Genomic DNA, 112238 nt, shown 5'->3' on the forward strand with positions numbered 1-112238 from the left:
TCACCGCCAGGACGGCGATGAGTTCGGGAGTCACCGGTTCAGGACTCCTTGACCGCGATGGTCTCGACCGTGTTGGCCACGTGCTCGAAGGCGTCGCAGGCGGCTTCCAACTCGTCGGCGACCTCCTTCATCTTCAGCACCGTCAACGCGTCGTACTCACCCGAGAAGAGCCGGACGAGCAACTGCCGGTTGATCCGGTCACCCTCGTTCTCCAGCCGGTTGCACTCGATCCAGTAGTCCTCGAGATCCTTCATCGACTGCAGCCGGGGCATCGCCTCGGCGGTCAGCTTGGCCTGCTGGTCGAGCACGTTGACCATCTCGTGCAGCTCCCGGGGCAGCGCCGGCAGCTCGGTCAGCCCGTACAGGTACAGCAGGTCGCCGACCGCCTCCAGGTGGTCCATCACGTCGTCGAGCAGCGAGCCGAGCCGGTAGATGTCCTCCCGGTCGAACGGCGTGATGAAGGTCGAGTTGATCTTCTTGTAGAGATCGTGCGTGATCTGGTCGCTGTCGTGCTCGACCTCGGTCAGCCGCTCGCTGACCGACTGCACGTCGACACCGGGCAGAGCCAGCTCGTTCAACAGCGCGGTGCCCCGGACCAGGTTCTGCGCGGCCCTGGTGAAGAGCTCGTAGAAGGCGCCCTCGGTGGGGCGGAAGGAAAACTTCACAGCACAGACCTCGTCGCGTCGGTGGAAGGGTGGCGGCGTCCGTCGGCGTCCGCTCGGTGAATGCTAGGAAACGCCAGAACTGCAAATTCGTCGGCCCACCCCTGGCCAGGCCACATTCACCGCTCGTTCACCTGCTGTTCATCTCGGGCGTCCCAACCGTCCCCGCTCCCCCAGCAGCCAACCGCTCGCGCTCGCGCGCCACATCGAAATCGGCAGGCGGATACCCCAGATCGAGCGTGTCGAACGTCTCTCGCAGCAGGTGGGCCACCGCCCAGTCCCGGTACCACTTGCGGTCCGCCGGCACCACGAACCACGGCGCGGCGTCCGTGCCGCACCGGCTCAGCGCCTCGGCGTACGCGGCCTGGTAGTCGTCCCACTGCGCCCGGGAGTCGACGTCCGACGGGTTGTACTTCCAGTGCTTGTGCGGATCTGTGAGCCGTTCCAGCAGCCGCTCGCCCTGCTCGGCGTACGAGATGTGCAGCATCACCTTCACGACGGTCACCCCGTCGTCGACCAACTCCCGCTCGAAGGAGTTGATCTGGTCGTAGCGGGCCCGCCAGATCGCCTCCGGCACCAACGACCCGACCCGGGCGATCAACACGTCCTCGTAGTGTGAGCGGTTGAACATCCCCACGTACCCGGGCGGAGGCAGCTCCCGGCGGATCCGCCACAGAAAGTCGTGCCGCAGCTCCTGCGGGGTCGGCGGACCGAACGACCGGATGTGCAGGCCGAGGGGGTTCATCGCGCCGGCCACCCGCTTGATCGTGCCGTCCTTGCCACCGCAGTCCATCGCCTGGAGCACCAGCAGCACCCGGCGCGCCGGGTGCTCCGAGCCGGCCTTGGCCATCGCGAAGAGCATCTCCTGCTGCCGGCCCAGCTCCTCGCCGACCAGCGCCACCTGCGCACGGGCCCAGGTCTTGCGGTGTTCGCCGACCACCTCGGCCGGCGGCAGGCCGGGCGTGGACCGGGGATCGATCGCGGCGAGATCCACCGGCGCGGTGACCCGCAACAGGTCCCGCACGGGCCCGCCGTCCGGCGCCACGACCCGCTCGCTCTGCCCTTGCCGGGGTTCGCTCATCCTCGGATCATCGCCCAACCGCCGGCCATCCGCGCGCCGAGGCCCACCGGCCCACCGAGGCCCAGCCAGGGCCCACCAGGCCCACCGAGGCCCGCCGTCACGTCCGGGGCCGCCGGCGCGTCCGGTTGGTTGGAGGATGTGCGCCAGGGGGACGTGGCGCTCGGGGGAGGGTGGTGGGTCGTGCGAGACCTGGCGACGGAGTTCGAGGCCGAGCGGGGTCGGCTGCTCGCGGTGGCCCACCGGATGCTGGGCAGCCGCAGCGAGGCCGAGGACGCGGTGCAGGAGACCTGGCTGCGTTACGCCGGGGCGCTCGCCGACCCGGCCGCCCGCGCCGAGATCCGCGATCTCTCCGCGTGGTTGACCACCACCTGCGCCCGGATCTGCCTGGACGTGCTGCGCTCGGCGCGGGTCCGCCGCGAGGCGTACCCCGGGCAGTGGCTCCCGGAACCGGTCGTGAGCCCGCTGCACGGCGGCGAAGCCAGCGGTGGGTACGCCCCCGACCCCGCCGAACGCGCGGTCCGCACCGACCAGGTCGGCACGGCGCTGCGGGTGCTGCTGGAACGGCTCGCGCCCGAGCAGCGGCTCGCGTTCGTGCTGCACGACGTGTTCGCGGTGCCGTTCGCCCGGGTGGCGGACATCCTCGGCACCAGCGAGGTGGCCGCCCGGCAGCTCGCCTCCCGGGCCCGCAGGGCCGTCGCCGCACCGGACGCGCCCCGGCACACCGCTGACCCGGCCGAGCAGCGGCGCGTCCTCGCGGCGTTCGTGGCCGCCACCGAGTCCGGCGAGCTGGATCCGCTGCTGCGGGTGCTCGCGCCGGACGTGGTCCTGATCGGCGACTCGGGCGGGCACTTCCCGACGGCCCGTCGGCCGGTGGTCGGCGCGGACACGGTGGGCCGCTTCACGCTCGGCCTGTTCGGCCGGACCGGGCGGTACACGCGACGGATGCGGGCCCGCCCGGTGCTTGTCGACGGCGTCCTCGGCCTCCAGGTGGAGACGGCGCACAGCGACGGGCGGCCGATCCGGGTGGTCACCGCGTTCTCGGTCGACGGCGGCCGGATCACCGGCATCTTCAACCAGCTCAACCCGGAGAAGCTGGCCGACCTGCCGCCGCTGGGCGACGACGACCGGTGGCCGCCGCGCTGGTGAGCCCGCGCCGGCTCAGACCACCAGCGCCAGCCATTTGCGGTACGACGTCGCGAACGGCTCGGTGCCGTCGCCGAGGGCGCCGTACAGCCACTGGGCCGCCGCCTCGGCCTCGACCACCACGTCCTGCGGGTAGCCGAAACGGGCCCGGTGCTCGGCGAACTCGTCCTCGTCGAGCAGTTCCACCAGGCCGGTAGCCCGCCGCCGGACCACGTCCAGGTCGAGGTCGATCAGGTGAACGGTGTCGTCGGACTCCCAGCGGGCCGGGGTGGCGATGTCGCAGTAGACCTCGCTGGTCCGTGGCGGCGGGTTGAACATGCCCGTCCACCAGGCGTGATGCGGCACCAGCAGGACGAAGGGGATCTTCTCCACCGACGGCCGGCCGTGGTAGACCGACTCGGTGCCGAAGGGAACGCCGAGCCAGACGCCGAGATCGTCCTCCGCGAGGCGACGGGCCGGGTAGTCACGGTGCGCGCTGCCGTCGTACTTGCGGTAGATCACTCGGACCACGTCGCTCGGCATGATTCGCACCCTAACCGATACTGCCCACGCGTCGTAGCACGGCCGTAACCGGACGGGGTGGACCAGCGAGGTCGATGGGTGGTCCGCGCCACGCGGGCGGATGGGCACGGACGCTGTCGGCGGCGGCGGGTACCGTCGCACGGTGACTCCGCCCCGCACCGCCACCGGTTCCGCCACCCCGTCGGCCCGCGGTGGAAGCCGGCGGCGGGGTGCCCGGCCCAGCGGCACGGAGCTGCTCGCGGCCGCGGTCGGCGCGGTCCCCGGCGGCACGGCGCGGCCCGGCCAGCAGCAGATGACGACCGCCATCGAGGAGTGCGTGACCAGCGGCGAGCACCTGCTCGTGCAGGCGGGCACCGGCACCGGCAAGTCGCTGGCCTACCTCGCGCCGGCTCTCACCGTGGACGGGCCGGTGGTGGTCTCCACGGCCACCCTGGCGTTGCAGTCCCAGCTCGTCGACCACGACCTGCCCCGGCTGGCCGACGCCGTCGAGCCGCTGCTCGGCCGCCGGCCCACGTTCGCGGTGCTCAAGGGCCGGCACCACTACCTCTGCCTGGCGCGGCTGGACAACTCCACCGAGGACGAGCCGGAGGACACCCTCTTCGACGCCCCGGCCGCCCGCCCCGGCGGCGGCACGAAGTGGCTCGGCGAGGCGGGCCGGCTGGGCAAGCAGATCGAGCGGCTGCGCGACTGGGCCGAGAAGACCGACACCGGCGACCGCGACGAGCTGGACCCGGGCGTCGACGACCAGGCCTGGCGGCTGGTCTCGATGCCGTCGCGGGAGTGCGTCGGCGCGGCCCGCTGCCCGTTCGGCGCGGAGTGCTTCGCCGAGGCGTCCCGGGCCCGCGCTCGCGAGGCCGACATCGTGGTGACCAACCACAGCCTCCTGGCGGTCGACATGCTGGCCGACCGGCACATCGTCCCGCCGCACAAGCTGCTCATCGTCGACGAGGCACACGAACTGGCCGACCGGGTCTCCTCGGCCGCCCAGGCCGAGCTGGTGCCGGAGCTGATCGACCGGACCACCCGGCGGGCCCGTACGCTGCTGCGGCCGGAGACCGCCGATGCGCTCACCGCCGCCGGTGACGCCCTCGCCGTCGGGCTGGCCGAGGCCCCGGCCGGTCGACTCACCGCCGGCCTGCCGACGCCACTGCGCGAGGCGTGCACGCTGCTCGACGCGGCCACCCGCGCCGCCCTGGACGCGATCGGCGAGATCAAGTCAGATGATCCCGACCCGGTCCGCAAGCAGCAGGCCAAGGCCGCCCTGGACGACCTCTCCACCACCGCCCAGCGGCTCCTCGAAGAGGCCGACCACGACGTGGCCTGGGTGGAGAAGAACGACAGCGGCAGCCGACGGGCCCTCGTGGTCGCACCCCTGTCGGTGGCCGGCACCCTCGCCACCCACCTGTACGACGAACGCACCGTCGTGGCCACCTCGGCCACCCTGGCGCTCGGCGGCCGGTTCGACACGGTGGCCCGCGCCCTCGGGCTGGACGCGCCGCCACCCGCACCACCGTCCCCGGCCGCTGCCGCGCAGGCCGCCCGCACCGCCCCGGGCCGCCCGGTCGCCGAGGCGCCCGGCCGTCGGCTCGCGGGCGACACCAACCCGGGGTCCGTCGTGCCGGCGACCGAGGGGCCGGGTTGGCGCTCGCTGGACGTGGGCTCGCCGTTCGACTACGCCCGGCAGGGCATCCTGTACGTCGCCGCGCACCTGCCCCGGCCCAGCGTCTCCGGGCTGCCCGACGCGGCCGGGGAGGAGCTGCTCGGGCTCGTCGAGGCGCTCGGTGGTCGTACTCTCGGGCTCTTCTCCTCGCGGCGGGCCGCGACGCAGGCGGCGGAGCTGCTGCGCGCGCGGACCGACCTGCCGGTGTTGTTGCAGGGCGAGGAGGCGCTGCCGCTGCTGGTCCGCCGTTTCCGCGAGGAGCGGTCCAGTTGCCTGTTCGGGGTGATGTCGCTCTGGCAGGGGGTGGACGTGCCGGGCGACGCCTGCCAGCTCGTGGTCATCGACCGGCTGCCCTTCCCACGGCCCGACGAACCCCTCGCGGCGGCCCGCGCCGCTGCCGTGGACGCGGGCGGCGGCTCCGGCTTCGCCGCGGTCAGCGTGCCGATCGCGGCCGTCCGGCTGGCGCAGGGAGTGGGCCGACTGATCCGGGCCACCGGCGACAAGGGAGTCGTCGCGGTGCTCGACTCGCGCCTGGAGACGGCGCGGGGCTACGGGCCGTTCCTGCGCCGCTCGCTGCCCCCGTTCTGGTACACGACCCGCCCCGAGGTAGCCCGCGGCGCCCTGCAACGCCTCGCCACCACCTGACCCGCGCCCCGCGCCCCGCGTTCAAGGTCGTGCAATAACAAGGATGTAGTGGCATCCCCGGCCGGGGATGCCACTACATCAACGATCGTGCGTGATCATGGCGCGGGAGGCGCGCCGCTCGTGCGGTCAGGGGGCCTGCGCGGCGACGACGACGGCGTCGGGTGGGGTGTCCGGGACCGTCCGGGCGGCCAGTCGGCGTACGGCGGTGTTCAGCACCGCGATCAGCGGCACGGAGACCAGCGCGCCGGTGATGCCCGCGAGCACCACGCCGGCCGCGATCCCGATGATCACCGCGAGCGGGTGGATGGCCACCGCCCGGCCCATGATGAGGGGCTGGAGGATGTGGCCCTCCACCTGCTGCACACCGATCACCGCACCCAGGATGATCAGCGCGGTTACCGGCCCGCTGTCGACAAGCGCCACCAGCACCGCCACCCCACCGGAGAGCGCCGCGCCGACGATCGGGATGAACGCGCCGAGGAACACCAGGGCCGCCAGCGGGAAGGCGAACGGCACGTCGAAGATGACCAGGAAGATGCCGATGCCGACCGCGTCGATGAAGGCGACCAGCACGGTCGCGCGGACGTACGCGACGAGGGTCTGCCAGGCGGCGCGGCCGGCGTCGTCGACCTTCCACCGGGCGGCCACCGGCAGCAGCCGGACGAGGAAACGCCAGATCTTGTTGCCGTCGCGCAGGAAGAAGAACGTCGCGAACAGCACCAGCAGCGTGCCGGTCAGCACCTCCGCCAGCGTCGCGGCGGTGCTCAGCGCGCCGCTGGTGAACTTCGAGGTGTTGTCGTTGATCCAGCCCTGCGCCTCGTTGATGTAGCGGTCGAGCTGGGTGTCGGACAGGTGCAACGGGCCGGTCTTCAGCCAGTTCTGGATCTGCCGGACGCCCTGCGAGGACTTCTCGCTCAGCTCCGGTACGCCCTGGATGAACTCGTTGACCACCAGGGTCAGCGTGCCGATGACGCCCGCCAGACCGCCGACCAGCACCACGGCCGTCGCCAGCGAACGGGGCAACCGGGCCCGCAGCAGCCAACCCACGGCCGGCGCGAGCAACGCCGAGAGCAGCAATGCGATGGCCAGCGGGATGATCACGATCCGGACCGTGCCGACGATCCGAAGCAGCGCCCACGCCACCACGCCGATCACGATCAGCCGCCAGCACCAGGCGGCGGCGATCCGCAGCCCGTGCGGCACGTCGGCGTCGTCCCGGCTGGACGTCGAGCTGTGCAGGTCCACCGGAGGCTCCGCGCCGACGACCGTGGCCTTCGCCGGAGCGGCGGGCCCGGGAACGGCCGGCGAGGCCACCCCGGCCGTCTCCGGCGCGTCGCTCGGCGTCTCCTGAGCCGCGCGAACCGACTCCTGTCCTGACCGGTAGGCGCGGCGCAGCCGCCCGCGTACCCGCTCGAAGCGGCTCAAGCGCACCTCCTGGCAGAAGAGTCGTCCGCCCACGGCGACAGGTCGGACAGCATACGTCCGTTCCCCACACCGTAGGGCAGTTCCGCCACACAATGCCCGGACGGCCAGGGACGTAACCACCGGCGGCCGGTCCCCCGCGACACGGTAGCGTCTGCCCCGTGACCGCCGACCAGGATTTCGACTCCGGCCTGCCGATCCGCCTGCTGCACGACCGCGTGCTGGTACGCATGGACGGCAGCGAGGGCGAGCGCCGTTCCACCGCGGGCATCGTCATCCCGGCTACCGCCGCTGTCGGCAAGCGCCTCGCGTGGGCCACCGCCGTCGGCGTGGGGCCGAACGTCCGCGCCATCGTCTCCGGCGACCGGGTGCTCTTCGACCCGGACGAGCGTTCCGAGGTCGAGCTGCACGGCCGCGGGTACGTGCTGCTGCGGGAGCGCGACGTGCACGCCGTGGCCGCCGAGCGGGTCGAGAACGACTCCACCGGCCTCTATCTCTGACGCACCTCCCCTGGCCAGCGGGCGCCACCGCGCCGTTTGCCAGCCCGTGGCGTGGGAAGCCAGCCGGCGACCGTGGGCCCTGGGGAGGGACGATGCCGGTATTCGTGAAGAAACTGCTGGCCTGGGGCAGCGTCGCGTTCCTGATCTACTTCATGGCGTTCCGGCCGGACGGGGCCGCGCAGATGTTCAAGGGGATCGGAGCCGCGCTGATGGCGATGGCGCAGGGGCTCGGTGACTTCCTCACCACCCTGATGACCTGACCCCCGCCAGCGCCCGTCAGGAGTGACCGGGCGGCCACGGCGCCGGGGGGCGCAGGCCGTGCCAACCGGGCGGCGCGTAGCCCATGGGGGGCGGCGGCGGGGCGAGCACCACCGGGATCGGCACGACCGGCTCGTCGGGCGCTTCCACCGGCCGCTGCGTACCGTCCGGGAACCGCAGGTGGTAGCGGCTGCCGTCCCAGACACCCACCGGCGCCTGCGGGTCACGCCCCACGAAGAACGACCGGTGCGCGGTGATGGCCTCCAGCAGTTGCCGTTCCTCGGCAACCGCCCGCTCCCGGTCGGCGGGCTTACGGTCCAGACCACGAAGCGTCCCGTCGCGCAGCAGGGCCAGCCGCGTCGCGGCGAGCTGGTACCCGCGCATCGCCCGCACCCCGGCGTCGCCGGCGACCCGGCGTGCCCAGCTGCGGGCCGCGTGCCGGCGGCCCAGGCTGCTCAGGGCGGCCACCTCGGGCGGGCTCAGCCAGCCGGCGCGCACGTAGTCGGGCAGGGTCCGCTCGGTGAGCCGCCCCTCCCAGGCGCGCAGCCACACGGCCAGCCCGACCGTGCCGAAGAACACCGGCACCATCAGGCCCAGGAAGCCGTACAGCATGATCACCGCTTCGCCGGTGGCCTGGGTCAACGTCGGCAGCAGGTTCCACGTGCCGTGCAGCATCATCGCCAGCAGCAGGCCGGCGATGGGGGCAAGCACGCGGACCCGCCGGTCGGCCGTGCGCGAGGCGACACCGAGCCCGACACCTGTCATCGAAGTGAAGAGCGGATGGGCGAACCCGAACAGGAGGATCCGCACGATGAAGATGGCGATCACCTGCTGGGTGCCGGTCGCCGGGCCGTACCGGTCGGCGCCGGCCGCATAGCCGTACCCGCCCAGGTAGAGGATGTTCTCCACCATCGCGAAGCCGACCGCGGAGAGCCCGCAGTAGACCAGGCCGTCGGTGATGCCGGACCACTCCCGACGCCGGAACACCAGCAGCAGGATCGGACCGAGGGCCTTGGTCAGCTCCTCGATGAACGGCGCCACCAGCACGCCGGTCAGCGCCTCCGGCAGCCCCCAGTCGGCGAACCGCCCGGCGGCGAACTCGTTCACCTTCAGCGAGGCGGCGGTGGAGACGAACGCGCCCCAGGCGAAGCAGAAGATCAGGTATTTCAGCGGTTCCGGCTCGTACCGGTCGAGCCAGAGGAAGCAGGCGACCAGCACCGGCACCGGCAGGATCGCGGCGACCACCCCGATGAGCAGCGCGTCGAGGCCCAGCGACTGGCCGAGGGTGATGACCATGAAGACCGCGCACGCCGCGATGAACAGCACCACCCCGGCCAGCACCAGGAACCGCAGCCAAACCAGTCGGCGCGGCGGCATCCGGGGCGCCGCGACGACAGCCGGATCGGCGGGCGTGGGCGGCGACGGCAGGGGTGCACCGGGCGGGGTGTCGGCCATGCGGTCAGCGTAGCCATCCCCCGCCGGCTGGTCCGGTCGCATCCACAGCCGCTATGCTGCCGGCAGGTCACGAGCGCCAGCGTCAAGCCCCGGCTTGCTGGCCGGCAACCCTCGTCGAGTTCGCGGTGGGGTGCCCCGGGTGATGACCGGGCCCAGCCCGATCGGCTTGCTGGGCAAGCGCGGACCCCGTCCCGACACCGCACCCGGGGTCCCTGACCCCGGAGGTTCCGGCGTGTCCGTCACCCTCGTACCCTCGCTGCCCGCCCTGCCCACCGTCGCGCCCAGCCCGTTGGCGCCGCTCGACGTGCTCGGCGTACCCGGCGAGATCAACCTCGACTACGCGGCCACCGCGCCGTGCGCGCGGGCCGCGGCCGACGCGGTGACCGAACTGCTTCCCTGGTACGCCAGCGTGCACCGCGGCGCGGGAGCGCTGTCGCGGCGCTGCACCCTGGCCTACGAGCGGGCCCGGCAGACGGTCGGCGACTTCTTCGGCGCCCGCGCCGACGACCACGTGATCTTCACTCGGAACACCACCGACGCTCTCAACCTGCTGGCCCGGGCGCTGCCCGTCGGCACGACAGTCGTCACCTTCGCGGGCGAGCACCACGCCAACCTGCTGCCCTGGCCCCGCGGCTCGGTGCGCCTGTCGGTGCCCGCCGACCCGGCCGGGGCGGTACGCGCTCTCGCCGCCGCCCTCACCGAGCTGCGCCGCGACAGCAACCCCGCGCTGCCGGTGCTGGTCGCCGTGACCGGGGCGAGCAACGTGACCGGGGAGCTGTGGCCGGTCGCCGAGCTGGCCCGGGTGGCCCACCGGCACAACGCCCGGATCGTCCTCGACGCCGCGCAGCTCGCGCCGCACGCCCCGGTCGACCTGCACACGCTCGACGTGGACTACCTGGCCGTCTCCGGCCACAAGCTGTACGCCCCGTTTGGCGCGGGTGTGCTCATCGGCCGGGCGGACTGGCTGGACGCCGCCGCGCCGTACCTGGCCGGTGGCGGTGCCACCAGCCACGTCGGGCCAGCGACCCACGATGTGACCTGGGCGAACGGCCCGGCCCGACACGAGGGCGGCACCCCGAATCTGCTGGGCGCGGTGGCGCTGGCGGCGGTGTGCGCGGCGCTGGCCGACGCCGACCGGGTCGCGCTGGCCGCCCGTGAGCAGGCTCTGCTGGCCCGGCTGCGCACCGGCCTCGCCGCCCTGCCGCACGTGGTGGAGTTGCGCACGTTCGGCCCCGACGCGCCCCGGGTCGGCATCGTCTCGTTCGTGGTCGCGGGCTGGGACTCCGCAGCGGTGGCCGCCCGGCTGGCCTCCGAGCACCGGATCGGCGTACGCGATGGGCTGTTCTGCGCCCACCCGCTGGCCCGGCGGCTGCTCGGCGAGGCCGCCGGGCGTACCGGCCGGCGGGATCTTCCGCCGACCGCGTTGCGCGCCAGCATCGGTCTGGGCAGCACCACGGCCCAGGTCGACCGGCTGCTCGCCGCGCTCGCCGAGCTGAGCTGAGTCGAGCGGGGCTGAGGCCCGGACCGTGCGCCTGCTGCTCGCGCTCAGCCGACGGGCGGGGCGGTGGGTGGCTTCGGCGCCTCGCCCGGCTCGGCCGGTTCGCCGACCGGCCGTTCCTGCTCCCCGAAGGCCGTCCGGATCCACCGGTTCGCCTCCTCCTGCTCGACACCGGAGGCCACCAGCAGGTCACTCGCCGTGGTCCGGATCTGGGCGATCACGACACTGCCGGAGAAGCCGACTCCCGCCCCGTACGCCCGGCCGGCCTCGCTGACGGCCCGCAGCGAGCGCTCCCGTGCCTTCTGCGGCTCCTCGCCCGCCGCGAACTCGTGCTTGAGCAGCCGGACCGACTCGGCGAGGTGGCGGATCGCGTCCGGCATCGGGTCCGGCACCGGCTCGTCGTCCTCGATCAGGGTGACGGACCGGCGGATCAGCGTGCCGCTGTTGCGCATCGCGCGGTCGATCGGGTCGGCCGCCTCCGCGTAGTGGATCAGCTCGCCGCGGCGGTGCCAGCGGGCCGGCGACAGGGTGGCCGTCTCCTTCGCGCCCTCGATCGCCTCGCCCAGGGTGGCCAGCTCGTCCTTGTTGTTGCGCAGCCGCTCCAGCGCCCGCTGGATGCCGGCCCGGTCCCGGTCGCGCAGCCCGTCGGCGGTGGCGTCGAGCTGGGCGGCGAGCAGGTCCAGCGCCGGGCGGGCCGCCCGGTTGATCACCCGGAGCGGGTTCAGCGGCAACAGGACCGCCGTCACCAGCAACGCGATGCCGCCGCCGAGAAACGCGTCGACGAAGCGCGGGATCTCCAGGTTCTGGGTGGACGGGCTCAACGTCACGATCAGCACCGCCGTGGCCGCCGCCTGGATGACGATGGCCACGCTCGCCCCGGCGAAGATGGTGAGCAGGATCGCCACCGTGACCACCAGGCCGAGCTGCCACGCGCCGGTGCCGAGGAAATAGATCAGGAGGTCGCCGACGAACACCCCGACGCCCACCCCGACGATCAGCTCGACGGTCCGGCGGAACCGCTGCCCGACCGACGCGGCAAGCGTGCCGACCGCGGAGATCGGCGCGAAGACCGGTTGCGGATTGCCGAGCACCTTGTGCGAGATGAGGTACGCCAGACCGGCCGCCAACCCGGCCTGGACGGCCAACCCACCCGCCATCCGCACCCGGTGCAGCCGGTCGTGCAGGGTGGCCCGGCCGCGGTGCCGCAGTTGCTCGGTGGCCTCGGCGATGCGCGCCCCGTCGACGTCCACCAGGCCCTCACGCAGCGGGGTACGCCGCACCATCGGAGGTCTTCTGTCCCGGGCCACCGCCATGGGCGCGACTACCCGTGGCGGGCCCCCTGAATCCTCCCGCCCGCCTGCGGCGCGCGGATGCGGCAGACTCGGGCGGTGGCCGATCTGCTGGACCGGTGGCGGGCGGCGGCCCGCGACGCCGGGGCGAGACCCGACGAGCGCTCCACCCGGGCCGGGGAGGAGCTGCTCGCCCGGTGGCGGGAGCCGCACCGGCACTACCACACGGTGGCGCACCTGAGCGTCGTCCTCGATGTCGTGGACCGGCACGCCGCGCTGGCCGACCGGCCCGACCTGGTCCGGTTGGCCGCCTGGTGCCACGACGCGGTCTACGACCCGCGGGCCCCGGGCGACACCAACGAACGGGACAGCGCCGCGCTGGCCGGGAACCTGCTCACCGGGCTCGGAGTGCCGGCGCCCGCGGTGGCCGAGGTGCGCCGGCTGGTCCTGCTCACCGCCGGGCACGCCGTGGCGCCCCGCGACCGGAACGGCGCCCTGCTCTGCGACGCGGACCTCGCCGTGCTGGCCGGGCCGCCGGCCGCCTACGACCGCTACGCGGCGGCGATCAGGCGGGAGTACGCGCACGTGCCCGAGTCGGCCTTCCGAGCTGGTCGGGCCACCGTGCTCACCGGGCTGCTGGCGCTGCCCGCGCTGTTCCGGCTGCCGCCGCTCGCCGACCGGTGGGAGCAGCCGGCCCACGACAACCTGCGCCGTGAGCTGGCCGCACTCACCGGGCCGCCGACGATCCCGGCGTGACCAGGTGCTTCGGGCGACGCAGTCCGGCGTCGCGCAGCAACCGGACGAGTTCCCGGCTCGGCACCACCCGGGCCCCGAGCCACACCGCCGCCGCGAACCGGTCGGCCGGAATGTCGTAGTGGTCCCGGTCGAAGCCGCGCCGGGGTGCGCCCAGCGCCTCGGCGAAGGCGTGCAACTCGGCGTAGGAGACGTCGCTGATCAGGTGCGACCAGAGTCGACCGCGCCACGGCCAGGCCGGCCGGTCCAGGTAGAGCATGGTGCCCAAGCTAGCCCGCGTTGATGATCGGTGGTCGGCGACCTAGCCTCGGCGGCATGGCCCCCACCGGACTCCTCGACGACCTGCGCGCCACTCTGGGCGAGAACGCCGTGCTCACCGACCCGGACCTGCTACGCCTGCACCAGCGCGACGAGGCCGACCTCTGCGCCGCCGGCGTCCCCCTCGTGGTGACCCGCCCGCGCAGCACCGAGCAGGTGGTGGCGGTGATTCGGGCGGCGGCCCGGCACGGCGTACCGGTGGTGCCGCAGGGCGCGCGGACCGGGCTGGCCGGCGCGGCGAACGCGGTGGACGGCGCGGTAGTGATCAGCACCGTCGCGATGGACGAGATCCGGGAGATCGACCCGGTGGGCCGTATCGCGGTGGTCCAGCCCGGCGTGGTCAACGCCGCGCTCGCCGCGGCGGTCGCCAAGCAGGGTCTCTGGTACCCGCCGGACCCCGGCTCCTGGGAGTCGTCCACGATCGGCGGCAACGTGGCCACCAACGCCGGCGGCATGTGCTGCGTGAAGTACGGCGTGACCACCGAGTACGTGCTCGGCCTGGAGGTGGTGCTCGCCTCCGGCGAGGTGCTGCGCACCGGGCGGCGAACCGCCAAGGGGGTGGCCGGCTACGACCTGACGCGGCTCTTCGTCGGCTCGGAGGGCACCCTCGGGGTGATCACCGAGGTGACCGTGGCGCTGCGGCCGGCCCCGGCCGACTCGCTGACCCTGGTGGCGGTCTTCGGCTCCACGGCGGCGGCCGGCACCGCGGTGGCCCAGATCGCCGCGCGGGGCCTCACGCCCAGCCTGCTGGAACTGCTGGATCAGACCCACCTGCGGGCGATCGAGGCGTACCAGCCGATGGGGCTGCGGACCGACGCGCAGGCCCTGTTGCTGGCCGCCGCCGACACCGGCAGCCGGGCGGGCGACGACCTGGCGGCCCTGGCGCAGGTGTGCGAGGCGGCCGGCGCCGAGGAGGTCTACGCGGCCACCGACGCGGTGGAGGCGGCGGCGTTGTTGCAGGCTCGCCGGCTCGCCCACCCGGCGATGGAGAAATTCGCCGCCGACACCCACCCGGGTGGCAGCGGTGGCCTGGTGATCGACGACGTGGCGGTGCCGCGGGGCGCGCTCGCCGCGCTGCTGGACGGGGTGGCCCGGATCGCGGCGGACTGCGACGTGCCGATCGGTGTGGTGGGGCACGCCGGGGACGGCAACATGCACCCGAACATCGTCGTCGACCGCGCCGACCCGGCGAGCGTTGAGCGGGGCCGGCGGGCGTTCGACGAGATCATGCAACTCGGCCTCGACCTGGGCGGCACCTGCACCGGCGAGCACGGGGTGGGGCTGCTCAAGCGGGACTGGCTGGCGGCCGAGATCGGCCCGGTCGGCGTCCGGGTGCACCAGGCCATCAAGGCGGCGCTGGACCCGGCCGGCCTGCTCAACCCGGGCAAGGTGCTCTGAGGGGCTGCTTTAGCCCTTGACCTCGGCGGGCGTCGCCTGGGTGAGCAGCAACAGGATCTCCCCCGCCACCGCCGGGCGTTCCTCACCCGGGCAGTCCTGCGAGGTGATCAGCCCGGACGAGGTGAGCAGGCTGGACGTCAGCGCGTCGATACAGGTGGTCCGGTACCGCCGGACCTGGTCGGTCTCCTCGGCGAGCCGGGGGTCGGCGAGCAGCACCTGAAGGCGTTCGGTCTGCTCCGCGGCCAGCCTGCCCCGGGAGGTGACTCCGTCGCCGGCACAGTCGAGGCACTGCCACGAGCCGTCCCGCTCGACGCTCAACGTGCGCAGCGGGGCGTCGGCGCCGAGCCGTTGGATCAGGCTGACCTGGCCCGCGGCGACCGTCGTCGGGATCTCGGGTGCCGGCACACCGGCCGCCGAGCCGGCCGGCGGTTGGGCGACCGGCGTCTCGGCGTCATCGCGGCCGAAGAGCGAACACCCGGCCAGGGCGACGGCGAGCACCAGGGCAAGCAGCGGGGTGAGGAGACGGGGGCGCGCGCGGTACAGCACGCGCGGAAACCTACCCCACCGTAGGTAGCGTTCGAAACCACCATCCGGGCCGGTATCGATAGTTACCACTCGGTAACGTCACTTTTCGGTCATCGTGGCGTGGGGCGCAGCTCCGCCTGGTCGTCGTCACCCCGATCCGCCGCGTAACCCCGTACGTCCGGTACGCCGAGTCTGGCCGCGTCCGCCCCGGCGTCGTCCGGCATCAGTTGGGACTGCCGCTCCGCCTCCACCCGCGCGCGGTAGTGCTCGACCTCGCGGGCGCTCCTCGCCGCGTCCCACCCGAGCACCGCACCCATCAGCTCGGCGGTGTGCTCGGCCGACTCCAGGCCACGGTGGCTGGTCTCGAAGGAGATCCGGGTCCGTCGGGTCAGCACGTCCTCCAGGTGCAGCGCGCCCTCGGCCCGCGCCGCGTAGGCGACCTCCGCCGCCAGGTATTCGGGAGCACCGGCCAGCGGGGACGCCAGCAGCGGATCGACGTCGATCAGCGCCAGCAGGTCGAGCGTGAGGGTGCCGTACCGCTCCAGCAGGTGCTCCACCACGCCCACCGGCACGCCGTGCCGGCGGGCCAGGTCGGCCCGGTCGCGCCACATCGCCGGGTAGCCGTCCGCGCCGAGCAGCGGCAGGTCGGCGGTACGCGACGCGCGGGCGCCACCCAACCGGCGTACGGCCCGGTCGACCACGTCGGACGCCATCACCCGGTACGTCGTGTACTTGCCGCCGGCGACCAGCAGCAGCCCGAGCATCGGCTCGAACACGGCGTGCTCGCGGGAGAGCTTCGACGTGGAGTCGGCCTCACCGGCCAGCAACGGCCGCAACCCGGCGTAGACGCCCTCGATGTCGGCGGTGGTCAACGGCCGGTCCAGCACGGTGTTGACCTGCTCCAACAGATAGTCGATGTCGCTGGCCGAGGCCGCCGGGTGCGATCTGTCCAGGCGCCAGTCGGTGTCCGTCGTGCCGATGATCCAGTGCCCGCCCCACGGGATGACGAAGAGCACCGACCGTGCCGTCCGCAGGATGAGCCCCGTCTCGCCGGTGATCGCCGAGCGGGGCACCACCAGGTGCACCCCCTTCGAGGCGCGCACCCGGACGCCGGGCCGCAGGCCCACGTCGTTGAGCATCCGGGACATGTCGTCGCTCCACACACCGGTGGCGGCGATGACCGTGCGGGCCTGCACCTCGAACTCGGCGTCCGGGGACCCGGCCGGCGCCTCCAGGTCACGGACCCGTACGCCGGTGACCTCCCGCGCCTGCCGGATCAGCCCGACGGCACGGGTGCTGCTGACCACGGTGGCGCCGAGGCTCGCCGCGGTGCGGGCCAGGGTGACGACCAGCCGGGCGTCGTCGACCTGGCCGTCGTAGTAGCGGATCGCCCCGGCCAGCGCGTCGGCCCGCAGGCTCGGGAAGATCCGCCGGGCCCCCTCCCGGGTCAGGTGCCGGTGCAGCGGCATGCCCCGACCACCGCCGAAGAGACCGGCGAAGGCGTCGTACGTGGCCACGCCCGCGCCGTAGTACGAGCGGCGGAAGATCCGGGCGGGCAGGTCCCGCAGACCCCGGCCGGCCGGCAGCGGCACCAGGAACGGCACCGGGCGGACCAGGTGCGGCGCGAGCCGGGTCGCCAGCAGGCCCCGCTCGGTCAGCGCCTCGTGAACCAGGTGGAACTCCAACTGCTCCAGGTAGCGCAGCCCACCGTGGATGAGCTTGCTGGATCGGCTCGACGTGCCCGAGGCGAAATCGCGCGCCTCGACCAGGGCCACCTTCAGGCCTCGGGACGCCGCGTCCAGGGCGGCGCCCGCACCGGTCACCCCGCCCCCGATGACCAGCACGTCGAAGCGCTCGGCGCGGAGTCGGCGCAGGTCGGCCGTACGGCGGACCGGCGAGAGCTGACCGGCGACGGATCGGGAGATGTTGGGGTCACGCACCCATCCACCGTAACCGCCACGGAAGCGTGTCGACATTCGCCGCCCGCCCCGCCTCGCCTCCGATTCACGTCGACCGCCCGCAGATCTTGGACAGTTTCCGTCAGCGGCTGACGGAAACTGTCCAAGATCTGCGCGGTTCTTCGATTCGAGACTGCTCGGGCTGGTCGTAGGGTTTCCGGATGCATGGTCAACCTGCGCATCCCGGGCTCGGCCACCGCAGCTCCCCGTGGCCGGTGGTCGCGGCCGTGTTCGTAGGCTGCTGGATCGTCGCGGTCACGGTGGCCACCCAGACCGGTGGCTGGCTCACCGATCAGGTGCTGCTCGGCTTCGGACGGGACCGGCTGGGCTGGCTCTGGCCGGTGCTCGGCCTGGTCACCGTCGTGCTGGTGGGCACGCCCGCCCTGCTGCTGGCCGTGCTGCCCCGCTCGACCACGGTCCGGGCCACCGGGCGGGTGTGGTTGGCCGCCGCGCTCACCCTCGGCGTGCTCACGCTGCTGCGCATCGTGCCGCCCGTGCACCACGAGGCGTACCTCGCCGCGCTGGCCGCCGTCGCATCGCTCAGCGCGCTCACCGTGGCCTGGTCGGCGCGACGATCGTCCGGCTCGGACGTCGGCGCCGCTCCCGACGCCACCGCGTCGTGGGCCGGCGACCGCACCGGCGGTGCGGCGCCGAACAGCGACGCCACCGCGTCGGGGGCCAGCGACCGCACCGGCGGTGCGGCGCCGAACGGCGACGCCGCCCCCGCTCAGGCCGCCGGAAGCACGGAGTCGAGCGTCGACGCCGCGTCGACGGCCGTCGGGGGCCCGGATCCGGTCGGGGGGCAGCGTGGATCGCGCCGGCCCGGGCCGGTGCCGCTGCTCGCGGTCGCCGCCGGGTTGGCGCTGCTGCTGCCGTGGGCCTGGCTGGGCGCGCTCGGTGGGCTCCTGGAGACAACGCTCGCGCTGTTGGCGGCGGCCGCGCTCGGGGTGCTGGCCGCGACGCTGTTGGACGCCACCTTCTGGTCCCGGTTCGCGGTCGGCCGGCCGCCTCGGCCGGGACGGCTGGTGCTGGTCGGTGGCCTGGTCGCCGGGGTGGCGCTGCTGCTCCTCGCGGCCGGGACGGGCCAGTCCGGCGCGCAGTTGCCCGCCCTGCTGACGCTGCCGCCGACGGGCTTCGCGCTGGCGGCGCTGTATGCCGCGGCCTGGCGACCGACCGCCGACCCGGCCGCGACCCGGCGGCCCACCGCCGATCCGGCCGCGGCCGGGGGGCCCACCGCCGACCCGGCCGACGCCGCACGCGCCGGCCGGGCCGCGACCGGCTGGCTGGTGGGCCTGGCCGCGCTCGGCCCGCTGGCCTTCACCGACCCGGAAGAGATCACCCTGCTGCTGATCGGCACCCGGGACGTCCCGTTCTGGGTGGCGGCCGCCGCCGGCGCCGGCCTCGCCGTCGCGGTCCTGGTCGCCATCGGGTACGCGGTGCTGCTGGCCCGCCCGACGGCACGCACCCCGAGTCGCCGGGTCGCCGCGCTGGCGGCGGCGGTCCTGCTGGTGACGGTGGGTGTCGTCGACGTCGGGCCCGGCCAACCCGGCCTGTACGGGGAGCGGCTGCTGGTGGTGCTGCGCGAGCAGGCCGACCTGAGCGGCATCCCGGCCGGCGCCCCCGGGCAGGCCGGACGGGACGCCCGGGCGGCGGAGGTCTACCGGCGGCTGGTGACCACCGCCGACCGCAGCCAGGCCGACCTGCGCCGCACAGCGGGGCGGCTACGACTCGACCCGGTGCCGTACTACCTGGTCAACGCGGTCGAGGTGGATGGCGGCCCGGCCGTACGGGCCTGGCTCGCGCGGCGACCCGAGGTGGCTCGGGTGCTGGTCAGCCAGCGCCTGCGGCCGCTGCCGGCCCCGGCGGGGCAGAGCCGGGGCACCGCGCCCGCGCCGACCGGCCCGGAGTGGAACATCCGTCAGCTCGGCGCGGACCGCGTCTGGTCCCAGCTGGGGGTGACCGGCAGGGGAATCGTGGTCGGCAGCTCCGACTCCGGTGTGGACGGCGGCCATCCGGCGCTGCGGGCCGGGTTCCGTGGCGGGGACGACTCCTGGTACGACCCGTGGGACGGCACCCGGACGCCGAACGACCAGGGCGGGCACGGCACCCACACGGTGGGCAGCGCGGTCGGGCGGGACGGCATCGGGGTGGCGCCGGACGCGCAGTGGGTGGGCTGCGTCAACCTGGACCGCAACCTGGGCAGCCCGGGGCACTACCTGGACTGCCTTCAGTTCATGCTGGCGCCCTTCCCGGCCGGCGGTGATCCGTTCACCGACGGCCGGCCAGAGCGCGCCCCGCAGGTGCTGACCAACTCGTGGGGCTGCCCGGCGATCGAGGGCTGCGACCGGGAGGCCCTGCTTCCGGCCACCACGGCGCTGGACGCCGCCGGGATCTTCGTGGTCGCCGCGGCGGGCAACACCGGCCCGTGGTGCGCGTCGATCGACGACCCGCCAGCGCCGTACGCGAACGTGCTGACCGTGGGCGCGGTGGACGCGCACCGGCGGGTGGCCGAGTTCTCCTCACGCGGGCCGGTGCCGGGCGGCACGGGCAAACCGGACGTGCTGGCGCCCGGGGTGGGCGTGGTGTCGGCCATGCCCGGCGGCGGGTACGCGGCGCTGGACGGCACGTCGATGGCGACCCCGCAGGTGGCGGGAGTGGTCGCGCTCATGTGGTCGGCGAACCCGGCGCTGGTCGGGGACCTGACCAGGACCCGGCAGATCCTGCGGGACACCGCGACGCCGGCCGAGCCGACGTACCGTTCCGACAACCCCACCGACGCCTGCGGCGGCCCGGCGAACGTCACCGGCGCCGGCCAGGTCGACGCGTACGCAGCCGTTCGCGCCGCCCGGGGGTGAACGAGGGCGGGGCCGGTCACCGCCAGCAGGTGATCTAGGGTCGGCGACCATGGACGCCGAGATCACCGTCGCCGAACTCAGCCCCGACCTCGCGCCCACCGTGGCGCGGTTCTGCGCGCAGGCGCTCGACCTGCCCGAGGACGCCGCCGAGGCGGCCGCCATCGTGGACGTGCTGTGGACCCGGGCCGCTGCCGACCGCGCGGTGGTCGGGCTGGGCGCGTACCGGGGGAACGACCTGGTCGGGGTGCTGCTCTGCTCGGTGTCGCCGGCCGAGGTGGGCATCGGGCACGTGGACCTGGTCGCGGTGCTCCCCGGGCAGCGCCGCCGAGGGGTGGGCCGCGCGCTGCTGTCGCGGGCCGAGCAGGCACTCGCCGAGCGCGGCGTCACCGAGGTGCTGCTCGCCGGAAACCCGCCGTACTACGCCTGGCCGGGCATCGACGTGCGGTACACGCCAGCGGTGTGCGCCGCCCTGGCGCTCGGCTACCACCAGGACCGGACCGCCTGGAACATGACGGCGGACCTGTCGTACGACGAGTCACCGGCCCTGCGGTCGACGGAGGCCACGGAGCAACGGCTGGCTGGGCAGGGCATCACGGTACGCCGGGCGGAGCCCGCGGACCTGCCGGCGCTGGCCGCGTTCGCCCGGTCCACCTTCGGTGGCGCCTGGGACGGCGAGCTGGCCGGGTCGGTGGGCCGCGCGGGGGCGGGCTGCCACCTGGCGGAGCGGACCGGCGAGGTGCTGGGTTTCGCCGCCTACGGGTCGTCCCGGCCGAGCTGGTTCGGGCCGATGGGCACCGCGCCCGCCGCCGAGGGTTCGGGCATCGGCGGGGTGCTGCTGCGACGCTGCCTGCGCGACCAGCGTGCGGCGGGGGTGGACCAGGCGCAGATCGGCTGGGTGGGGCCGGTGCCGTTCTACTCGGGCAGCGCGGGCGCCCGGATCGAGCGGGTCTTCTTCCTGTACCGGCGGACCCTACCGGTGACGTGAGAGGGCAAATGGGACATGAGTCCATTCGCCCGCATTACCCATCGACGCCCCCTACCGTTTCGGTAGAGGAGGCAGCCATGACCACGGATGACGACCAGACCGAGGACGGCCCGCCGATCACCTGGAAACCGGTCGGCGAACTGCCCGGCCAACTCCCGTTCGACCGGCTCGACTACGGCGACGCCGAGCAACTTGCCGAGATGACCACCGACGGCGAGCGGCTGACCGAGGAACCGCAGGAGATGGTGGACGCGCCGATCCAGCTGCTCCCGCCGTACGACCGGGCGCAGAAGCGCCGCAACCAGCGCCCACTGCCCACCTGACGACGAACGGGGCGGACCGCGTCAGCGGCCCGCCCCGTTCGGTGTGTCGGAACTGGACTCAGAAGTCCATGTCCCCGCCACCCGGGCCCGCCGGGGCAGCCGGGTTCTTCTCCGGCTTGTCCGCGACGACGGCCTCGGTGGTGAGGAAGAGCGCCGCGATGGAAGCGGCGTTCTGCAGCGCCGAGCGCGTCACCTTGGCCGGGTCGATGATGCCCGCGGCCAGCAGGTCGACGTACTCGCCGTTGGCGGCGTTGAGGCCGTGACCCGCTTCGAGGTTACGGACCTTCTCCACCACGACGCCGCCCTCGAGGCCGGCGTTGACGGCGATCTGCCGCAGCGGGGCGTCCAGCGCGACCTTGACGATGTTGGCACCGGTCGCCTCGTCGCCGACCAGGTCCAGCTTGTCGAAGGCGGTCTTGCCGGCCTGCACCAGCGCGACGCCACCACCCGGGACGATGCCCTCCTCGACGGCGGCCTTCGCGTTGCGAACGGCGTCCTCGATGCGGTGCTTGCGCTCCTTGAGCTCGACCTCGGTGGCCGCGCCGACCTTGATCACCGCAACGCCACCGGCCAGCTTGGCCAGCCGCTCCTGCAGCTTCTCGCGGTCGTAGTCGGAGTCGCTCTTGTCGATCTCGGCCCGGATCTGGTTGACCCGACCCTGGATCTGGTCGGCGTCGCCGGCACCGTCGACGATGGTGGTCTCGTCCTTGGTCACCACGACCTTGCGGGCGCGGCCCAGCATGTCGAGGCCGACGGCGTCCAGCTTGAGGCCGACTTCCTCGCTGATGACCTGGCCACCGGTGAGGATGGCGATGTCGGCGAGCATGGCCTTGCGGCGGTCACCGAAGCCCGGCGCCTTGACGGCGACGGACTTGAAGGTGCCCCGGACCTTGTTGACGACCAGGGTGGCCAGGGCCTCGCCCTCGATGTCCTCGGCGATGATCAGCAGCGACTTGCCCGACTGCATGACCTTCTCCAGGATCGGAAGCAGGTCCTTGACCGACGAGATCTTGCTGTTGACGATCAGGAGGTAGGGGTCGTCGAAGACGGCCTCCATGCGCTCCGGGTCGGTCATGAAGTAGGCCGAGATGTAGCCCTTGTCGAAGCGCATACCCTCGGTGAGCTCCAGCTCCAGCCCGAAGGTGTTGCTCTCCTCGACGGTGATGACGCCTTCCTTGCCGACCTTGTCCATCGCCTCGGCGATGATCTCGCCGACGGTGCTGTCGCCAGCGGAGATGGAGGCGGTGGAGGCGATCTGCTCCTTGGTCTCGACGTCCTTGGCGAGCTTGGACAGCTCCTCCGAGACGCTCGCGACCGCAGCCTCGATGCCCCGCTTCAGGGCCATCGGGTTGGCGCCGGCGGCCACGTTGCGCAGGCCCTCGCGAACCAGGGCCTGGGCCAGGACGGTCGCCGTCGTCGTGCCGTCACCGGCGACGTCGTCGGTCTTCTTGGCGACTTCCTTGACCAGCTCGGCGCCGATCTTCTCGTACGGATCCTCGAGCTCGATCTCCTTGGCGATGCTCACACCATCGTTGGTGATGGTGGGGGCACCCCACTTCTTCTCGAGCACGACGTTGCGGCCCTTCGGGCCGAGGGTCACCTTTACGGCGTCAGCGAGCTGGTTCATGCCCCGCTCGAGGCCGCGGCGCGCCTCTTCGTCGAACGCGATCATCTTTGCCATACGGCGTTGTCCTCCTGGACACTCACGGCCACCCGAGTGTGTGTCCCGGATGGGCCGCCTGGTTTACGCACCTTGGGACGCCGCCACCAGGCGACGACGACGTCCTCCGGCCGGGCCGGATAGCCCGCGACGACCGGCCATGTGCCGCCCCGGCGTCTCCACGCCTGGGCAACCTGGCCCCACCGTCCCGACCGTTGGCACTCACGGTACGCGAGTGCCAATGACTTGTTTAGCACTCTCACCTGCCGAGTGCAAGCACGATGACGCCGCTCAGCCGAGTTCGGCCGCCAGTCCGGCGCTGTTCACCGGCCCCTCATGGGCCCGCTGCTCGGTGTACGTGACCAGCAGACCGATCAACTGGACGAGGTGGGCCGGCAGCGCCAGCAGCGCCGCGACACCGATCACCGCCACCACCCCGACCGCGGCGCCCGGGGACGCGAACGGGTCCGTGCCCAACGCGCCGGTGCCCACCGACTCCAGGAAGCCCGGAACCACGGTGCCGACGATCACAGCCCCGCCCACCACGGCCACCCGGCCGAGCAGCAGCCCGAGCCGGGCGTGGAACATCCCGAACGACCGGCCGATCGGGTTCTGCCGCTCGAACAGGTAGACCGGGCCGGCCAGGCTCAACGCGAACGCCAGATAGATGCCCGGCAGGACGCAGAAGCAGAAGCCGATACCGATGAGCACGCTGACCAGCAACGTCCAGCCCCACAGGCCGAGCGCCCGGCGCAGGCCGTACCGCAGCGCCGCATCCAGGCTGGCGGGCCGGCCGGTCGCCTGCTGGGTGATCACCCAACTGCCGGCGGCCCACCCCACCGCCTGCACCAGACCGATCAGCAGGCTGCCGCCGACCAGCACGGCGACGAGGGTTGCCAGGGTGGCGGCGAAGTTGTCCGGCAGTCCGGCCGCCGGATCCATCTCGGCCTGCGCCTCCCAGCCGGGCGACGGGTCCACACCCAGCGAGATGACCGAGAGCACCGCCGCCGGCAAGACCTGCGTGAGCAGCATGATCGGCACCAACTGCCGCCAGCCCCGGCGCAGCGCGCCCCCGCACCGCTCGAACCAGGCCCCGATGCCGGCACCGGGCGGAGTGACCAGGGCGTCGTTCGGATCAAACCCGTGACCCGGCGGGTACCAGCCGACCGGCGCCCCCGGATACCACGGCTGCCCACCGTAGGGGCCCACCCCGGGCGGGTAGCCGCCGGTGGGCGGATAGGCCCAGCCCTGCGGCGGCGCACCGGCCGGACCCCAACCGCCCTGCGCCGGATCCCAACCGGGCGGCGGCCCAGCCGGCGGACCCCAACCGCCCTGCGCCGGATCCCAACCGGGCGGCGGCCCAGCCGGCGGACCCCAACCGCCCTGCGCGGTGGGATCCGGCGTACCCGCCGGACCGGCCTGCCCCCAACCCTGGGGGATCGGGCCGGGTGGCGGCCCGTATCCAGGCGGCATCGCAGGGCCGGGGCCGTATCCGGGTGGCATCGCAGGGCCGGGGCCGTATCCGGGCGGCATCGCAGGGCCGGGGTCGTGTCCGGGTGGCGGCCCGGGATCTGCGCCGGAGGCCGGTGGCGTGCCCGGGGCCGCGCCGCCGGAGACGGGTGAGGTGGGGTCGGACGGGCCCGGCTCACCCGGCCCGGAGGGCGTGGTGGGTGGGGGCGACTGGTCGGTCATGAACCCTCCTCAGCATCTGCTGGAACGGCTCACGATCTTCCCGGTTGGGCGTCCGCACCGCAGCCCCGACCCGCCAACCGATCGGGGGCGATCCGCGAGCGGGAAGGTCGGGAATTCGCTCAGGCGATGACGCGTACGTGTTCCGCCTGCGGGCCCTTCTGCCCCTGGGCGATCTCGAACTCCACCCGCTGGCCGTCGTCCAGCGCCTTGTAGCCGTCCATCTCGATCGCGGAGAAGTGGACGAACACGTCCTGACCGCCGTCGACGGCGATGAAGCCGTAGCCCTTTTCGGCGTTGAACCACTTCACGGAACCCTGTGCCACGGTGCACTTCCCTCACTCTTGCGCAGCGTTGCCTGCCCGGGCGCGCGGCACGGCCGGACGCCCTCGGAGCACCGCCTCAGCGATCGACGACGGCCGCTGAAAGGGTGACCGAAATCGCACGCTACACGAGGAGTGACGGCCGCGCACGACCCCAAATCGGGCGTATTCTCGGACGACCCGACCAGGCCCGGGGGCCGGACCGGAACGGGCCGCGGACGACCGGTCCCGGCTCGCCGCCCGGCGGCCCGGCGGCGGGGCGGGGCACGCCCCGAGGCAGCTCCCGCCCCTGTGGTAGGCATGCAGACATGACCACCGATATCGGCTCAGCCGCCGTTCGGCAGGCCGAGATCCACCGGGTCCGGCCGGAGGACGCCGCCCGGATGCGGGCACTGCGCCTGGAGATGCTCGCCGACGCGCCGTTGGCCTTCCTGGAGACCGTGGCGGACGCGGCGGCCCGACCGCACGGCGAGTTCGCCGCGCGGGTGGCGTACACGTCGGCCGGCCCCCACAACGCGCAGTTCGTCGCGGACCCGGGGGGCCGTCTGGTCGGGCACGCCGGCGGCACGGTCGCGCCGAACGAGCCGGGGCTGACCGTCATCTACGCCGTGTACGTCACGCCGGCCTGGCGGGGCAGCGGGCTGCTCGGCGAGCTGATCGACGGGGTGGCCGCCTGGTCCCGGGCCTGCGGCCGACCGGAGCTGCTGCTGGAGGTGGTGGTCGGCAACGACCGCGCCTACCGGGCCTACCGGCGGCTGGGCTTCACCGACACCGGCGTGCGAGTCCCCCACCCCACGATCCCCGCCCTGAACGAACTACAGATGCGCCGAACAGCCTAGAAACAAGAGAACCCATCCCAAGGCAGAACCCCGGTGATGTCTAAAAGCCGGACGCGTCAGCGACAACCGCGTCCACGTGAGGGTTTCCGGGGCAGCCCGCCCCGCGCAGGGATCAAGCCTGACCGCCCGGAGCGGGGCGGGCTGCCCCGGAAACCCCCAACCGCAACCAAAGATCAGACGTGACGCCGCGACTGCACGATCCGGAACCGGTTGGCCACGTACGCCCCGTCCGTCAGCGCCGAGTTGGCCGCCGCGTTCGCCCCACTGCCGTGGAAGTCGGAGAACGCCGCCGACTGGTTGACGAAGACCCCGCCGGTGAGGTTGCAGGACAGGTGCACCCCGACCTCGACCGCCACCGCCTCGGTGGCGTCCAGCACCGCCTCGTCGGTGGAGTAGACCGCCGCCGTGAGCGCGCCCTTCTCCCCGACCGTCCGGCGCAGCAGTTCCAGGCTGTGGGCTGTGGAGTCGGTGGCGATGGCGAACGAGATCGGCCCGAACCACTCCCGGCCGTACGTCTCGGCGTCGTCCGCGCCCAGCTTCACGATGGTCGGGGTACGCACCACCGCGTCGGCGTACGCCGGGTGGGCCACGGCCCGTGACTCCAGGACCGGCTCACCCACCTTGGTGACCTCGGCCAGCCGCTCCAGCACCCCGTCGTTGACGATGGCGCCGGTCAGCTCGACGCCGCGGGCCGGGTCGGCGGTCAGCTTGCCGACCGCCGCGGCGATCCCGCCGGCCACCTCGTCGAAGCTCTTGTGGCCCTGGTCGGTCTCGATGCCACCGGCGGGGATGAGGATGTTCTGCGAGGTGGTGCACATCTGCCCGCTGTAGAGGGTCAGCGTGAAGCCGAGGTTGCGGCACATGCCGGCGAAGTCGTCGGTGGAGTCGATGACCACCGTGTTCAGCCCGGCCTTCTCGGTGTAGACCGACGCCTGCCGGGCGTGCGTCTCCAGCCAGTCGCCGTACTCGGTGGAGCCGGTGAAGTCGACGATCTTGACGGAGCGGTGCAGGGCCAGGTCGCTGGCGAGCTTCTCACCGGGCGCCTCGGCCGCCAGCATGATCAGGTTCGGGTCGAAGCCGGCCTCGGCGAGCACCTCCCGGGCGTACTTCACCGTGACGGCCAGCGGCAGCACCGCGCGCGGGTGCGGCTTCACGATCACCGGGTTGCCGGTGACCAGCGAGGCGAACAGCCCGGGGTACGAGTTCCAGGTCGGGAAGGTGTTGCAGCCGATCACCAGCGCCACCCCACGCGGCACCACGTGGAACGTCTTGGTCATCCGCAGCGGGTCGCCCTTGCCGGCGGCCTTCTCCCAGCCGGCCGTGCCGGGGTGCCGGGTCATCTCGGCGTACGCGTACGCCAACGCCTCCAGCGCCCGGTCCAGCGCGTGCGCGCCGCCGGCCTGGAAGGCCATCACGAACGCCTGCCCGCTGGTGAACTGCACCGCGTTGGCCAGCTCGAAGATGTGCTTGTGCAGCCGGTCCAGGATCTCCAGGCAGACGCCCACGCGGGCCTGCGGGCCGGCGTCGCGCCAGGCCGGGAGCGCGGCGGAGGCGGCGGCGATCAGCTCGTCGGTGCCGGCGTGCGGGTAACGCACCGCCAGGTCGACCCCGAACGGGCTCGTCTCGGTGGCGATCCGCTCGCCGGCGCCCGGCTGGTCGAGCGGAAAATCACCGCCGAGGTACGCCTCGAAGGCGGCCTTGCCGTCGGCGGCGGCCGTTTCGCCGTACACGCGGGGGCTGGGGGACTCGGGATAGGCGGACCAGTAGCCCCGCTCCGTGATCGCGGTCAGCGCTCGGTTGAGGGTGTCGGCGTGCCTGCCGTACAGGGGATGCGGGGTCTCCGTCATGCCAGCCATCATGCAACAGCCAGGTCCGCGAGCAGTAGGGGCGGATGCCAGACAGAGGTTCATGCCTGAGCCAGGTCCGCGAGCAGTAGCGCCGATACCCGTCAGAGGGTGAGCTGCCAGTTGTTCCAGGCGTCCACCGGGCGGAAGCCGAACTGCTCGTTGATGGCCACCATGTAGCTGTTGCTGGCCGCGTTCCAGGTGTCGATGACGCGTACCGCCGGCTCGTGGGTGAGCAGGTGGTGCAGGTTCTCCGCCTTGGCGATCAGGCCCAGGCGGTGCCCACGGTGGGCCGGGTCGACGATGGTGATCTGCTGGAAGGCGTGCCAGTCGGCGGTGGCGCCCACGTCGAGCAGGGTCCAGGCGACCAGCCGACCGGACGCTTCGTGCCGCATCCCGAGGTGGTAGCGCCGCCGGCCCCGGGCGTCCAACGCGCGCTCGTTGCCCCGGATGCGCTCGGCGTCCACCTGCTCCGGTTCCCACTGCACGTCACCCATCGGCGCGTCCATCAACAGCCGGCTGTCCAGGTAGGCGATGTCCGCCACGTACTCCTGCGGCGTGGTGCCCTGCCAGCAGACCGACCCGTAGCCCTCGGCCCGCGGCTCGGCCTCGGCGAGCGCCGCCCGCAGGGCGACCCGGTCGATGTCGGCGATCTCCAGCCGGCGTCGCACCTCGGCCAGGGCGGACTGCGCGCCGGTCGAGGCGGCGAACGCGTCGCCCGCCCCGGAACGGGCCGCACCGCCGGGCAGCGCGCGGACGGTCATCGCGACCACCCGCTTGCGGCCGTGCTGGCGCAGCAGACGCACCCCGTACTCGTGCAGTGCCCGGCCGACGCCGCGCCGCCGCAGCTCGGGATGCACCGTCAGCTCGGCGGTGGCGTTGTCGGTGTTGTCGAGCTGCGGCAGGTCGAGCTGGAGGTACCCGGCCGGCACACCGTCCAGCCGGGCCAGCGCCCAGAGCGATCGGGTGCCGGGTGCCGGCGTGTGGAACAGCGCGTCGAAGCGACGCCGGCAGAAGGGCGGGAAGTCCGGAAGGTCGACCTCGTTGGCCGCCACCCCGACCCGGTACGCCTCGTCGACCGCGGCCCGGTCGGCGCCGTCGAACGACGTGATGGTGATGCTCATGCCGGGGAGCCTGACAGGCGGAAAAGCGATGGGGCCAGCGAATTATTCGCTGGCCCCATCGGACGTGGTCGGGAGGGACACTCGCACAACGCCTCCGGCGTTGGGTCGCAAGAACTTCAAAAGTCTCCGGCGAAATGCCCTCCCGCACGGAGCATCTTGCGCCGTCCGGTTCCTGCCGTCAAGTCCAGACCGGCGGGTTTTCCATACTCACAGCGAAAACCCAGTTACTGGCCGGTGGGCCCGGCGCGGCCCCAGAGTCAGCCGAGGAGGCCGGCGTCGCGGGCGGCGCGAAGGCTGGGCTTGATGTGGTGGGTCGGGCCGACCTGACTGGCCACCGCGTCGATGGTCTTCAGGCCCTCGCCGGTGTTGAACACGACCGTCTCGGCCGTCGGGTCGAGCCGCCCGGACTCGACCAGCTTGCGCAGCACCGCCGCGGTCACCCCGCCCGCCGTCTCGGCGAAGACGCCTGTGGTGCGTGCGAGCTGGCGGATGCCGGCGCGGATCTCGTCGTCGTCGGCGTACTCCATCCAACCGCCGGTGCGGCGGACCGCCTCCAGGGCGTAGAGGCCGGCGGCCGGGTCGCCGATGTTGAGCGACTTGGCGATGCCGGTGGGCTTGACCGGGGTGATCGTGTCCGTGTCGGCGTGCAGCGCGGCGGCGATCGGGTTGCAGCCGGCCGACTGGGCCCCGAAGACCTTCCAGCCGCCGGCCGGCGCCTCGACCAGGCCGATCTCGACCAGCTCGGAGAACGCCTTGTCAATCTTGGTGAGCAGCTCACCGCTGGCCATCGGGATGACCACCTGGGCCGGGATGCGCCAGCCGAGCTGCTCGGCCACCTCGTAGCCGAGGGTCTTGGAGCCCTCCGCGTAGTACGGCCGGACGTTCACGTTGACGAACGCCGTGTCCTCGAATTCGTCGGTCTCCACAAGCTCACCGCAGAGCCGGTTGACGTCGTCGTACGAGCCGTCGATGGCGACCAGTTCGCCGCCGTACACGGCGGTGGTGATGACCTTGCCCTGCTCCAGGTCGCTGGGGATGAAGACCACCGAGGGCACACCGGCGCGGGCGGCGTGCGCGGCGACCGAGTTGGCCAGGTTGCCGGTCGACGCGCAGGCGAACCGGGTGAAGCCGAGTGCCTTCGCGGCGGTCAGCGCCACCGAGACGACCCGGTCCTTGAACGAGTGGGTCGGGTTGGCGCTGTCGTCCTTGACCCACAGCGGTGCGGTGATGCCCAGCTCGGCGGCGAGGTGCGGGGCCGCCACCAGCGGGGTCAGCCCCGGGTCGAGGGTGACCCGGGTGGCCGGGTCCTGGCCGGCGGGCAGCAGCGCGGCGTACCGCCAGATGTTCTTCGGGCCCGCCTCGATCTGCTCCCGGGTGACCGTGGCCAGGGCCGCGAGGTCGTAGTCCACTTCCAGGGGGCCGAAACACTCGTAGCAGGCGTGCTGGGCGGCGAGCGGGTAGCGGGCCGAACAGGCGCGACAGACCAGGGCGCGGGCGGGGCTGGCGGAGGTGTCGATGCCGGAGGCGGCGAGCGTCGACGTCATGTCGAGAGTCCTCTCATCTTTCCCCGCATCGCACGGTGCGGCGGGGACGGAATTGGCACCTGCCCCGCGGGTCGCTCAGCGGTGAGCGCGCGGGGTGGTTGCCGGGGCGTCGTCGGGCCGTATCCCTCAGCCCCTCTGGATGAGGTATGCAGTTGTGCCGTCGAGTCTAGGCAACGTTGCCTGTCGCCTCCACCGGGTATCCCAGGGAGTGGGTCAGCGGGCGGCCACCGCCACCGGGTCGACCACCGCGGCCGGGTCGGTGACCGCGGTGGGTCGCGGCAGGGACGACGACCGGGTCCGTGCCCTGGTGGCGAGGTTCGCGGCGACCAGGGCGGCGATGGTGATCGCGGCGCCGACCAGCTCGATCGCCTCCGGCCGGTAGCCGCGGGCGATCTGCACGACGAAGGTGGTCACCGGGACCAGGTTCATGAACAGGGCGGCGTTGGCGGCGCCCAGCCGCTGCACGCCGGTGTTCCACGCCAGCACCGCGACGACGGCGGCGACGATCACGGCGTACGCCAACTGTGGGGTGACCGCCACGAGGTCGGCGGCGGCCGGCGCGTGCTGCCACCCGACGGCGTCGGCGCCGATGCTCGCGGCCAGCATGGCGGCCGTGCCGGCGAGCGCGGTCAGCGTGGTGAAGCGCAGCGGCGACCAGGCGCCGAACCGGCTGGCGCCGTGGGTGTAGATGCCCCAGCCGAGCACCGCGCCGATCATCATGAGCCCGCCGAGACCGAACTGGCCGAACCCGACAAGGCTCCCGCGGGTGATCACCAGGCCGACTCCGAGGAGCGCCACCAGGGAGAGTGCCAGCAGGAGCGGCTTCGGTCGTACGCCGTCCCGGGCCCACCGGACCAGCTGGGTGATGACCGGCGTGGTGGCCACGAAGAGGGAGATCTGCTGCGGGGCGGCGTGTTCGAGCGCCAGGTTGGTGAGCAGGTTGAAGCCGGCGAAGCCGACGACGCCGAGCACCACCACCTCGACTCCCCGACCGCCGAGCCGCAGCGCTGCGGGGCCCTCGCGGAACAGCAGGATGGCGACCAGGATGACTGTGGCGAACAGGTAGCGGGCGGTGGTCAGGTTGAGCGGATCGACCCGGCTCAGCGCGCTGGCCAGGATCGGGAACATCGCGCCCCAGGCGAGCACGGCGAGCAGCGGATAGGCGGCGGCGCGGGATCGCATCGGCAGCTCCCTTGTTCGAGTATTTTCGAACCAACGACACCGACCATAGGGTGTTGTTCGAGAGTTGTCGAACAAGGGTTACACTGGTCACATGGAGCCGCACGAACCCGACCTGACCGCCGTACCGGTCACCGCCGTGCTGGCCGCACTCGCCGACGACGTGCGGCTGCAGATCGTGCGGGCGCTCGCCGAGGGTGGCGAGGCCGCGTGCGGCAGCTTCGACTTCGGCGTCTCGAAGGCGACCCGCAGTCACCATCTGAAGGTGCTGCGCGAGGCGGGCCTGACCCGCACCCGGGCCGCCGGCACGAGCCGCCTGGTTCGGCTCCGCCGCGACGAGTTGGACCAGCGGTACCCGGGCCTCCTGGACGCGGTCCTCACCCCGCGCCCTCCGGCCTGACGCCGCCGCCTCCGCCCGATCCGACCGACCTCGAACGACCCTCGACCGACCTCGACCGACCTCGAACGGGCGCGCGTCGCCGGAGCCGCCTCGTCGAGGCTCCGGCGACGCGCGGTACGGGTGCGGTCAGGCGGAAACCGGGGCGGGGTCGGTCACCGAGGCCGGTGGAGCGTCGGCGCGACGCCGGGCGAACAGCGCGTCGAGCGCCCAGGGGCCCGAGCCGAGCGCCGCGACCAGAAGGAACGACCAGCAGAAAAGCGCCGACAGCTCACCGCCGTTGCGCAGCGGAAGCAGGTCTTCGGGCTGATGGACCACGAAATAGGCGTACGCCATCGAGCCGGAGGCGAGAAGCGCGGCGGGCCGGGTGAAGAGCCCGGCCAGCACCAGCGCGCCGCAGATCAGTTGGATCAGCGCGGCCCACCAGCCCGGCCAGGAGCCGAACGGAATCGCCGAGCCGGTCATCGGGTTGCCGCCGAACAACCCGAAGATCGAGGACAGGCCGTGCAGCATGAACAGCAGGCCGGTCACGATGCGGAACAGGGACAGGGTCGGCCCGCCGAGCCGAGAGACGTTCATGGAGACCTCCATCGAAGGGGACAGATCTCTTCAATGGTGGGACATGAATGTATCGAAGTTAATAAATTCCTTGCTAGTGGGAAGATCCCCGCTCGGAACATATCGCCCGCGTGGGAGCGCTCCCGCCCAGAACGTACCGCAGCCGAGGTGGCCGTACAGGCTGTCGAGCTGCCCCGTGTGTGGGGCGCCAGCCCGCCGACGGCTACCGCGTGCCCGACATGTTCCTGAATCCGCCGGAGCACATCCGACCCATCGGCAACAAGGCTCTCGTCTTCCGCGTGGACGACCTCGCCCGTGCCATCGAGCGGTTCCGGGACCTTGGTGTGACCATCGTCTGGGACCATGTGGACCTCGGCGACCGCAGCGTCTCCACCGCCATTCGCGACAACGATGGCAACTTCATCAACGTCTTCCAGTCCGGCGCCAGCCCCGTCGGCTGACGCACTACCGATGCTCCACTCCGTATCGCCGACCTGGGGCTTTCCACGTCGCGGGATACCGCCACGTCGGCGGAGTGGGGGTGGATCACCGGTCCGCCGTGGAGCGGTAGGCCGGCGGGTCGACACGAGAGCCGGCCCGGGCGAGCTGCGGGGGCGGGCGGCGGTGGGACGCCCGCGTGGGCGAGGATCGGCGGATGATCTCCCTCGGCACGGCAGCACGGCGACGGGCCAGCGCGGTGGTCGCGGCGGTCGCGGCAGCTCTCCTGCTCACCGCCTGCACACCCGGCGACCACCGGGGCCAGGGCGGTGACCCCACGGGCCGGCCACCGACCACGCCCGGCACGACCCCGTCGGCGAGCGCCGAGCCGGTCGCCGAGTGCCCGGCCTCCGGCGTTCGGATCCGGTCCACCGGTGGGGACGCGGCGATGGGCCTGCGCGCCCTCGGCCTGGAACTGGTCAACTGCGGCGACCGCCCCTACCGGCTCAACGGCTACCCGGTGCTGTGGGTCCTAAACGAGCAGCGCAAGCCGATCATCCTGCGGGTGGTGAACGGCGCGAAGGAGATCACCTCGGGCTTCGATCAGCCGCCGCAGCCGGTCACGCTGCGCAAGGGCGAGCGGGCCGTCGCCACCGTCCTCTGGCGCAACCTGGTCACCGATTCGACGGTGGTGGCCACCGCCGGGGCGTACCTGACGGTCGCGCCCGCCGCCGGTCAGCCGGCCGAGGAGGTCGACCCGGACGGCCCGATCGACGTGGGCAACACGGGCCGGATCGGCGTCAGCGCCTGGCGGAAGGCTACGACGTGATGTCCTTGCGGGTGAACCGCCAGAACGCCAACCCCCAGAACAGCGTCGCGTAGCTGATCGCGGAGATGCAGCCGCGTACCACGTCGTCGGTCTGCACCGGCGTGGAGAGCAGCCCCAGCCAGGCGGTGCTGAAGTGGGTGGGCAGGAAGTCGCGCAGGCCCCCCAGGGCGGTGATCTGGTCCAGGATGCTGGACAGGATCCAGAGCAGGACCGCTCCGCCGACCGCGCCGAGCGCGGCGTCCGTCGTCACCGACAGCAGGAACGCCAGGCCGGCCACCACCAGGAGTACGACCGCCAGGTAGCCGAGCACGGCCAGCAACCGGAGCAGCCCCTCGGTCGGCTCCAGCTCGGCGGCGACCGTGCTGCGCAGTGGCGACCAGCCGTAGCGCAGGGTCCCGGCGAGCAGGGCGGTGCCGGCCAGCAGCAGCAGGGCCAGCCCCGAGTACGCGAGCGCGACCACCAGCTTCACCGTGAGCAGCCGGGCCCGGGGCACCGGGATGGCGAGCAGGTAGCGCAGGCTGCCCCAGCTCGCCTCGCTGGCCACCGTGTCGCCGCAGAACAGCGCGACGACCACGACCAGCAGGAACGACGCCGACACGAAGATCGAGAAGAGGGTGAAGTTGAGCCCGCCGGAGGTGGCCAGGTCGACCAGGCTGGCGAACTCGTTGTTGCCGTTGTCGTCGTCGCCACCCGAGTTGAACTGGAAGGCGACCAGGATGATCAGCGGCAGCAGCACCATGAACCCGAGCGCCAGCTGGGTCCGCCGCCGGGACGCCTGCCGGCGGAACTCCGCCACGAAGGGCATGGTGGCCGAGGGTCGGTAGCCCCGGGCCGCGCCGGCCGGGTCGGTGACGCCCACCGGCGCCTCGACGGAAGATCCAGCCATCACCGGTCACCGCTTCCCCGAGAGTTCTCGCCCACCAGGGCGAGGAACGCGTCCTCCAGGCGTCGCCGGGGCACCACCCGGTCCACCCCGATGCCGGCGCGCACCAGCTCCGCCACCACCTCGCTGCGGGCCGTGCCGTTGGTGTCGACCACCAGTTGGCCGTCGCTCTCCGGCAGCACCCGTACGCCGTGCAGCCGGTCCAGCACCGCCCGCGCCGCCACCGGATCGGTGACGTCGAACAGCACGCTCGGCGACTCGCCGACGATCTCCTGCACCGGCCCGGACGCCACGATCCGGCCCTTGTTCACCACCACGGCGTGCGTGCAGGTCTGCTCCACCTCGGCCAGCAGGTGGCTGGAGACCAGCACCGCGCGGCCGTCGGTGGCGTACCGCTGGAGGACCCGGCGCATCTCGGCGATCTGCGGCGGGTCGAGCCCGTCGGTCGGCTCGTCCAGCACCAGCAGCTCGGGAAGGCCGAGCATGGCCTGGGCGATGGCGAGCCGCTGGCGCATGCCGTGGCTGTAATTCTTGATCTTTCGGTGCACCGAGTCGCCCAGCCCGGCGATCTCCAGGGCCGCGTCGAAGTGCGCGTCCTCGGCCGGCCGTCCGGTGGCATTCCAGTACGCCCTCAGGTTGTCCAGACCGGACAGGTGCGGCAGGAAGCCGGGCCCCTCCACCAGCGCGCCGATCCGGGACAGCACCGGCGAGCCGGACACCAGCCGACGACCGAAGACGTAGATCTCCCCAGCGGTCGGCTGGGTCAGCCCCATCAGCACCCGCAGGGTGGTGGTCTTGCCGGCGCCGTTCGGCCCGAGCAGACCCACCACCTGACCGGGGTGCACCTCGAAGTCCACGTTCGACACCGCGACGAAGCCGTCCGCGTACTCCTTGCGCAGCGCGCGCACGGCCAGCGGGGTGTCCGCGTACTCCGGATGCACCGAGCGGTCCTGGCGGCGGTGCCGGCGGCGGACCACGGCCACGACCACGACGAGCCCGATCACGATGGCGGCGAGCAGGCCGGCGAGCACCCAGCGCCAGAGCGTCGCCGCGGTGGGGATCGGCTCACCGCTGACCGTGGGCAGGCTGACCGCGCCGTCCGCGGCCACCGTGTAGACGGTGGGCTCGGCGGGCGTGGTGTACGCCTGGTCGGAGCTGGCCACCACCAGTCGCAGCCGGTGCCCGGCCTCGACGCGGCGAACGATTCCGGGCAGCGTCACGGTGACCGGGCGGGCGTCCTGCACCCGCTGCGGCAGGCCGGTGAGCCGGACCGGGGCGACCAGCCCGTTCGGCAGGGTGGCCGCGCCGTCGGGGTCGACGTCGTAGAGCTTGACGAAGAGCACCGCCTCCCCGGTCGGCGAGGCGGCCCGCACGGTGACGGTGGGTGCGCCCGCCACGTCCACCGCCTCGGTCAGCGGCGCCGACTCGAAGCGCGCGTGCTGGCCGGGCACGTCGCCGGCCACCCCGTCCAGCAGCGAGGTGAGGCCACCGGCGAAGGGGATCGAGGAGATGGCGGCCGGGTTGCCGTTCGGCGGGTTCGCGATCGGCTGCGCCGGACCGGCGACAGTCACCTCCCGGCGGGCGTTGCCGGCGAGGCCCGGATAGTCGGCGCGGCGGAAACCGGTGGCGACCAGGCCCCGGTCGAGCGCGTCGAAGCCGGCGATCCGCGACCAGGTGAAGTCGTCGCCGGGCGCGTCCCCCTCGCCCTTGACGTAGTGGTCGAGCCACTGGACGGTCAGGAACTTCACCCGGTCTTCGTCCGAGCGGGGTCCACTGCCACCGTCGTGCCCCCCGGTGAACCAGGCGACCCGGACCGGGGTGCCGGCGGCGGCGATGCCCTTCGCGTTCGCGTCCGCCTCACCGAGCGGAAAGAGGGTGTCCGCCTCACCCTGCACCAGCAGGGTGGGGGCCTTGATCCGGTCCAGCACGCCCGCCGGGCTGGAGCGGCGCAGCAGGTCCACGGCGGCCTGGTCGGCGCGGCCGGCGGTGGCGATCCGCAGGTACGCGGCGCACACGTCGGCGGCGAATCGCCCGCAGGACGGGTCGGCGGCGCCGGCCGGGGCTCCACCGGGAGCGGTGCCCGGGCCCTCGCCCGGCCCCGGGCTGGGCGGGCCGGCCGATGCCGGCGCCCCCTCGGGCTGGGCTGCGGTCGCACCGGAGAGCCCGGCCGGGCCACTGCCCACGTTGCCGCCCCCACCGAAGAAGAGACCCGCCCAGCCCTTCTTGAACACGCCCTCGGTCGGTGCCGCACCGGTGCTCTCCGGCAGGAACGCCCGGGACAGGTCATTCCAGGTGATCATGGGGACGATCGCGTCCACCCGACGGTCCTGGGCGGCCAGCAGCAGCGCCAACCCGCCGCCGTACGAGCCGCCGACCACGCCGACCTTCGGATCGCCGGGGGCGTCGGTGCGCACCTCGGGCCGGGCGGCCAGCCAGTCCAGCAGCCGCTCGGCGTCGCGCACCTCGTAGTCCGGGTTGTCCAGGTGGATCTCGCCGCCGCTGCGGCCGAAGCCCCGCGCGGTCCAGGTGAGCACCGCGTAGCCGCGCCCGGCGAACTCCTCGGCGTCCGAGCGCACCGACTCCTTGGTCCCGCCGAACCCGTGCGCCAGCAGCACCGCGGGGACCTTCCGACCGGACGACGCCCCGGTCGGGAGGTAGAGGGTCGTGTCCAGGTCGACGGGCTGGTCTCCGGACGGTCCGGAGCGGACGGTGAGCATCGCGCTCTGGGTGCGTACGCCCGATTCCCGCGGCCACACCGCCCAACCGACGGCGGCCGCCAGCAGCACGACGACCGCCGCCGCGGCGATCGCGCGGCGGCGGGTGGGCAGGGCACGCCGGAACCACGCGGCCGGCGACGGCGATCTCATGCGGCACACGGTACGGGCCGCAGGCTGAGCGTTGGCTGAGATCCGCCGTACGTCCGTCCGGTTGCTCCGATCGGTGATCCCTCCCGGTGCGACCGCGCATCCTCCGGCGCGGCCGGGTGAGTTGAGTTCGGATCCCGTGAATTCCGATCTTCCGCGGATATCCCCCTCGATCCCTTCATGTCACACGCATCGGCGGGACACAGCGTGCCCGCAACCCTGACGAACGGTGACATCGCTCGAACTGACGCAAACCTGACTCACCGGCAACCGGTCGACCCCCGCAGGGTTCGGTTAGTTTTCCGGTCCGGTGGACGGGACTTGTCGGCGAGCCCGACACCGCGCCGATCCCCCGCCCGACGCCGGAGGAGACACACCATGACAGTCCCCGCGCCGCGGGCCCGTCGACGGACGTCCATGCTGGGCCGATCGTTGCCGCTGCTGCTCATCGTCGCGCTGCTGGCGCCGGTGGGGCTGCTCTTCGCATCCACCTGGCGGCAGACCGGCGACGATCGGAGCCTGGCCGACCGCGAACGGCTCGGCGTGCAGTACCTGCGCGCCCTGGCCCCGGTCACCGAGGCGCTTGTGGAAGCCCAGTCCGCGGCCGTCGCCGGACGCCCCGTCCCGGGCGAGCCGCTGAGCCGCGCCGTCGAGCAGGCCGCCACGGTGGACGCCCGCATCGGCGGGCAACTGCGCAGCCAGGAACGGTGGGCCGGGCTACGGGCCAAGGTGGAGGCGCTGCGCGACCGCAGCCCCGCCGACCCGGAGGCCGCCTACACCGCGTACGGCGAGGTCACCGACCTGCTGCTCGCCCTGCACCGCAAGATTCGGGAGAGCTCGGGACTGGGCCGTGACCCGGGCGCCGACTCGTTCTTCCTGCAGGACAGCGCCGGCGAGGAGCTGCCCGAGGCGGTGGTGGGCGCCGGCCGGCTCGCCGACCTGGGCGCGCTCGCCACCCGACGACCGGCCGCCGAACGGGCCCGCAGCCTCATGGAGCTGACCGGTATGCGGGTGTCCGCCCTGTCGCCGGCCGGGGACGTGGTCGACAACCTGCGCTCCGCCGTGGACAGCTCGGAGAGCACCGACCTGGGCGCCAACGTGCTGACCCCGCTGGACGCCTATCAGCGGTCGGTGGAGGCGCTGGCCCTGTACTCGACCCCGAGCGCCACCGGCACCGTCGACCAGGGCCAACTGACCGCCGCCGCACTCAATTCGCGCAACGCCGCGCGGCAGCTCCAGCCGGTCATCCTCGGCGAACTGGACGCCCTGCTCGCCGAGCGGATCGACGGGCTGGCCCGGGACCGCTGGCTGGCCGCCGGGGCGGGCGCGCTGGCCTTCCTGCTGCTGGCCTGGCTCGCCGGCATGCTGGTCGCCGCCGGTCGACGCGCACGTCGGCGGGCCGCCACGTCGGACGCCGGCACCCCCGCCGCCCCGCCGCCCGGCGACCCCTGGCAACCGCCAGCCCCGACCGGCCAACCGGCCGATCCTCGTCCGCTGCAACCGGTCGGCGCGGCCCACGAGCCGATCCTCGCGCAGTGGGGGCCGTTCGATGCTTCTCGGTAGGCTTCGGATCCGCGGAAAGCTCGCGTTGCTCGTGGTGATCCCCCTGCTCAGCATGGTCGGCCTCGCGGTGCCCGTGGTGCTGGACCGGGTGGCCGCCGCGCAACGCGCCGCCGACATCACCGAGCAGGTGCGGCTCGCCAGCCGGGTCGGCAGCCTCGTCCAGGACCTGCAACAGGAACGCATCCTGTCGGTCGGCTACCTCCTCGGCCGGGTCGAACGCTCCGAGCTGGTCCGCAAGGCCGCCGACGTGGACGACCGGGTGGCCGACCTACGGGCCGACGGCGGAGACGCGCTGACCGAGCGGGTCGACCACGCGCTCAACGGGGTGTCCAGCCTCATCGACCTGCGGACGGCCGTGCTGGCCCGAGTCGCGAACCCCGGCCAGGTGATGGACGCGTTCGGCCCGGTCAACCGGGGGTTGATCGAGTCGCTGCGGCTGGTCTTCAGCGTCGACACCGAGACGTTGCCGGGCCGCCAGGTGCTCGCTCTGGACGGGCTGCTGCGCGCCGACGAGGGCCTGGGCGCATGCGCCACCCTGAGCATCCTGGTCAAGGCGATCGGCAGTCCGGACACCACCGCCGGGTACGTGGCGTGCATCGCCGCCCTCCAGGTCGACAACCTGCGCTTCCGCACTCTGATCACGCCCGAGCAGCTCAAGGTGGCCCAGCTCAACGACGCGGCGGTGGCCGCGCGTACCAGCCCCGACTTCCTGATCACCAGCGCCCGGGACCCGGCCGCCGCGGTCCGCGACGTGCCGATGGACGCGCTCTTTCCGGCCGTCCGCACGATGATCCAGCTCGGCCAGTTCGTCGAGAAGAAGCTCGTCGCCGACGTTCTCGCCGAGGTGAAGGCCGACCAGCGGCGGGCGCTGACCGCCGCGTACCTGGTGGGTGCCGCGGCGGCGTTGATCCTGGCGCTGGTGGTGCTGCTCAGCGTGGCAGTCGCGCGGACGGTGGCCCGACCGCTGAGCCAGCTCACCCGCTCCGCCGACCGGGTCGCCCGGGTCGCCGAGGCCGAGCTGGTCCGGGTCACCGACGACGAGACGGAGCACGTCCAGTCGGTCCGGTTGGAGCCGGTGGTCATCCGGTCCAACGACGAGATCGGTGACCTGGCCCGGGCCTTCGACCGGGTGCAGAACACCGCGGCCCAGCTGGTCGAGCGGCAGGTCGCCGGCCGGCGCAACGTGGCGCAGATGTTCGGCCACGTCGGGCGGCGTACGCAGAATCTGGTGAGCCGCCAGCTCGCGCTGATCGACCGGCTGGAGCAGCAGGAGGCCGACGCGGGCCGCCTGGAGCACCTGTACCGGCTCGACCACATCTCCAGCCGGCTGCGGCGCAACGCCGGCAGCCTGGTGGTGCTCTCCGGCTCGGCCGGCGCCGACGCGCACACCGCGCCGGTGCCGCTGGCCGACGTGGTCCGGCTGGCGCTCGGCGAGATCGAGGACTACACCCGCGTCGAGGTGCAGGTGCCGGCGGGCATCGCCGCCGCTCCGGCGGTCGTCGGTGACCTCGTCCTGGCGCTGGCCGAGCTGATGGAGAACGCGACAGTCTTCTCCCCGCCGCACACCCGGGTGCTGGTGGCCGGCGAGACGTCCGGGCGGGGTGCCCGGATCACGGTGGTGGACAACGGCATCGGCATGAGCGAGCAGCGACTGGCCGAGGAGAACGCCCGGCTCACCCGGCGCGAACGTCTCGACCTGGCGCCGACCGAGGTGCTCGGTCTCTTCGTGGTGGGCCGGCTGGCCCGCCGCCACGGCTGGGAGGTGAGCCTCGCCGCCACCGTGGGCGGCGGGGTGACCGCGCAGGTGGAGATCCCGCAGACGTCGCTGGTGCTGCGCCGCGCCGACCGGGCCGGGGCGACGGTCGCCCGGGCAGCCGTGCCGGACCGGGGCCGACGGCCGGCTCTCGACTCCGCCCGCGAAGCCCGCTCCCGCGCCGCCGTCGCGGCACCGGCCGGATTCGACACGGACCTGCTCAGCCGGGCCACCCGCAGCCTGGAGTCGGGCCAGTCCTGGGACGCGTTCGGCGCTCGGGAACCGGTCGACTCCGGCGTTTCCGCCGCTACGGCACAGGGTCCAGCCGCCGCCCCGGACAACCCGGCGACGGCGGCGGGTCCGACCGCCGGCCCCAGGGTGCGGCAGCGGGTGCCCGGGGCCAGTCTCCCCGCCACCGCCGCGCCGACCCGGCCGGTCGACGCCACCGGCGGCGACCCGGACGCCGCTCGCGCGCTGGTCGAGGCGTTCCAGTCCGGCGTACGCAGGGCCGAGCTGAGCGTCCCGCCGGCCGCCGGCCGCCCGGTCGGGCAGTGGTCGATGCGCACAGCCACCGAGCCGGCCACCAGCGCCGGCCCCACGCTGGCGGATCCGAGCGAGACCGTCGACCTGCCCGCCACCCCGGGCGGCCTCGGCCCCACGGTGGCGGACACCGCCGGACTCAGCCGGGGCCGTCCCCGACTGAGCCGCCGGGTGCCCGGCGCTAACCTCACGGTCTCCCCACCCTGCCAGCCGTTCAGCCCGCACCCCGGGGACCCGGCCGAGGTACGCGACCTCATCACCGAGTTCGAGGCGGGCGTCGCCCGTGCTCTCCGCGAAGTCAGCCCAGACCGTCGGAACGAAGAAGGATCATCACGGTGACCAGCCCCTTCCTGCACGACAACGTCGACCACCAGAGCCAGCCCGGCGCCGTCGGGGACCTCAGTCCCGAAGCGCGCACGTTCAACTGGCTGTTGGACTCCTTCACCTCCAGCACGGCCGGGGTGCTGGAGGCGATCGCGGTCTCCTCGGACGGGCTGCTGATGGCCATGTCGGCGATCAAGGACCGCTCCAACGCGGAGCGGCTGGCCGCCGTGGTCTCCGGCATGACCAGCCTCGCCGGCGGCGCGGCCAGCTGGTACGCGCTCGGCGGCCTGAACCGGGTGATCGTCGACATGGCCGACGGCTATCTGCTGATCAGCGCGATCAGCAGTGGCTCCGTGCTCGGCGTCGTCGCCGACCGGTCGGCGAACCTGGGCACCGTCGCGTACGAGATGACGCTCTTTGCCGGTCGGGCCGGTGGTGCGCTGACCCCGCGACTGATCGTCGAGCTGAAGAACGCCGTCCAGCAGTGACCCCCGACGTCGCCGGCGAGGACCCGGACCCGGAGCCCGGGACCCGGATCCGCCCCTACCTGCGCACGCCGCACCCGGGTGGGGGCGGCGCTCCGGCGGCGCCAGAGCCGCAGCCGAGCGGTGGCGGCCCGACAGGTCCGCGGCCGTTCGTGCTCACCTCCGGGCGGGTGGCCGGCGCGGATCCGGCGATCGGGCTGGAGACGCAGGTGACCCTGCGCCCGGACGGCGGCCGGTGGACCGACCCACCGGTCGGCCTGCTGGCGCCGGAACTCCAGGCGATCATCGCGCTCTGCGCCGAGCCGATCTCGGTGGCCGAACTCTCCGCCCGGGCCCGGCTGCAGTTCGGCGTGACCCGGGTCCTGGTCGGCGACCTGCGGGCCGCCGGGCACCTGGACGTGCACGTCACCGACGCCAACGACGCCTTCGACCCCGACCTCATCCTGCGAGTGATTGATGGACTTCGTGCGATCTCCTGAATGGCCGGGCGTCCCGCTCGGAGGGCTCGCCGGCAACAGCGCCACCGCCCGCTACAGCACGGCCCCGGGGACTCCCCCGGCGCTCGGACGGGCCGCGCCGCCGCCGACGGGGCCGCCACCGCCGTACCGGCCACCGGCCGACGCCGCGCCGACCAACCGGCCACCGGCGGCGCCACCCGTGCCGGTCAAGATTCTCGTCGCCGGCGGGTTCGGCGTGGGCAAGACCACCACGGTCGGGGCGATCTCCGAGATCGCGCCGCTGACCACCGAGGCCGAGATGACCAGCGCCGGGATCGGCGTGGACGACCCCGGCGTACGGTCGAGCAAGACCACCACGACGGTGGCGATGGATTTTGGTTGCGTGACCATCGACCGCAGCCTGAAGCTCTACCTGTTCGGCACCCCTGGGCAGGCACGGTTCGGTTTCATGTGGGACGACCTGGCCCGGGGTGCGCTCGGCGCGCTGGTGGTGGTCGACAGCTCCCGGCTGGACGACTGTTTCCCGGCGATCGACTTCTTCGAGCGGGCCGGGTTGCCGTTCGTGGTCGGGGTCAACGCGTTCGACGGGCGACTCGCCCTGGAACTCGGCGAGATCCGCTGGGCGCTCGCCATCGGCGATCATGTTCCCCTGGTGCAGTTCGACGCCCGGGACCGGCTCTCAGTGCGGGACGCCCTGCTGGTCGTCCTGGACCGGGCGTTGGACCGGGCCACCCGGGACAGGAAGGCCTGAGTCGACCGGCTCCGGCCGTGGCGGGAAGGGGTGATCTGTGAGGGGCGACCTGGACGAGACGCTGGCCCGGTTGGCCCGGCGCGAGGAGGCGCTGCGCCGGCGGGTCACCGATCGGGACGACACCGCGCCGCCGCCGGGCCCGACCGCTGGGCAGGGCGCCGCCACGGGTGGGCGCAACGCCGGGCCCGCCCGGCACGATGGTCGGCACGCGGAACGGGAGAGCCCCGGCGACGTCGTCGGGTGGGGCCCGGTCGAGGAGGTGGCCGAGGCGGTCCGCCAGGTCGTCGGCGCACACCCGGGCCTGGCGGTGACCGTCCGCGTCGAGCACGACGGCCGGACGTACCCGCTGCGGGTCTCCTGGGACGGCCCGGACGTCACGGTCGGCCCGGAGCTGCCGGTGCAACCCCCGCCGTCCTGGCCGCTGTCCGGTCGGACGGTGCCGGCGTGGGCACCCGGCCCGGACGGGTTGACCCCGGACCCGGCGGCCCGTCTGGCCGAGCTGATCCGGCGGGATCCGTCGCTGCTGGATGAGTTGGATCCGCGGCGCTGACCGCCCCGACGAGCTGACGGCGGCTACGGTCGGGCGGTGGCCCAACCCGACCTGACCCTGACGGCGAGCCTGCGGCCCGCGGCGCTGGACGCCCGACGGGGCATCGTGCGGCTGCACCCGGAGGCGCTGACCGCGCTGGGGCTGCGCCCCGGCGACCCGGTGCGACTGACGGGCCGCCGGCAGACCGCGGGGATCGTCGCGGCGGCCGGGGCGGGCGCGAGCAGCGCCCTGCTGTACGCCGACGACCTGACGCTGGGCAACCTGGGCCTGCGGGACGGCGCTTCGGTGCGGGTGTCGCCGCTGCCGCTGACCCCGGCGGGCCGGGTCACGCTGACCGGGCCGGTGCAGGTGGTGGCGGCGGTCAGCCCGGAGATGCTCCGGCTCGCCCTGCTCGGCAAGGTGGTCACGGCGGGCGACGACGTGTCGCTGCTGCCGCAGGACGTGCTGCCGGACGCCTCGACGCGCAGCCTCGTCGAGGCGGCCCGGCGCAGCCTCGCCACCACCGTCGGCTTCGCCTGGACCAGCACCCTGCTCACCGTGGTCGCCGTCGAGGAGTCCGCCGGGTCGTTGGTCACCATGGACACGGTGGTCGCCTGGGAGCACGGGCCGGCCACCCACGGCGAGCCCGTTGGGGCGCCTGGGTTCGGCGCGGCCCCGACAGTGGACGCGACCGGCGACGCGCCGGACGTGGACGAGCTGCCCGGCCTGCGGGCCCAGGCCGAGGAGCTGACCGAGCTGTTGGATCTCGGCTTCCACCATCGGGAGGTGCTGGGCCGGCTGGGCACCACCATCTCGCTGGGTGTGCTGCTCTCCGGGCCGGCCGGCTCCGGGAAGTCGGCGCTGGTCCGGGCCGTCGCGGCCCGGGTGGGCGCCCGCGTCCACCCGCTGTGGGCGCCCGAGGTGGCCGCGCTGACCAACCAGGCGGCCGCCGACCGGCTGCGCGCCGCGGCGACGACGGTTCGTGCCGGCGGACCGGCGGTGCTGCTGGTCACCGATGTGGAGGCGTTGGCCCCGGCGGAGGAGCCCGGCCCGCTGGCCACGGTGTTCCGGCAGGTGCTCGCGGAGACCGTCCACGCCGGCGTCGCCGTGGTCTGCACCACCGGTCGACCCGAGGCGGTCGACCCGGCGCTGCGCGCACCGGACCTGTTGTCGCTGCGGATCAGCGTTCCACTGCCCGACCCGGCCCTGCGCCGTGAGCAGCTCACCGTGCTGACCCGGCAGGTGCCGCTCGCCGACGACGTCCGGCTGGACGAGGTGGCCGGGCGTACCCCCGGGTTCGTCGCGGCGGACCTGGCCGCACTGGTCCGGGAGGCCGGGGTACGCGCGGCGCTGCGGCAGAAGACCGCGCGGACGCCCACGGTGGCGATGGCCGACTTCACCGCCGCCCTGGAGGTGGTCCGGCCGACGACGATGGCCGCGTCCACCCTGGAGCTGGCGTCGGTGACCCTGGACGACGTCGGCGGCCTGGACGAGGTCAAGCAGACGCTTACCGAGTCGGTGCTGTGGCCGCTGACCTATCCGGACACGTTCGCCCGCCTCGGCGTGCAGCCACCGCGCGGCGTGCTGCTCTACGGCCCACCCGGCTGCGGCAAGACCTACCTGGTCACCGCGCTCGCCGGGTCGGGGCGGGCGAACGTGCTCTCGGTGAAGGGCGCGGAACTGCTCTCCAAGTGGGTGGGCGAGAGCGAACGCGCAGTACGCGAGCTGTTCCGCCGCGCCCGGGAGGCCGCCCCGACACTGATCTTCCTGGACGAGGTGGACGCGTTGGCGCCGGTACGCGGGCAGGCCACCGACGGGGGCACCACGGATCGGGTGGTCGCCGCGCTGCTCACCGAGCTGGACGGGGTGGAGACGCTGCGCAACGTGGTGGTGGTCGGCGCCACGAACCGGCCGGACCTGGTCGACCCGGCGCTGCTGCGACCCGGCCGGTTGGGGCGACTGGTCTACGTGCCGCCGCCGGACGGGCCGGCCCGCGCCGAGATCCTGCGGGCCGCGTCCCGGCACGTACCGCTGGCGCCCGACGTCGACCTGGCCGCCCTCGGCGCGGAGCTGTCCGGCTTCTCGGCGGCGGACTGCGCGGCGGTGGTCCGGGAGGCGGCGCTCGCGGCGATGCGGGAATCCCTGGCCGCCGCCACGGTCACCGCCGCGCACGTGGCGGTCGCCCGGGAACGGGTCCGGCCGTCGCTCGACCCGGCCCAGGTCGCCTGGCTCGCCGCGTACGCCGCCGGCCGGGACTGAGCGCCGCACCCAACCTTTCGTCGTACCCGGCGCGTTACCAGAGCGGCACATTCCTCAGTGGAAAGATCCACTCGACGACAGGCGGTGTTCCTCTTGCGCAGGTTGCTCTCTCTTCTCGTCGTCCCCCTGGTGGCCGCGGCCACCCTCACCACGGTCGGCTCGGCGGCGACCGCGCACCCGAGGGCGTCGTTCCCGTCCCGGATCGCCCTGCCGGACGGGTTCAGCCCGGAGGGTCTGACGATCGGCCGGGGCACCACCGTCTACGTCGGATCCGTCGGAAACGGCGCGGTCTGGCGCGGCGATGTCCGTACCGGACGTGGCTCGGTGCTCATCCCGGGTGCGCCGGGCCGGGAGAAGGCCGGTCTCAAGCTCGACCCGCAGGGGCGGCTGTGGACCGCCGACTTCTCCGCCGGTGGAGCCAGCGTCTACGACGGCGCGACCGGCGCCCAACTGGCCCACTACCAATTCACCGACGAGCCGGGCAGCATCGTCAACGACCTCGTGATCACCAGACGCGCCGTCTACTTCACCGACTCCGCCCGGCCGGTGCTGTACGTCGTACCGCTGCTCCCGGGTGGTCGGCTGCCCGCCGCCGGCGCCGCTCGGGTCCTGCCACTCAGTGGCCCGGCCGCGACGCCCGACGCGTTCAACAACGGGATCGTGGCGCTGCCCGACGGTGACCTGCTGGTCGCGCAGATGCTGACCGGCCGGCTGGTACGCGTCGACCCGCGCACCGGAACGAGCCGTGTCTTCGACCTCGGCGGCTACTCGGTGGACCGGGCCGACGGGCTGGTGCTGCGCGGTCACACCCTCTACGTGATCCGCAACCTGACCAACGTCATCGCGGTCGTCGGGCTGAACGCCGGCTACACCGCCGGGGTGGTGCGACGGGAGATCACCAGCCCGGACCTGCGGTCGCCGGCCACCGGCGACCTGCTCGGCTCGGCGCTGTACGTGGTGAACGGCCGGTTCGACGTCGAACCCGGCCCGGACGTCGACTGCGACGTCGTCCGGCTCCCGGCCTGATCGAGCGGTCGGTGGTGGCCCTGCCGGGTCACCGCCGACCGTCCGGCACGGGTGAGTCCGTGGGGAGGAGCGGGCCGAGCGGGCCGAGGTCCAGGTTCAGGTCCTCCGGGGCCAGACCGAAGTGCTCACGCAGCCCCACCATCTGCTCCTCCAACGCCATCAGGGTGACTCCGATGCGCTCGACCTGCTCCTCGGTGAGGTCGCCGAGGTCGACCCGGCGCAGCGCCTGCCGCTCCATGAGCTGGCGCAGCAGCTCGACGACGGTGAGCACCAGGCTGGCCAGCCCTCGCTCGACCGAGTCGCGGTCCACCGCGATCCGGCGGTCCAGCGGCGTGACCCGGGGTGGCTGCCACGACTGCGCGGCGAGCGCGGCGACCAACTCGCCCGCGTCGTCCCGGCCGGTCATCGGACGTCCTCCGGTGGTGCCAGCGCGCCGACCGACGCGACCAGCGCCCGCAACGAGATCCGGACCAGGTCGACGTCGGCGATGGACAACGTGATGTCGCCGCTGATCACCACGCCGGTGGCGAGCACCCGGTCGAGGAGGTCGACCAGGGCGACCGGCCGGTAGGCCAGCGGACCGTCCGCGCTGCTCGGCACGAGGGCGGCGGTCACCGCGACCCCCGACCGGCGCCGGTGGGCTCCGGCCGTTCCGCCACGAAGGAGTACGCCGGCCACGGCCCGGTCAGCTCCAGCCGGAGGCCCGGATGACGGGAACCCAACGAGCCGACCAGGTCGGTGAAGCGGGGCAGCGTCGCGGTGTCGACGAGGTACGCCCCGTTGAGCGCCATCGGCGTGGGCACGCCGGAGAGCCGCCGGTCCTGTGGGGCGTGCCGGCGCCCCGCCACGGCCACCTCGCACAGGGCGACGTGCACGGCGTCCGCGGCGGCGCTCGCCACCTGCTGGTGTTCCTCGCGGGCGGTCAACTGGGCACGCCTGCGGCGCAGGTACGCCGTGCCCACCCCGCCGCCGCCCGCTTCGGCGACGCTCGGCACGGACGCCCCCGGCACCAGGTAGCCCTTGACGCCCCACTCGCCGCGCCCGGTCAACCGGGCCAGGGTGGCGAACAGCTCGGCGCGCCGGGCCGCGAGCGACGCGGCGACCCGCCCGTCGTCGGTGTGCACTGTGGCGAGTCGGGCCGGCACCACCGGACCCTGTCGGGCGAGGGCCTCGACCACTGCATGGTGCGTCCGCGCGGCCCGCTCCAACCAGGCCAGGTCCTCCAGGTTGCGGCGCAGCGGCTCCTCGCCGTACTCGTCGAGCGGCGCGGTGCTGACGACCGCGACCAGCCCGGCGGCGGACACCGCGCGGACCGGAACACCACCCATCCCGGCGACCGTCGCCAGCGCCGCCCGATCGACGTCCCGCACCACACCGTGCAGCCAGACCCCGGCCACCGCGGCACGCCGGTCGGAAGCCACCTCAGCCGTCGAACTCATCCCACTCCTCCACCTCGGCGTCGCGACGTCGCGCCCGGGCCGCCACCCGGGGTCGCCGCTCCGCCTCGACCTGCTCCGGATCGCGCGGTCCCGGCTCCACCGGAGGGCGGGCACGGGAGCTCAGCCACGGGTCGTGCTCCCACCAGTCGATGCCGATCTGGCGTGCCGTGTCCACCGATGCGATGACCAGCCGCAGCTTCAACGTCAGCAGCTCGATGTCGAGCAGGCTGACCCGGATGTCCCCGGCGATGACGATGCCCCGGTCGAGCACCCGCTCCAGGATGTCGCCCAGGTTGGCCGGCTCGTGGCCGGCGGGCAGCACCTGGCCCGAGTTCTGCACCACCGAGGGCGGCTGCGCAGCGGTCATCTCAGCCCACCTCACCCTTTCCGCGCTGGTAGCGGCGCACCCGCCGATAGCCGAGCAGGTTCCCCTCGATGTCCAACTCCACCTCGTAGAGGCCGAGCAGGTCGGTCGAGTTGGGGATCCGGCGTGCCTCCACCACCTCCACCCCGACCAGCCAGCCGTCCTCGATGGGCTCCAGCGACGTGGTCACGGAGGGCTCCCGGCCGGTCAACTCGACGAGCTGCCGCAGGCCCGCCCGAGCCGCCTCGGCCGCCGACACGGGTTGCAGGTACTCCTCGTCGGCCAGCTCACGCTCGCGGGCCCTCGCGTCATCGGTCATGGCGCACTCCCCTCCCCCGGGCGGGGCCACGAGACCGTCCATCAGCGGGCGCCGAGCCCGCGGAACGCCGGCCCGCGCCCCCGGTGAGCCGGTCCAGCACCCGCTGCTCGGCCCGGTCGCGTTCCTCGGCGCTGAGTTCGCCGGCCGCCACGGCGGCGTCCAACTCCTCCAGCTCGCGCCGGACGTTGACCGGGTTGCGCTGACGCGACTCGGCCTCCCGGGCCACCACCTTGACCACGGCGGTCAACCCGCGCACCGGGGCGTACGGCAGGGTCAGCAGCGCCCAGAGCAGGTCCACCGTCAGCCCGCCAACTGGTGGGCGTCGACGAAGTCGTACGGGGCGAGCGGCCCGAGCAGCCGCAGCCGCAGCAGGCCCCGACGGTCCTGCGCGTACGCCTGGAGCACCTCGACCAGGGCGTCCTCCTGGTCGGTGTCCACCAGCAGGGCCGCGTGGGCCGCGTCCATCTCGTGGGTGGGCGGGCGCAGTTGCGTGGAGACCACGTACTCGGCCGTGACGTCGAGCAGCCGCCGGTTCTCCGCCTCGCGGCGCAACTCGACGGCCTGGCTGATCAGCTCCCCCAGCCGGATGCGGGGCTCCCGGCTGACCGCCTCGGCACGCCCCCGCACCTGGTCGGCGAGCCCGGCGGCGGTCGGGTTCTCGTCGAGAATGGCGCGCAGCAACGCCCGCTCCTCGAAGCGGCCCTGCACCACGTACTGCACCCGGCCCTCGAACTCGGCGAGCGCCGCGGCGAACCGGTCGTGATGCGGCCGGATCAGGTCGAGCACCGCGTCCGGCCCGGTGACGACGGTGCCGAACCGCACCGGCAGCACCGGCGCCACGACCGCCGTCCCGTCCAGCAGCTCCTGGTACGCCCGCAGGTCCGCCGCCCGGCCCAGCGGCGCGTCCAGCGGCACCTCGCTGACCAGGGCCGCGAGGTCACCGTGCCGGATGACGGTCACCTCGCCGGGCGGGTCGCCGACCCCCGCCGCGTCGGGCGTCGCCTCCACGTCCGCCGGCACCAGCCCGTAGATGAACAGTCCGGTCTCGTCCGCCATGTCAGCTCCTCCCGAGGTCCCGCACGGTGCCGGTGGCGTCGTCGGTGAGCCCTCGCACCGAGCCGGTGACGTCCCGGACCGCGCCGGTGACACCACCGACGAGGCCGGCCAGCCCTTCGCCCTCATCCAGGGCGAGGTCGAGCCGGTCGACCGCCTCGGCGAACCGCAGGTACGTCTCGATGCTCGCCACCGTCACCCGGGCGTTGAGCTCCACGAGGGGGATCCCGATGACCCCGGCCGTCACCTGCGCGTCGATCACGATGCCCTTGTCGAGCACCGTCTCCACGACGTCGGCGAGCCCGCCGGCGGAGCCCACACGTTCCAGAGCTCCGCCGACGGCGTCACCGCCGGAGGCGAGCGTCACTCGCCCTCCTCCCGGCGGCGGCGCACCACGGGTCGGCGCGGCGGCTCCGCTCCCCGGCGGACCGGCGGCCGGGGCCGCTGCGGCTCCTCGCGTGGCTGAGGTCGGCGGGCCCGCTCCGGGGCACGACGACGGGGTGGTGGTGGCGGCTCCTCATCGGGCTCGTCCGCGTACCCCTCGTCGTAGCCGTCCTCGTACGCCTCGTACTCCTCGTCGTACTCCGGCTCGGCCGGTCGCCGGGGTGGCCGCTGACGCAGCCGCCCGCCGGGCCGACGGCGCGGCTCCTCCTCGGCGTACTCCTCGTCCTCCGGCTCGGTCGGGGCCTCGCCGCCCCGTTCCCGGCCGCGCTCCCGCCGCTCCCGCTCCTCGCGCAGACCGGTTTCGTGGTCCTTGACCACCTGGGAGTCGCGGATCTCGCCGCGCCAGCCCTGGACCTGGTCCGGGTCGAGCGCCACCTCGGTCATGACGTGCCGGACGAAGTGCTTCAACTCCAGCCGTACCCGCCGGCCCTGGGCCCGCCACAGGTTGCCGGTGTGCTCGAACAGGCCCTGCGGGTGGTACTCCAGCACCACCAGGATGCGGGTCAGATCGGGGGTGATCTCGTGGAAGCTGACGGTGCCGTCGACCGAGCCCTTCTCGCCCTTCGAGCGCCAGTGGATGAGCCGGTCCGGCACCTGGCGGATGATCGTCGACTCCCACGTCCGGTGCGACCAGAAGACCTGCGCCTTCCAGGTCATCTTCTCGGCCGAGTCGTTCTCCGCCTGCTCGACCTTCTTCATGAAGCTCGGGAAGTCGCCGAACTGCGTCCACTGGTTGTACGCGGCCCGCACCGGGACACCGACCTCGATCGTCTCGACGATGTTGGTGACCTTCTGCTTCTTGCCGCCCTTACCGCCCTTGCCGCCCACGCGGCCGAGAGCCGACATCACCTTCTCCTTACCGCCGGCCACCCCGGCATGCACCATCGCCTTCACCGGTGAGCCGCCCTCGGCCAGCTTCTGCGCGCCGGTGGCGGCGGCGATCAGGCCCGGCCCTCCGCCCTGGCGCGCGTACTCGCTCAGGCGGCCGGTCGCGCCGGTGATCCGCTCCGTCACCACGCTCATCGCCCGATCGCCGATCGCCCCGGCCAGGTTGCGCACCTCGTCGGCCAACTGGCCCCGGAGCTTGTCGCCGAGGCCGCCCGGACTGGTGTCTCCCGCCATGGTCACCGCCCCCGTCGCTGCCCGGCCGCGTCGTTCCGGTCGCTCGTCGCGCCGCGATCGGCGCTCTGGTTGCCGCTGCCGCCCTGGTTGCCGTTGCCGCTGCGGTTGCCGTCGCCGCTCTGACTGCCGTCGCCGCTGCTGTTGCCGCTCTGGTCGCCGGTGCGGCGGCGCAGCGCGTCGGCGGAGCCGCGCAGCCGGCCGGTGAGCGCGTCGACGCCGCTGCCGGCCGCGGCGGTCGCGGCGGATCGACCGGCGTTGACCAGCGGCCCGCCGAGCCGACTCAGGTTGCTCAGCTGCGGGGACGACTGCAGGAGGTCACCACCCCGTTTCAGCAGACCGCCCGGGTCGCGGCTCGCCCGGCCGGCGGCCACCGCCGCGGCCAGAGTCAGCGCGGTACGCAGTTTGCGGCGACGGCCCAGCAGGTAGCCGAAGCCCACTGCCAGCCCGATTCGTGTTCCGGTCTTCATCAGGTCTCCCTCGCTCCCCGGTGGGTCCGGGACGTCTGCCACGCGGGGGCCGGAGAAGGGCTACCGGGGAATAGCGCGCGCCACGCCCTCGATCAGACGTCCCGTATCTGCGGACCCGGCGGGCAGTACCCGGGGGAATTGCCACGAAACCGCTGCGACAATTTCCGTCGGCACTGCGCAGAGACATTCGGAAGAACGACGCCCAACGACACGGACAGGACGTTCAGACGATCCTGAGCAGGGAATACGCCAAGAAAGACGAAGGGGTAGAGCCGATTCAGAGAGCGGGAGGCGTCGAATCGAGGCAGATTTCGGCGTGCACCTTTCCGCCGTCCTCGCGCAGTTTCGCACCGCATTTTTCGAGAACGGCGACCGCGCCGACATTGTCCGACGTCGTGTCGGCGACCACGGCGCGCATACCGGCACGGGCGGCGAGGTTGAGCAGTTCCCGCAGGGCGGCGGCGCCGACTCCCTGCCCGCGCGCCGAGAGGCCGAGCCACATGCCGGTCTCCACAGTGCCCGGCTCGTCACAGCGCGTCATCCGGATCATGCCCACCACCTCGCCGCCGACGAGGATCGCGTACATCTGTGAGCCGGTCGGGCCGTCCAGGCCGGCGAAGCTCGCCCGGTGGAACTCACGGAACGCCTCCCGGCGGGCGAGCGACCAGCCAGCGGGAGCCTCGACCGGAGGCATCACCTCGCCCGGCTCGGCCTCGGCAGCCGCTACGGAGAGCAATGGCTCCAGGTTCCGCTCGTCCACCGGCTCCAGCCGGACCGCACCCGCCACGTGCCGCAGTCTGCCGGCCTCATCGGCCGAAGTCCACCCCATTGGACATCCACTGGCGGTCCGGCTACCGGTACCGGCCGGTCGGGCGGTCAGGGTGTTTTTCCTCACGCTCCGTCGTCATCTGGCCGATGGCCCGACCGATCCGAACTCGCAGAACACCACCGAGGCGTCGTCGGTGGGCTTGTGCCGGCGCAGCCGGTCGGGATGATCGCGCTCGGCGTCCCGGACCCGACCCAGCAGCGCGGCCGGCCCCTCGACGCTGAGCAGGTCCAGCAGCCCCGCCCAGTCGGTCAGCCCGAACTGCTCGACCGCGCTGGACGCGCCGTCGCTGAGCAGCGCGGCCCGGCGCAGGGCCGCCGGGCCTTGCCGGAGCGCTGTCCCGGTCACCGCGTGGAAGGCCGCGTCCGGGTCGGCGGCAGCGGCCCAGTAGCCGTGGGTGCGGTTCATCCGCTCCCGTTGGACGCTCACCGCGTGCCGGAACCGCGTGACCGGGTCCGCCGCACCGGCCGGCACGGTCGCGACCGTCTGCCGCAGGTCGGCCATCGCCGTGTCCAGCCGGTCGTCGTTCACCACGCTGACCTGCCCGCCGACGTCCAGCACCAACGGGCTGTCGCAGAGGACCAGGTAGTCCACCTGGTCGCCGCAGTCGCGCAGCAGGCAGACGGTGCTGGACGGGGTGCCCGGATGATCGAGGTCGCACTGCCCACCGTGATCGGCGCGCACGGCGAGGATGGCCGCGGCCAGGTTGCTCGTCAGGCGGGCCGCCGGACGGGCCGCCTCGGCCACACCGAGCCGGGCGGCCAGGTGTCGGACGTACCACTCCGGCCCATGGACGCAGCCGGTGTCGAAGCCGTCCGGCACGGTCGCGCCGTCCAGGACACCGACCAGCGGGCCGAACTGGAAGACCAGGTCCTCGTTGACCGACCGGCCCGGGGCCGGCGCGGACGCGGAGCGTACCCGCATCACCGGCGTGGCCGCCTCGGCATGGCACCCCTCATAGCCTGCTCCCTCCATCGGCCCGTGGCCCGCGTGACGTCGACCGGGACGATAACCCGCGTACCCCTCCGCCCCGGCTGCATTCCTGCCGTATCCGGTATCGCGGCAACCCGGTTCGCCGGCGGCGGCCCGGCGGTAGCGTGACAACGTCTGGCCTTCGAGTTGCGCTTCCGCAGGTGGGAACGCGAGTCGGGGTCGTCCGTCGCGACAGGGGGATCGCAGATGTTGAAGCGGTTGCACGAATCGGGGCTCAAGGCGGAACACATGTACATGGCCGGCTTCGCCAGCATCGGCCTGTCGTTCACCAGCTGGTTCCTCTCCAGGCACCTGGAGCGGGCCGGTGTGGCACGCGCGGACCGGTGGGGCATCTTCATCGGCGAGTGGGCGCCGACGTTCTTCGCCATCGGCAACGGCCTGCAGGGGTACGAGAAGAAGTAGGGCCGGCCGGGTCAGCGACGGCGGTTGCGGGCGCGCGACGAACGCAGCCGGCGGAGCCGGCCGATCAGCACGGGGTCGGCGGCGAGCGCCGCCGGATTGTCCAGCAGCCCGTTGAGCAGTTGGTAGTACCGGGTCGAGGAGACGCCGAAGGTGTCCCGGACGGCCTGCTCCTTGGCGCCGGCGTGCCGCCACCACTGCTGCTCGAAGGCGAGGATGGCCCGTTCGCGTGTGGTCAGGCCCGCCGGGGGCGCGGCCGGCGCGGCGGCCGTCTCGTCGTCCGGCGGTGCGGCGTCGGCCGGCGTGGCGTCGTCGGTGCTCTCGACGGGCGGCGCCGGCCGGGGGGTCGGGACGCTCGGCGCGACACCGCCGACCGTCGCGCCCGGACGAGCGTCGGCGGACGGCTCGGGAGCGGTCGGGGCGGCGTCGGCGGGCATGACGTTCAGCCTAGCCAGGGCCGACCACTGTCGCAGCAGCCGGCACGGCCGCTCCGTACGTCGGAAACACCCGACGGTGGGGCCGGCCGCGCCGTTGACTCCCTGGCGTCGATCAGGAGATGTCGCGTCGACGCATCGTCCAGAGCGCCGCTCCGAGGATCACCACGAGCCCGATCGAGAACAGTACGGAGGACTGCTGCCAGGTGATGTCCATGGTGTCCGGCTTGCACTCCCCGGAGTAGGTGGCGTTGCAGGCGTTCCAGTCCTGCAGTGTCACCTTCTTGGTCATCCAGGCCAGCGCGTACGTGGGCAGCAGCCACGCCTCGGCGAACTTCACGCTGGCCATCGACAGGAGGATGCCCAGGCCGAACTGGCCGACCACCATGAGCGCCACGACACCACCGAGGGCCATCGCGGTGTGCCGGCCCAGCGAGGCCAGCGCGAAGCCGATGGTGGTGAGCACCAGCACCAGCGCCACGCCGCGTACCCCGGTCAGAGCGAACGACTGCCAGGCGCCCGAGGTCATCTTCTCGGTGCTGCCCCGGAAGCTGGCCACCGCCCAGAACCCGGCGAACCACAGCACCGCGGCGGGCAGCGTCACCGCCAGGATGCCGGTGAGCAGCGCGGCCAGCTTGGTGAGCAGTACGGTAAGCCGCTTCGGCCGCCAGAGCAGCAGGTTCATCATGCCGCCGGTGCTCCACTCGGCGCCGACGAAGGAGGCGCCGACGACGAACCCGACCAGGGCGAGGATCGCCGCGAACGGGACCAGCGTCTCGTCGAACGTCTTGCGGAAATTGAACGTCGAGGGCAGGAACCACTCCGCCTGGATCTGGTCCCGCGACGGCGGCGTGATCATCGAGCAGTCGTCGGGGTAGCGGCCGCCGTCGTTCGGCGTGCCGGCCGTCTTGGCCTGCTCGCAGTTGACCCGCTCCTGCTCGCTCCAGCGGATCTGCTCCTGGTACTGCTGGTCGGCCTGACGCTCGGCCTTGGCGAGCTGACCGGCGTCGATCTTCTGATTGGTGAAGAAGACACCGACCACCACCGCGGCCAGCACCAGCAGGCCGAGCAGCGTCATGTAGCGGGTGAAGCGCCGCTTGACCAGCCGGCGCAGCTCCGTCCGAAAGAGGCTCACGCGCCCCACCCTCCCGCGGTGGCGCCGGGCTGACCCGTCCCACCAACCTTCATGGACTCGTCGACCTGGCGGTTCTGGCCGGGGACCGGCGCGGTGGCGGTCAGTTCGAGGAAGACGCTCTCCAGGTCGACCGCGATCGGGGCCAGCTCGCTGACGTACAGGTTGTGCTCGGCGAGCAGCCGGGTCACCGTGGCCGGCTTGTCGACGCCGGTCAGCATCAGGTGGTCCGGGTGCCCGGCGACCTTGACCCCGGCCCGGGTGAGGGCCTCGGCGGCCGTCGGCAGGTCGCTGACCGCCTCCAGGCGGACCCGGACCGCGCCGGACGAGTGCTGGGCGAGCACCTCGTCGACCGGGCCGAAGGCGACCCGGCGGCCGAGCGAGATGATGGTGACCGAGTCGCAGATCAGCTGGATCTCGCCGAGGATGTGGCTGGACAGCAGCACGGTCATCCCGGATTCGGCGAGTGTCCGCATCAGCGTGCGCATCTCCCGGATGCCGCCCGGGTCGAGGCCGTTGGCCGGCTCGTCGAGGATGAGCAGCGTCGGGTTCTTCAGCAGGGCGGACGCGACGGCGAGCCGCTGCTTCATGCCCAGCGAGTACGTCTTGACGCGCTCGCCCGCGCGGTCGCGCAGCCCGACCAGCTCAAGCACCTCGTCGACCCGCGTGGCGGGCATCTCGCCGGCCCCGGCCAGCAGGGACAGCGTGTCCCGTGCCGAGAAATGCGGGAAGAACTGCGGGCTCTCCACGATGGCGCCGACGTGGCCGGCGACGGTGGGCAGCGCGGCGGGAACCTCGTGCCCGAGCAGCGTCATCCGGCCGCCGTCGGGCCGGATGAGGCCGAGCAGCGTACGCAGCGTGGTGGTCTTGCCGGACCCGTTGGGGCCCAGGAAGCCGTGCACCTGCCCCGCGTCGACCCGCATGTCGAAGCCGTCGAGCGCGTTGCGGGTGCCGCGTCGACGACTCTTGTACGTCTTACGTAGACCTTCGATCTCCAGGACAGCTGGCAAGCTGCACCTCCCCCGATGGTGGGCGTGACAGCCGACACCATACGCGGTATGCAGCGCCGCGCAATACCCGGTATGCATCGACACGCCGATCGATGCGTTTTACCGACGGAGAGTTACCGATCAGGCGCAGACGACCTGCACGCCGGCCGCCCGGAAGGCGTCCACCACCTCCGGGTCCGCCCCGGAGTCGGTCACCAGCGTCTCGACCCGCTCGACCGGGCAGATCCGGGCGAAGGCATGACCGCCCAACTTGGACGAGTCCGCGATTATCACGACCCGCTTCGCGCGGGCCACCATCAGGTTGTTCATGGCCGCCTCACCCTCGTGGTGGGCGGCGGCGCCGAGCTGCGGGTCGATCGCGTCCACGCCGAGCAACGCGACATCCAGGGTGACCTCACGCAGCAGCGCACCGCCCAGCGGGCCGACCAGCTCGAACGACTTCGGGCGCACCACCCCGCCGGCCACCACCACCTTCATCCGCGACCGCACGAGCAGCTCGTTGGCGATGTTCAGCGCGTTGGTCACCACGGTGAGCTGGGCACCCTCGGCGCTGGTGTTCAGGTCCGGCCGCACGGCGAGGGCCCGGGCCACCTCCGTGCTGGTGGTGCCGCCGTTCAGGCCGACCACGGTGCCGGGCGTGACGAGCGCCGCGGCGGCGGCGCCGATCCGCTGCTTCTCGGCCGAGTGCTTGGCCGTCTTGTAGCGCAGCGGCAGGTCGTACGAGACGCCGTTGGCGACCGCGCCGCCCCGGGTCCTGGTGATCATCTGCTGCTGGGCGAGCTGGTCGAAGTCGCGCCGGATGGTGGCCTGGGAGACGTCCAGCCGCTCGGCGGCCGCCTCGACGCTGACCCGGCCGTTGTCGGTCAGCATCTCCAGCAGGGCGTTCCATCTGGCGTACCGGTCCACCTCGGGGGCCCTCCCAGTGACTGCACGATCGGTGATTGATTGCGTGCACACTAGTGCGCGAAACTAGCCTGGCGCAAAAGCTGTTCTGCGCGATCGGCCGGTCGGTTGCCACGGCCACCCCGCTTCGCGCAGAATAACGCGCGAAATACGGGTGTAACGAGCCGTATTGCGCAGACAGGTCGGCCCGGCGAGGAGTTTCCCATGGCGTACGTGGACGCGGAGATCGCGAGCCAGCCCGACTGCTGGCGGGAGGCCGCCGAGCTGTCCCGCGTCGTGCGCGGCGACCTTCCCCGCCCCGGCGAGCGGGTCGCCGTCGTCGGTTGCGGCACGTCGTGGTTCATGGCGATGGCGTACGCCGCCCGCCGCGAGCAGGCCGGCCAGGGCGAGACCGACGCGTTCCAGGCGTCCGAGTTCCCCGCCGGCCGCCACTACGACCGGCTGATCGCGATCACCCGCTCCGGCACCACCACCGAGGTGCTGGATCTGCTCGCCGCGCTGCGCGGGCGTACACCCACCACCGTCATCGTCGGCGACCCGGCCGCGCCGGCGGTCGACCTGGCCACCGCCGCGGTGACCATGCCGTTCGCCGACGAGCGGTCGGTGGTGCAGACCCGTTTCGCGACGACCGCGCTTGCCCTGCTCCGGGCGCACCTCGGCGACCCGGTGACCGCGCTCGCCGCCGACGCCGAGGTGGCGGTGCGCTCCCCGCTGCCGATCGACCCGGCCACCATCGGGCAGGCCACCTTCCTCGGTCGGGGCTGGACGGTCGGCCTCGCCCAGGAGGCCGCCCTGAAGTGCCGCGAGGCGGCCACCTTCTGGGCCGAGGCGTACCCGGCGATGGACTACCGACACGGCCCCATCTCGATCGCCGCGCCCGGCCGGCTCGTCTGGGCGTTCGGCGAGCTGCCCGACGGGCTGCCCGAGGACGTGGCCGCCACCGGCGCGGCCTTCGTGCACAGCCGTACGCACGGCTGGCGCACGGTGCTCGGCAGTTGGTCTGCCGGTCGTACGCCGGTGGACCCGATGGCCGACCTGATCCTGGCCCAGCGCTTCGCGGTCGCGCTGGCGACCAGCCGGGGCCTCGACCCGGACGCGCCCCGACACCTCAGCCGGTCCGTGGTGCTGGCGTGAGCGCGAGGAGTGAGCCGGGGTTGCGAGCCCCGCAGTCGCGAACCGAGCCTGCACCGTGAGCGGTGCGGTGAGCGACGACCGGGTGGTCGTGGCGCTGGACGTCGGCGGCACCGGCATGAAGTGCGCCCTGGTCCGGCCGGACGGCGTCGCCGTACGCACCGAGCGGCACCCCACCGACGCCGCGCGCGGCCCGGCCGCCGTGATCGACACCATCCTCGACGTGGCCGACGGGCTCATCGGCAAGGCCCGAGCCGACGGCCTCACCCCGGTCGCGATCGGCATCGCCGTCCCCGGAGTGGTGGACGAGGCACGCGGGGTCGCGGTCTGGTCGGCGAACGTGGGCTTCCGGGACGTACCGCTGCGGGACCTGGCGGTGACGCGGCTCGGGCTGCCCACCGCCCTCGGCCACGACGTGCGCGTCGGTGGTCTCGCCGAGGCCCGGCTCGGCGCCGGGCGCGACGCCGACCACGTGCTCTTCGTGGCGATCGGCACCGGCATCGCCGCCGCGCACGTCGTCCACGGCGTGGCCGCCGTCGGCGCGCACGGCGCCGCCGGGGAGATCGGCCACATCATGGTCCGTCCCGACGGCCCGCGCTGCGGCTGCGGGCGACCCGGTTGCCTGGAGGCGATCGCCTCGGCGGCCGCGATCGGCCGCCGCTACACGGAGCTGGCCGACCACGGCGCGGTGCGGACACCCGGTGCCGCCGTGACGGCAGCCATGGTGGCCGAGCGGGCGGCCGCCGGTGAGCCCCTCGCCGCCCGGGTCTGGCAGGAGGCGGTCGAGGCCCTCGCCGACGGCCTCGCCACCGGGCAGGCGCTGTTCGACGTGTCGACGATCGTGCTCGGCGGTGGCCTGGCCCAGGCGGGCGACGGGCTGCTCGGCCCGCTGCGGGCGGCGCTGCATGAGCGGATGACCTTCCACCGAGAGCCGCGGCTGGTCGCGGCGGCCCTCGGCGACGAGGCGGGCTGCCTCGGCGCCGCCCTGCTCGCGCTGGACGCCGCGGGCGTCCGGGACACGGACGCCGCCCGCGTCCTTGACCATCAGGAGGAGCGATGACCGTACGGGTGAACGGCCGAGTGGTGACCCCGACCGGTGTCATCCGGCAGGGCTGCGTCGAGTGGGACGGCGATCGGATCACGGCCGTGGCCGAGTATCCGTCGGTCCGCGACGGGCACTGGATCCTGCCGGGCTTCGTCGACATGCACACCCACGGCGGCGGCGGGCACACCTTCACCACCGGGGACGCCGAGCAGGCGCGCGCGGCGGCCGGCTTCCACCTGGCGCACGGCACCACCACGCTGCTGGCCAGCCTGGTCAGCGCGCCCTTTCCGGTGATGCGCTCGGCCACCGAGGCGTTCGCGCCGCTGGTCGACGAGGGGGTACTGGCGGGCGTCCACTTCGAGGGCCCCTACCTCTCCGCGGCCCGTTGCGGCGCGCAGAACCCGGAGTATCTGCGCGACCCGTCCACGGACGAGCTGACCGAGCTGATCGAGCTGGGTCGAGGCGCGATCCGGATGGTCACCCTCGCCCCGGAACGCGACGGCGCGCTGGAGGCGATCAAGCTGCTCACCACCCACCGCGTGGTAGCGGCCGTGGGCCACACCGACGCCACCTACGAGCAGACCCGCGCCGCCATCGCGGCCGGCGCGAGCGTGGGTACGCACCTGTTCAACGGCATGCGGCCCGTGCACCACCGCGAGCCCGGCCCGGTGGTGGCCCTGCTCGACGCGCCGACCGTGATCTGCGAACTGGTCGCCGACGGGGTGCACCTGCACGACGGCATACTGACCTTCACCACCGCGACCGCCGGCCCGGACCGCGTCGCGCTGATCACCGACGCCATGGCCGCCGCCGGGATGGCCGACGGTGAGTACGAGTTGGGCGGTCAGGCCGTCACGGTGACCGACGGGGTGGCCCGGCTCGCCCGCGACGGCGCGATCGCCGGCAGCACGCTGACCATGGACGCGGCGCTGCGGCACGCGGTGCACGCCGGGATCCCGATGGCCGACGCCGCCCGGATGGTGGCCACCACCCCGGCCCGCGCCATCGGCCTGGGCGACCGGGTCGGCGCCCTCCAGGTCGGCCTCCGCGCCGACCTCGTCGTGCTCGACGACGACCTCAACGTGGTGCGGGTGCTGCGCGGCGGCTCCTGGGTGGAGTGAAGCAGCCAGGCTTGGCGCTCCCGTCGCACTCGCTGCGCGCTCCTGAACGGCGGTGCCCCTTGCTACCGCGCACCCTGTCGAGCTGCCCCATAGGTGGGGCTAGAACCTCGGGTGGTGACTGCCCCATGTCTGGGGCAGCTCGACAGGACGCGTCTCCATCCCCGTCGGAAGGCTGGCCGTCCGGGACGTGCCGGACTCAAGGCTCCGGTCGCGACGACAGCAACAGCACCAGGGGGCGACGGCCGGCGACGGGCGGCGGGCGGCGACGACGGGCGGCGGGCAGCGGCAAGCACGGCGGTCGGCGCCAAGCCGAGGCCGGGTCAGCCCAAGGCGGGGACGTCGACGCCGAGCACGGCCTGCTCGTCGGGGCGGTGCACCAGCACGTCGGCCAGGTACGACTGCACGGCGGGTGCCATCCCGACGTCCCGGCCGGCCTGCTCGGAGAGCAGCCACTTATGCTCGATGATCTGGGCGAACAGCTCCTGCGGCTCCAGCTTGCGGCGCAGGTTCGCGGGCACGGCCCGGACCACCGGCTCGAAGACCTCGGTGAGCCAGCGGTGCGCCGCCTGCTGCTCGTCGGTCAGGTCGCTCTCCGCCCGGTACGCGTCCAGGTCGTTGAGCAGCTTGCGGGCCTGGTTCTCCTCGGCGTCCAGACCGGTCAGCCGCAGCAGCCGCCGGGTGTGGTAGCCGGCGTCGACCACCTTCGGTCGCACCAGGTAGCGCCCGTCGTCGATGGTCGACATGGCGACCTCGGCCACGTCGAAGCCCAGCTCGTTGAGCCGGCGGATGCGGCCCTCGATGTCGTGCCGGGCCTCCCGCTCGACCGCCTGCTCGTAGGTGATCTCGTGCCAGAGCCGCTCGTAGCGCTGCACGACCTCCTCGCAGACCACCTCCGGGTCGATGGACTCGTGCAGCAGGCCAGCGGCCTGCAGGTCCAGCGCCTCACCGAAGATGTTCACCCGGGCGATCTCCAGGTCCTCGCCGCGCTGCCCGTTGGAGAGCGAGGTGTGCAGGGCGCCCGTCTCCGCGTCGACCAGGTAGGCGGCGAAGGCGCCCGCGTCGCGGCGGAACAGCGTGTTGGACAGCGAGCAGTCGCCCCAGAAGAAGCCGGTCAGGTGCATCCGCACGATCAGGGCGGCGAGCGCGTCGAGCAGCCGGCTCATCGTCTCCGGGCGCAGGGTGTGCGAGAAGAGCGCCCGGTACGGCAGCGAGAACTGCAGGTGCCGGGTGATCAGCACCGATTCGAGGGGCTCGCCGTCCTCGGTCTGCCGGTCGGCGACCACCGCCACCGCCTCGACCGACGGGAAGTCGATGCGCTCCAGGGCCCGGAGCAGGTCGTACTCCCTCTCGGCGATCCGCTCGCGGGTCTCCTTGAACGCGTAGACGTAGTCGCCCAGGCGGACAAAGCGGACGATGTGTCGGGAGATGCCCTGGGGGAGGGCCACCAGGTGCTGGGCAGGCCACTCTTCCAGCGGTGTCGACCAGGGCAGGTCGAGCAGCGCCGGGTCCACGAGGGCAGACGTGATCCGCACGGGCACAAGCATGACGGGTCGCCCCCCGCATCCGCCTCACATCGTGGCTGGGCCCACAGCGCCGAACACCCCGGCCTCGCGTCGGCCCGGTAGCGTGGTCGCGTGCTCAAACCCACGGCGGTACGACGTGACCTGCGGCTACGGCCCGTCCGCCCGGTCGGTTGGTGGTTCGACGCCCTGCTGCTGGCCGGGCTGGTCGGGTTGACCGTCGCCCTCGTCGGCCACCAGCTCTTCGGGCTGGACCGGGCCGTCGCCGACTGGGCCGACGCGCACCGACCGACCGTCGCCTACTGGGTGGCCCGGGTGCTGAACCTGCTCGGCCAGGGCACCCCGCTGACTCTCATCGCCGCGGGGCTGGGCGTGCTGCTGGCCGTCCGGCTCCGCTCGGTGCGGCCGATCCTGCCGCCGGTGGTCGCGTTCGTGCTGACCTATCTGACCATCGGCCCGTTCAAGGTGTGGACCGCGCGCGCCGCACCGAGCGCCAGCGTCAAGGAACCGTTCCTGCCGCCCGAGCAGACCCTGCCGCTGTTCCACGACGATCTGCCGGTGCGATTCGCCCAGTCCTACCCGTCGGGGCACGTCGCCAACGCGATCGTCTGGTACGGGGTCATCGCGCTGCTACTCGCCCCGCTGGCTCGCAGCTTCGGCCGGCACCTGCCGGGCCGGCTGATCACCGTGATCCGCATCGTGCCGCCGCTGGTCGTCCTCACCACCACCACCTATCTCGGCTGGCACTGGCTGACCGACTCGGTGGCCGGGCTGCTGCTGGGGCTGATCCTGGACCGGCTGCTGCACCGGGTGCCCTGGGACGATGTGCCGCTCCCCGGCCGGCTACGCACATGGGACCGGCCGTTCACCTCGTACCCCTAGGGTTTCGGTCCGTGGATCAACTGGCGCGGCGGCTCGGCGTACCCGATGCGGTTGTCATCGGGTTGGGCTCGATGCTCGGCGCGGGCGTCTTCGTGGTCTTCGGCCCGGCCGCGGCGGCGGCCGGCGGCTCCGGGTTGCTGCCCGCGCTGGTGCTGGCCGGCTTCGTCGCCTTCTGCAACGCGACCAGCTCGGCCCGGCTGGCGGCCCGCTACCCGGAATCCGGCGGCACCTACGTCTACGGCCGGGAACGCCTCGGACCGTTGGCCGGCTTCGTGGCCGGCTGGGGTTTCGTGGTCGGCAAGACGGCGAGCTGCGCGGCGATGGCGTTGACCATCGGGGCGTACCTGTGGCCGGGGCAGGCGCGGTTGGTCGCGGTCGGCGCGGTGCTCGCGGTGACGGCTGTGAACCTGCGCGGCATCGGCAAGACGGCCACCGCCACGAAGGCCCTCGTCGGCCTGGTGCTCGTGGTGCTGACCCTGGTCGCGGTCGTCGGCGTGGTGGGCGGGCCGGTGCACCTGGACCGGCTCGGCGACCCCGGCGGCTCCGCCCGGGGTGTGCTCACCGCCGCCGGGCTGCTGTTCTTCGCCTTCGCCGGCTACGCGCGGATCGCCACGCTCGGCGAGGAGGTCCGCGACCCGCAGCGGACCATCCCCCGCGCGGTGCCGCTGGCACTCGGCGCGGTGCTCGCGATCTACCTGGTGCTGGCCGTGGTCACGCTCGGCGTGCTCGGCGCCGACCGGCTGGCCGCTTCGGCAGCGCCCCTGGTCGACGTGGTGACCGCCGCCGGACTGCCCGGCCTGGCCTGGGTGGTCCGCGCCGGGGCCACGATCGCCGTCGTCGGGGTGCTACTGTCCCTCGTCGCCGGAGTCGGCCGGACCACCCTCGCGATGGCCCGCCGCCGCGACCTTCCCGGCGCGCTGGCCGCCGTGCACCCGGTGCACCAGGTGCCGCACCGCGCCGAGTTGGCCGTCGCCGCCGTGGTGATCGTGGTGGTGCTGCTCGGTGACGTCCGCGAGGCGATCGGCTTCTCCAGCTGCACGGTGCTGGTCTACTACGCGATCACCAACGCGGCGGCGCTCACGCTGGGCCGGGATCGGGAGCGGACGCTACCGGTGCAGGTGCTCGCCGGCCTGGGGCTGGTCGGTTGCCTGCTGCTCGCGGTCAACCTGCCGCTCAGCAGCGTCCTCACCGGGTTCGGCGTGCTCGCCGCGGGCGTCGTCGGGTACGGCCTGCGGCAGCGGAGTCGCTGAGAGGTCCGCCGGGCGCGGCGCCGACCTCGTCGCCGACGGCGGGATCGGCTCGCCGCCGGGCGCAGGCCCGGTCGGCCGGGAAACCGGACCGGTGCGGGCGGGTGGGGCGCACTGGGTGGTCAGCCAGTCCAGGCCACGTCGGCGGGCGACCACGGTGAGCCGGTCACCGGCGAAGATCACCTGTCGCGGGTCGAGGTCCCGCCACCAGATCGTCTTCGCGCCGCCGGCCGGGGTCCGGGCGATCAGCCGGACCTGCCCGTCCCGGTTGACCAGGTCCAGGGGCCGACCGTCCAGCTCGGAGCCGGCGGCGACCGGCACCTCGGCGACCGGCAGCGCGTGCCTGTCGACCGGGATCGTGGTGATCACCGCGCGTTCGGTGAGCGCGCCGATGAAGGCCGGTGCGGCCAGGTAGGAGACCGATCGGGACACCCCGAGTGCGAAGGTCTCCTCCACCCGTTCGGCGAAGTCACCGTCGAAGAGCCGCAGCACCACCCGCAGGTCGTCCCGGAGGTCGCGCGCGGCCAGGGCCGCCTCCAGGTTGGCGACGTCGTCGGTGGACGCCACCACCAGCGCCTGGCAGTCGGCCACCGACGCGGCGGTCAGGGTCTCGGGCAGGGCGGCGTCGCCGACGACCAGCGGCACCTCCAACTGGCGGGCCAGGGTCGCGCCGCGCGGCTCCGGATCCTTGTCGATCGCCACGACCTCGACGTCGTACTCGCGGAGCTGTGCCATCACCCGGGTGCCGACGTTGCCCAGGCCGATCACCACCACGTGCCCGGCGCGGGCCGGTTGCAGCCGGCCGGTGTGCAGGGCCAGCCGGGCGTTGACGATGCCGTCCACGACGACCGCGGTGATCAGCGGGATCAGCGCCAGCCCGGCCAGGTTGAGCACCACCTGCATGATCTGCGCGTCGGCCGCCTTGCCGGTGTCCGGGTCGGCGCCGCTGAGCGTGGTGACCAGCGTCAGGTAGAGCGCCTCCAGCGGGGAGACGTCCTCGGCCCGGGAGATCAGCGCGCCGAGCACCACGATGACCGCGAGCACCAGCATCACCGCGATGCCGATCTTGCGGGTGGCGAAGCCGCGTACGGCCCGCAGCAGCACCGCGACCGGGCGGCGACGCCGCCGCGCCCGGACCAGCCGCCGGGCGGCGACCTCGGTGCCCGGCGGCTGCCCGGTCGCCTCGGCGAGCACCAGGTCGGCGCCGGCCTGCTCGGCCGGCAGCAGCTCCATGCCCTGCTCCGAGTCGGGGCGAGCCAGCGCGCACACCACGTCCTGCGGCCGGACGTCGGCCCGCCGCGCCACCCGCAGCGTCTTGTCCCGATGCTGGAAGGAGCTGGGGTCGACCTCGCCGAGCGCGGCGGCCACGAACGCCGGCGCGGCCATCTCGGCGTCGGAGAGCACCTCGACGGGCGCCTTGAGCAGCTTGCGTACGCCATCGGCGAGGGTGCCGTTGAACATCCGCAGCACCTGGCGCACCCGCTGGTCGACGGCCTGGGCGCAGAGCGCGGCGTGCAGGTTGCCGACGTCGTCCTGGTGCAGCAGGGCCAGGCCGGTCGCCCCGGCCAGCCCGGCGGCCTCGAAGGTCGCCACGTCCAGACGCTCCGAGCGGACCACGCGGACCCCACGCAGCCCGGCCACGTCCGGCCCGTTGCGGCGGTAGCGCTCCGGCACCACGACGGTCACCCGGACGCCGCCGGCCGGGAGGTCGGATTCGACCATCGCACGGGCCACGTAGTAGGCGAGCGCGTCCCGGCCGCAGATCACGTAGTGCGGACGCGGATCACCGGCGGCGCGTAGCCGCCAGTTCCACTCGACCGCCCGTCGCGCCCGGTCCCGCCACGGCTCCGCCATGCCCGGATCGTAACCAGCACGACCACACTGGGCGACCCCGCCCGGATCATCCCGAGCACGCATGTCGACCAGGCATGTCGACCGGGGCGGCGGGTAGAGCACCGGGATGCAGACCTTCCTGCCGTACCCGGACTTTCTGGCCAGCGCCCGCGCGCTGGACCAGAAGCGGCTGGGCAAGCAACGGGTGGAGGCCATCCAGGTGCTCCGCGGCCTGACCCGACCCGGGTACGGGTGGCGCAACCATCCGGCGGTGAAGATGTGGGCCGGGTACGAGGAGGCGCTCACCCGCTACGGGCTGGACATGTGTGCCGTCTGGACCGAGCCGGGACGGGCCGACACCTGCGCCACCACGCTGACCGTCGACCTCGCCGCCGCCTGCGGGGCCGGCGTCGTACGCACACAGGACGAGCTGGCCCGCGCTGGTGACCTGCCGCCCTGGCTCGGCCGCGACGACCTGCACCTGAGCCACCGCTCGTCGCTGCTGCGCAAGGACCCGGCGCACTACCGCCCGATCTTCGGCGCCGACGTCCCGGAGGATCTGGAGTACGTCTGGCCCGCGTCCGACCGCGAGCGCCGCTGCCTGCCGTAGGGGAGACTGGGCCGGACGAGGGAGGTGCGCGTGGCGCTGTCGCGTGTGGTGGGTCGGCTCATCGGCGTACGCCAGCACCAGGTGGACCCGGGCGGAGGTGGCGCCGACCGCGTGCCGGGACCGGTCGCGGCGGTGGTGGTCGGCGGCGGGATCGCCGGCATGTCGGCGGCGGTCGTGCTGGCCGAGCGGGGTGTGGCCGTGACGGTGCTGGAGGCGGCGCCCACGCTGGGCGGGCGGCTCGGCGCGTGGCCCGAGGCGCTCGGCGACGGCGAGCAGCAGAACGAGCATGGCTTCCACGCGTTCTTCCGGCAGTACTACAACTGGCGTTCCATCCTTCGTCGCGTCGAGCCCGACCTGGGCTTCCTCAAGCCGATTCCGGGTTATCCGATCCTCAGTGCACAGTGGCCGACCGAGGAGTTCGGCAGGCTGCCGCCCGCGCCGCCGGCCAACCTGCTGGCGCTGCTGCTGCGCAGTCCCAGCCTGCGCCTGGCCGATCTGCGGTCGATGGACCGGGACGCGGCGTTGCCGCTGCTCACCTACGACCCGGTCCGCACCTACGCGGAGTTGGACGACACCACCGCCGACGAGCTGCTGGCCTCGCTGCGACTGCCGGACCGGGCGCGGGCGATGCTGTTCGAGGTCTTCTCGCACTCGTTCTTCAACCATGAGGCGGAGATGTCGGCGGCCGAGATGGTCGCCCAGTTCCACTTCTACCTGCTCGGCAATCCGGAGGGGCTGGCCTTCGACTGCCCCGACGAGGACTATGCGACCGCGATCTGGCAGCCGCTGACGAGGCACGTGGAGAAGCACGGCGGTCGGGTGCTCACCGCGTCCGGCGCCACGGGGGTGCACCGCGACGGCGAGGGTTGGCGGGTGACGACCACCGACGGCGGCAGCCACCCGGCGGCCCACGTGGTGCTCGCGGTGGATCCGCCGGCCCTGGCCGCGCTTGTGGCGGCCTCCCCCGACCTGGTCGGGCGGGCACCGGAGCTGGCGGCGCGGATGCCCCGCTTCGGCACGCCCGGCCCGCCGTACGCGGTGGCGCGGTACTGGTGCGACGGGGACGTGGCGGCCGACCGGGCCGTGTTTAGCGGGGTGTCGCGGCAGCCCACACTGGACTCGGTGACGCTCTACCACCGGCTGGAGAACGAGTCGCGCCGCTGGGCGCGACAGACCGGCGGTTCGGTCGTCGAGCTGCACGCGTACGCCTGTGAGCCCGGTGTGCCGGCCGAGGAGCTGGCCGAGCGGATGCGCCGCGAGCTCGTGGCGCTCTGGCCGGAGGCGGCTGACCTGCGGGTCCGGGAGCTGCGCGCCCGGGTGGAGGCGCAGGCGCCGGCGTTCACGCCGGGCAGCCACGCCTGGCGTCCGGGGGTGCGCACCGAGGCGCCCGGCGTCTATCTGGCCGGCGACGGGATCGCCACGGACTTCCCGAGCGCCCTGATGGAACGCTCCGCGGCCACCGGGATCATCGCGGCGAACCACATCCTGCGCGCGGAGGGCGCCGCGGCCGAGCCGGTGCGCTCGATCCGGCCTCGGGGCCTGCTGGCCGGGCGGGCCACCCCAAACCGACAAAAAGCAACATAACCGACGGTACGCTGCCGTACGCTCGAATGATCATCTGTCGATCGGCCGGGCGGGAGGGCAGCGGCGATGTCACCACTGCACCGCGTCGGCGCCCAGAGCGTTCCGCTGACCGAGGAGACCGGCCGGGACGACGCGTACCCGCTGCTCCGCGACGAGCGCGCCTGCGTCGTCACCGCGCTGCGGCTGGGCTGGTGGATGGCGGACGCGTACCACCACGGGCAGCACGCCGAACCCGGTCCGACCGTCCCGGCCCACCCACCGGCCAAGCTCTCCAACCTGACCGAGATGTCGCTCCCGCGCCGGATGCGGATGTACCTCGACGGCGTGGACGTCGCGCTGGCTCAGATCTCGGCGCTCACCCGGCACACCGGGCCGCTGCCGGACACGTCCGCCGCCCGGACCCGGCTGCCCGACCTGGACCGGCTGCCCGACCTGGAACAGCCCGACACCGCCGACACCGAACCGCTGCTGCTCGCCCTCGATGACCTCAACGTGGACGTGCTGCGCTGGGCGATGGCCACCAACCTCCGGGTCGGGCTCGCCTACCGGCTGGGCCGGTCCCTGGCCGACACGGTCCGGCCCGGCGACGCGGCCCAACTGCTGCGGCGCTTCGACGGCCGGCAGATCCAGCTCAGCCGGTGGCTGGACGAGCTGGCCAGCGTGCTGCCGCCGTACTCGGCCGCTGTGGTCCGCCGCTCGCTGGCCGCCTGGGCGGTCGCGGTGGAACGGGCCGGCCAGGGCGATCCGGCGGAACCCGAACCGGCCGAGCTGAGCCGCGAGCTGCGCAACCAGGGTGACCTCTGGCGCGGCGTGCTCACCGGCGGCCTGCATCCGCGCGACCTGCTCGACGAGGAGGACTACGCGGTGGTCGCCCGGAACCTGATCATCCGGGACCGACGGCTGGTGGCCCAGGCCGCTCGGGGCATCTTCTGGCCGGTGCTGGTGCCCCTGCTGGTGGTGCTCTTCGCGGTGGTCGGGGTGAGCGCCGCCGCCGCGGCCGGTTCACCGACCACGCGGGCCACCGTCGCCCTGCTCGGTCTGGGCGCCGGGCTGGCCGCCATCTGGCGTTCCGTCTCCGGTCCCGCGCTGGCTGTCGCGGGCGAGGTCAACCGGCCGCTCCTGGACAGCGAACTCACCGCACGGATGGCCCTGCGGCTGGACCGGCCACTGGCCAACGCCCGCCGCGCGGCGGGGATCGCTACCCCGACCCGGCGCGCTCCCCGGACCCGGCGCGCTCCCCGGACCCGGCGCGCTCCCCGGACCCGGCGTCAGGGTCGTCCCGAGGAGCCGGGCAGCCCATCGAAATACGTTGCCCCACTCTCCCGTGCCGACCTACCGTGATCGCGCAAGGTCAACCACCGCCGCGGGAGCAGATCATGACGAGGTCGCACGTCACCACCGTGCCGTCGTCGACGCTGCCCGGCGACGGTTGGCGAGCGAAAGGCCCTCGGGCGGGCCGGCCGGACTGACGCGTACCCGTACGCGCCGAGCCGCCCCGTCCGAACGCCGGACCGGGCGGCTCTTCGCTGTCCGTCACCAGCTGGAAAGGAGTCCCGGTGGACGCCGTTCTCGTCATCAACGCCGACCTCGGCCCGTTGCACCGGGTCACCGTTCAGCACGCCGTCCGGATGCTCTGCCGTCGGGTGGCCGAGATCCATGAGGCGGAGCCGGACCAGGTGATCGGCGTCTTCCCGCTGCCCCGAGTGGTGCGGTTGGTCCGCTACGTGGTCACCCGGTGGCGGTTCAGCTCCGGGCCGGCCTGGTCCCGGGCCGGGGTGCTGCGCCGCGACGAGCGCTGCTGCGCGTACTGCGGTGGGGCGGCATCGACCATCGACCACATCCTGCCGCGCTCGCGGGGCGGCCGGAACACCTGGCGAAACACCACCGCCGCCTGCTACGGCTGCAACCAGCGCAAGGGCGACCGCACCCCGGCGGAGGCGGGCATGCCGCTGCGCCGGGAGCCGGTGAACCCGGGCTGGGCGTCGCTGGCCGGGCGGTGACCGACCGGCCGGCGGGAACGGGGGGCCGCGTCGGGGTACGCCCCGGCGCGGCACCCGCCGGCCCCGGTCAGAGACCGCGTTCCTTGACCTTCGGCTTCGGGCGGCCGCTCGCGCAGTGCGCACGGATCTCGCTGCTGTGCTCAGCCGAGGTCAGCTCGACCTGGACCTGCTTCGCCGGGCCGGGGTCGTAGGGCGCCGCCCGATAGCCCGACGCGGGCGTCACCGTGAGCAGTTCGGCCGATCCCCCGAGGCAGCGGACGGTGACCGTTCCGCCCTGGGCCTGCACCGTGACCACCGCAGGGTCGGTGGGCGTGGGCGTGGGTGTGGGTGTGGGCGTCGGCCTGGACGTGGTCGGTGCCGGAGTGGACGTTCCGCCGGAACCCGTCGGTGGGCTGGTCCGGGGAACGGCCGGGGTGTTCCGGGCCGACGGGCCGGCCGGCGGACGGGCGGCGGACGGTTCGGGCTGTGCGACGGTCTGCGGCAGCCCCACGGTGGTGGTGCCGCCCGTGCCGGTGCCGGTTCGTGGAATGGGCCCGTCGTGCTGCCGGGTGCCGTAGTCGCCCAGCGACCCGGCCACTGCCACCGCGGCGATCACCGCGCCGCCGACCGCAAGCGCCACCCGACGCCGACGCCAGGAGTGTCGCCGGGAGGCATCGGTCGGGTCGGCGGTGACACCGGCGGAGGGCTCGGACGGCGCGTCGTCGACCGGCGCACCCCCGGTGGCCGCCGACCCGACCCCGGACGCTCCGCCCGCGGCTGCGGCTACATCCGCCGTCGCCGGCCCGGCGGCAGCTCCGAGCAGGATGCGGGCCGCGTCGGCGGCCGAGGGCCGGTCGGCGGGATCGCGGGCCAGGCACCAGCGGTAGAGCCGGTGGATCTCGGCGGGGACTCCGTCGATCTCGGGCAACGGGTCCGGCTCGACGTGGACGTGGGCACGGAGCATCGCGGTCTGCGCCTCGGTGGCCCAGGGCAGCCGACCGGTGAGCGTCCGGTGCAGGAGCAGGCCGAGGGCGTACACGTCGCAGGCCGGCAGGACCTCGCCGGCCGCCAGGCGCTCCGGTGCGAGGTAGGCGGGCGTACCGAGCAGCCGTCCATCGAAGTCGATCTCGGGGTCGCCGACGGCCGCCGCGATACCGAAGTCGAGCACCTTCGCGCCGGTGGGGGTGAGCATCACGTTGCTCGGTTTCACGTCGCGGTGCACCAGCTCATGGGCGTGCGCGGCCGCGAGTGCCGTGGCCACCTCCGCGCAGACCCGCAGCGCGGCGCGGGGTGGCAGTGGCCCGGCGGCCAACCGTTGTTCGAGGGTGACGCCGTTGAGCAGTTCCAGCACCACGAACGGAACCTGGACGCCGTCGACGAGCGACTCACCGAAGTCGTAGACGCCTGTGACGTACGGGTGCGACAACCGAGCTGCCGCCTTGGCCTCGGCCCGGATCCGCTGTCGGGCGTTGGCGTCCGAGGCGACGAGCACCTTCACCGCCACGTCCCGTTCGAGCACCTCGTCGTACGCCCGATGGACCGCGGACATGCCGCCGCTGCCGAGACGCTCCAGGAGCCGGTAGCGGCCCGCAAGCAACCGATCACGCTGCACGACGGACAGCCTGCCGTACCGCCCCGCCCCGACACCAGCCGGGATCGAGGTTTCGCAATGAATGGGCCCGCGGTGGCTGCGGCGAAGGGCTCTGGCCATCCACTTTGGCTGCCCGCCGTGTCGATGTGCTGTTGAGCCGTATACCTCAGAGGTATGAATATGACTCTGAGGTATACCGCTTACCACCGCATCCGCCCCCACCGAGGTGACCGAGGGTCACCGCCGGCCGCCCGCTGCGCCCACAGCCCCAAAGGCTAGGAATTACTCGTCTAGGGCTCGAACCACTTGCGGCGACCTGGCCGGCGGGGCGTACCGATGACGAATTGGCGGGCGAAGCCCATGAAGCGGTTGTACAACTCGACGGGGTCGGGCGGGTCCGGCAGGAGGTGGGCCAGATCGACGCTCGCCTCGAACAGGCACGAGGCCATGTCGAGCGTGAGGAGTCTCGGCTCGTCGGCGTACGGCGACGACGAGGCGTAGGCGACGAGCTTCAGCGCTCGGTCGGCGCTCGCCAGGCGAAGCGGGGTGCCCGGCGCTCCGCCATTGCCGCCACGCCCTCCCGGGCCTCGCCGCTGTCCGCCACCTTCCGGTGCCACCAGGCGATCCGTGCCGGTCCGGCCCGGTCGTCGACGATCTCCTTGGCGGCGGCGACGCTCAGCGGCGACCGCTGGGCGATCGTGGCGGTGAGGTCGTCCACCCGTGCGGCGAGCCGGTCGCCCGGCAGCACCTCGTCGACGAGGCCGATCCGTAGGGCGCGGTCGGCATCGATCAGCTCGGCGGTGAACAGCAGGTGCTTCGCCGCCGACGGGCCGACCAGCCGGGCCAGCCGCCGCGTCGTCAGCGCGGGGTAGACCAGCCCGAGCCGGGCCGGCGGTACGCCGAAGCGGGCGTCATCCGAGGCGATCCGCAGGTCACAGGCGACCGCGAGCTGAGCGCCACCCCCGACGCAGGCGCCCCGGATCGCCGCGATCGTCGGCTTGGCGAAGCCGGCCAGCCGCTCCTCGGCGGCCACCGCGATGCTGGTGTCGCCGGCGTCCAGCAGCTCGGCCAGGTCGCCGAGGTCGGCGCCGGCGCAGAAGGCGTCGCCCGCGCCAGTGAGCACCAGGGCCCGTACGTCGGGGTCGGGCTCCAGCCGGTCGAGCAGCTCGGGGAGTTGCCGCCACATGGCAGCCGTCATCGCGTTGCGGCGGGCCGGGTTGTGGATCACCACGGTCGCCACCGGTCCGGTCACCGCGACTGTCAGTTCCGCGTCCGACACGTTCACCCCGAATTCCACGCTGAAGCGAATCTTGGACAGTTTCCGTCAGGAGCTGACGGCAACTGTCCAAGATTGCCAGAAACCTGACGGCGCGGACCCGGCGGCCACCGTTGAGGATGGCCGCCGGGCCCGGCTGTCGGTCAGGTCAGGTCAGATCAGGAGACGTTGAGAGCGGTGTCGTCGACCACGAAGGACGTCTGCAACGAGGAGTCCTCGACGCCGGTGAACTTCAGGCTGACGGTCTGGCCGGCGTACGCGGCCAGCGAGAAGGACTTCTGGCTGTAGCCGGTGGCCTTGTTCAGGTTCGAGTAGGTCGCCAGCGTGGCCAGCACCGTCCCGCCCGAGTTGAGCACCTGCACCGTGAGCTTGTCGTACGCGACGGTGGTGGTGGTCTCGGCCGAGTCGATGTGCAGCCAGAAGCTGACCGTGTACGACGAGCAGCCCGACGGGAGGGCCACCGACTGGGCGAGCGTGTCGGTGTGGCTGGTGCCGTACCCGTTCAGCCACGCCTTGTACGACCCGCCGTGGGCCGCCTGGCCGCTGTCGGTGGTGATCACGCCGGAGCTGGCCGTCCAGCCGGTCGCGCCGGACTCGAAGCCCGGGTTGGCCAGCTTCTGCCCCGGCGCGGTGCAGCCGCCCCCGGTGCCGTTCACGGTCAGCGTGTAGGTGGCGCTGCGGGTGACCGACCCCGCGCCGTTCACGGTGACCGAGTAGGTGCCGGGCGGGGTGCTCGCCGAGGTGCTGATGGTGAGGGTGGACGAGCCGCCCGAGGTCACCGAGGCGGGGCTGAACGCGGCGCTCGCCCCGCTGGGCAGGCCGGACGCGGAGAACGTCACGGTCTGCGCCGTACCGCTGGTGGTGGCGGTCGACACGGTGGTGGAGGCCGCGCTGCCCGGGTTCACCGAGCCGGCGGTCGGCGACAGCGACACGGAGAAGTCGTTGCCGGTGGAGCAGGGTGCGTCGTTGCCGGCCACGTTCACGGCCGTCCAGGCGGCCTGCACGGCCTTGTACTCAGTCGAGCAGCTGCCGTACAGGTCGGTCGCGGCCCGCAGGCTGTAGGCGCGCGCCGTGTTCGCCGGGTTGCTGGTGTTGACGTACGTCGTGTTGGAGGTGAAGTAGACGTCCAGGGCCCGGTACCAGATCTTCTCCGCCTTGGCGCGGCCGATGCCGGTCACCGCCGGGGCGGAGCCGCAGACCGGCGAGGTGCCGTACGAGGTGGCGCCGGTGCCCTCGGCGAGGTTGAAGTAGAAGTGGTTGCCGACGCCGGAGGAGTAGTGCACGTCCTTGTTCTTGGTGCTGGTGGACCAGCAGCTGTCGGACGAGCCGTCCAGCGACGGGTTGTACATGTAGCGCAGCGGCGTGCCGTTGCCGTTGATGTTGATCTTCTCGCCGACCTGGTAGTCGCCCGGGTCGCTCGGCGCGGCGGCGTAGAACTCCATCATGTTGCCGAAGATGTCGCTTGTGGACTCGTTGAGGCCACCGGATTCGCCGGAGTAGACCAGGCCGGCCAGCGCCTCGGTGACGCCGTGGCTCATCTCGTGCCCGGCCACGTCCAGCGAGACCAGCGGGCGGGAGTTGCTGGAGCCGTCACCGTAGGTCATCTGGGCGCCGTCCCAGAACGCGTTGACGTAGTTGTTGCCGTAGTGCACTCGGCTGGGCACGCCGCTGCCGTTGCCGAAGATGCCGTTGCGGCCGTGGACGTTCTTGAAGTAGTCGAAGGTCTTCGCCGCGCCGAAGTGGGCGTCCACGCCGGCCGACTGCCGGTTGGAGTTGGCGCCGGTGCCCCACGCGTTGTCGGCGTCAGTGAAGGTGGTGCAGGTGGAGGTGCCGTTGTTCATGTCGCAGGTGCGGCCGTTGCCGTGCGACGGGTCGATCATCTGATACGTGCTGCCGGAGAGCGTCGTATCGATGCTGACCGCGCCGGTGTAGATGCCCTGGCCGCTGCCGACCACCGACTCGATCTCGTCGAACGACCCGATGGTCGCGCCGGAGGTGGCGTCGGTGATCACATGCAGCCGCGACGGCGTCTGCCCGTCCGGCTGCCAGCCGCTGACCACCGTCTCCCAGGCCAGCCGGCCCTTGCCGGAGCTGGCGTCGACGAACAGTTCCGGAGCGCCCACGGTCTCGGCTTTGCCGCTGAACCCGGCGCGGGCCGTCTTCTTCGCCGCGGCGGCGGTGACCCGGGCCGTGGTGGGGAGGGTCAGCGGTGCGGCGAGTCCGACCGAACTGCCGGCGTAGGTGCCGTTCGGCGCGGTGTGGATGACGAAGTCACCGCCGTACACCCGGAGTCCCTGGTAGGTCCGGGCGTAGCGGGTGTGCGCTGCGCCGGTGGCGTCCACCTTGGTGCTCAGCACCTGGTAGGACTCGGCGCTCGAACCCTGGACGGCGCCGGGGTTCGTCTGCAAGACGGTCGCCGCTCGGGCCGCGGCGGAGGCGTCCGGCGCGGGAGCGGTGGGTGGGGCGGCGTGCGCCGCGGTGGCGACGCAGGTCAACAGGCCGCTGGTGAGCAGCGCTGCGCTGACGGCCGCGAGGGGTCGTTTCACGTGCCCTCCTGAAAGGAGAAAGGGTGTGACGGGGGTGGTCACGCATGTAGATATAGCGATGTGTTCAAGAAAAGAGAAGGCTTGGACCGCTCGCAGACATTGAGACTGGCCGAACGGATGAGGGCCTTGACAGGGGAACCAACGCTGGCAACGGCACGTCCGACGGAGATGAGACCCGCCTCGACGACCGGCGTCACGATCGCGCTCCTGGCCGCCCTCCTGGCCGGCTGCACCGGCACCGACCGGGCCGGAAGCCCCGCGGACCAACCATCGGCCACCGGCACCCCGCCGCCAGCGACCGCGACACCGACCACTCCGAACGGCACCGCGCCGACCGGCACCGCGCCGACCGGGCCCGTGCCGCCTGGACCGGGTGCCACCGACGCCGCGGCCGGTCGGGTGACGCTGTTCCGCTCGGGCGGTTTCGCCGGACGCGGCGACAACGTGACAGTCGAACCGGACGGCCGGTGGACGGTGGTGGACCGGGCCGGCAGCCGTCGTACCGGAAAACTCGACGCCGCCGACCTCGGCCGGCTCCGCGGCCTGGCGGCCGACCCCCGGCTGACCACCGAGGCCCGCCGCACGGCCACCGCGACGAGCTGCGCGGACGCGTTCAGCTACCGCCTGACCGTCGGCGTCGTCGAGACCGGGTACGTCGACTGCCCCGCCGATCCCGCGCCGCCGCCGGCCACCCGTGCGCTCGTCGAGCTTCTGCTGCGGGTCACCAGCTGACCGACCGGCAGCTCAGACCAGGTAGTCCGGGGGCAGGCCGGTGCCGCGCAGCTCCGCCGGCAGGTGCGCCACGTCGTTGACGGTGATCAGGTTCGGCGGCCCGGCCGGGCCGTACCGGATGACGGTCAACCCCGCGTTGTGGTGGTTCAAACCCAGCCACCGCCGCTCCGGCGCGTCGAGGGCATGCCGGACCAGCCAGGCGATCAGGAAGGTGTGCGTCACCACCAGCTCACGAACCGGCTCGCCCTCGGCTGCTCCCTCGTCGGCGACCACCGGACCCGTGAAGCGCCGCACCGCCGCCGCCGTCACCCGCGGCCCGTCGGCCCGCTCGGCCGTCGAGAATCCGGCCAGGAAATTGGCGTACGCCGACGGCAGGCCGGCCGGGTCCGTGTCGTGGGGGAGGTGGTCACCGGCCAGCTCCGTGGCGTACACCGGAACGCCGGGCAGTGCCGCGGCGACCACCTCGGCGGTCTGCGCGGCCCTGCGCAACGGCCCGTGGTGCACGGCGGCGAACGACCGGCCCCGCAGGCGCTCACCGAGCAGCGTGGCCTGCCGCCGGCCGCGCTCGGACAGGCCGGAATCCGGCTCGGTCGAGTCCGTGTCGGCGTGCCCGGTCAGGTCCTGCTCGCCATGTCGGGTCAGGTACAACAGCCGCGTTCGCATGCCGTACACCCAAACACACCGGAAGGCGCGGGACTGGCCCGCGCCTTCCGGTTTCTTGATCTTGGCGCTACGCCCGGGGGAACATCTGGCCGATGCGGATCTTGTTGCCGAACGGGTCGCGGATGCCGAAGTCGATCCCGTACGGGCGCTCGGTCGGCTCGTCGGTGATCTCGACGCCCTTCGCCACGAGCTCCTCGTGGGTCTTGTGGGCGTCGTCGGTGGTCATGAACAGGTACCCACCCAGGGCACCCTTGGTAAGCAGCTCCCGCACCTGCTCGGCCGTCGCCGGGTCCATGGCCGGCGGGCCCGGCTTCTCCAGCAGGATCTCGCGCTCCGGGTCACCGGGCAGGTTCACCGTCAACCAGCGCATGAAGCCGAGGTCCTGATCGGTGTTGACCTCCATGCCGAGCTTGTTGACGTAAAAGTCAAGCGCCTGGTCCTGGTCGAGGACGTAGATCTGGGAGCGGCTGATCGCGTTCATCGTCATGCCACGACCGTAGAGGGTGGCCCTGACCTGCTGCTTATCCAAAACTGCTGGGACGCGTCCAGGCCTTGGTGAAGCAGGACGGCACGTTGCCCGGCGCCGCGCGGCGACGCCGGAAATCCGAGGGGGACTCCCCCACGATCTGCCGGAACGTCCGGCTGAACGTGCCCAAGCTGCCGAAGCCGACCGCGTAGCAGATGTCGGTCACGTCCCGGCCCGTCTCCACCAGCAGCGCCATGGCCCGCTCCACACGGCGGCGTTGCAGGTAGCGGTGTGGCGTCTCGCCGAAGGTGGCCCGGAACGTCCGGATGAAGTGCGCCTCGGAGACGTACGCGATCCGGGCCAACGCAGGGATGTCCAGCGGCTCGGCGTACGCCCGGTCCATCGCGTCGCGGGCACGCAGCATCGCCCGGTTGGACTCCTCCACGGCCCGGCTCACCGCGGGCCGCCCGGCGGAAGGACCGACGTCTGCGTCACGTCCTGGTCGCGCAGCTTGGCGTAGACGACCTCGGACGTGAACCCGCCGATGAACCCGATGGCCAGGACGAAGAAGACCAACTGCCGCGCCGCATCACCGTCGAGCAGGCCCGGGTTGGTGGAGAGCTGCGCCGCGACGAACAGCAGGAAGGCGATGACACCGGCGGCCGAGCCCAACGCCGCCGCCCGCAGCCAGTTGCCACTGCCGTCGTACGCGTTGCGCACGATCGCACCCCACACCGAGGCGAACAGCGGGGCGGCCACGAGAACGGCGACGTTCTGCCATCCGCCGGTCGGAGCGGCGTACGCCAGCGGGATCGTGGCGAGGGCGAGCAGCAGGAGGACCAGCGCGGTGACCAGGCCCGCCACCGTACGCCGCCCGGCAGCCCGCTCGGCCTCGCGGGAGGCGCGTTCCTGCTCGGTGCGGCGCTGCACCTGGGCGCAGAGCGCGGCGACGATCGGCTCGGCGGCGCCCGGCTGCCACGGTCGGGCGAGCAGGGCCACCTCCTCCTCGGTGGCGACGCCACGCTCAGTGCTGAGGCGCTGCCAGACCTTCTCCGCGGCTCCGCCGAACGCGGCGACCGCGGCGACCGGGATGCGCCGGGACAGTCCGATGAGCCCGGCGATGAACGTGGAGCGTTCGCCGCCCACCAGCAGCAACGCGTCGGCCGTCAGCAGCGAGCGGTAGAAGCTGACCTCCCAGTCGTCGGTCGACTCGGGCACGACGGTGAACAGCTCCGGGTGCCGCTGGACCTCCTCGAAGTCCACGTCCTGCTGGTACCGACCACGGACCAGGATCGACCCGGGCATCGCCCGGCCGGAGCGGATGTAGCCGCGCACGACGTCCCGTTCCAGGTACTCGGGATCGCCGGAGTACACGACGATGCGGCAGCCCTGGTTGGCGAGTGCCGCACCCAGTTCGGCCGCCGCGGCAGCCGCACCCTCCGGGTCGCGTACGGCGGGCGAGTAGGAGCGGCCCGCCTGGGCACTACCGGCGATAGCGACGACCGGGCTCATGCGACTCCTCGACGGTCGGTGACACCCGAACTATAGGAGTGGCCGACCATCGATGCTCCTGCCGACGGGCCGCCGGGGGGACGAAACCACGGGGTCATTTTTCAGGCGGAGCCGGCATTGCCGCGATTACCGCGCCTTCTCTGCTCGTGCCGCGGCTACGGCGACAAGTTCGCGCAGCTTCTTTTCGGCTGCCGAACTGGCTATCTCCCTGCCAGGCCAGTACTGAACAATGGACGTAACTTCTCCCACCCTCAGCAGGACCCCGTACTTCGTGACAACATTCGGAGCCCGGCCGTACCTGCTGCTTTGCCGCCAAGCGACTGCCTCGTCCCCCGCCCTCGGGGCCGTAACTGGCTGCATCGACATGGTGAAGTCGTACCCGGGGGCGTCACCCCCCTCCTTCCAGGCCCGACACCGGTTGACACCGGCACGGACGCGGGCAATCTCAGCTGCAGCTCCATGCTCGGGATGGACCTTGACAATGTGGTCAAGCCGTTCGCTGTGCTCGGTATCGGAATAACGCCACGAGGCACTGACGAGCGAGCGAGCGCTTCCCTTGCTGTAAATGCCACGCTCCACGCCACTGCAAGCAGGGTTGTCGGTCCGCGATTCCCTTGCAAGATCAGCGACGCTACCCCGCCATTCACTACCTACATCCTGCCGTGTCAACAGCAATTGCCCCGCCTCGCTATCGACGGTTAGGCTGCCGACCGTCCGAGATGGCTTTGGGGATGGCCTAGGGCTGGCCGCTGACGCAGTGACAGCTGGCGACGAAGGGAACGCGGCCGGACGGGTGGTGCTCTCGCCGCATGCGGCCAGCGAGAGCACGACGACGGCGCCGGCCATCACTGGAGCTACCAAGAGCCTGACCCGCAGCGTCAGCAGCCAGCCAGCAAGACCATGGTGCCGACCCAGCCGTCCAGTGGGAGGCAGTTCGGGGACACGGGCTTTCGGCATGACGAGGACCCTAGCCCCACGCACCCCCAGCACGGACAGACACGCCCCTGACCGGACAGCCACACCGGAATCTGGCGCTCCGTTGAGCCCATGGACGTCCAGCCTTGCTCGTGCGCGTCGTCAGCCCGTCAGTCACTTATGAGCCAACGGTAGTCGTAGCCAATCGCATCCCAGCACTGCCGGACCCATCGCCGTTTGATCGGCGAGGCTGTGCGCCACATGAAGGCAATGCCCCCATGGATGCGTTCGCGGCGCGTCGGATCAAGCCAGGCCGGAAGGTTGTGGCAGAGGTCGGCGAGGGTGTGCACCTGCTCCTGGCGGCGGTTGTCCGGCACGGTCCGATCCCCATCCGATGCTGCCAGGTAGCGAATCATCAGGAGGGATTCCGTCAGTAGGTGCGTGACGGCGGCTTCGGTCGCCTCTTGGTCGTGCCGCGCGAGCGTTAAGTCGTCCTCCTTCGTCCGGCGTAAGCAGTAGCTTGAGACAAGGGAAAACCAGGATCGTCTAGCCGGACGTGTCACGGATCAAGTGACAGCGATCCGTAACACGTCAGATGGAGCCCGACATCGCCGGCGCCAGCAGACCGAGCGGGAAGCGCTGGCGGAGGTGTGGGAGGAGCACGACCTCACCTTTCCATCGGAGCGGGGCACACCGATGGAGCCCACCAACCTCAGTCGCTCCTTCGCCCGGCTCCGCGAGACCGCCGGTCTGCCCGGTGTCCGCCTATACGACCTGCGGCACACAGTCGTCTCGCTGCTGATGGAGCTGGGCGTCCCGCCGCACGTCGTCCAGGCCATCGCCCGGCACCTCGACGTGAAGATCACGCTCAAGGTCTACGCCCACGCCCGCCTTGACGCGATGCGTCAGGCGCTCGGCAAGCTGGACGGACGGCTTTCTTGATCTGATGACCGATAGTCTCCGTTCCATGGCCCTGCTGGCTGGGCGCACCCGACGCTGCCTGCTTTCGGCGCTCCTGTCAGTGGCCTGCGTATTGATGTGCTGCGGAGTCTTCACCTGGCAGGGCGAGTTGCACCAACGACGGGACCAGCGCAAGGCCACGGCCGCCCTGAGCAAGTACCTGGAGCGGGTTCGGGGCACCGATCACCGTGCGGCCTACCAGCAGCTCTGCTCCGACGTGCTACCGGACTACACCGAGTCGGACCATGCCGCGTTCCTTCGAGAGCAGCGACCGTTCGTGTCGTTCTCAATCGGCAGACCGGCGAGGTCCACCGGGATCGACGGTGCCTACCTGACCTTCCCGGTCACCCTGGCCTACCCCGACGAATCGACAGGCGTCGTGCGACTGGCTGTAGGCCTGGAAGAGGGCGGCCCCAAGGTCTGTGATGACGACGATTGGCGGAAGTGACCGACTTTGCCGGGCGCGGACGGCTGCCGGAGACCGGGTTGCTGTCAGCCTTGCTGTCAATCACCGCGCTCCCGGTCCTGCGGTCCGGGAAGTGCCTGGTGGAATTGGAGCCCCCGGCCGGGATCGAACCGGCGACATCTCGCTTACAAGGCGAGTGCTCTGGCCAGCTGAGCTACAGGGGCGCGTGCGTCGAGGTCAGCATAGCGACTGACGTCTGAATATCCCGATCGCGAGGGCTCCCGAGCATGGGAAACGTCAACAACCCGACGCCCGTCGCCTCGAGGAGACGTCGATTGATGCCTGCCCGTGCCCGAGTGCCCGGAATGCGTGGGCAACGGATCACCTCCGCGGGCCGCTCGCCTTGGCAGCACGGGGAAACCCGTTTACCGTGCAGTGACACGGACGACACCACGGCCGCCCCCGCGGCCGACCCGCCGTCCGCTGACCGGCACGGGTACGTGCCGGTCGCTCCTTCACTCGGATCGTCCGGCACGTTCCTGCCGGTGAAAGGAAGCGCACCACCATGGCTACGGTCACCTATTCCAAGGCGTCCCGGATCTACCCGGGCACCGAGCGTCCCGCCGTCAACGAGCTGGACCTCGAGATCGGCGACGGCGAGTTCCTCGTTCTCGTCGGCCCCTCCGGTTGCGGCAAGTCCACCAGCCTGCGCATGCTCGCCGGCCTGGAGGACGTGGACGCCGGCTCGATCTACATCGACCAGCGCGACGTCACCCACCTGCCCCCGAAGGCCCGCGACATCGCGATGGTCTTCCAGAACTACGCCCTCTACCCGCACATGACGGTGTACGAGAACATGGCGTTCGCCCTCAAGCTGCGCAAGACCTCCAAGTCGGAGATCGACCGGCGGGTCAAGGAGGCGGCCGGGCTGCTCCAGCTGGAGGAGTACCTCAGCCGCAAGCCGAAGGCGCTCTCCGGCGGTCAGCGTCAGCGTGTCGCGATGGGCCGGGCGATCGTCCGCGAGCCGCAGGTCTTCCTCATGGACGAGCCGCTGTCGAACCTCGACGCCAAGCTGCGGGTGCAGACCCGTACCCAGATCGCCTCGCTGCAGGCCAAGCTGGGCGTCACCACGGTCTACGTCACGCACGACCAGGTCGAGGCCATGACCATGGGCCACCGGGTCGCCGTGCTGCTCGACGGTGTCCTCCAGCAGGTGGACACCCCGCGGGCGCTGTACGACACCCCGGCCAACGTGTTCGTCGCCGGCTTCATGGGCTCCCCCGCCATGAACATCAAGACCGTTCCGCTGAACGAGCAGGGCGCCGAGTTCGCCGAGCTGCACATCCCGCTGACCCGCGAGCAGGTCGCCGCGGCCCGCGCCGAGGGTGGCGACGGCAACGTGACCGTGGGCTTCCGCCCGGAAGACTGCGACCTGGTCAGCCCGACCGAGGGCGGCATGCCGGTCGTCGTCGAGCTGGTCGAGGACCTCGGCTCGGACGCCAACGTCTACGGGCACGCCGCGCTGGGCGGCAACTCGGAGCGCTTCGTCGTCCGCACCGACCGGCGCACCATGCCGAACATGGGTGACACCGTGTTCGTCAAGCCGCGCACCGGCCGCAGCCACGTCTTCCACGCCGCCACCGGCAGCCGGATCTGACGTAACGAAGTACCGCAAAGGGGCGGTCCGCTTCGGCGGGCCGCCCCTTTCGTCGTACCCGGGGACGGCTTCTCACCCCGCGGTGCCAGCACCAATGTGGCTCCGCGGGGTGACTCGGCAGGGCGGGCCGCGCCCGTAGCGTCGCGGCACGCCCAACCCGAGGAGACGCCGTGTCCGCCACCGCCACCGCTCACCCGACCATCCGTTCCCGGCCGTACCGGACCGCCCGCCTGGCCGGCCACAGCCTCGCCTACTGCGCGATGCTGGTGCCGGTCGCCCTGCTCGCGCTGGTGACCGCCCCGGTGGCTGGGGCCGGTGCCGCCGCCGCGCGGTGGCGGACCCTGCGTACCGGGCTGCTCGGAGCGCCGCCGACGCCCGCAACCGGCCGGCGGCCCGGCCCGGTCGCGGTGCTCGGCCACGGGCTGCTCAGTCTGCTGCTCGGCGTCGTGGCCCTCGTGCCACTCGGCGTCGAGCTGCTGATGGTGCTGCGCGGCGTGCTGTACGGCATCGTCGACAGCGGTCCGTACGACCACTCCTGGGGTGGTCCGACCCGGGCCGGCGCGTGGCTGGCGCACTTCCTCGTCGGCCTGCCGATGGCCGCCGCAGCCCTGCTCGCGTTGATCGGCATCGCCGCCGTGCACCAGCGGCTGACCCGACGTCTCGACGGGGAACGGGCTCCGGCGTGGCTGATTCCGGTCACGCTGCTGATCGCGGTGGCCGGGGCGCTGCTCTTCGTCGCCTGGACCCACCAGATCTGACGACGAGGCCCCCTCCCGCACCGGGCGGGAAGGGGCCTCGTCGAACGTCGTTACAGCTCGACCGAGCGGCGGCGGGCGACCTCGGCGAGGGTGACCGCGGCGGCCACGCTGGCGTTGAGCGACTCCACCTCGGAGATCATCGGGATGCTCACCGTCAGGTCGCAGGTCTCGCCGACCAGCCGGGACAACCCGCGCCCCTCGGAGCCGACCACCACCACCAGCGGCCCGACAGCGGCCTCCAGGTCGTACAGGTCGGTGTCGCCGTCGGCGTCCAGGCCGACCACCATGAAGCCGGCGTCCCGGCACGCCTTCAGCGACCGGGTCAGGTTGGTGACCTGCGCCACCGGCACCCGCGCGGCCGCGCCGGCGCTGGTCCGCCAGGCGGTCGCGGTGATCCCGGCAGCCCGCCGCTCGGGTACGAAGACACCCTGCGCGCCGAACGCGGCGGCCGAACGGATCACCGCGCCCAGGTTGCGCGGGTCGGTGACCCCGTCCAGCGCCACCAGGAGCGGCGCCTGCTGCTCCAGGGCCGCGGCGACCATGTCCTCGAAGGGTTGGTACGCGAAGGGCGGCACCTGCAAGCCGACGCCCTGGTGCAGCACGCCGCCGGTCATCCGGTCCAGCTCGGCGCGGCTGATCTCCAGGTTGGCGATGCCCCGGTCGGCGGCCGTCCGGATGATCTCGTTGATCCGGTCGTCCATGTCGATGCCCTGGGCGACGTAGAGCGCCGTCGCCGGCACCTGGGCGCGCAGCGCCTCCAGCACCGGGTTGCGCCCGACCAGCAGCTCCGGGGTGTCCTTGGACGGGTTGGACTTGCGCCCCGGCGCGACCCGGGGACCGGTCCGGCCGGCGGTCGGCCGACCACCCCGACCCGCGGCGCCACCCCGACTCGCTGGTACGCCCCGGCCACCACCCTTGCCCCAGGTGGTGTCCTTGCTGCCCGGCTGACCGATCTTCGGGGCACGCCCCTCCTCGGCCGCCGCCCGGCGCTCCTTGTCCTGCTTCCAGGCGGTGCGCTGCGGCAGCTTCTCGGTGCCCGAGTAACCCTTGTGCCACGGCCGCTCGTCGGCGGGCAGAGTGCGCCCGCGTCCGGCGAGGGAGTCCTTGTTCTTGCCGCCGGTGCCCTTGGGGGCACCTGCCTTCGGCGTCAGACGCCGGCCACGGCGCTGCGAGTTGCCGGCCATCAGTCCTGCTCTCCAATAGTCCAACGGGGGCCCTGGGGTGTGTCCTCGACCACCACGCCGGCCAGCTTGAGCTGGTCGCGTACCGCGTCGGCGGCGGCCCAGTCCTTGCGGCCCCGGGCCTGCGCGCGCTGCTCCAGGGCCAGCGCGATCAGGGAGTCCACCACGGCGCGCAGATCGTTCGAGCTGCCGCCACCGGTCCAGGCCTCGTCGAAGGGGTCGATGCCGAGGATATCCAGCATCGCCCGTACCGCGGCCAGGGTGGTGCGGACGGTCACATCATCGCCGGTGCTCAGCGCGGTGTTGCCGTCGCGCAGGTGCTGTTGCAGCACGGCCAGCGCGGCGGAGGTGTTGAGGTCGTCGTCCATGGCCGCGACGAAGCCGGCCGGCAGCTCACCGAACTGCCCGGTGCCCACCCGCTCGGCGGCCCGCTGCACGAAACCCTCGATCCGCCGGTACGCGGTGGCCGCGTCGCGCAGCGAGTCCTCCGAGTAGTCGATCACCGAGCGGTAGTGGGCGGCGGCGTAGTAGTAGCGCAGGTCCACCGGACGCACGCCGAGCGAAGCCACGTACGCCAGGTCGAGCGCGTTGCCGGCGGACTTGCCCATCTTGGCCCCGCCGATGCTGAGCAGCCCGTGGTGCACCCAGTAGCGGGCGAACGGCAACCCGGCCGCCTGGGACTGGGCGATCTCGTTCTCGTGGTGCGGGAACGTCAGGTCCAGACCACCGCCGTGGATGTCGAACTCCGGGCCGAGGTAGCGCCAGCACATCGCCGAGCACTCGATGTGCCAACCCGGGCGGCCCAGCCCCCACGGCGACGGCCAGTACGCGTCCGCCGGCTCGTCCGGCTTGGCGCCCTTCCAGAGGGCGAAGTCGCGCGGGTCCCGCTTGCCCCGGTCGGGGGCGTCCCCCGCCGACTGCATCGCGTCCGGCGACTGACCCGACAGCGACCCGTACGCCGGCCAGGACGCCACGTCGAAGTAGACGTCACCGGAGCCGTCGGTGGCCGGGTACGCGTGCCCGTCCGCGATCAACTTCGTGATCAGCTCGTGCATCTCCGGGATGTGCCCGGTGGCGCGCGGCTCGTAGGTGGGCGCCAGCACGTTCAACGCCTGGTACGACTCGGCGAGGACCAGCTCGTTGGCGTACGCGATCGACCAGAACGGCCGACCCCGCTCCCCCGCCTTGACGAGGATCTTGTCGTCGATGTCGGTCAGGTTGCGGATGAACGTGACCTCGTAGCCGGCGGCCAGCAACCAGCGGCGCAGCACGTCATAGTTGACGCCGGAGCGGAGATGGCCGATGTGCGGCGGCGCCTGGAGGGTGAGACCACACAGGTAGACCCCCACCTTGCCGGCTTCCCGCGGGACGAAGTCCCGCACCGATCGGGTGGCGGTGTCATACAGGCGTAGCGTCACCGTACAAGGGTAGCCGTCCGCGCCTGTCCGAGCCCGCCGGTGCCGGGTCGTACGCTGCGTGCTGTGGATGAGACGGCGGGGTCCGGCCGGGCCGGGGAGACGTCCCAGACTCTCGACCGGGGTCTGCGACTGCTGCACCTGGTCGCCGACGCGCCGGCCGGGTTGACCGTCACCGAGGTGGCGACGCGACTCGGCATCGGCCGGGCGGCCGTCTACCGGCTCGTCGGCCCGCTGACCGGGCACGGCATGCTGCGCCGCGACAGCGACGGCCGGCTCCGCCTCGGCGCCGGGGTCCTGCACCTGGCCCGACGCGCCCAGCCGCTGCTCGCCGAGGGGGCGCTGCCCGCGCTACGCCGGCTCGCCGAGCAGGCCGGCGCCACGGCACACCTGACCGTGGTGGAGGGCGGCGAGGGCGTCGCCCTGGCCGTGGTCGAGCCGAGCTGGACGTCGTTCCACGTCGCGTACCGGACCGGGGCGCGGCATCCCCTGGACCGGGGTGCCGCGGGTCGGGCGATCCTGGCCGGTCGGGGCGGCGCCGCCGAGCCGGTGAGCAGCAGCGGGGAGCTGCAGTCCGGGGCGTACGGGGTGGCCGCGCCGGTGCTCGGCGTACCAGGTCTGGAGGCCAGCGTCGGGGTGGTCGCGCTCGCCCCGCTGGACGTCGACCTGATCGGCCCCCAGGTGCTCGCCGCCGCCACAGCCGTCACCGCCGCCCTCCGCTGACCTCCCCGCCGACCGCCTGGCGGCCTGGGGCTTGATCGACTCGGGTTCATGCAAAGCGCGGCATCCGAGCACCAGCGACAGCCCGATTTCCATGAACGCGAGTCGATCACCGCTGGGTGCCATACCACGATCGGTGCGTGGGCTCACCGTTGTCCACAGGGGCCGACGGAGGCTCGGAGCGGGTTGTCCACAGGGGTTTCGGCGGGTGGTTCGCGGTCCGCACGCTGTTCGACATGCCACCTCGTCCGTACCGACCCGATGCCCTCACCTGGCAGGTCTTCCGTGGCTCCGACGCTGTCCGGGCCGGCCTTCTCAGCGAGCACCAGTTGCGCAGCGCCGCGTGGGTGCGGCTGCGCCACGACATCTACGCCGACGCCCGACTGGACCGGGACCACGCCCTGGCCTGTCGCGCCGCGCTCCTTCGGCTACCGCCCGGGGTGGTCGTCGGGGGCCCGTCGGCCGCCTTCCTGCACGGCATCGAACATGCCGCCGCCTTCACCGACGACGTGCACGTCCTCGTGCCCCGATCGCTACGGGTCGGCGCGCAACGCGGCCTCCGCGTGCACGTCCACCCTGCGCCCCTCGACCCGGATTCGCGCGAGCGGCTGGTGACCTCCCCGGGCACGAGCGGTGCGCCGAAAGCAGGACCCCCAACCGGCACGACCCGCCGATCGGGACCAGAGCAGCCGGCCGCCGCAGGCTCTCCACGAACAGCCCACCCCACCGGCACGCCCCGCCCACCCGGATCGGAACGCCCGCCCGGCCCAGGCTTTGCGCCCCGAACAGGCGCGACCCGCCCCGTGGACGCGCGGCGGCCCCGGGGGCGCGCGGTGGCGGCGGGACCGGGCAGCCCGGTGGGGGTCAGGTGGGGTGACAGCCGAACGGCCGCCGAGCCTCTCCGGTTCCCGCGCGGCTCGATCCCCCGCTCCGACCCCGAACAGGCCGCCTGGGAGACGGCAGTCTGGCTCGACCCGATCCGAGCGGTCAGCATCATCGACGCGTTGCTCGGGCAGGGGCTGGCCGATCGTGCCGCGCTGATCGAGGCGGCTGCTCGTAACGCGAACCGGGCGGGGAATCGCCGAGCAAGCTGGCTCTTCGACCTGGCTGACGGCGGGGCCCAGTCCCCGCCGGAATCGCAGCTGCGGGTGCGGTTGGTGCTGGGCGGGCTGCCACGTCCCGTTGTTCAACATCCGGTACGCCTGCCCAACGGCGTGATCCTTCATCCCGACCTGGCGTGGCCGGAATACCGGGTAGCGGTCGAGTACGACGGGCAGTGGCACGCCGATGCCGATCAGCTGCACCGCGATCGCCGACGACTCAACCTGCTCGTCGGCGCGGGTTGGTTGGTGCTGCACGTGACCAGTCGACGAATGCATGCCGAGTTCCCGACGGTGCTCCACGAGGTGCGCGCCGCGTTGAATGCCCGCGGCTGGCGGCGGTGACCACCCGGGGCGTACGTGATCCACTCGGGTTCCTGGAAGTCGGGCTGTCCCCGGGCCCGCGACACCCCGCCATCAAGGAACCCGAGTGGATCAAGCCCGGGGAGGCCGGCATGGGTGGCCGGGACACAGCGAGGCCCGGTCGACCAGCGTCGACCGGGCCTCGCGGTGGTGTCTTACGGGCGGGCGTTGGGCTTGAGCGGGGTCGTCACCGCCGCGTAGGCGTCGACGATCCCGTACCCGTAGAAGCCGTTGAAGTTGACCCCACCGGCGCAGTACGCGTCGAAGGTCTCGTCCCGGCCCTCGTTGCGGTACTGCTGGAGGCGCGGCTCCGGGCAGGCGTGCTCGGCCGCCGTGCGGTAGAGGTGCTGCTCCACCTGGTCCGGGGACAGGCCGAAGCCACCCCGGCCCTGCGGCTTGCCGTACCGGCTGACGATCAGCGCGGCGACCCCGGCGGCGTGCGGGGACGCCATCGAGGTGCCCTGGAGGTAGGTGTAGTAGCCGCACTCACCGTTGGCCTTGCACTGCTTGAAGACGGACTCCTCGAACCCGGCGACGATGTTGCCGTCGGCGTCGACCGAGCCCTCCTCCTGGAGCACGTGCTTCGGGTAGGACGACAGGATCATGTTGGCGTCGGCACGGTAGGTGTCCGTGCCGAAGCCATCGCGGAACCAGCCGCCCGGCGCGGCGACCGAGATCTGCTCGGTGCCGTAGTTGGAGAAGTCCGACTTCTTGCCGGACGGGCCGACCGACGACACACCGATGACGTGCGGGCCCTCGGTGGGCAGGTCCCAGCAGCTGTTGTTGTCGATCGGGCGCGGGTACGGGTCGGCGCCGTAGTCCGGGCTGGACGTGTCGGTACGCGGCGCGCCCAGGTCCTCGTGGTTGTTGCCGAGCGCGCCGACCAGGGTGACGCCCTTGTTGTGGGCGAAGACCAGCGCCCGCTTCATGGCCTTGATGATGGCCCGCTGCTCGGCCTGCGCCTCCGGGGAGTCGGCCGGGTTGGCGGTGCAGTTGTAGAGCCACGGGTCGACGTAGAACGACATGTTGACCACGTCGATCCCGGAGCGGCCGGCGTAGACCAGCGCGTTGACGACCGGGTCGAGGAAGAAGTAGCCGGAGTCCTGGCCGCCCTTGAGCTCGACCAGCGACACGTTCGGGGCGACACCGGAGAGGCCGAAGCCGTTGGCGGCCGCGCCGATGGTGCCGGCCACGTGGGTGCCGTGCCCGCCGTCGTCGGTGCCTACCGCGTCGAGGCAGCTCGGCACCTCGCACGGGCCGTCCACGTCGGTCCGGTCGGGCGCGAAGTTGCGCGACAACGCCCAGTTGAAGTTGGGCGCGATGTCCGGATTGCTGGCGTCGACGCCGGTGTCCAGCACGCCGACGGTCACCCGGCGGTCGCCGGGCTCGACCTTGCGGGCCTTGTCGGCCCGGATCATCTCCAGGCCCCAGAGCTTGTCGTCGAGCGGGTCCATCTTTGCGCCGTGCCGGGCCGCGGTGCCCGCTGCGACCGACGCCGCCATCAGGTGCTCCTGCTCGACCCGGTCGAGCTTCGGCTTGCGGCCGATGGCCTTCTGCTCGGCGGCACCGATCAGGCTCGGGGCTGCCGTCGCCTTGGCGGCGAAGTCGGCCCGATCACTGGTGACCTGGAACATGCCGACCTCGTCGGACCGCGACACCACCGTGCCGCCGGCTGCCTGGATGGCGGCGACGGCCGTGTCGGCGGCGAAGCCGTCCTCGGCCACGACGGTGAAGGTGCGGGAGGTGCTCGGCGCGGCGCTGGCCGGTACACCCAGGCCCGCTGCCGTAAGTGCCAGTGCTGCCGCGGTCGCGACGGCACCGGCGGTGAAGCGCTTGCTCACCACATCGGATCCTCTCGTTGAGGGACGTGGCAGCCATCACACAACACCCGCCCGGTTTACGCCAGGTGGACGTCCGTTATGGCGGTGAATCTCTCCTTCATCCTCCCGGCTCGATGCCCACGTCCACCCGGTCGGACGACCTCGCCGCCAGATCCGACAGGACCACTGGCAGGTCGGCCAGGGTGGACACCTCCGCGTCGGGGGTGAAGCCGGCCGGGCGGGGCAGCCCGTACCGGTTCAGCCACACCGACCGCAGGCCGGCCCGCCGGGGTGCCACCACGTCGTGCTCCCACGAGTCACCGACGTACACGATCTGCTCGGCGGGGACCCCGGCGGTCGCGACCACCGCCGCGTAGAACTCCGGAGCGGGTTTCTTGGGCAGGCCGTTCTCGTGCGCGTACATCTCGAAGGCGAACTCCCCGGCGAGCCCGCAGCGTTCGGCGCGGCTGTTGCCGTTGGTGGCGAAGCCCAGCGTGTACCGGGTGCGCAGCGCGGCCAGGGTCGGCGGGACGTCCGGGAAGGGTCGGGTGAGGGCGAAACGGCGGGCGAAGAAGAGGGCGGCGATCTCGTCGAGGTGGTCGTCGAGCCCGGCGCGGGCCAGCGACCGGGCCAGCGCGGCCCGGCGGATCTCCAGCACCGGGGCGGCGCTCAACTCGCCGAAGACCGCGCCCCAGTCGGACTCCAGCTCGGCGAGCGTCACGTCGGCGGCGTCCGGCGTACGACGCCGCATCTCGTCGAGGACGGTCACCAGCCCGGCGGTCACCGCCGGCCGCAGGTCCAGCAGGGTCTCGTCGGCGTCGAACACCACGGTGGTCAGCACGGCAACCACTCTCTCACCGCGGGGTGGTCGCCAGCGCAGGCTCGGGGTTGGCCGGCGCTGGCGTACCGCGCAGTTCGTCGAGGCGCACCAGGGCGACCCCGGCGACGATCAGCGCACCGCCGAAGAGCTGCCAGGCGGTCGGTAGTTCGTCGAGGAACAGCCAGGCGATCAGCACCGCGAACAGCACCTCGGTCAGCCCGACGAACGACGACAGCCGGGGGCCGAGGATCCGGGTGCCGGCGATGCCGGCGAGGTACGCGATCACGGCGGCGACCAGCGTGAGCCCGACGATGGGCAGCAGCCAGGTGGTGCGGTGCCCGGCGAACGTGACCTCGCCGAACGTGGCGCGCAGCGGCAGCAGACCGGTCAGCCCGACGAGGAGCAGCACGGCTGCGCCGACGGCCATCCCGCCGCTGGCCATGGCGACCGAGGGCAGTCGGGGGTCGACCCGGCCGGCGAGCACGAAGTAGCCGGCCAGGCCGAACGCGGCACCCAGCCCCCACACCACGCCGACCGGGTGGAAGCCGGCGGTGCCGGTGAGGTCCAGGACGAAGGCCAGCCCGCACAGAGCGGCGGCCGAACCGGCCACGGTGAGCCGCCGGGGGCGCTGGCCGTGCCGCAGCCACATCCAGCCGACGACCAGGATGATGCCCAGGTACTCCAGCAGCAGTGCGATGCCGACCGGCAAATACCGCACGGCGTTGAAGAAGCACACCTGCGCCAGCGCCACCCCGAGCAGCCCGAACATCACGACCGCCCCGCTGTTGCTCCGCAGCACGTGCCACCTGCCACGCAGGGACAGCAGGGCGGGGATCGCCAGCACCAGGGCGGCCACGCCGACCCGGGCGACGACGGCGGCCTCGGCCGACCAGCCGGCTTCGATGAGCGACCGCGCGAAGGTGCCCGAGGTGGCGAACGTGACCGCGGAGAGCAGCGCCAGCGCGGCGCCGGCGGTGGGTCGTGACTGCATCTCGCGCTCCTCGGGGACGACACGGTGTCATGAGCAAACTATCCTTGTGCTCATGACGCTAGGCGGCCATCGTGACAGGAGTCAAGTTGCTATTCGCTCATGACACCGAATGTTCGTTGATCGCCGCCACCGCGTTGGTCAACACCGCGGGCCGCGACGGCGAGCTGCTGCCCGACGTCGCCGCGCTGGACGCGTTCTTCACTCGGCACGCCTACAGCGGGCGGCACGAGCACACCGACGCCGAGCTGCGCGCCGTGCGGCAGTTACGCCCCCGGCTGCGCCGGATCTGGCACGCCGAGCCGCCGGAGGTCGTCGCCATGGTCAACGCCCTGCTGCTGGAGCACCGGGCGTTGCCGCAGCTCATCGAGCATGACGACGAGCCGTACCACCTGCATGCCGTGCCCCGCGACGCGCCGCTGGCCACCCGGATGGCGGTGGAGGCGGCGATGGCGATCGCCGACCTGGTCCGGATGGGCGAGCTGAGCCGGCTGCGGGTCTGCGAGTACCCGGACTGCGACAACGTGGTCATCGACCTGTCCCGCAACCGGTCACGGCGGTTCTGCGAGGCCGGCTGCGGCAACCGCGCGGCGGTGACCGCCTACCGGGCCCGCAGGGCCGCCGGCCGGCCCTGAGCGACGTCGGCAAGTAGCTCGTACTCCACCTCGCCGTGCTCGGTCCCCGGGATCGGGTCGTCGAACCGAAGGTGGAAGGTGCGCACGTAGCGCAGCCCCGCCTTCACCATCACCCGCCGGGACCGCTCGTTGACCGCCATCGTCTCGGCCCACACCCGACGCACGCCCACGGTGTCGAAGGCGTACCGGACCAGCGCCCGCGACCCCTCGGTGGCCAGGCCGCGCCCCCACGTCGAGCGGCGCAGCCGGTAGCCCAGCTCGGCCTCGGTGCCGTCCTTGGACGGGTCGAGGGCGAACCAGCCCAGGAAGTCACCCGTCTCCCGATCGACGGCCGCCCACCGACCGAGGCCGGGATGACTGTCGTACTGGGCGAGCAGCTTCGGCAGATGCTCGTCCCGGACGGTGGCACGCGGGGTTGCGACGCCGCCGGTGAGGAAACGCATCACCTCGGGGTCGCTGTCCAACTCGACCAACGCGTCCACATCGGCCACGCTCAGCCGCCGCAACCGCAGCCGCTCGGTCCCCGGAGGAACCAGGTCATCGCCATCCATGACCGGATCATCGCGCCCGCCCGACGACCCGTCGACGTCTTTTCCGACCCGCGACCACCGTCGCGGGCAGGGCGGTCGCGTCAGCGCGGGGGCGCGACCACGAAGAGCCGCCAGGAGTACGCGTCGACCACGAGCACGGGCCCGTCCGGGTCCTTACTGTCTCGCACTCCGACCACGCCCCCAAGGTTCGTAGCCACCTCGACGCAGTTGCCGTCCTGGTTGCTGCGGCTGCTCTTGCGCCACCGAGCGCCCGTCAACTCCACGATTCGGCCACCTCGCTCATCAACTCGATGGAAGCCTGCGGGGGCAGGGCTTCGCCCAAGGTAGCCTCCCAGACCCGCTGCAACCGCGCCAGATCCTGCTCCTGGTCCAGCTCCTGGCCGCGAACCTGGCTGTCCAGGTAGGCCACTTCCGTGCCGTCGGGCAGGGCTGCGAGCGCGAACGGTCCGCCGAGCCCCGGGTACTCCTCGGCGGATCGCGGCACCACGTGCAGCCGGACCCGAGGGTGCCCGGTGGCGATGCTGGCCAGGTGCAGCGCCTGATCGCGCATCACCTTCCGCTCGCCCACCCGTCGCCGCAGCACTGCCTCGTCCAACACGGCCACGATCTGCGGCGCACGTTCGCTGTGCAGCACGTCCTGGCGGTCCATCCGCTCGGTCACTCGCCGTTCGACCTCGTCAGAGGCAAGCAGGCCGCCAGCTTCGAAGACCGCGCGCGCGTATCCCTCGGTCTGGAAGAGCCCGGGTACATACCGGGGCTCGTACCAGCGGACCGTGCGTGCCTGCTCCAGGAGCGCCTGCCAGCCGCGTAGCCACGGCTGGGTCCGGTCCATGCTGACCAGCTCGGTGGACATGCGGCCGAAGAGGCCGCCGGTGTCCAGGGCACGGTCGACGAGTTCCAGGTACTTGGCGGTCGGCGGCTGCTGGCCCAGCTCGACGGCGCTGACCATGGACGGCGAGTAGTTGACCGCCTTGGCCAGCTCGTCCTGACTCCAGCCCCGGCGAACGCGCGCCCGGCGCAGCTCCGCGACCAGGAACGCCGCCGCCGTCATCTGCCCATCGGCCATGACCCGCCGCCTCTCCACCCCGTCGACGATCAACTCCAGCCCGCCGCCAGCGGCGTCACCACCGGAAACAGGACGGCTGTGACGACCCGGCCAAACCCTTCCGACCGTAGTCGCCCGATCACCAGACTGTGAAGTGCGGCACCGCTCCCCGTCGCCCGGGCCCGGGGGCGTCGCACGGGACCGCCCGATCCCCCGTGCCGGGCGGTCCCGCCCCACCCAGCAGACCGACCAACCAACCCGACCCGACCCCACCACCCCAGCGAGGCCGCACCGACCCGACCACACCGACCAGGCCACCCCCGACCAGGCCACACCGACCCGGCCCGACCACACCGACCCGGCACGACCACACCGGCCCGACCCGGCCACACCGGCCCGACCACGACGGCCGGGCCACACCGATCGCACCCCGATCCGGCGCGATCTTGGCGCAGCGCCGCGCCATCCGGGCGCCGTCTGAGCGAACTCTTCGAGATCTTGGACAGTTTCCGTTAGCGCCTAACGGAAACTGTCCAAGATCTGAGGCGGGTTGGGGTTGTTGAGGTCGGTTGAGACGGATGGCGGTCATCGCGCGATCGGCCACGATCTCGGCGACGTCGCGGCCGAAGCAAGACGGTCCGCGGGGAGGTGACGTCAGAGACGATTCAGCTCGAAGGGACTCCCACACCATGTGCCGGACCGCCCCGGACGACCGCGCGACCACGCCCCGTCGACCGCACCTGCCGCTGCGTCCACTCTGGCTCTGCCGGGTCTGCGCCGCGCCGTGGCCGTGCCCGGTGGCCCGACTCACCCTCCGCCAGGAGTACGCCCACGACCAGATCGCCCTGAGCATCTACCTGTGCACGGTCCTGCACGACGCGGCCACTGACCTGTATCGGCTCAACCCCCAGGACGGCCCGGACCCGAGGGCCCTCTTCACCCGGTTCCTCGCCTGGGCGGCACCGCGTGGCGACCCGCACTGAGCGACACCGCAGCGACCCGCGCAGAGCGGCACCGCGTGGCGACCCGCACTGAGCGACACCGCAGCGACCCGCGCAGAGCGGCACCACGTGGCGACCCGCTGAGCGACACCGCAGCGACCCGCGCAGAGCGGCACCACGTGGCGACCCGCTGAGCGACACCGCAGCGACCCGCGCAGAGCGACCCCGCTGACCGACACCGCTGACCGACACCGCAGCGACCCGCGCAGAGCGACCCCGCTGACCGACACCGCGGCGACCCGCGCTGAGCGGGGCACCCGCCGGTCAGGGGTGGGTCATCCGGAGCAGGTCGAGCACCTCGTCGAGCTGGGTCTCGGTGAGCGTGCCCGAGTCGACGTGACCTCGGGAGATCACGACCTCCCGGATGGACGCCTGCTTGGCCAGCGCCTCCTTGGCGATCGAGGCGGCCTCGTCGTACCCGAGGTAGCGGTTCAGCGGGGTGACGATCGACGGCGACCCCTCGGCGTACGCCAGGCAGACCTCGGCGTCCGCGACCAGGCCGGCCACCAGGCGGTCGGCGAACAGCCGACTCGCCGCGGCCAGCAGCCGGATCGACTCCAGCAGGTTGCGGCCCATCACCGGCAGCATGACGTTCAGCTCGAAGTCGCCCTGTGAACCGGCGAAACCGACTGTCGCGTCGTTGCCGATCACCTGGGCGCAGACCTGCCGCATCGCCTCGGCCACCACCGGGTTGACCTTGCCGGGCATGATCGACGAGCCGGGCTGGAGGTCGGGGATGCGCAGCTCCCGCAGGCCGGCCCGGGGGCCGGAGCCCATCCAGCGAATGTCGTTCGCGACCTTGTAGAGACCCACGGCGATCGTCCGCAACTGCCCCGAGGTCTCCACCAGCGCGTCACGGGCGCCCTGCGCCTCGAAGTGGTTGCGCGCCTCGGACAGCGGCAGACCGGTCGACTCGCGCAGCTTGCCGATCACGGCGGCGGCGAAGCCGAGCGGGGTGTTGATCCCGGTGCCCACGGCCGTGCCGCCCAACGGCAGCTCGGCCAGCCGGGGCAGCGAGCCTTCCAACCGCTCGATGCCGTAGCGGACCTGGGCGGCGTACCCGCCGAACTCCTGCCCGAGGGTGACCGGGGTGGCGTCCATCAGGTGCGTACGCCCCGCCTTCACCACCGTCTCGAACTCGGACGCCTTGCCCTCCAGCGCCTCGGCGAGGTGGGTCAGCGACGGCAGCAGATCCTCCGCGATGAACTGGGTGGCCGCCAGGTGGATCGAGGACGGGAACACGTCGTTGCTGGACTGGGAGGCGTTGACGTGGTCGTTCGGGTGCACGGCCGAGCCCAGTTCACGGCTCGCCAGGGTGGCGATCACCTCGTTGGCGTTCATGTTGGACGACGTTCCGGAACCGGTCTGGAACACGTCGACCGGGAACTGGTCGTCGTACCCGCCGTCGGCGACGTGCGCGGCGGCGGCGGCGATCGCGGCGGCCACGTTGGCGTCGATCACGCCCAACTCGCCGTTGACCTCGGCCGCGGCACCCTTGATCTGGGCCAGGGCCTTGATCTGGGCCGGTTCGATGCCCCGCCCGGAGATCGGGAAGTTCTGCACCGCCCGCTGGGTCTGCGCCCGCCACAGCGCTTCGGCGGGCACCTCCACCTCGCCCATCGAGTCGCGTTCGATCCGGTAACCGGTCGTCTCTGGAGTCGTCACGCGTACCATCCTGCCGCGCCCGTGGCCGACCCGCAGATGATCCGTCAGCCCAGCTCGGCGAGCAGCCGTTCCACCTCGTGCCGGTCCGGCACGTCGATCTGCCGGTACAGGGACAGCGCCCGGGTCAGGTGCGCGCGTGCTGCCGCGGGGTCGGTCGGACGCAGGCACCGGCCCATGCCCTCCAGCGCCCGGCCCTGCTCGTATCGGGCCGCTATCTGGGTCGCGTCGGCGAGCACCCGGCGGTACAGGTCGAGCGCGCTGGTCACGTCGCCCTGGTCCAGGATGGCCCGGGCCAGCAGGTTACGCGAGCCGCACTGGGCGATGCGGTCCCCCGCCTCGGTCATCGCGACAAGCGCCGCGCGGTGCAGGTCGGCGGCCCGCTCGGGGCGGCCGGCCTCCCGTTCCATCATCCCGATCTCGTTCAACACCTCACCCTCACCGAACCGGGCGCCCACCTGCCGCTTGATGTGCAGCGCGGCCCGCAGCAACCGGGCGGCCGGTCCCGCGTCACCCATCCGATGCCGGATCATCCCGAGGTGCCCGAGGGCGTTGCCGACCCGCCGCGGGTCGCCGACCTCGCGGGCGATCCCCAGGTGCCGTCGGGCGGTCAGCAACGCCTCGTCGTTACGGCCCCACAGCAGCAGGGTCATCGACAGGTTGTTGAGCTCGTTCGCCAGCGCCCCCTTGTCACCCATCCGCGTCGCCAGCGCCCGGGCCTCGTCGTAGCACTCCTGGGCCCGGCGGAACCGGAAGTTCGCGGCGTACGAGGTGCCCAGGTTGCCGAGGGTGTTGCGGTACTCGCGGCGCAGACCGAGCCGGCGGAAGATGTCGAGCGACCTCTCCATCAGCCGGGTCGACTCGGAAAAATCGCCCAGCCGGTAATGGGCCGAGGCGAGATAGTTGAGCATCGTCGCCACCGCCCGGTCGTCGCCCAACTCCTCGGCGGCACGCAGGCCGGCGGAGTGCGTCTCGATCAACTCGTCCAGGCGACCGCTCTCGAACTGGGCGTGCCAGCAGGCCCTCGCCAACTGCCAGCACTGCCCGAGCAACCGCTCGGTCTCCGCCAACCGGACCAGAGCCGTCCACAGCGGCAGGTTCTCGTCGAGCCAGGCGTCACCCCGCTCGGCGGCGATCGAGACCAGGTCGGCGCGGAACGGCTCGGCCACCACGATCAGCGAGTGGGCCGAGGAGAGTTCCCTCGTGCGGGCGATCGCCGCGGCGACGTGCAGGTGGTGATCGAGCAGGCGCTCGATGCCGTCCCGCCGCTCGACCGCCCGCTCCGGCTCGGCCACCAGGGTCCGCGCGTACTCCCGGACGAGGTCGTGCAGCCGGTACCGGCCCGGCTCCGCCTCCTCCACCAGGTGCGCGTCGACCAGCTCGTCCAGCAGGTCCTGCGCGTCGGGCAGGGACAGCTCGGCGAGGACGGCGGCGACCGGGGTGTCGAACCGCACCCCCGGGTGCAGGCCCAGCAGTCGGAACGCGCGCTGCGCCGCCGGCGACACCTGGGCGTACGACAGGGCGAAGGCCCGACCGACGGACCGGTCGCCCGCTTCGAACTCGGCCAGCGGGTCCGGTCGGCTCGTCAGCCGCTCGGCCAGGTCGGCGATGCGCCAGCGGGGCCGATGCGCCAGCCGGGCACCGGCCAGCCGGATGGCGAGTGGCAGGTGCCCACAGCGGCGGACGACCTCGGTGGCCGCCTCCGGCTCGGCCGCCACCCGGTCGACACCGACCACGTGTCCAAGCAGCTCGACAGCCTCGTCGGTGTCGAGCACGGGCAGCGACGACGGTCGCCCCTCGTCGACACCGACCAGCCTGCGACGGCTGGTGATCAGGATCAGGCAGTGCGAGCCGTTGGGCAGCAGCGGAGTCACCTGATCGGCGGTGGCCGCGTTGTCCAGCACGAGCACTGCTCGCCGGCCGGCCAGCTCCGTGCGCCAGAGCGCCAACCGGTCGTCCTGGTTGGTCGGCACCCGCTCGGCGGGCACACCGAGCTGCCGCAGCAGCGTGGCCACCGCCGCGGACGGTGTCAACGGGGTGCGCTCACTGTGCCCGTGCAGGTCGATGTAGAGCTGGGCGTCCGGGTAGTCGTCCGCGAGGGCGGTCGCGAGGTGCACCGCGAGCGTGGTCTTGCCGCTGCCGGCCATCCCGTCGATGAGCTGGATCCGCGCGCCGGCCTCCACCTCCTTCGCCAGACGTGCCAGCGTCTGCTGCCGGCCGGTGAAGTCACCGATCGCCCGGGGCAGCGACCGGACCGGCGCGATCGGTCGGGTTTCCCGACCGGCCAGGGCGAGGTCGCCGGCGAGCACGCGCTGATGCAGCGCCTGCAACTCGGCGCCCGGCTCGATGCCGAGTTCCTCCGCGTAGGAGCGCCGGCCCTCCCGGTAGACCGCGAGTGCGTCCGCCTGTCGGCCGACCGAGGACAGCGCCACCATCAGTTGGCCCCGCAGACGCTCCCGCAGCGGGTGCTGGTCGACGCTCTCGGCAAGCTCGTCGATCAGCTCGGCGGCGTGCCCGAGGCGTAGCTCGACGTCGACGCACTCCTCCAGGGCGGTGAGGCGCTGCTCATCGAGCGCCTGCGCGCGGCGACGAACACTGCGGCTGGGGATACCGCCGAGCGCCGGCCCGCGCCAGAGGGCCAGGGCTGAGCGGTACCGCTCACCCGCGTTGGCCAGCCGACCGGCCGCGGCGGCCGCCCGGGCCTCCTCGACGCTGCGGGCGAAGACCTCGGCATCCAGGTCGCTCGGGGCGGTGCGAACGCCGTACCCGACCGGATCGGTGATGATGGTTTCCGGGGCGAGCCCCAGCTCAGTGAACCGGCGACGCAACCGGGAGACGCAGGTCTGCAACTGGGCCCGGGCGGTCGCCGGGGGGCGCTCCTCCCAGACGGCGTCGACCAGCTCCTCGATCGGCACCAACCGGCCGGCACGGAGCAACAGCATGGCGAGCACGATCCGGTCCCGGCCGGCGGTGACGGTGGACTCGCCACCGCCGACGCGCAGAGGCCCCAGGATCCCGAACCGCATCTGCTCCCCCGCGTCGATGGCGCAACTTCCAGCAGCGTAGCCCGACGATCACAGATCGCCGCAGTCCGGTGATAGTGATCTGAGAGCGGATCGAGTGCGGTGCGCCGCAGACTCGATCCGGGTTGTCGGTGACGGCATCCGACGGGGGCGGTGCGCCCTCCCACCCCAGGGGCGGGGCGCACCGATGTCGGCAGAGCACGGACGACAGAAGGGGTGCCGGGCGAGTTCGCCCGGCACCCCTTCGCGTACGCGTCAGTCAGCGGCGGCCGACGGTGAGCACCGGCTTGGTGACCTCGGCGAAGAAGTCGTTGCCCTTGTCGTCGACCACGATGAAGGCCGGGAAGTCCTCCACCTCGATCTTCCAGACCGCCTCCATGCCCAGCTCCGGATATTCGAGCACCTCGACGTGCTTGATGCAGTCCTGGGCGAGGCGCGCCGCGGGGCCGCCGATCGAGCCGAGGTAGAAGCCGCCGTGCTGCTGGCAGGAGCGGGTCACCTGACCGGACCGGTTGCCCTTGGCCAGCATCACCTGCGAGCCACCGGCGGCCTGGAACTTCTCCACGTACGCGTCCATCCGCCCGGCCGTGGTCGGGCCGAACGAGCCGGACGCGTACCCCTCGGGGGTCTTTGCCGGGCCGGCGTAGTAGACCGCGTGGTCGCGCAGGTACTGCGGCATCGGCTCACCGGCGTCCAACCGCTCGGCGATCTTGGCGTGGGCGATGTCGCGGGCCACCACCAGCGGGCCGGACAGCGACAGTCGGGTCTTCACCGGGTACTTGGACAGCTCGGCGCGGATCTCGTCCATCGGCCGGTTCAGATCGACCCGGACGACCATCTCGGAGTCGAGCGAGTCGTCGGTGACGTCGGGCAGGAACCGTGCCGGGTCGGTCTCCAGTCGCTCCAGCCAGACGCCCGACGGGGTGATCTTGGCGACGGCCTGCCGGTCGGCCGAGCAGGAGACGGCGATCGCCACCGGGCACGAGGCACCGTGCCGGGGCAGCCGGACCACCCGCACGTCGTGGCAGAAGTACCGGCCGCCGAACTGCGCGCCGATGCCGAAGTTACGGGTCAGCTCCAGCACCTCCGCCTCCAGCTCCAGGTCCCGGAAGCCGTGGGCGCTCATCGAACCCTGCGTCGGGAGAGCGTCCAGGTACTTTGCGGAGGCGTACTTCGCGGTCTTCAGCGCGTACTCGGCAGAGGTGCCGCCGATGACGATGGCCAGGTGGTACGGCGGGCAGGCGGCCGTGCCGATCAGCCGCAGCTTCTCCTCCAGGAACTGCATCATCCGCGTCGGGTTGAGTAGCGCCTTGGTCTCCTGGTAGAGGTACGACTTGTTGGCCGAGCCGCCACCCTTGGCCATGAACAGGAACTTGTACGCGTCGGGGTGCCCGTCCGGGTCCTCGGCGTACAGGTCGACCTGGGCCGGCAGGTTGCTGCCGGTGTTCCGCTCGTCCCACATGGTCAGCGGGGCGAGCTGGGAGTAGCGCAGGTTGAGCCTCGTGTACGCCTGGTAGACGCCCCGGGAGATGGCCTCGGCGTCGGCGCCGTCGGTCAGCACGTGCCGGCCACGCTTGCCCATCACGATCGCTGTGCCGGTGTCCTGGCACATCGGCAGCACCCCGCCGGCGGCGATGTTGGCGTTGCGCAGCAGGTCCAGCGCGACGAACCGGTCGTTCGGCGACGCGGCCGGGTCGTCGATGATCGCCCGGAGCTGGGCCAGGTGCGCCGGGCGCAGGAAGTGCGCGATGTCGTGCATCGCCTCGGCGGTCAGCGCGGTGAGCGCGGCCGGCTCCACGGTGAGGAAACGACGGCCCCCCGGGCCGTGTACGACGTCCACGCCCTCGTCGGTGACCAGGCGATAGTCCGTCTGGTCGGGACCGGTCGGCAGCAGAGGGGCGTACGAGAATGCGGCGGCACTGCTCATGAGCGGCAAGCCTAGGGCAGACCGGTCGATCATTCCCACCCGCCGGGCTGGGTCTGGGACGCCGCTCTCATCCTCCGAGGTCCGCCGCGCTCCGCGCACCGACGTCCCGCCCGCTCAGCCGTCCTTGCCGCCGTCGGGATCGGGACACAGCTCACCCTTGGGCCCGCAGTCACCGTCGCCGTCGTTGCCCCGCCCGGGGCCGGTGCCGCCGGGGCCGGGGTTGCCACCATCGCCGGGAGGCGGGACGGGGGTGCCCCCGGTGGCGCCGAAGCGGACGTACCCGATCTCCCGCCCCTCACCGATGATCATTCCCTGCGAACCGACGGCGAGGGCGTTCGCGGAGGTCCGCAGCACGGCCAGTTCCCGGCCGCTGCGCGGGTCGAGGGCGACCAACCTCGACGGCTTCTCGTCGGCGAGCACCGCCGCGTACGGGGTGAGCGCGGCGCCGGCCTTGGCACTGGCCGGACGGGTCCACCGCACCCGGTCGGCGCCGAGTTCACGGGACACCACCGAGCGCTTGTCCGCGGAGCGGAACACCGCGTAACGGTCGTCGACCGCGACGAGCTTGGTGCTCGCCTCGCCGACCCAGAGCAGCCGCCCGTCGTACCCGTCGATGACCGCCTCGCGGCCGTCCGAACCCACGCCGATCAGGACGTTGCGCGCTCCCTGCGGGTCCTCGCGCTGGACGCAGCCGGCGGTGTCGGCGGTGCGCAGGTTGACCCCGGCCCGCTGCCACGCCTCCTGCCCCGTCGCCGGGTCCCGCGCCGAGATGGCGAAGTAGCAGGTGCCGTCCTGGGAGCGGGCGGCGATCCGCAGCATCCGGCCGCCCACCACGGAGAGCCGCTCGTCCCGGCCCGGCTCGACGTTCTGCAGCACCCGGCCGGTGGCGGTGTCCACGACGTGCACCCGGCCGTCGACCGGGAAGCCGAGCAGCGGAGGCACCGGCTCCGGCCCGGCCACCCCGTCGTCGACGCGGGTGGCGGTGAGCCGACGGGTGCCGCGCAGGCCCGGGTTGTCGGCGAGCAGGCCGCTGTGCACGCCGGGCAGGAAGGCCGTCCACAGTGGGGCGGTGCCCCGGGGGTCCCACGCGCTCAGGGTGCAGTCGGTGGCATCCGTGCAGCGGGCGTCCAGCAGCAGGTTGCGGTACGTCCACACGGCCACGGCGTCGTCGTCGCGTCGCCGGGTCGCCCCGGTGGTCGGGTCGAGCAGTTCGTACCCCTTGACCAGGAGCTTGCCCACGGCGACGACCGGGTCGCGGTCGCCGCCCGCGACCGCCGACCAGTCCGCCTTGCGTTCCCAGAGCTGGGCGCCGGTGGCCAGGCTGCGGGCCTCCACCCGGGTGCGCTGCTCGACGACGACGGCGTCGCCGGCGATGGTCACGCTGCGCGGGGTGCCGCCGACCCGCTGCTGCCAGACCACGTCCGGCTCGGAGATGGGTTTGCTGCGGTCCACCCACTCCCACAGGCCGGGGAACGGGTTCCACACGCCGGTGGCGGCGAGGGCGACGACCACGGCGAGGCCGAGCAGCAGCCCACCGCGCACGCTCCCCTTCGCCACCCGCACACCGTAGCCACGATCGCGGATCTTCCGTACGCCCCGCGCCGCCGTGTCGCCGCGCTTTCTGGGCTCGGAGGTGTTACGTGGGTGTTCGTCCCTCGGCCCGGACGGCGCTGCGGACCAGAGGCAGCGTGCGGTAGGGAATCTGCTCCGCCAGCGCGATGATCGTCGACGCGCGGGTGATGCCGGCGGACGAGACGATCTGGTCGATGACCCGTTGCAGGTCGGTGTTGGAGCGGGCCACGATCCGGCAGAGCAGGTCGCTGGAGCCGGTGATGGTGTGCGCCTCCAGCACCTCGGGGATCGCCGCGAGGTGAGCGGTGACCGGGTCGTGGCCCTGCCGTTGACTGATCTCCAGCGTGACGAAGCTGGTCACCCCGAACCCGATCGCGGCCGGCGAGATCTCCGGGCCGAAGCCACCGATGACACCCCGGTCGACCAGCTTGTCCAGCCGGGCCTGCACGGTGCCCCGGGCCACGCCGAGCCGCCGGGAGCACTCCAGCACCCCGATCCGCGGCTCCTCGGCGAGCAGTTCGACCAATCGCACGTCGAGCACGTCGAGCTGCACAGCTTGCTCACCCTTCACGGGTTAAGACCATACCGAATGCACAACCTGACCAGCATTTACACCGACAGTTGCCCACTCGACGCCCGCACCGCGATCCTTCGGTCAAGAACCGGCCCACGAGGCCGGCCGGTACGCGAGGGAGGCCACCATGACCCAGGCGATCGACCGACCCCAGTCGACCGAGGACGTCGACGTCGACCGGCTCGTCGGCGCTGTCGACCACGACATCAGCCACGACCCGTTCCCCGTCCGTGGGCTCGACCACGTGCACTTCCTGGTCGGCAACGCCAAGCAGGCCGCCCACTACTACTCCACCGCCTTCGGCATGACCTGCGTGGCGTACCGGGGCCCGGAGCAGGGCTACCGCGACCACGCTCAGTACGTGCTGACCAGCGGCTCGGCCCGGTTCGTGCTGACCGGCGCGGTCCGCCCGGACGCCGACGGCGCCGAGCACGTGGCGAAGCACAGCGACGGGATCAGCGACATCGCGCTGGAGGTGCCGGACGTCGACGCCGCGTACGCGCACGCCGTCGCCCAGGGCGCCACCGGCGTCGTCGAGCCCCACGAGGTGAGCGACGAGAACGGCACCGTCCGGATGGCCGCCATCGCGGCGTACGGCGACACCCGGCACACCCTGGTCGACCGCTCCCGCTACCGCGGCCCGTTCCTGCCCGGCTTCGTGGCCCGCGGCCCGATCGTGGACCGGCAGCCGATGATCGACGCCGGCCTCCAGCCGAAGCGGTTCTTCCAGGCCGTCGACCACGTGGTCGGCAACGTGGAGCTGGGCCGGATGGACGAGTGGGTCGAGTTCTACAAGCGGGTGATGGGCTTCTCCAACATGGCGGAGTTCATCGGCGACGACATCGCCACCGACTACTCGGCGCTGATGAGCAAGGTCGTGGCGAACGGCACCCGCAAGGTGAAGTTCCCGCTCAACGAGCCGGCCATCGCCCGCAAGAAGTCGCAGATCGACGAGTACCTGGAGTTCTACCAGGGCCCCGGCGCCCAGCACATCGCCGTCGCCACCAACGACATCGTGGCCAGTGTCGACGCGATGCGCGCCGCCGGCATGGAGTTCCTGGACACCCCGGACTCGTACTACGAGGACCCGGAGCTGCGCGCCCGGATCGGCAACGTGCGGGTGCCGATCGAGGAGCTCAAGGCCCGCAAGATCCTCGTCGACCGGGACGAGGACGGCTACCTGCTCCAGATCTTCACCAAGCCGGTGCAGGACCGCCCGACCGTCTTCTTCGAGCTGATCGAGCGACACGGCTCGCTGGGCTTCGGCAAGGGCAACTTCAAGGCCCTCTTCCAGGCCATCGAGCGGGAGCAGGAAGCCCGCGGCAACCTGTAACACTGTCGAGCGTGACGCAGCCTCCGCCGTACCCGACGCCGCCGGTCGGTGGGCCTCCGCCCGCCGCCGGCGGCGTCGCGCCGCCGCCCGGACAGATCCCCCAGGGGTACGCCGTGCCACCGCACCACGCCCCACCCGGGTACGCCGTGCCGCCGCAGTACGCGCCGCTCGGCTACGGCCCACCGCCGTGGTATCCCGGCCCTCCCCGGCCGATGGCCCCGCCGCCGACGCTGAGCCCGGGTGGGCAGCCGCTCGCCAGTTTCAGCGACCGGCTGCTGGCCGGCCTGATCGACTGCGCGGTCTTCATGGTGGTCGGCCTGGTGTTCACCGTGCCCGCGATGATCTACTTCTTCGTCGTCATCGCGCCGGACCTCTTCCAGGTCGCGTCGGACGGCACCATGGCGGAGCCGGATTTCTACCACGACCTCGTGCTGCCCCTGCTGTGGCTGGACCTCGCGATCATCGCCGCTTCGCTCGTGCTCTCGTACGTGTACTACGTCGAGATGATGTTCCGGACCGGCCAGACCCTCGGCAAGAAGATCATGAAGTTGCGGGTCGTGCCGCTCGATCCGACCCGCACCCTCGACCGCTGGACCGCCGCCAAGCGGTACCTGGTGCAGCAACTCGCCGGCCTGGTGCCCGGGGGCAGTTACCTCGACGGGTTCTGGCAGCTCTGGGACAAGCCCTGGCAGCAGTGCCTCCACGACAAGGCAGCCGAAACGATCGTCGTTAAGGTGGCCTCGTGAGCGAGCAAACCAGCAGGCCCAGCAGCGTGGCGCCGCACGCCGACGCGCAGCGAAGCGGAGCGTCGGCGTGAGCGTGCAACCCGGCTGGTATGTCGACCCCGCCGACACCGAGACCCGGCGGTACTGGGACGGCGAGGGTTGGCTCGGCGCGCCCATTCCCGTCGACGCCACCCCGCCGGACGGACCGCCGCCGGCCGAGCCGCCGCCCGCACCGGTCACCCCGACCGCACCTGCCGCTGCCCACCCGGTGAGCACCGCGCCGGGCTGGCCCCCGCACTCCGGGCCGGCCCCGCAACCCGGGCACGGTCCGCAGGCCGCCCCGGGGTGGGGCCCGCAGGCCGGCCCGCCCGGCTGGGCGCCACCGGGCACGCCGCCCGGCTGGACGCCGCAGGGCGGTCCTCCCGGCTGGACGCCGCAGGGCGTGCCGCCCGGGTGGGCCCCGCCCGGCGGTCCCCCCGGCTGGCTCGGCCGACCGCCCGAGCCTCGGCCGCACGGGCTCAGATTGGCCGGTTACGGCCGCCGGCTCGTCGCCCGGCTGATCGACTTCGGTCTCGTGTTCGCGCTGAACGTGCTGGTCAACGGCTGGTTCGTCTGGCGGTGGCTGGACGAGCTGATGCCATACTGGCGGGAGGCGTTCCGGCGCGGCATGGAGGGGAACACCTCCACCGAGGGGATGCCACCCATCAGCGAGCAGACCGGGCTCCTCCAGGTGGTGATCGTGGTGATCGCCACCGCGCTGTGGCTGGCGTACGAGGTGCCCGCCATGGCGGCCAACGGGCAGACCATCGGCAAACGGGTGATGCGGATCAAGGCGGTCCCGATCGCCGCCGACCAGCCGTTGGGCTTCGGCCGGGCGCTGACCCGGTGGACGACACTGGGCCTGCCCACCCTGCTCTGGTACTGCGCCGGGCTCGGCCTGCTGCTGCAACTGGTCGACTCCCTGTCCCCGCTCTTCGACCACCCGCTGCGCCGGGCGCTGCACGACAAGCGCGCGCAGACGGTGGTCGTCGAGGTCCCCCACACCGCCGCTTCCCCCGCCCCAGACGACCACCCCCAGCCCTCGGGAGACACCCCATGACCGACTCCGGACGTCACGAGCCCGCGCTGCGCCTGACCCGCGCCGACCTGGACGCGCTGCCGAACTACGTGCCGGGGCGCAGCCCTGCCGACCTGGCGCGCGAGCTGGGTCTGCCGGAGGCCATCAAGCTGGCCAGCAACGAGGTGCCGTACGGGCCGCTGCCGGGTGTGGTCGAGGCGGTCACCGAGGCGGTCATGGCCTCGCACCGCTACCCGGACATGGGCGTGGTCGCGCTGCGCGACGCGTTGGCCCAGCGGTACGGCGTGGACGCGGACCGGATCGCCACCGGCTGCGGGTCGGTGGCGCTCGCCGAGCACCTCGTCCGGGCCACCTGCCTGCCGGGTGACGAGGTGCTCTACTCGTGGCGGTCGTTCGAGGCGTACCCGATCATCGCGGCGACCAGCGGCGCGACCAGCGTGCGGGTGCCCAACGACGCCGGGCACGGGCACGACCTGGCGGCCATGGCGGCGGCGGTGACCGACCGGACCCGGATGATCCTGGTCTGCAACCCGAACAACCCCACCGGCACTGCCGTACGCCGGGCCGAGCTGGACCGGTTCCTCGACGCGGTGCCGGACGACGTGCTGGTGGTCATCGACGAGGCGTACCGGGAGTTCGTCACCGACGCCGAGGTGCCGGACGGTCTCGACTACCTGGACCGGCCGAACGTGGCGGTGCTGCGCACCCTGTCCAAGGCGTGGGGTCTGGCCGGGCTGCGGATCGGCTGGCTGGTCGCCCAGCCGGTGGTGGCGGCGGCCATCCGCAAGGTGGTCACGCCGTTCTCCACGAGCACGGCCGCCCAGGCGGGCGCGCTCGCGGCGCTGACCCAGGCCGGCGAGATGGAGCGACGCTGCGCGCTGGTCGTCGCCGAGCGGGACCGGGTCACCGAGGCGCTGCGCAAGTTCGTGCCCGACGTGCCGACCAGCCAGGCCAACTTCGTCTGGCTGCCGCTGGGCGACCGGGCCGTGGCCTTCGGCAAGGCGTGCGAGGCGCGCGGGGTGATCGTCCGACCGTTCGCCGGGGACGGCGTACGGGTCACCATCGGCACTCCGGCCGAGAACGACGCGTTCCTGGCCGCCGCGGAGGCGGCGCTTACCTGAGCGGCGCGATGTGACCAACCAGTGACACAAGGTTGGTCAGTCGGTGCCCCGATCAGGTGGCGGCCAGGATCACCGCTTCGGAGGTCAGGTAGTAGCGCTGGTCGTCGCCGTTCGGGTCGACCGGCTCGCGCAGCCGTTCCACCGCGACGTAGCCGTCCTCGGCCCAGACCGCCCCGGGCGCCCAGCCCGTGCCGTCCGAGCCCACGTTGAGCGTGTAGCGGGAGAGCAGCACACCGGTCACCGGGTCGAGTGTCACCAGCTCGTTGGCCTCGGTCAGCAGATGCGCCCGGCCGGGCTGCACCGCGAGCACCCGCGCCGGTCCCAGGCCGGCGAAACGCCACAGCTCGGCGCCCGTTCGCGCCGATCGGCCCACCGCCGCCCCGTCGACGACGGCGACGGCCTGGTCACCGGCCAGTGTGGCCCCGGCCGGGTCCAGCGCGGGCGCGGCCAGCGGCCCGCCGTCGCCCAGCAGCCAGCCGCGGCCACCGGCGTCCCCGGGGCCGGCCGTCCGCAGGCCCAGGCAGCCCGAACGGCCGGTACGACAACCGAGCGGGGTGACCACCAGCCGATCCGGGCCGCCCGGCGGTCGCCAACGCTCACCCACCGCACCCGTCGCGGCATCCCGGAACTCGATCGTGGCCGGCCCGGCGCAGGTGTCCAGGCCGATCAACTGCCCGGTCGCAGTGGTGCCGAGGTCGCTGCGGCAGGCGCCGGGCAGATCGGCTCGCCACAGTTCCCGGCCGCCGGCCACCTCCACCCCGCGGGCCTGCGTGTCCCCGGTGACCGTCAGCACCGTCCGGCCGTCCGCGAGGTCGGTGAGGAGGAGCCCGCGCGCGTCCCAGACCGTGGCGGCCCCGGTCCGCCGGATCACCGCCGCGCTCGCGGCGGGCACCGGGCCGTCGGCCCGCCACCGCACCCGCCCGGTGGACGCGTCGAGCGCGACGAGCCGGCCGTCGGACCAGCGACTGATCACGGTGCTGCCGCTCGCCACCACCCCGGTCAGCTCCGCCGGCCAGCGCCGGTACGACCAGTAGGGCGTGGTCCGGTGCCGCCCGTCGACCGGTCGGTCGGCGTAGACCTGGCGGTGGGCGGCGTACACCCGCAGCCTTCCGTTTACGATCAACGGGGCGACCGGCAGCCGACCGACCACGCCGGCGGCCGGTCGGGGCGCGGCCGGATATGCGCCGCGCGCCGGTGTGCTCACCTCGGCCGGCGCGAGCACCCGGTGGACGACGACCGCGACGGCTGCCACGGCGAGCAGCACCACCGCCACCGCCAGCACGAGCCGTCGCCGGCCCCTCGGGAACCCCATGCCGCACCTCCGCCCGGCACCCTACCCAGCGCAACCGACCGGACCCCGGCCAGGTTGGACGGGCCGCGGTGCGCGGGTGAGCGGGTCAGGCCGCCTCGACCGAGCCGAGGGTGCCGGCCGCGACGGCCAGGTCGGCGAGATCACGCCGGAGCGCCACCTCGACCGCCCGAGCGGCGAGGCCACCGAGCAGCAGGGCCACCACCCGGCCGTACGGATCGGTGGGCACTGCTTCCTGGGTGACCGTTATCGCCGTGCGGGCGCGGCGGCGACGCCGGACCGGCCGCAGGCTCCAGGTGATCCGGTAGTCCGCGCCGGCACCGGAGGAACAGAGCACCAGCCGCTGCGGCGCGAACGCCTCCACCACCAGGAACTCCTCGGTGAGTGTGCCGCCGCCCGGCTGGGCGCGCGCCTCACGCCAGGCGGTGCCCGGCCCGAACGGGCCCGGGGTCAGCACCTCGACCGGGCCGGCCGCGGTCAGCCGGGTGGCACGGCCGGGCAGGTCGGTCAGCAGACGCCAGACATCGACAGCGTGCGCCTCGATGAAACCGGTAACCGCCACCGTCGACATGCCGCCCTCCCGTGTCGTCGACGGTACGCGCGGTGAGGGCCGGACGAGGCCCCCGGACGGAATTTTCACCAACCGGAGGCCCCGCTGTCCGTTTCGGCGGTCGCCTGGCACCGATCGTCGACCGGCGCCCGGCGTACCGGTCAGCGGTCGAAGCGACCACCCCTGATCGCGCCGATGAACGCTGTCCACCCCGGCGGGCTGATGGCCAGCGTGGGGCCGGCCTGGTCCTTGGAGTCGCGGAGAGCGACCAGACCGAGGACGTCGACCAGGTTGTCCGCCACCTCCACGCAGAGCCCTTGGTCGTTGGAGCGGCTGCTGGTGCGCCAGAGCGCTCCGGTGAGATCGTGCATCGTCGTTACCTCCGTGTGCGTCGGGATGCCCCACCACCCGCGGCCGGGCGAGATCCGGCCGTACGGGTGGCGGGGCGACATGATCCGCGTGACCAACGGGGTAACCAGGGTTGGTGATCGCACAGACGGTGCGATCACGAGTCTCATCGATGATGGCCCGACGGGCAGGCGCTCAGACGGCTCCGAAGCGGGCCGAGGTGAACCAGCGGACCCTTTGCTCTGCTTCAACGGACGCAACAGCGAGCCGCCCCAGGTGTTGCGTGGGGTGAAGCAGAGCAAAGGAAGCCGAAGTCGAGCCAGGTGGCAGGCGGGCCGGGCGTGGGCACGCGGGACGGGCCGGCTCAGCGGGCCGGGCGGATCGTTCCGGTGACCTCGCCGAGGGCGATGGTGGTGCCGTCCGGGCCGGGCGCGGTGGCGGTGATGGTGACGGTGTCGCCGTCGGCGAGGAAGGTACGACTCTCGGTGCCGACCTTCGCGGGCTCGGCCCCGCCCCACGTCAGCTCCAGGAAGGAGCCGACCTGGGAACGGTCCGGGCCGGAGACGGTGCCCGAGGCGTACAGGTCGCCGGTCCGCAGGGACGCGCCGTTGACGGTGAGGTGCGCCAACTGCTGGGCCGGGGTCCAGTACATGCTGGCGAACGGCGGTTCGCTGACCCGTTCGCCGTTCCACTCGACCGCCAGCCGCAGGTCGAGCCCCAGGTGCGGCACGTCGCGCAGGTAGTCGACGACCGGCGGGTCCTGCTCCGGAGCCGGCACGAAGGCGTCGGCCAGCGCGTCCAACGGCGTCACCCAGGCCGAGACCGAGGTGGCGAAGGACTTGCCGAGGAACGGGCCGAGCGGCTGGTACTCCCACGCCTGGATGTCGCGGGCCGACCAGTCGTTGACCAGCACCACTCCGAAGACGTGG

At 72.8% G+C, this 112238-nt stretch carries 107 protein-coding genes, 1 tRNA gene, 2 pseudogenes and 2 riboswitches (2 of these 112 running past the window's edge); of the genes and pseudogenes, 45 read left to right on the plus strand and 65 right to left on the minus strand.

Annotated features, from left to right (window positions below; genetic code table 11):
- The 3 genes from ABZT87_RS13495 to ABZT87_RS13505 form a co-directional block, all read right to left on the minus strand.
- Positions 1-34, minus strand: the start of a protein-coding gene (locus ABZT87_RS13495; protein WP_354861642.1) for an inorganic phosphate transporter. Its footprint begins 974 nt before the window's first position; only the first 34 of its 1008 coding nucleotides appear in the window; it begins with the start codon at positions 32-34; its stop codon lies off the left edge, out of view.
- Positions 35-38: 4 nt separating this feature from the next.
- Entirely contained in the window at positions 39-665 is a 627-nt protein-coding gene (locus ABZT87_RS13500; protein WP_007465788.1) for a DUF47 family protein, read from the minus strand.
- Between the two features lie 127 nt (positions 666-792).
- Entirely contained in the window at positions 793-1743 is a 951-nt protein-coding gene (locus ABZT87_RS13505) for a PPK2 family polyphosphate kinase (RefSeq protein ID WP_354861640.1), read from the minus strand.
- A 180-nt stretch (positions 1744-1923) separates the two neighbouring features.
- Between ABZT87_RS13505 and sigJ the strand changes: the two genes are divergently transcribed.
- Entirely contained in the window at positions 1924-2889 is a 966-nt protein-coding gene (gene sigJ / locus ABZT87_RS13510) for an RNA polymerase sigma factor SigJ (protein ID WP_355135625.1), read from the plus strand.
- 12 nt (positions 2890-2901) lie between these two features.
- Here the strand turns inward: sigJ and ABZT87_RS13515 are convergent, their stop codons facing one another.
- The gene (locus tag ABZT87_RS13515) at positions 2902-3408 is read right to left on the minus strand and encodes a DUF402 domain-containing protein (protein WP_354861637.1); all 507 of its coding nucleotides are present in this window, start codon (positions 3406-3408) and stop codon (positions 2902-2904) included.
- A 100-nt stretch (positions 3409-3508) separates the two neighbouring features.
- On the opposite strand from ABZT87_RS13515, the gene ABZT87_RS13520 reads away from it, so the two are divergent.
- A complete protein-coding gene (locus ABZT87_RS13520) occupies positions 3509-5713 on the plus strand; it encodes an ATP-dependent DNA helicase (RefSeq protein WP_355064454.1) in 2205 nt (734 codons plus the stop codon).
- A gap of 126 nt (positions 5714-5839) precedes the next feature.
- On the opposite strand, the gene ABZT87_RS13525 is transcribed toward ABZT87_RS13520, so the two are convergent.
- Positions 5840-7138, minus strand: coding sequence for an AI-2E family transporter (locus ABZT87_RS13525; protein ID WP_354861476.1), 1299 nt, complete (start codon positions 7136-7138; stop codon positions 5840-5842).
- Positions 7139-7296: 158 nt separating this feature from the next.
- On the opposite strand from ABZT87_RS13525, the gene ABZT87_RS13530 reads away from it, so the two are divergent.
- Positions 7297-7635 carry a co-chaperone GroES gene (locus ABZT87_RS13530; protein WP_354861475.1) on the plus strand — a complete coding sequence of 113 codons (339 nt, stop codon included), beginning with the start codon at positions 7297-7299 and terminating at the stop codon, positions 7633-7635.
- 92 nt (positions 7636-7727) lie between these two features.
- Complete coding sequence (locus tag ABZT87_RS13535) at positions 7728-7895, plus strand: hypothetical protein (protein ID WP_354861473.1); 168 nt, start codon at positions 7728-7730, stop codon at positions 7893-7895.
- A 16-nt stretch (positions 7896-7911) separates the two neighbouring features.
- Here the strand turns inward: ABZT87_RS13535 and ABZT87_RS13540 are convergent, their stop codons facing one another.
- A complete protein-coding gene (locus ABZT87_RS13540) occupies positions 7912-9390 on the minus strand; it encodes a PrsW family intramembrane metalloprotease (RefSeq protein WP_354861471.1) in 1479 nt (492 codons plus the stop codon).
- Positions 9391-9413: 23 nt separating this feature from the next.
- Positions 9414-9534, plus strand: a riboswitch (SAM riboswitch).
- A 79-nt stretch (positions 9535-9613) separates the two neighbouring features.
- Between ABZT87_RS13540 and ABZT87_RS13545 the strand changes: the two genes are divergently transcribed.
- Entirely contained in the window at positions 9614-10849 is a 1236-nt protein-coding gene (locus ABZT87_RS13545) for an aminotransferase class V-fold PLP-dependent enzyme (RefSeq protein WP_355135919.1), read from the plus strand.
- Between the two features lie 44 nt (positions 10850-10893).
- Here ABZT87_RS13545 and ABZT87_RS13550 read toward each other — a convergent pair whose 3' ends face one another.
- Positions 10894-12129, minus strand: a complete 1236-nt coding sequence (locus ABZT87_RS13550) for an FUSC family protein (protein ID WP_354861470.1) — start codon at positions 12127-12129, stop codon at positions 10894-10896.
- Between the two features lie 105 nt (positions 12130-12234).
- Between ABZT87_RS13550 and ABZT87_RS13555 the strand changes: the two genes are divergently transcribed.
- Positions 12235-12891: a metal-dependent phosphohydrolase gene (locus ABZT87_RS13555; RefSeq protein WP_355135627.1), complete on the plus strand. Its 657-nt coding sequence runs from the start codon at positions 12235-12237 to the stop codon at positions 12889-12891.
- On the opposite strand, the gene ABZT87_RS13560 is transcribed toward ABZT87_RS13555, so the two are convergent.
- Complete coding sequence (locus ABZT87_RS13560; protein WP_355064446.1) at positions 12863-13147, minus strand: DUF4031 domain-containing protein; 285 nt, start codon at positions 13145-13147, stop codon at positions 12863-12865. The two genes, ABZT87_RS13555 and ABZT87_RS13560, sit on opposite strands and share 29 nt — an antisense overlap.
- A gap of 56 nt (positions 13148-13203) precedes the next feature.
- On the opposite strand from ABZT87_RS13560, the gene ABZT87_RS13565 reads away from it, so the two are divergent.
- Complete coding sequence (locus ABZT87_RS13565) at positions 13204-14604, plus strand: FAD-linked oxidase C-terminal domain-containing protein (RefSeq protein WP_355135629.1); 1401 nt, start codon at positions 13204-13206, stop codon at positions 14602-14604.
- Positions 14605-14613: 9 nt separating this feature from the next.
- On the opposite strand, the gene ABZT87_RS13570 is transcribed toward ABZT87_RS13565, so the two are convergent.
- Both ABZT87_RS13570 and ABZT87_RS13575 read right to left on the minus strand, forming a co-directional pair.
- The gene (locus ABZT87_RS13570) at positions 14614-15150 is read right to left on the minus strand and encodes a hypothetical protein (RefSeq protein ID WP_354861463.1); all 537 of its coding nucleotides are present in this window, start codon (positions 15148-15150) and stop codon (positions 14614-14616) included.
- Between the two features lie 89 nt (positions 15151-15239).
- Positions 15240-17054, minus strand: a complete 1815-nt coding sequence (locus ABZT87_RS13575; RefSeq protein WP_355064575.1) for a glycerol-3-phosphate dehydrogenase/oxidase — start codon at positions 17052-17054, stop codon at positions 15240-15242.
- A 194-nt stretch (positions 17055-17248) separates the two neighbouring features.
- On the opposite strand from ABZT87_RS13575, the gene ABZT87_RS13580 reads away from it, so the two are divergent.
- From ABZT87_RS13580 to ABZT87_RS13590, 3 genes are all read left to right on the plus strand, one after another.
- Complete coding sequence (locus tag ABZT87_RS13580) at positions 17249-19942, plus strand: S8 family serine peptidase (RefSeq protein ID WP_355135631.1); 2694 nt, start codon at positions 17249-17251, stop codon at positions 19940-19942.
- 49 nt (positions 19943-19991) lie between these two features.
- Positions 19992-20927 carry a GNAT family N-acetyltransferase gene (locus ABZT87_RS13585; protein WP_355135633.1) on the plus strand — a complete coding sequence of 312 codons (936 nt, stop codon included), beginning with the start codon at positions 19992-19994 and terminating at the stop codon, positions 20925-20927.
- Between the two features lie 77 nt (positions 20928-21004).
- Positions 21005-21250, plus strand: a complete 246-nt coding sequence (locus ABZT87_RS13590; protein ID WP_354861458.1) for a hypothetical protein — start codon at positions 21005-21007, stop codon at positions 21248-21250.
- A gap of 58 nt (positions 21251-21308) precedes the next feature.
- Here the strand turns inward: ABZT87_RS13590 and groL are convergent, their stop codons facing one another.
- The 3 genes from groL to ABZT87_RS13605 form a co-directional block, all read right to left on the minus strand.
- Positions 21309-22931, minus strand: coding sequence for a chaperonin GroEL (gene groL, locus ABZT87_RS13595; RefSeq protein WP_354861457.1), 1623 nt, complete (start codon positions 22929-22931; stop codon positions 21309-21311).
- Between the two features lie 270 nt (positions 22932-23201).
- A complete protein-coding gene (locus ABZT87_RS13600) occupies positions 23202-24383 on the minus strand; it encodes a hypothetical protein (protein WP_355135635.1) in 1182 nt (393 codons plus the stop codon).
- A gap of 338 nt (positions 24384-24721) precedes the next feature.
- On the minus strand, positions 24722-24925 hold the full coding sequence (locus tag ABZT87_RS13605; protein WP_088950422.1) for a cold-shock protein: 204 nt from the start codon (positions 24923-24925) through the stop codon (positions 24722-24724).
- Between the two features lie 305 nt (positions 24926-25230).
- Between ABZT87_RS13605 and ABZT87_RS13610 the strand changes: the two genes are divergently transcribed.
- Positions 25231-25761 carry a GNAT family N-acetyltransferase gene (locus ABZT87_RS13610; protein WP_355135637.1) on the plus strand — a complete coding sequence of 177 codons (531 nt, stop codon included), beginning with the start codon at positions 25231-25233 and terminating at the stop codon, positions 25759-25761.
- Between the two features lie 173 nt (positions 25762-25934).
- Here the strand turns inward: ABZT87_RS13610 and paaN are convergent, their stop codons facing one another.
- From paaN to ABZT87_RS13630, 4 genes are all read right to left on the minus strand, one after another.
- Positions 25935-27608, minus strand: coding sequence for a phenylacetic acid degradation protein PaaN (paaN, locus tag ABZT87_RS13615; RefSeq protein WP_355135639.1), 1674 nt, complete (start codon positions 27606-27608; stop codon positions 25935-25937).
- 101 nt (positions 27609-27709) lie between these two features.
- On the minus strand, positions 27710-28729 hold the full coding sequence (locus ABZT87_RS13620) for a GNAT family N-acetyltransferase (RefSeq protein WP_355135641.1): 1020 nt from the start codon (positions 28727-28729) through the stop codon (positions 27710-27712).
- 257 nt (positions 28730-28986) lie between these two features.
- The gene (thrC, locus tag ABZT87_RS13625; RefSeq protein WP_355135643.1) at positions 28987-30273 is read right to left on the minus strand and encodes a threonine synthase; all 1287 of its coding nucleotides are present in this window, start codon (positions 30271-30273) and stop codon (positions 28987-28989) included.
- 10 nt (positions 30274-30283) lie between these two features.
- A riboswitch (SAM riboswitch) is annotated at positions 30284-30419 on the minus strand.
- 67 nt (positions 30420-30486) lie between these two features.
- Positions 30487-31455, minus strand: a complete 969-nt coding sequence (locus ABZT87_RS13630) for a DMT family transporter (protein ID WP_355135645.1) — start codon at positions 31453-31455, stop codon at positions 30487-30489.
- Positions 31456-31546: 91 nt separating this feature from the next.
- Between ABZT87_RS13630 and ABZT87_RS13635 the strand changes: the two genes are divergently transcribed.
- The gene (locus tag ABZT87_RS13635) at positions 31547-31852 is read left to right on the plus strand and encodes a metalloregulator ArsR/SmtB family transcription factor (protein ID WP_355135647.1); all 306 of its coding nucleotides are present in this window, start codon (positions 31547-31549) and stop codon (positions 31850-31852) included.
- Between the two features lie 126 nt (positions 31853-31978).
- Here the strand turns inward: ABZT87_RS13635 and ABZT87_RS13640 are convergent, their stop codons facing one another.
- On the minus strand, positions 31979-32428 hold the full coding sequence (locus ABZT87_RS13640) for a DoxX family protein (RefSeq protein WP_355064427.1): 450 nt from the start codon (positions 32426-32428) through the stop codon (positions 31979-31981).
- A 179-nt stretch (positions 32429-32607) separates the two neighbouring features.
- Between ABZT87_RS13640 and ABZT87_RS13645 the strand changes: the two genes are divergently transcribed.
- Complete coding sequence (locus ABZT87_RS13645) at positions 32608-32868, plus strand: VOC family protein (protein ID WP_355135649.1); 261 nt, start codon at positions 32608-32610, stop codon at positions 32866-32868.
- Between the two features lie 194 nt (positions 32869-33062).
- Positions 33063-33674: a DUF4232 domain-containing protein gene (locus ABZT87_RS13650; RefSeq protein ID WP_355135651.1), complete on the plus strand. Its 612-nt coding sequence runs from the start codon at positions 33063-33065 to the stop codon at positions 33672-33674.
- Here ABZT87_RS13650 and ABZT87_RS13655 read toward each other — a convergent pair.
- Entirely contained in the window at positions 33664-34560 is an 897-nt protein-coding gene (locus ABZT87_RS13655) for an ABC transporter permease subunit (protein ID WP_354858036.1), read from the minus strand. The genes ABZT87_RS13650 and ABZT87_RS13655 overlap by 11 nt on opposite strands.
- Entirely contained in the window at positions 34560-37424 is a 2865-nt protein-coding gene (locus tag ABZT87_RS13660; RefSeq protein ID WP_355135653.1) for an alpha/beta fold hydrolase, read from the minus strand. Before ABZT87_RS13660 ends, ABZT87_RS13655 begins: the two co-directional genes overlap by 1 nt.
- A gap of 375 nt (positions 37425-37799) precedes the next feature.
- Between ABZT87_RS13660 and ABZT87_RS13665 the strand changes: the two genes are divergently transcribed.
- The 8 genes from ABZT87_RS13665 (at position 37800) to ABZT87_RS13700 (ending at position 47109) form a co-directional block, all read left to right on the plus strand.
- Positions 37800-38984, plus strand: coding sequence for a hypothetical protein (locus ABZT87_RS13665; protein WP_355135655.1), 1185 nt, complete (start codon positions 37800-37802; stop codon positions 38982-38984).
- 34 nt (positions 38985-39018) lie between these two features.
- Positions 39019-41616: a nitrate- and nitrite sensing domain-containing protein gene (locus ABZT87_RS13670; protein WP_355135657.1), complete on the plus strand. Its 2598-nt coding sequence runs from the start codon at positions 39019-39021 to the stop codon at positions 41614-41616.
- A complete protein-coding gene (locus ABZT87_RS13675; RefSeq protein WP_007465863.1) occupies positions 41613-42089 on the plus strand; it encodes a roadblock/LC7 domain-containing protein in 477 nt (158 codons plus the stop codon). The genes ABZT87_RS13670 and ABZT87_RS13675 overlap by 4 nt, the downstream gene beginning before the upstream one ends.
- Entirely contained in the window at positions 42086-42565 is a 480-nt protein-coding gene (locus ABZT87_RS13680) for a DUF742 domain-containing protein (protein ID WP_354858044.1), read from the plus strand. The genes ABZT87_RS13675 and ABZT87_RS13680 overlap by 4 nt, the downstream gene beginning before the upstream one ends.
- Positions 42543-43295 carry an ATP/GTP-binding protein gene (locus tag ABZT87_RS13685; RefSeq protein ID WP_355135659.1) on the plus strand — a complete coding sequence of 251 codons (753 nt, stop codon included), beginning with the start codon at positions 42543-42545 and terminating at the stop codon, positions 43293-43295. Before ABZT87_RS13680 ends, ABZT87_RS13685 begins: the two co-directional genes overlap by 23 nt.
- A 37-nt stretch (positions 43296-43332) precedes the next feature.
- Positions 43333-43845 (plus strand): hypothetical protein, encoded by a 513-nt coding sequence (locus tag ABZT87_RS13690; protein WP_355064411.1) that lies wholly within the window; start codon positions 43333-43335, stop codon positions 43843-43845.
- A 36-nt stretch (positions 43846-43881) separates the two neighbouring features.
- Positions 43882-46083: an AAA family ATPase gene (locus ABZT87_RS13695; protein WP_355135661.1), complete on the plus strand. Its 2202-nt coding sequence runs from the start codon at positions 43882-43884 to the stop codon at positions 46081-46083.
- An 84-nt stretch (positions 46084-46167) separates the two neighbouring features.
- On the plus strand, positions 46168-47109 hold the full coding sequence (locus ABZT87_RS13700) for a superoxide dismutase (protein WP_355135663.1): 942 nt from the start codon (positions 46168-46170) through the stop codon (positions 47107-47109).
- A gap of 28 nt (positions 47110-47137) precedes the next feature.
- On the opposite strand, the gene ABZT87_RS13705 is transcribed toward ABZT87_RS13700, so the two are convergent.
- From ABZT87_RS13705 to ABZT87_RS13760, 12 genes and pseudogenes are all read right to left on the minus strand, one after another.
- A complete protein-coding gene (locus ABZT87_RS13705) occupies positions 47138-47515 on the minus strand; it encodes a gas vesicle protein K (protein ID WP_355135665.1) in 378 nt (125 codons plus the stop codon).
- A complete protein-coding gene (locus tag ABZT87_RS13710; protein ID WP_355135667.1) occupies positions 47512-47724 on the minus strand; it encodes a gas vesicle protein in 213 nt (70 codons plus the stop codon). Before ABZT87_RS13710 ends, ABZT87_RS13705 begins: the two co-directional genes overlap by 4 nt.
- Positions 47721-48548 (minus strand): GvpL/GvpF family gas vesicle protein, encoded by an 828-nt coding sequence (locus ABZT87_RS13715; protein ID WP_355135669.1) that lies wholly within the window; start codon positions 48546-48548, stop codon positions 47721-47723. Before ABZT87_RS13715 ends, ABZT87_RS13710 begins: the two co-directional genes overlap by 4 nt.
- Positions 48532-48915 carry a gas vesicle protein GvpJ gene (gene gvpJ, locus ABZT87_RS13720; protein WP_355135671.1) on the minus strand — a complete coding sequence of 128 codons (384 nt, stop codon included), beginning with the start codon at positions 48913-48915 and terminating at the stop codon, positions 48532-48534. Before gvpJ (ABZT87_RS13720) ends, ABZT87_RS13715 begins: the two co-directional genes overlap by 17 nt.
- A gap of 1 nt (position 48916) precedes the next feature.
- Positions 48917-49231, minus strand: a complete 315-nt coding sequence (locus ABZT87_RS13725; protein WP_355135673.1) for a gas vesicle protein — start codon at positions 49229-49231, stop codon at positions 48917-48919.
- A complete protein-coding gene (locus ABZT87_RS13730) occupies positions 49221-49529 on the minus strand; it encodes a gas vesicle protein GvpG (RefSeq protein WP_355135675.1) in 309 nt (102 codons plus the stop codon). Before ABZT87_RS13730 ends, ABZT87_RS13725 begins: the two co-directional genes overlap by 11 nt.
- A gap of 2 nt (positions 49530-49531) precedes the next feature.
- The gene (locus ABZT87_RS13735; RefSeq protein ID WP_355135677.1) at positions 49532-50287 is read right to left on the minus strand and encodes a GvpL/GvpF family gas vesicle protein; all 756 of its coding nucleotides are present in this window, start codon (positions 50285-50287) and stop codon (positions 49532-49534) included.
- A 148-nt stretch (positions 50288-50435) separates the two neighbouring features.
- Positions 50436-50651: pseudogene (gvpJ, locus tag ABZT87_RS13740) on the minus strand (gas vesicle protein GvpJ); the annotation flags it as partial.
- Positions 50648-51850 (minus strand): SRPBCC family protein, encoded by a 1203-nt coding sequence (locus tag ABZT87_RS13745; protein ID WP_354858060.1) that lies wholly within the window; start codon positions 51848-51850, stop codon positions 50648-50650. The gene ABZT87_RS13745 and the pseudogene gvpJ (ABZT87_RS13740), both read right to left, overlap by 4 nt.
- A gap of 2 nt (positions 51851-51852) precedes the next feature.
- The gene (locus ABZT87_RS13750) at positions 51853-52317 is read right to left on the minus strand and encodes a hypothetical protein (RefSeq protein WP_354858063.1); all 465 of its coding nucleotides are present in this window, start codon (positions 52315-52317) and stop codon (positions 51853-51855) included.
- A 277-nt stretch (positions 52318-52594) separates the two neighbouring features.
- Positions 52595-53104 (minus strand): GNAT family N-acetyltransferase, encoded by a 510-nt coding sequence (locus tag ABZT87_RS13755; RefSeq protein ID WP_354858066.1) that lies wholly within the window; start codon positions 53102-53104, stop codon positions 52595-52597.
- Positions 53105-53221: 117 nt separating this feature from the next.
- Positions 53222-54067, minus strand: a complete 846-nt coding sequence (locus tag ABZT87_RS13760) for a hypothetical protein (RefSeq protein WP_355135679.1) — start codon at positions 54065-54067, stop codon at positions 53222-53224.
- Between the two features lie 255 nt (positions 54068-54322).
- Between ABZT87_RS13760 and ABZT87_RS13765 the strand changes: the two genes are divergently transcribed.
- Complete coding sequence (locus ABZT87_RS13765) at positions 54323-54538, plus strand: hypothetical protein (RefSeq protein ID WP_234583345.1); 216 nt, start codon at positions 54323-54325, stop codon at positions 54536-54538.
- 11 nt (positions 54539-54549) lie between these two features.
- Here ABZT87_RS13765 and ABZT87_RS13770 read toward each other — a convergent pair whose 3' ends face one another.
- From ABZT87_RS13770 to ABZT87_RS13785, 4 genes are all read right to left on the minus strand, one after another.
- Entirely contained in the window at positions 54550-54972 is a 423-nt protein-coding gene (locus tag ABZT87_RS13770) for a DUF3263 domain-containing protein (protein WP_355135681.1), read from the minus strand.
- A gap of 112 nt (positions 54973-55084) precedes the next feature.
- Positions 55085-56104: an ABC transporter permease subunit gene (locus tag ABZT87_RS13775; RefSeq protein ID WP_355064393.1), complete on the minus strand. Its 1020-nt coding sequence runs from the start codon at positions 56102-56104 to the stop codon at positions 55085-55087.
- Positions 56101-57111 (minus strand): ATP-binding cassette domain-containing protein, encoded by a 1011-nt coding sequence (locus tag ABZT87_RS13780; RefSeq protein ID WP_355135683.1) that lies wholly within the window; start codon positions 57109-57111, stop codon positions 56101-56103. The genes ABZT87_RS13775 and ABZT87_RS13780 overlap by 4 nt, the downstream gene beginning before the upstream one ends.
- Positions 57112-57231: 120 nt before the next feature.
- Positions 57232-58017, minus strand: a complete 786-nt coding sequence (locus ABZT87_RS13785; RefSeq protein WP_007465896.1) for a DeoR/GlpR family DNA-binding transcription regulator — start codon at positions 58015-58017, stop codon at positions 57232-57234.
- A 201-nt stretch (positions 58018-58218) separates the two neighbouring features.
- Here ABZT87_RS13785 and ABZT87_RS13790 point away from each other — a divergent pair, with 201 nt between their 5' ends.
- The 3 genes from ABZT87_RS13790 (at position 58219) to nagA (ending at position 61311) form a co-directional block, all read left to right on the plus strand.
- Complete coding sequence (locus ABZT87_RS13790; protein WP_355135685.1) at positions 58219-59148, plus strand: sugar isomerase; 930 nt, start codon at positions 58219-58221, stop codon at positions 59146-59148.
- 67 nt (positions 59149-59215) lie between these two features.
- Positions 59216-60205: an ROK family protein gene (locus ABZT87_RS13795; protein ID WP_355135687.1), complete on the plus strand. Its 990-nt coding sequence runs from the start codon at positions 59216-59218 to the stop codon at positions 60203-60205.
- Positions 60202-61311: an N-acetylglucosamine-6-phosphate deacetylase gene (nagA, locus tag ABZT87_RS13800; RefSeq protein ID WP_355064387.1), complete on the plus strand. Its 1110-nt coding sequence runs from the start codon at positions 60202-60204 to the stop codon at positions 61309-61311. The genes ABZT87_RS13795 and nagA overlap by 4 nt, the downstream gene beginning before the upstream one ends.
- 320 nt (positions 61312-61631) lie before the next feature.
- Here nagA and ABZT87_RS13805 read toward each other — a convergent pair whose 3' ends face one another.
- Positions 61632-62855: a DUF4032 domain-containing protein gene (locus ABZT87_RS13805; protein WP_007465906.1), complete on the minus strand. Its 1224-nt coding sequence runs from the start codon at positions 62853-62855 to the stop codon at positions 61632-61634.
- 120 nt (positions 62856-62975) lie between these two features.
- Between ABZT87_RS13805 and ABZT87_RS13810 the strand changes: the two genes are divergently transcribed.
- Together ABZT87_RS13810 and ABZT87_RS13815 are read left to right on the plus strand one after the other, a co-directional pair.
- Entirely contained in the window at positions 62976-63713 is a 738-nt protein-coding gene (locus tag ABZT87_RS13810; protein ID WP_355135921.1) for a phosphatase PAP2 family protein, read from the plus strand.
- Positions 63714-63724: 11 nt separating this feature from the next.
- A complete protein-coding gene (locus ABZT87_RS13815) occupies positions 63725-64963 on the plus strand; it encodes an APC family permease (protein WP_355135689.1) in 1239 nt (412 codons plus the stop codon).
- 39 nt (positions 64964-65002) lie between these two features.
- Here the strand turns inward: ABZT87_RS13815 and ABZT87_RS13820 are convergent.
- Positions 65003-66814 (minus strand): annotated as a pseudogene (locus ABZT87_RS13820) (NAD-binding protein); the annotation flags it as partial.
- A 106-nt stretch (positions 66815-66920) separates the two neighbouring features.
- On the opposite strand from ABZT87_RS13820, the gene ABZT87_RS13825 reads away from it, so the two are divergent.
- The 4 genes from ABZT87_RS13825 to ABZT87_RS13840 all read left to right on the plus strand — a co-directional run bounded on the left by ABZT87_RS13825 (position 66921) and on the right by ABZT87_RS13840 (position 70987).
- Positions 66921-67403: an MSMEG_6728 family protein gene (locus ABZT87_RS13825; protein ID WP_354858084.1), complete on the plus strand. Its 483-nt coding sequence runs from the start codon at positions 66921-66923 to the stop codon at positions 67401-67403.
- Between the two features lie 30 nt (positions 67404-67433).
- Complete coding sequence (locus ABZT87_RS13830; protein WP_355064383.1) at positions 67434-68987, plus strand: FAD-dependent oxidoreductase; 1554 nt, start codon at positions 67434-67436, stop codon at positions 68985-68987.
- Between the two features lie 66 nt (positions 68988-69053).
- Entirely contained in the window at positions 69054-70328 is a 1275-nt protein-coding gene (locus ABZT87_RS13835; RefSeq protein WP_355135691.1) for a hypothetical protein, read from the plus strand.
- Positions 70329-70543: 215 nt separating this feature from the next.
- A complete protein-coding gene (locus ABZT87_RS13840; RefSeq protein WP_354858092.1) occupies positions 70544-70987 on the plus strand; it encodes an HNH endonuclease in 444 nt (147 codons plus the stop codon).
- A 67-nt stretch (positions 70988-71054) separates the two neighbouring features.
- On the opposite strand, the gene ABZT87_RS13845 is transcribed toward ABZT87_RS13840, so the two are convergent.
- The 4 genes from ABZT87_RS13845 to ABZT87_RS13860 all read right to left on the minus strand — a co-directional run bounded on the left by ABZT87_RS13845 (position 71055) and on the right by ABZT87_RS13860 (position 76379).
- Positions 71055-72578: a serine/threonine-protein kinase gene (locus tag ABZT87_RS13845; RefSeq protein WP_355135693.1), complete on the minus strand. Its 1524-nt coding sequence runs from the start codon at positions 72576-72578 to the stop codon at positions 71055-71057.
- A 269-nt stretch (positions 72579-72847) separates the two neighbouring features.
- Positions 72848-73006 carry a hypothetical protein gene (locus ABZT87_RS13850; protein WP_354857371.1) on the minus strand — a complete coding sequence of 53 codons (159 nt, stop codon included), beginning with the start codon at positions 73004-73006 and terminating at the stop codon, positions 72848-72850.
- A gap of 62 nt (positions 73007-73068) precedes the next feature.
- Complete coding sequence (locus tag ABZT87_RS13855) at positions 73069-73842, minus strand: enoyl-CoA hydratase/isomerase family protein (RefSeq protein WP_355135923.1); 774 nt, start codon at positions 73840-73842, stop codon at positions 73069-73071.
- A gap of 149 nt (positions 73843-73991) precedes the next feature.
- A complete protein-coding gene (locus tag ABZT87_RS13860; protein ID WP_355064376.1) occupies positions 73992-76379 on the minus strand; it encodes a M4 family metallopeptidase in 2388 nt (795 codons plus the stop codon).
- Between the two features lie 168 nt (positions 76380-76547).
- Here ABZT87_RS13860 and ABZT87_RS13865 point away from each other — a divergent pair, with 168 nt between their 5' ends.
- Positions 76548-77111: a hypothetical protein gene (locus ABZT87_RS13865; RefSeq protein WP_355135695.1), complete on the plus strand. Its 564-nt coding sequence runs from the start codon at positions 76548-76550 to the stop codon at positions 77109-77111.
- 12 nt (positions 77112-77123) lie between these two features.
- Here ABZT87_RS13865 and ABZT87_RS13870 read toward each other — a convergent pair whose 3' ends face one another.
- The 5 genes from ABZT87_RS13870 to ABZT87_RS13890 form a co-directional block, all read right to left on the minus strand.
- Positions 77124-77774 (minus strand): histidine phosphatase family protein, encoded by a 651-nt coding sequence (locus ABZT87_RS13870; protein ID WP_355135697.1) that lies wholly within the window; start codon positions 77772-77774, stop codon positions 77124-77126.
- A gap of 67 nt (positions 77775-77841) precedes the next feature.
- Positions 77842-78261, minus strand: a complete 420-nt coding sequence (locus ABZT87_RS13875; RefSeq protein ID WP_354857380.1) for a VOC family protein — start codon at positions 78259-78261, stop codon at positions 77842-77844.
- A 34-nt stretch (positions 78262-78295) separates the two neighbouring features.
- Complete coding sequence (locus ABZT87_RS13880; protein ID WP_355135699.1) at positions 78296-78697, minus strand: AraC family transcriptional regulator; 402 nt, start codon at positions 78695-78697, stop codon at positions 78296-78298.
- Positions 78694-79752 carry a hypothetical protein gene (locus tag ABZT87_RS13885; RefSeq protein WP_355135701.1) on the minus strand — a complete coding sequence of 353 codons (1059 nt, stop codon included), beginning with the start codon at positions 79750-79752 and terminating at the stop codon, positions 78694-78696. The genes ABZT87_RS13880 and ABZT87_RS13885 overlap by 4 nt, the downstream gene beginning before the upstream one ends.
- A 1085-nt stretch (positions 79753-80837) precedes the next feature.
- Positions 80838-81083 carry a hypothetical protein gene (locus ABZT87_RS13890; RefSeq protein WP_355064367.1) on the minus strand — a complete coding sequence of 82 codons (246 nt, stop codon included), beginning with the start codon at positions 81081-81083 and terminating at the stop codon, positions 80838-80840.
- A gap of 154 nt (positions 81084-81237) precedes the next feature.
- On the opposite strand from ABZT87_RS13890, the gene ABZT87_RS13895 reads away from it, so the two are divergent.
- Complete coding sequence (locus ABZT87_RS13895) at positions 81238-81609, plus strand: tyrosine-type recombinase/integrase (RefSeq protein ID WP_355064365.1); 372 nt, start codon at positions 81238-81240, stop codon at positions 81607-81609.
- 25 nt (positions 81610-81634) lie between these two features.
- Positions 81635-82075, plus strand: a complete 441-nt coding sequence (locus ABZT87_RS13900; protein ID WP_355064363.1) for a hypothetical protein — start codon at positions 81635-81637, stop codon at positions 82073-82075.
- Positions 82076-82180: 105 nt separating this feature from the next.
- On the opposite strand, the gene ABZT87_RS13905 is transcribed toward ABZT87_RS13900, so the two are convergent.
- A tRNA-Thr gene (locus ABZT87_RS13905) sits at positions 82181-82257 on the minus strand.
- Positions 82258-82598: 341 nt separating this feature from the next.
- Between ABZT87_RS13905 and ugpC the strand changes: the two genes are divergently transcribed.
- Both ugpC and ABZT87_RS13915 read left to right on the plus strand, forming a co-directional pair.
- Positions 82599-83690, plus strand: coding sequence for a sn-glycerol-3-phosphate ABC transporter ATP-binding protein UgpC (gene ugpC / locus ABZT87_RS13910; RefSeq protein ID WP_354857386.1), 1092 nt, complete (start codon positions 82599-82601; stop codon positions 83688-83690).
- Positions 83691-83860: 170 nt separating this feature from the next.
- Positions 83861-84448 carry a hypothetical protein gene (locus ABZT87_RS13915; RefSeq protein ID WP_355135703.1) on the plus strand — a complete coding sequence of 196 codons (588 nt, stop codon included), beginning with the start codon at positions 83861-83863 and terminating at the stop codon, positions 84446-84448.
- Positions 84449-84498: 50 nt separating this feature from the next.
- Here the strand turns inward: ABZT87_RS13915 and rlmB are convergent, their stop codons facing one another.
- Together rlmB and cysS are read right to left on the minus strand one after the other, a co-directional pair.
- Positions 84499-85632: a 23S rRNA (guanosine(2251)-2'-O)-methyltransferase RlmB gene (gene rlmB / locus ABZT87_RS13920; RefSeq protein WP_355064359.1), complete on the minus strand. Its 1134-nt coding sequence runs from the start codon at positions 85630-85632 to the stop codon at positions 84499-84501.
- Positions 85632-87047, minus strand: coding sequence for a cysteine--tRNA ligase (gene cysS, locus ABZT87_RS13925; protein WP_355135705.1), 1416 nt, complete (start codon positions 87045-87047; stop codon positions 85632-85634). The genes rlmB and cysS overlap by 1 nt, the downstream gene beginning before the upstream one ends.
- A gap of 63 nt (positions 87048-87110) precedes the next feature.
- Here cysS and ABZT87_RS13930 point away from each other — a divergent pair, with 63 nt between their 5' ends.
- Both ABZT87_RS13930 and ABZT87_RS13935 read left to right on the plus strand, forming a co-directional pair.
- The gene (locus ABZT87_RS13930; RefSeq protein ID WP_354857394.1) at positions 87111-87767 is read left to right on the plus strand and encodes a helix-turn-helix domain-containing protein; all 657 of its coding nucleotides are present in this window, start codon (positions 87111-87113) and stop codon (positions 87765-87767) included.
- Positions 87768-88000: 233 nt separating this feature from the next.
- On the plus strand, positions 88001-89209 hold the full coding sequence (locus ABZT87_RS13935) for a DUF559 domain-containing protein (RefSeq protein ID WP_355135707.1): 1209 nt from the start codon (positions 88001-88003) through the stop codon (positions 89207-89209).
- A 173-nt stretch (positions 89210-89382) separates the two neighbouring features.
- Here ABZT87_RS13935 and ABZT87_RS13940 read toward each other — a convergent pair whose 3' ends face one another.
- The 3 genes from ABZT87_RS13940 to ABZT87_RS13950 all read right to left on the minus strand — a co-directional run bounded on the left by ABZT87_RS13940 (position 89383) and on the right by ABZT87_RS13950 (position 92858).
- Positions 89383-91068, minus strand: coding sequence for a S8 family serine peptidase (locus ABZT87_RS13940; RefSeq protein WP_355135709.1), 1686 nt, complete (start codon positions 91066-91068; stop codon positions 89383-89385).
- A 97-nt stretch (positions 91069-91165) separates the two neighbouring features.
- Entirely contained in the window at positions 91166-91888 is a 723-nt protein-coding gene (locus ABZT87_RS13945) for an HAD family hydrolase (protein WP_355135711.1), read from the minus strand.
- Between the two features lie 13 nt (positions 91889-91901).
- Positions 91902-92858: a DMT family transporter gene (locus tag ABZT87_RS13950; RefSeq protein ID WP_355065015.1), complete on the minus strand. Its 957-nt coding sequence runs from the start codon at positions 92856-92858 to the stop codon at positions 91902-91904.
- Positions 92859-92944: 86 nt separating this feature from the next.
- Between ABZT87_RS13950 and ABZT87_RS13955 the strand changes: the two genes are divergently transcribed.
- Positions 92945-93490, plus strand: coding sequence for a CGNR zinc finger domain-containing protein (locus ABZT87_RS13955; RefSeq protein ID WP_355135713.1), 546 nt, complete (start codon positions 92945-92947; stop codon positions 93488-93490).
- Here ABZT87_RS13955 and ABZT87_RS13960 read toward each other — a convergent pair.
- The 3 genes from ABZT87_RS13960 to ABZT87_RS13970 all read right to left on the minus strand — a co-directional run bounded on the left by ABZT87_RS13960 (position 93457) and on the right by ABZT87_RS13970 (position 95107).
- A complete protein-coding gene (locus tag ABZT87_RS13960; protein ID WP_355135715.1) occupies positions 93457-94041 on the minus strand; it encodes a GNAT family N-acetyltransferase in 585 nt (194 codons plus the stop codon). The two genes, ABZT87_RS13955 and ABZT87_RS13960, sit on opposite strands and share 34 nt — an antisense overlap.
- Positions 94042-94121: 80 nt before the next feature.
- A complete protein-coding gene (locus ABZT87_RS13965; protein WP_355135717.1) occupies positions 94122-94304 on the minus strand; it encodes a DUF397 domain-containing protein in 183 nt (60 codons plus the stop codon).
- Complete coding sequence (locus ABZT87_RS13970) at positions 94295-95107, minus strand: helix-turn-helix transcriptional regulator (protein ID WP_355135719.1); 813 nt, start codon at positions 95105-95107, stop codon at positions 94295-94297. Before ABZT87_RS13970 ends, ABZT87_RS13965 begins: the two co-directional genes overlap by 10 nt.
- Positions 95108-95775: 668 nt before the next feature.
- On the opposite strand from ABZT87_RS13970, the gene ABZT87_RS13975 reads away from it, so the two are divergent.
- Positions 95776-96069: a hypothetical protein gene (locus ABZT87_RS13975; protein WP_355135721.1), complete on the plus strand. Its 294-nt coding sequence runs from the start codon at positions 95776-95778 to the stop codon at positions 96067-96069.
- A 282-nt stretch (positions 96070-96351) separates the two neighbouring features.
- On the opposite strand, the gene ABZT87_RS13980 is transcribed toward ABZT87_RS13975, so the two are convergent.
- The 5 genes from ABZT87_RS13980 to ABZT87_RS14000 form a co-directional block, all read right to left on the minus strand.
- Entirely contained in the window at positions 96352-97761 is a 1410-nt protein-coding gene (locus ABZT87_RS13980; RefSeq protein WP_355135723.1) for a class II fumarate hydratase, read from the minus strand.
- A gap of 35 nt (positions 97762-97796) precedes the next feature.
- Positions 97797-100775 (minus strand): BTAD domain-containing putative transcriptional regulator, encoded by a 2979-nt coding sequence (locus ABZT87_RS13985; RefSeq protein WP_355135725.1) that lies wholly within the window; start codon positions 100773-100775, stop codon positions 97797-97799.
- Between the two features lie 256 nt (positions 100776-101031).
- Positions 101032-102699, minus strand: coding sequence for a fumarate hydratase (locus ABZT87_RS13990; RefSeq protein ID WP_354857413.1), 1668 nt, complete (start codon positions 102697-102699; stop codon positions 101032-101034).
- 114 nt (positions 102700-102813) lie between these two features.
- Positions 102814-104229: a PQQ-binding-like beta-propeller repeat protein gene (locus tag ABZT87_RS13995; RefSeq protein ID WP_355135925.1), complete on the minus strand. Its 1416-nt coding sequence runs from the start codon at positions 104227-104229 to the stop codon at positions 102814-102816.
- A 106-nt stretch (positions 104230-104335) separates the two neighbouring features.
- Positions 104336-104842 carry an Lrp/AsnC family transcriptional regulator gene (locus tag ABZT87_RS14000; RefSeq protein ID WP_354857416.1) on the minus strand — a complete coding sequence of 169 codons (507 nt, stop codon included), beginning with the start codon at positions 104840-104842 and terminating at the stop codon, positions 104336-104338.
- Between the two features lie 130 nt (positions 104843-104972).
- On the opposite strand from ABZT87_RS14000, the gene hppD reads away from it, so the two are divergent.
- From hppD to hisC, 4 genes are all read left to right on the plus strand, one after another.
- Positions 104973-106178, plus strand: a complete 1206-nt coding sequence (gene hppD, locus ABZT87_RS14005) for a 4-hydroxyphenylpyruvate dioxygenase (RefSeq protein WP_354857418.1) — start codon at positions 104973-104975, stop codon at positions 106176-106178.
- Positions 106179-106189: 11 nt separating this feature from the next.
- Entirely contained in the window at positions 106190-106924 is a 735-nt protein-coding gene (locus tag ABZT87_RS14010; protein WP_354857420.1) for an RDD family protein, read from the plus strand.
- A 67-nt stretch (positions 106925-106991) separates the two neighbouring features.
- Positions 106992-108002 carry an RDD family protein gene (locus tag ABZT87_RS14015; protein ID WP_354857423.1) on the plus strand — a complete coding sequence of 337 codons (1011 nt, stop codon included), beginning with the start codon at positions 106992-106994 and terminating at the stop codon, positions 108000-108002.
- Positions 107999-109102 carry a histidinol-phosphate transaminase gene (hisC, locus tag ABZT87_RS14020; protein ID WP_354857425.1) on the plus strand — a complete coding sequence of 368 codons (1104 nt, stop codon included), beginning with the start codon at positions 107999-108001 and terminating at the stop codon, positions 109100-109102. Before ABZT87_RS14015 ends, hisC begins: the two co-directional genes overlap by 4 nt.
- A 52-nt stretch (positions 109103-109154) precedes the next feature.
- Here the strand turns inward: hisC and ABZT87_RS14025 are convergent, their stop codons facing one another.
- The 4 genes from ABZT87_RS14025 to fahA all read right to left on the minus strand — a co-directional run.
- Complete coding sequence (locus tag ABZT87_RS14025; protein ID WP_354857428.1) at positions 109155-110414, minus strand: PQQ-binding-like beta-propeller repeat protein; 1260 nt, start codon at positions 110412-110414, stop codon at positions 109155-109157.
- An 85-nt stretch (positions 110415-110499) separates the two neighbouring features.
- Complete coding sequence (locus ABZT87_RS14030; RefSeq protein ID WP_354857430.1) at positions 110500-110982, minus strand: SRPBCC family protein; 483 nt, start codon at positions 110980-110982, stop codon at positions 110500-110502.
- Between the two features lie 140 nt (positions 110983-111122).
- The gene (locus tag ABZT87_RS14035; RefSeq protein ID WP_354857433.1) at positions 111123-111332 is read right to left on the minus strand and encodes a DUF397 domain-containing protein; all 210 of its coding nucleotides are present in this window, start codon (positions 111330-111332) and stop codon (positions 111123-111125) included.
- Positions 111333-111673: 341 nt separating this feature from the next.
- Positions 111674-112238 carry the end of a fumarylacetoacetase gene (gene fahA, locus ABZT87_RS14040; RefSeq protein WP_355135727.1) on the minus strand. 632 nt of this gene lie beyond the right edge of the window, so the window shows 565 of its 1197 coding nt (coding positions 633-1197); its start codon lies off the right edge, out of view; the stop codon is at positions 111674-111676.

This window comes from Micromonospora sp. NPDC005237, assembly GCF_040607775.1.
Lineage (GTDB): Bacteria > Actinomycetota > Actinomycetes > Mycobacteriales > Micromonosporaceae > Micromonospora.

Excerpts from the sequence above, each read along its gene's own strand:
- ABZT87_RS13505 (WP_354861640.1), bottom strand. The coding sequence starts at position 1,743 with ATGAGCGAACCCCGGCAAGGGCAGAGCGAGCGGGTCGTGGCGCCGGAC.
- ABZT87_RS13515 (WP_354861637.1), bottom strand. The coding sequence starts at position 3,408 with ATGCCGAGCGACGTGGTCCGAGTGATCTACCGCAAGTACGACGGCAGC.
- ABZT87_RS13520 (WP_355064454.1), top strand. The coding sequence starts at position 3,509 with ATGGGCACGGACGCTGTCGGCGGCGGCGGGTACCGTCGCACGGTGACT.
- ABZT87_RS13535 (WP_354861473.1), top strand. The coding sequence starts at position 7,728 with ATGCCGGTATTCGTGAAGAAACTGCTGGCCTGGGGCAGCGTCGCGTTC.
- ABZT87_RS13540 (WP_354861471.1), bottom strand. The coding sequence starts at position 9,390 with ATGCGACCGGACCAGCCGGCGGGGGATGGCTACGCTGACCGCATGGCC.
- ABZT87_RS13550 (WP_354861470.1), bottom strand. The coding sequence starts at position 12,129 with ATGGTGCGGCGTACCCCGCTGCGTGAGGGCCTGGTGGACGTCGACGGG.
- ABZT87_RS13560 (WP_355064446.1), bottom strand. The coding sequence starts at position 13,147 with ATGCTCTACCTGGACCGGCCGGCCTGGCCGTGGCGCGGTCGACTCTGG.
- ABZT87_RS13565 (WP_355135629.1), top strand. The coding sequence starts at position 13,204 with ATGGCCCCCACCGGACTCCTCGACGACCTGCGCGCCACTCTGGGCGAG.
- ABZT87_RS13580 (WP_355135631.1), top strand. The coding sequence starts at position 17,249 with ATGCATGGTCAACCTGCGCATCCCGGGCTCGGCCACCGCAGCTCCCCG.
- ABZT87_RS13585 (WP_355135633.1), top strand. The coding sequence starts at position 19,992 with ATGGACGCCGAGATCACCGTCGCCGAACTCAGCCCCGACCTCGCGCCC.
- ABZT87_RS13590 (WP_354861458.1), top strand. The coding sequence starts at position 21,005 with ATGACCACGGATGACGACCAGACCGAGGACGGCCCGCCGATCACCTGG.
- groL (WP_354861457.1), bottom strand. The coding sequence starts at position 22,931 with ATGGCAAAGATGATCGCGTTCGACGAAGAGGCGCGCCGCGGCCTCGAG.
- ABZT87_RS13600 (WP_355135635.1), bottom strand. The coding sequence starts at position 24,383 with ATGCCGCCTGGATACGGGCCGCCACCCGGCCCGATCCCCCAGGGTTGG.
- ABZT87_RS13610 (WP_355135637.1), top strand. The coding sequence starts at position 25,231 with ATGACCACCGATATCGGCTCAGCCGCCGTTCGGCAGGCCGAGATCCAC.
- paaN (WP_355135639.1), bottom strand. The coding sequence starts at position 27,608 with ATGACGGAGACCCCGCATCCCCTGTACGGCAGGCACGCCGACACCCTC.
- ABZT87_RS13620 (WP_355135641.1), bottom strand. The coding sequence starts at position 28,729 with ATGAGCATCACCATCACGTCGTTCGACGGCGCCGACCGGGCCGCGGTC.
- thrC (WP_355135643.1), bottom strand. The coding sequence starts at position 30,273 with ATGACGTCGACGCTCGCCGCCTCCGGCATCGACACCTCCGCCAGCCCC.
- ABZT87_RS13630 (WP_355135645.1), bottom strand. The coding sequence starts at position 31,455 with ATGCGATCCCGCGCCGCCGCCTATCCGCTGCTCGCCGTGCTCGCCTGG.
- ABZT87_RS13635 (WP_355135647.1), top strand. The coding sequence starts at position 31,547 with ATGGAGCCGCACGAACCCGACCTGACCGCCGTACCGGTCACCGCCGTG.
- ABZT87_RS13640 (WP_355064427.1), bottom strand. The coding sequence starts at position 32,428 with ATGAACGTCTCTCGGCTCGGCGGGCCGACCCTGTCCCTGTTCCGCATC.
- ABZT87_RS13650 (WP_355135651.1), top strand. The coding sequence starts at position 33,063 with ATGATCTCCCTCGGCACGGCAGCACGGCGACGGGCCAGCGCGGTGGTC.
- ABZT87_RS13655 (WP_354858036.1), bottom strand. The coding sequence starts at position 34,560 with ATGGCTGGATCTTCCGTCGAGGCGCCGGTGGGCGTCACCGACCCGGCC.
- ABZT87_RS13660 (WP_355135653.1), bottom strand. The coding sequence starts at position 37,424 with ATGAGATCGCCGTCGCCGGCCGCGTGGTTCCGGCGTGCCCTGCCCACC.
- ABZT87_RS13665 (WP_355135655.1), top strand. The coding sequence starts at position 37,800 with ATGACAGTCCCCGCGCCGCGGGCCCGTCGACGGACGTCCATGCTGGGC.
- ABZT87_RS13685 (WP_355135659.1), top strand. The coding sequence starts at position 42,543 with ATGGACTTCGTGCGATCTCCTGAATGGCCGGGCGTCCCGCTCGGAGGG.
- ABZT87_RS13705 (WP_355135665.1), bottom strand. The coding sequence starts at position 47,515 with ATGACCGGCCGGGACGACGCGGGCGAGTTGGTCGCCGCGCTCGCCGCG.
- ABZT87_RS13715 (WP_355135669.1), bottom strand. The coding sequence starts at position 48,548 with ATGAGTTCGACGGCTGAGGTGGCTTCCGACCGGCGTGCCGCGGTGGCC.
- gvpJ (WP_355135671.1), bottom strand. The coding sequence starts at position 48,915 with ATGACCGCTGCGCAGCCGCCCTCGGTGGTGCAGAACTCGGGCCAGGTG.
- ABZT87_RS13725 (WP_355135673.1), bottom strand. The coding sequence starts at position 49,231 with ATGACCGATGACGCGAGGGCCCGCGAGCGTGAGCTGGCCGACGAGGAG.
- ABZT87_RS13735 (WP_355135677.1), bottom strand. The coding sequence starts at position 50,287 with ATGGCGGACGAGACCGGACTGTTCATCTACGGGCTGGTGCCGGCGGAC.
- ABZT87_RS13745 (WP_354858060.1), bottom strand. The coding sequence starts at position 51,850 with ATGGCGGGAGACACCAGTCCGGGCGGCCTCGGCGACAAGCTCCGGGGC.
- ABZT87_RS13750 (WP_354858063.1), bottom strand. The coding sequence starts at position 52,317 with ATGAAGACCGGAACACGAATCGGGCTGGCAGTGGGCTTCGGCTACCTG.
- ABZT87_RS13760 (WP_355135679.1), bottom strand. The coding sequence starts at position 54,067 with ATGCGGGTACGCTCCGCGTCCGCGCCGGCCCCGGGCCGGTCGGTCAAC.
- ABZT87_RS13765 (WP_234583345.1), top strand. The coding sequence starts at position 54,323 with ATGTTGAAGCGGTTGCACGAATCGGGGCTCAAGGCGGAACACATGTAC.
- ABZT87_RS13770 (WP_355135681.1), bottom strand. The coding sequence starts at position 54,972 with ATGCCCGCCGACGCCGCCCCGACCGCTCCCGAGCCGTCCGCCGACGCT.
- ABZT87_RS13790 (WP_355135685.1), top strand. The coding sequence starts at position 58,219 with ATGGCGTACGTGGACGCGGAGATCGCGAGCCAGCCCGACTGCTGGCGG.
- nagA (WP_355064387.1), top strand. The coding sequence starts at position 60,202 with ATGACCGTACGGGTGAACGGCCGAGTGGTGACCCCGACCGGTGTCATC.
- ABZT87_RS13805 (WP_007465906.1), bottom strand. The coding sequence starts at position 62,855 with ATGCTTGTGCCCGTGCGGATCACGTCTGCCCTCGTGGACCCGGCGCTG.
- ABZT87_RS13825 (WP_354858084.1), top strand. The coding sequence starts at position 66,921 with ATGCAGACCTTCCTGCCGTACCCGGACTTTCTGGCCAGCGCCCGCGCG.
- ABZT87_RS13835 (WP_355135691.1), top strand. The coding sequence starts at position 69,054 with ATGTCACCACTGCACCGCGTCGGCGCCCAGAGCGTTCCGCTGACCGAG.
- ABZT87_RS13850 (WP_354857371.1), bottom strand. The coding sequence starts at position 73,006 with ATGGCCTCGTGCCTGTTCGAGGCGAGCGTCGATCTGGCCCACCTCCTG.
- ABZT87_RS13865 (WP_355135695.1), top strand. The coding sequence starts at position 76,548 with ATGAGACCCGCCTCGACGACCGGCGTCACGATCGCGCTCCTGGCCGCC.
- ABZT87_RS13870 (WP_355135697.1), bottom strand. The coding sequence starts at position 77,774 with ATGCGAACGCGGCTGTTGTACCTGACCCGACATGGCGAGCAGGACCTG.
- ABZT87_RS13875 (WP_354857380.1), bottom strand. The coding sequence starts at position 78,261 with ATGACGATGAACGCGATCAGCCGCTCCCAGATCTACGTCCTCGACCAG.
- ABZT87_RS13885 (WP_355135701.1), bottom strand. The coding sequence starts at position 79,752 with ATGAGCCCGGTCGTCGCTATCGCCGGTAGTGCCCAGGCGGGCCGCTCC.
- ABZT87_RS13890 (WP_355064367.1), bottom strand. The coding sequence starts at position 81,083 with ATGATTCGCTACCTGGCAGCATCGGATGGGGATCGGACCGTGCCGGAC.
- ABZT87_RS13900 (WP_355064363.1), top strand. The coding sequence starts at position 81,635 with ATGGCCCTGCTGGCTGGGCGCACCCGACGCTGCCTGCTTTCGGCGCTC.
- ugpC (WP_354857386.1), top strand. The coding sequence starts at position 82,599 with ATGGCTACGGTCACCTATTCCAAGGCGTCCCGGATCTACCCGGGCACC.
- rlmB (WP_355064359.1), bottom strand. The coding sequence starts at position 85,632 with ATGGCCGGCAACTCGCAGCGCCGTGGCCGGCGTCTGACGCCGAAGGCA.
- ABZT87_RS13935 (WP_355135707.1), top strand. The coding sequence starts at position 88,001 with ATGCCACCTCGTCCGTACCGACCCGATGCCCTCACCTGGCAGGTCTTC.
- ABZT87_RS13950 (WP_355065015.1), bottom strand. The coding sequence starts at position 92,858 with ATGCAGTCACGACCCACCGCCGGCGCCGCGCTGGCGCTGCTCTCCGCG.
- ABZT87_RS13960 (WP_355135715.1), bottom strand. The coding sequence starts at position 94,041 with ATGGATGGCGATGACCTGGTTCCTCCGGGGACCGAGCGGCTGCGGTTG.
- ABZT87_RS13970 (WP_355135719.1), bottom strand. The coding sequence starts at position 95,107 with ATGGCCGATGGGCAGATGACGGCGGCGGCGTTCCTGGTCGCGGAGCTG.
- ABZT87_RS13975 (WP_355135721.1), top strand. The coding sequence starts at position 95,776 with ATGTGCCGGACCGCCCCGGACGACCGCGCGACCACGCCCCGTCGACCG.
- ABZT87_RS13980 (WP_355135723.1), bottom strand. The coding sequence starts at position 97,761 with ATGGTACGCGTGACGACTCCAGAGACGACCGGTTACCGGATCGAACGC.
- ABZT87_RS13985 (WP_355135725.1), bottom strand. The coding sequence starts at position 100,775 with ATGCGGTTCGGGATCCTGGGGCCTCTGCGCGTCGGCGGTGGCGAGTCC.
- ABZT87_RS13990 (WP_354857413.1), bottom strand. The coding sequence starts at position 102,699 with ATGAGCAGTGCCGCCGCATTCTCGTACGCCCCTCTGCTGCCGACCGGT.
- hppD (WP_354857418.1), top strand. The coding sequence starts at position 104,973 with ATGACCCAGGCGATCGACCGACCCCAGTCGACCGAGGACGTCGACGTC.
- hisC (WP_354857425.1), top strand. The coding sequence starts at position 107,999 with ATGACCGACTCCGGACGTCACGAGCCCGCGCTGCGCCTGACCCGCGCC.
- ABZT87_RS14025 (WP_354857428.1), bottom strand. The coding sequence starts at position 110,414 with ATGGGGTTCCCGAGGGGCCGGCGACGGCTCGTGCTGGCGGTGGCGGTG.
- ABZT87_RS14030 (WP_354857430.1), bottom strand. The coding sequence starts at position 110,982 with ATGTCGACGGTGGCGGTTACCGGTTTCATCGAGGCGCACGCTGTCGAT.
- ABZT87_RS14035 (WP_354857433.1), bottom strand. The coding sequence starts at position 111,332 with ATGCACGATCTCACCGGAGCGCTCTGGCGCACCAGCAGCCGCTCCAAC.